This window comes from Flavobacterium sp. LHD-85, assembly GCF_030929595.1.
Classification (GTDB): Bacteria; Bacteroidota; Bacteroidia; order Flavobacteriales; family Flavobacteriaceae; genus Flavobacterium.
The window spans coordinates 1-115,343 of sequence record NZ_JAVFVR010000009.1 but is presented as its reverse complement, the minus strand read 5'-3'; the positions used below and the strand labels follow the sequence as shown (position 1 = coordinate 115,343).

Annotated in this window: 99 protein-coding genes and 1 tRNA gene (1 of these 100 running past the window's edge); 30 read left to right on the top strand and 70 right to left on the bottom strand. The window is 33.3% G+C overall.

Annotation, left to right across the window (positions count from 1 at the left end):
- Positions 1–10 carry the end of a hypothetical protein gene (locus RB618_RS15720; protein WP_308069607.1) on the top strand. It extends 383 nt beyond the left edge of the window, so 10 of the gene's 393 nt are visible here — the last part of the coding sequence; its start codon lies off the left edge, out of view; it ends in the stop codon at positions 8–10.
- Positions 11–107: 97 nt separating this feature from the next.
- Here the strand turns inward: RB618_RS15720 and acs are convergent, their stop codons facing one another.
- The 7 genes from acs to RB618_RS15685 all read right to left on the bottom strand — a co-directional run bounded on the left by acs (position 108) and on the right by RB618_RS15685 (position 10,707).
- On the bottom strand, positions 108–2,018 hold the full coding sequence (gene acs, locus RB618_RS15715; RefSeq protein WP_308069606.1) for an acetate--CoA ligase: 1,911 nt from the start codon (positions 2,016–2,018) through the stop codon (positions 108–110).
- A 490-nt stretch (positions 2,019–2,508) separates the two neighbouring features.
- Complete coding sequence (gene ilvC, locus RB618_RS15710) at positions 2,509–3,978, bottom strand: ketol-acid reductoisomerase (RefSeq protein ID WP_308069605.1); 1,470 nt, start codon at positions 3,976–3,978, stop codon at positions 2,509–2,511.
- Positions 3,979–4,039: 61 nt separating this feature from the next.
- The gene (gene ilvN, locus RB618_RS15705; RefSeq protein WP_095929307.1) at positions 4,040–4,561 is read right to left on the bottom strand and encodes an acetolactate synthase small subunit; all 522 of its coding nucleotides are present in this window, start codon (positions 4,559–4,561) and stop codon (positions 4,040–4,042) included.
- A 53-nt stretch (positions 4,562–4,614) separates the two neighbouring features.
- A complete protein-coding gene (ilvB, locus tag RB618_RS15700) occupies positions 4,615–6,303 on the bottom strand; it encodes a biosynthetic-type acetolactate synthase large subunit (RefSeq protein ID WP_111378044.1) in 1,689 nt (562 codons plus the stop codon).
- Between the two features lie 128 nt (positions 6,304–6,431).
- Positions 6,432–8,105 (bottom strand): dihydroxy-acid dehydratase, encoded by a 1,674-nt coding sequence (gene ilvD, locus RB618_RS15695; RefSeq protein ID WP_111378208.1) that lies wholly within the window; start codon positions 8,103–8,105, stop codon positions 6,432–6,434.
- Positions 8,106–8,371: 266 nt separating this feature from the next.
- Positions 8,372–9,490: a 3-isopropylmalate dehydrogenase gene (gene leuB, locus RB618_RS15690; RefSeq protein WP_308069604.1), complete on the bottom strand. Its 1,119-nt coding sequence runs from the start codon at positions 9,488–9,490 to the stop codon at positions 8,372–8,374.
- A 50-nt stretch (positions 9,491–9,540) separates the two neighbouring features.
- On the bottom strand, positions 9,541–10,707 hold the full coding sequence (locus tag RB618_RS15685) for a 2-isopropylmalate synthase (protein ID WP_111378209.1): 1,167 nt from the start codon (positions 10,705–10,707) through the stop codon (positions 9,541–9,543).
- Between the two features lie 155 nt (positions 10,708–10,862).
- Between RB618_RS15685 and RB618_RS15680 the strand changes: the two genes are divergently transcribed.
- Positions 10,863–12,407, top strand: a complete 1,545-nt coding sequence (locus RB618_RS15680; protein WP_308069603.1) for a hypothetical protein — start codon at positions 10,863–10,865, stop codon at positions 12,405–12,407.
- A 220-nt stretch (positions 12,408–12,627) separates the two neighbouring features.
- Here the strand turns inward: RB618_RS15680 and RB618_RS15675 are convergent, their stop codons facing one another.
- The gene (locus RB618_RS15675; RefSeq protein WP_308069602.1) at positions 12,628–14,283 is read right to left on the bottom strand and encodes a M1 family metallopeptidase; all 1,656 of its coding nucleotides are present in this window, start codon (positions 14,281–14,283) and stop codon (positions 12,628–12,630) included.
- A 167-nt stretch (positions 14,284–14,450) separates the two neighbouring features.
- Here RB618_RS15675 and RB618_RS15670 point away from each other — a divergent pair, with 167 nt between their 5' ends.
- Positions 14,451–15,149 carry a carbohydrate-binding family 9-like protein gene (locus RB618_RS15670; protein ID WP_308069601.1) on the top strand — a complete coding sequence of 233 codons (699 nt, stop codon included), beginning with the start codon at positions 14,451–14,453 and terminating at the stop codon, positions 15,147–15,149.
- Between the two features lie 112 nt (positions 15,150–15,261).
- Here RB618_RS15670 and hisIE read toward each other — a convergent pair whose 3' ends face one another.
- From hisIE to RB618_RS15615, 11 genes are all read right to left on the bottom strand, one after another.
- Positions 15,262–15,864, bottom strand: a complete 603-nt coding sequence (hisIE, locus tag RB618_RS15665) for a bifunctional phosphoribosyl-AMP cyclohydrolase/phosphoribosyl-ATP diphosphatase HisIE (protein ID WP_308069736.1) — start codon at positions 15,862–15,864, stop codon at positions 15,262–15,264.
- A gap of 108 nt (positions 15,865–15,972) precedes the next feature.
- Positions 15,973–16,728: an imidazole glycerol phosphate synthase subunit HisF gene (gene hisF, locus RB618_RS15660; protein WP_308069600.1), complete on the bottom strand. Its 756-nt coding sequence runs from the start codon at positions 16,726–16,728 to the stop codon at positions 15,973–15,975.
- Positions 16,729–16,811: 83 nt separating this feature from the next.
- Positions 16,812–17,537, bottom strand: a complete 726-nt coding sequence (hisA, locus tag RB618_RS15655; RefSeq protein WP_308069599.1) for a 1-(5-phosphoribosyl)-5-[(5-phosphoribosylamino)methylideneamino]imidazole-4-carboxamide isomerase — start codon at positions 17,535–17,537, stop codon at positions 16,812–16,814.
- Between the two features lie 100 nt (positions 17,538–17,637).
- The gene (gene hisH, locus RB618_RS15650) at positions 17,638–18,219 is read right to left on the bottom strand and encodes an imidazole glycerol phosphate synthase subunit HisH (protein ID WP_308069598.1); all 582 of its coding nucleotides are present in this window, start codon (positions 18,217–18,219) and stop codon (positions 17,638–17,640) included.
- Positions 18,220–18,321: 102 nt separating this feature from the next.
- The gene (hisB, locus tag RB618_RS15645) at positions 18,322–19,458 is read right to left on the bottom strand and encodes a bifunctional histidinol-phosphatase/imidazoleglycerol-phosphate dehydratase HisB (protein WP_308069597.1); all 1,137 of its coding nucleotides are present in this window, start codon (positions 19,456–19,458) and stop codon (positions 18,322–18,324) included.
- Between the two features lie 42 nt (positions 19,459–19,500).
- A complete protein-coding gene (locus RB618_RS15640; RefSeq protein ID WP_308069596.1) occupies positions 19,501–20,265 on the bottom strand; it encodes a hypothetical protein in 765 nt (254 codons plus the stop codon).
- Positions 20,266–20,302: 37 nt separating this feature from the next.
- Positions 20,303–21,349, bottom strand: a complete 1,047-nt coding sequence (gene hisC, locus RB618_RS15635) for a histidinol-phosphate transaminase (protein WP_308069595.1) — start codon at positions 21,347–21,349, stop codon at positions 20,303–20,305.
- Between the two features lie 82 nt (positions 21,350–21,431).
- Positions 21,432–22,730 (bottom strand): histidinol dehydrogenase, encoded by a 1,299-nt coding sequence (gene hisD, locus RB618_RS15630; RefSeq protein ID WP_308069594.1) that lies wholly within the window; start codon positions 22,728–22,730, stop codon positions 21,432–21,434.
- A gap of 158 nt (positions 22,731–22,888) precedes the next feature.
- The gene (gene hisG / locus RB618_RS15625) at positions 22,889–23,746 is read right to left on the bottom strand and encodes an ATP phosphoribosyltransferase (protein WP_274256703.1); all 858 of its coding nucleotides are present in this window, start codon (positions 23,744–23,746) and stop codon (positions 22,889–22,891) included.
- A 312-nt stretch (positions 23,747–24,058) separates the two neighbouring features.
- The gene (locus RB618_RS15620; protein WP_308069593.1) at positions 24,059–25,459 is read right to left on the bottom strand and encodes a HAMP domain-containing sensor histidine kinase; all 1,401 of its coding nucleotides are present in this window, start codon (positions 25,457–25,459) and stop codon (positions 24,059–24,061) included.
- Positions 25,460–25,463: 4 nt separating this feature from the next.
- Positions 25,464–26,126, bottom strand: coding sequence for a response regulator transcription factor (locus RB618_RS15615; protein ID WP_308069592.1), 663 nt, complete (start codon positions 26,124–26,126; stop codon positions 25,464–25,466).
- Between the two features lie 200 nt (positions 26,127–26,326).
- Here RB618_RS15615 and RB618_RS15610 point away from each other — a divergent pair, with 200 nt between their 5' ends.
- Positions 26,327–28,465, top strand: a complete 2,139-nt coding sequence (locus RB618_RS15610) for a sulfatase-like hydrolase/transferase (RefSeq protein ID WP_308069591.1) — start codon at positions 26,327–26,329, stop codon at positions 28,463–28,465.
- 110 nt (positions 28,466–28,575) lie between these two features.
- Here RB618_RS15610 and RB618_RS15605 read toward each other — a convergent pair whose 3' ends face one another.
- A complete protein-coding gene (locus tag RB618_RS15605) occupies positions 28,576–29,574 on the bottom strand; it encodes a zinc dependent phospholipase C family protein (RefSeq protein WP_308069590.1) in 999 nt (332 codons plus the stop codon).
- A gap of 172 nt (positions 29,575–29,746) precedes the next feature.
- Here RB618_RS15605 and RB618_RS15600 point away from each other — a divergent pair, with 172 nt between their 5' ends.
- Positions 29,747–30,697, top strand: coding sequence for a hypothetical protein (locus tag RB618_RS15600; protein WP_308069589.1), 951 nt, complete (start codon positions 29,747–29,749; stop codon positions 30,695–30,697).
- Between the two features lie 169 nt (positions 30,698–30,866).
- Here RB618_RS15600 and RB618_RS15595 read toward each other — a convergent pair whose 3' ends face one another.
- The 21 genes from RB618_RS15595 to RB618_RS15495 all read right to left on the bottom strand — a co-directional run bounded on the left by RB618_RS15595 (position 30,867) and on the right by RB618_RS15495 (position 56,886).
- Positions 30,867–31,832 carry a putative sulfate exporter family transporter gene (locus tag RB618_RS15595; RefSeq protein WP_308069588.1) on the bottom strand — a complete coding sequence of 322 codons (966 nt, stop codon included), beginning with the start codon at positions 31,830–31,832 and terminating at the stop codon, positions 30,867–30,869.
- Between the two features lie 75 nt (positions 31,833–31,907).
- Positions 31,908–32,804: a LysR family transcriptional regulator gene (locus tag RB618_RS15590; protein WP_308069587.1), complete on the bottom strand. Its 897-nt coding sequence runs from the start codon at positions 32,802–32,804 to the stop codon at positions 31,908–31,910.
- A gap of 82 nt (positions 32,805–32,886) precedes the next feature.
- Positions 32,887–34,914, bottom strand: a complete 2,028-nt coding sequence (locus tag RB618_RS15585; RefSeq protein WP_308069586.1) for a hypothetical protein — start codon at positions 34,912–34,914, stop codon at positions 32,887–32,889.
- A gap of 111 nt (positions 34,915–35,025) precedes the next feature.
- Positions 35,026–35,772, bottom strand: coding sequence for a 3-oxoacyl-[acyl-carrier-protein] reductase (gene fabG, locus RB618_RS15580; RefSeq protein WP_111369193.1), 747 nt, complete (start codon positions 35,770–35,772; stop codon positions 35,026–35,028).
- A gap of 250 nt (positions 35,773–36,022) precedes the next feature.
- Entirely contained in the window at positions 36,023–36,199 is a 177-nt protein-coding gene (locus RB618_RS15575) for a hypothetical protein (protein WP_308069585.1), read from the bottom strand.
- An 8-nt stretch (positions 36,200–36,207) separates the two neighbouring features.
- On the bottom strand, positions 36,208–37,554 hold the full coding sequence (locus RB618_RS15570; protein ID WP_308069584.1) for a DUF4302 domain-containing protein: 1,347 nt from the start codon (positions 37,552–37,554) through the stop codon (positions 36,208–36,210).
- Positions 37,555–37,588: 34 nt separating this feature from the next.
- A complete protein-coding gene (locus RB618_RS15565; RefSeq protein ID WP_308069583.1) occupies positions 37,589–38,449 on the bottom strand; it encodes a putative zinc-binding metallopeptidase in 861 nt (286 codons plus the stop codon).
- A 17-nt stretch (positions 38,450–38,466) separates the two neighbouring features.
- The gene (locus RB618_RS15560; RefSeq protein ID WP_308069582.1) at positions 38,467–39,945 is read right to left on the bottom strand and encodes a RagB/SusD family nutrient uptake outer membrane protein; all 1,479 of its coding nucleotides are present in this window, start codon (positions 39,943–39,945) and stop codon (positions 38,467–38,469) included.
- A gap of 11 nt (positions 39,946–39,956) precedes the next feature.
- A complete protein-coding gene (locus tag RB618_RS15555) occupies positions 39,957–43,658 on the bottom strand; it encodes a SusC/RagA family TonB-linked outer membrane protein (RefSeq protein WP_308069581.1) in 3,702 nt (1,233 codons plus the stop codon).
- Between the two features lie 230 nt (positions 43,659–43,888).
- Positions 43,889–45,004, bottom strand: a complete 1,116-nt coding sequence (locus RB618_RS15550) for a FecR family protein (RefSeq protein WP_308069580.1) — start codon at positions 45,002–45,004, stop codon at positions 43,889–43,891.
- A gap of 90 nt (positions 45,005–45,094) precedes the next feature.
- Positions 45,095–45,700: a sigma-70 family RNA polymerase sigma factor gene (locus RB618_RS15545; protein WP_308069579.1), complete on the bottom strand. Its 606-nt coding sequence runs from the start codon at positions 45,698–45,700 to the stop codon at positions 45,095–45,097.
- Between the two features lie 461 nt (positions 45,701–46,161).
- Positions 46,162–48,606: a T9SS type A sorting domain-containing protein gene (locus RB618_RS15540; protein ID WP_308069578.1), complete on the bottom strand. Its 2,445-nt coding sequence runs from the start codon at positions 48,604–48,606 to the stop codon at positions 46,162–46,164.
- Positions 48,607–48,729: 123 nt separating this feature from the next.
- Entirely contained in the window at positions 48,730–49,158 is a 429-nt protein-coding gene (locus RB618_RS15535) for a hypothetical protein (RefSeq protein ID WP_308069577.1), read from the bottom strand.
- 141 nt (positions 49,159–49,299) lie between these two features.
- Positions 49,300–50,172 (bottom strand): succinate--CoA ligase subunit alpha, encoded by an 873-nt coding sequence (gene sucD / locus RB618_RS15530; RefSeq protein ID WP_308069576.1) that lies wholly within the window; start codon positions 50,170–50,172, stop codon positions 49,300–49,302.
- A gap of 86 nt (positions 50,173–50,258) precedes the next feature.
- Entirely contained in the window at positions 50,259–50,621 is a 363-nt protein-coding gene (locus RB618_RS15525; protein ID WP_111378075.1) for a nuclear transport factor 2 family protein, read from the bottom strand.
- 1 nt (position 50,622) lies between these two features.
- Positions 50,623–51,552 (bottom strand): UDP-3-O-(3-hydroxymyristoyl)glucosamine N-acyltransferase, encoded by a 930-nt coding sequence (locus tag RB618_RS15520; protein ID WP_308069575.1) that lies wholly within the window; start codon positions 51,550–51,552, stop codon positions 50,623–50,625.
- Between the two features lie 121 nt (positions 51,553–51,673).
- A complete protein-coding gene (gene efp, locus RB618_RS15515) occupies positions 51,674–52,240 on the bottom strand; it encodes an elongation factor P (RefSeq protein WP_306155226.1) in 567 nt (188 codons plus the stop codon).
- A 92-nt stretch (positions 52,241–52,332) separates the two neighbouring features.
- Complete coding sequence (gene lpxA / locus RB618_RS15510; protein WP_091497682.1) at positions 52,333–53,118, bottom strand: acyl-ACP--UDP-N-acetylglucosamine O-acyltransferase; 786 nt, start codon at positions 53,116–53,118, stop codon at positions 52,333–52,335.
- A 74-nt stretch (positions 53,119–53,192) separates the two neighbouring features.
- Positions 53,193–54,581 carry a bifunctional UDP-3-O-[3-hydroxymyristoyl] N-acetylglucosamine deacetylase/3-hydroxyacyl-ACP dehydratase gene (locus tag RB618_RS15505; RefSeq protein ID WP_274256683.1) on the bottom strand — a complete coding sequence of 463 codons (1,389 nt, stop codon included), beginning with the start codon at positions 54,579–54,581 and terminating at the stop codon, positions 53,193–53,195.
- Complete coding sequence (lpxD, locus tag RB618_RS15500; protein ID WP_308069574.1) at positions 54,574–55,617, bottom strand: UDP-3-O-(3-hydroxymyristoyl)glucosamine N-acyltransferase; 1,044 nt, start codon at positions 55,615–55,617, stop codon at positions 54,574–54,576. Before lpxD ends, RB618_RS15505 begins: the two co-directional genes overlap by 8 nt.
- A 39-nt stretch (positions 55,618–55,656) precedes the next feature.
- Positions 55,657–56,886: an HD domain-containing protein gene (locus tag RB618_RS15495; protein WP_308069573.1), complete on the bottom strand. Its 1,230-nt coding sequence runs from the start codon at positions 56,884–56,886 to the stop codon at positions 55,657–55,659.
- Positions 56,887–57,109: 223 nt separating this feature from the next.
- Here RB618_RS15495 and RB618_RS15490 point away from each other — a divergent pair, with 223 nt between their 5' ends.
- The 4 genes from RB618_RS15490 (at position 57,110) to RB618_RS15475 (ending at position 60,937) form a co-directional block, all read left to right on the top strand.
- The gene (locus RB618_RS15490) at positions 57,110–58,663 is read left to right on the top strand and encodes a bifunctional response regulator/alkaline phosphatase family protein (protein WP_308069572.1); all 1,554 of its coding nucleotides are present in this window, start codon (positions 57,110–57,112) and stop codon (positions 58,661–58,663) included.
- A gap of 104 nt (positions 58,664–58,767) precedes the next feature.
- Complete coding sequence (gene tsaE / locus RB618_RS15485; RefSeq protein WP_308069571.1) at positions 58,768–59,175, top strand: tRNA (adenosine(37)-N6)-threonylcarbamoyltransferase complex ATPase subunit type 1 TsaE; 408 nt, start codon at positions 58,768–58,770, stop codon at positions 59,173–59,175.
- 151 nt (positions 59,176–59,326) lie between these two features.
- Complete coding sequence (locus tag RB618_RS15480; protein ID WP_008464031.1) at positions 59,327–60,526, top strand: alanine dehydrogenase; 1,200 nt, start codon at positions 59,327–59,329, stop codon at positions 60,524–60,526.
- Positions 60,527–60,562: 36 nt separating this feature from the next.
- On the top strand, positions 60,563–60,937 hold the full coding sequence (locus RB618_RS15475; RefSeq protein WP_308069570.1) for a DUF4258 domain-containing protein: 375 nt from the start codon (positions 60,563–60,565) through the stop codon (positions 60,935–60,937).
- A gap of 136 nt (positions 60,938–61,073) precedes the next feature.
- Here RB618_RS15475 and RB618_RS15470 read toward each other — a convergent pair whose 3' ends face one another.
- Positions 61,074–61,742, bottom strand: a complete 669-nt coding sequence (locus RB618_RS15470; RefSeq protein WP_308069569.1) for a uracil-DNA glycosylase — start codon at positions 61,740–61,742, stop codon at positions 61,074–61,076.
- 112 nt (positions 61,743–61,854) lie between these two features.
- On the opposite strand from RB618_RS15470, the gene RB618_RS15465 reads away from it, so the two are divergent.
- Together RB618_RS15465 and RB618_RS15460 are read left to right on the top strand one after the other, a co-directional pair.
- Positions 61,855–64,020, top strand: a complete 2,166-nt coding sequence (locus RB618_RS15465) for a DNA mismatch repair protein MutS (RefSeq protein WP_308069568.1) — start codon at positions 61,855–61,857, stop codon at positions 64,018–64,020.
- A 244-nt stretch (positions 64,021–64,264) separates the two neighbouring features.
- Positions 64,265–64,678 (top strand): DCC1-like thiol-disulfide oxidoreductase family protein, encoded by a 414-nt coding sequence (locus RB618_RS15460; protein WP_308069567.1) that lies wholly within the window; start codon positions 64,265–64,267, stop codon positions 64,676–64,678.
- Positions 64,679–64,840: 162 nt separating this feature from the next.
- Here RB618_RS15460 and ettA read toward each other — a convergent pair whose 3' ends face one another.
- The 3 genes from ettA to holA form a co-directional block, all read right to left on the bottom strand.
- Entirely contained in the window at positions 64,841–66,532 is a 1,692-nt protein-coding gene (gene ettA / locus RB618_RS15455; protein ID WP_308069566.1) for an energy-dependent translational throttle protein EttA, read from the bottom strand.
- Positions 66,533–66,592: 60 nt separating this feature from the next.
- Positions 66,593–66,775 (bottom strand): CAL67264 family membrane protein, encoded by a 183-nt coding sequence (locus RB618_RS15450; protein WP_008464023.1) that lies wholly within the window; start codon positions 66,773–66,775, stop codon positions 66,593–66,595.
- A 61-nt stretch (positions 66,776–66,836) separates the two neighbouring features.
- The gene (gene holA / locus RB618_RS15445) at positions 66,837–67,841 is read right to left on the bottom strand and encodes a DNA polymerase III subunit delta (RefSeq protein ID WP_308069565.1); all 1,005 of its coding nucleotides are present in this window, start codon (positions 67,839–67,841) and stop codon (positions 66,837–66,839) included.
- A 93-nt stretch (positions 67,842–67,934) separates the two neighbouring features.
- On the opposite strand from holA, the gene RB618_RS15440 reads away from it, so the two are divergent.
- The 3 genes from RB618_RS15440 to RB618_RS15430 are packed head-to-tail and all read left to right on the top strand — an operon-like array spanning position 67,935 to position 70,296.
- On the top strand, positions 67,935–68,387 hold the full coding sequence (locus RB618_RS15440) for a type I restriction enzyme HsdR N-terminal domain-containing protein (RefSeq protein ID WP_308069564.1): 453 nt from the start codon (positions 67,935–67,937) through the stop codon (positions 68,385–68,387).
- Positions 68,388–68,410: 23 nt separating this feature from the next.
- Complete coding sequence (locus tag RB618_RS15435; protein ID WP_308069563.1) at positions 68,411–69,430, top strand: glycosyltransferase; 1,020 nt, start codon at positions 68,411–68,413, stop codon at positions 69,428–69,430.
- 32 nt (positions 69,431–69,462) lie between these two features.
- Complete coding sequence (locus RB618_RS15430; RefSeq protein ID WP_308069562.1) at positions 69,463–70,296, top strand: flagellar motor protein MotB; 834 nt, start codon at positions 69,463–69,465, stop codon at positions 70,294–70,296.
- Between the two features lie 187 nt (positions 70,297–70,483).
- Here RB618_RS15430 and RB618_RS15425 read toward each other — a convergent pair whose 3' ends face one another.
- The 3 genes from RB618_RS15425 to RB618_RS15415 all read right to left on the bottom strand — a co-directional run bounded on the left by RB618_RS15425 (position 70,484) and on the right by RB618_RS15415 (position 74,569).
- A complete protein-coding gene (locus RB618_RS15425; RefSeq protein ID WP_111378213.1) occupies positions 70,484–71,104 on the bottom strand; it encodes an L-threonylcarbamoyladenylate synthase in 621 nt (206 codons plus the stop codon).
- An 83-nt stretch (positions 71,105–71,187) separates the two neighbouring features.
- The gene (locus RB618_RS15420) at positions 71,188–73,524 is read right to left on the bottom strand and encodes an ATP-dependent helicase (RefSeq protein WP_111378090.1); all 2,337 of its coding nucleotides are present in this window, start codon (positions 73,522–73,524) and stop codon (positions 71,188–71,190) included.
- A gap of 277 nt (positions 73,525–73,801) precedes the next feature.
- Positions 73,802–74,569 (bottom strand): TSUP family transporter, encoded by a 768-nt coding sequence (locus RB618_RS15415; RefSeq protein ID WP_308069561.1) that lies wholly within the window; start codon positions 74,567–74,569, stop codon positions 73,802–73,804.
- Between the two features lie 124 nt (positions 74,570–74,693).
- Here RB618_RS15415 and RB618_RS15410 point away from each other — a divergent pair, with 124 nt between their 5' ends.
- Positions 74,694–75,218, top strand: coding sequence for a hypothetical protein (locus RB618_RS15410; protein WP_129748821.1), 525 nt, complete (start codon positions 74,694–74,696; stop codon positions 75,216–75,218).
- A gap of 15 nt (positions 75,219–75,233) precedes the next feature.
- Here RB618_RS15410 and RB618_RS15405 read toward each other — a convergent pair whose 3' ends face one another.
- The 4 genes from RB618_RS15405 to RB618_RS15390 all read right to left on the bottom strand — a co-directional run bounded on the left by RB618_RS15405 (position 75,234) and on the right by RB618_RS15390 (position 79,539).
- The gene (locus RB618_RS15405; RefSeq protein ID WP_308069560.1) at positions 75,234–75,668 is read right to left on the bottom strand and encodes a hypothetical protein; all 435 of its coding nucleotides are present in this window, start codon (positions 75,666–75,668) and stop codon (positions 75,234–75,236) included.
- Positions 75,669–75,685: 17 nt separating this feature from the next.
- Entirely contained in the window at positions 75,686–76,594 is a 909-nt protein-coding gene (locus tag RB618_RS15400) for a patatin-like phospholipase family protein (RefSeq protein WP_308069559.1), read from the bottom strand.
- A 132-nt stretch (positions 76,595–76,726) separates the two neighbouring features.
- Positions 76,727–78,787, bottom strand: coding sequence for a M1 family metallopeptidase (locus RB618_RS15395; RefSeq protein WP_308069558.1), 2,061 nt, complete (start codon positions 78,785–78,787; stop codon positions 76,727–76,729).
- Positions 78,788–78,795: 8 nt separating this feature from the next.
- Positions 78,796–79,539 carry a transposase gene (locus RB618_RS15390; RefSeq protein WP_308069557.1) on the bottom strand — a complete coding sequence of 248 codons (744 nt, stop codon included), beginning with the start codon at positions 79,537–79,539 and terminating at the stop codon, positions 78,796–78,798.
- An 88-nt stretch (positions 79,540–79,627) separates the two neighbouring features.
- Here RB618_RS15390 and RB618_RS15385 point away from each other — a divergent pair, with 88 nt between their 5' ends.
- Complete coding sequence (locus tag RB618_RS15385; protein ID WP_308069556.1) at positions 79,628–80,371, top strand: diphthine--ammonia ligase; 744 nt, start codon at positions 79,628–79,630, stop codon at positions 80,369–80,371.
- Positions 80,372–80,430: 59 nt separating this feature from the next.
- Entirely contained in the window at positions 80,431–80,751 is a 321-nt protein-coding gene (locus RB618_RS15380; protein WP_308069555.1) for a hypothetical protein, read from the top strand.
- A 22-nt stretch (positions 80,752–80,773) separates the two neighbouring features.
- On the opposite strand, the gene RB618_RS15375 is transcribed toward RB618_RS15380, so the two are convergent.
- The 4 genes from RB618_RS15375 to RB618_RS15360 all read right to left on the bottom strand — a co-directional run bounded on the left by RB618_RS15375 (position 80,774) and on the right by RB618_RS15360 (position 84,087).
- The gene (locus tag RB618_RS15375; RefSeq protein ID WP_308069554.1) at positions 80,774–81,169 is read right to left on the bottom strand and encodes a DUF4348 domain-containing protein; all 396 of its coding nucleotides are present in this window, start codon (positions 81,167–81,169) and stop codon (positions 80,774–80,776) included.
- The gene (locus tag RB618_RS15370) at positions 81,169–81,708 is read right to left on the bottom strand and encodes a DUF1697 domain-containing protein (RefSeq protein WP_308069553.1); all 540 of its coding nucleotides are present in this window, start codon (positions 81,706–81,708) and stop codon (positions 81,169–81,171) included. The genes RB618_RS15375 and RB618_RS15370 overlap by 1 nt, the downstream gene beginning before the upstream one ends.
- A 33-nt stretch (positions 81,709–81,741) precedes the next feature.
- The gene (locus RB618_RS15365; RefSeq protein ID WP_308069552.1) at positions 81,742–83,520 is read right to left on the bottom strand and encodes a hypothetical protein; all 1,779 of its coding nucleotides are present in this window, start codon (positions 83,518–83,520) and stop codon (positions 81,742–81,744) included.
- A gap of 135 nt (positions 83,521–83,655) precedes the next feature.
- On the bottom strand, positions 83,656–84,087 hold the full coding sequence (locus RB618_RS15360; protein WP_308069551.1) for a hypothetical protein: 432 nt from the start codon (positions 84,085–84,087) through the stop codon (positions 83,656–83,658).
- A gap of 254 nt (positions 84,088–84,341) precedes the next feature.
- On the opposite strand from RB618_RS15360, the gene recG reads away from it, so the two are divergent.
- Complete coding sequence (recG, locus tag RB618_RS15355) at positions 84,342–86,450, top strand: ATP-dependent DNA helicase RecG (protein ID WP_308069550.1); 2,109 nt, start codon at positions 84,342–84,344, stop codon at positions 86,448–86,450.
- 244 nt (positions 86,451–86,694) lie between these two features.
- Here recG and RB618_RS15350 read toward each other — a convergent pair whose 3' ends face one another.
- From RB618_RS15350 to RB618_RS15335, 4 genes are all read right to left on the bottom strand, one after another.
- Complete coding sequence (locus RB618_RS15350; protein WP_308069549.1) at positions 86,695–87,300, bottom strand: PAS domain-containing protein; 606 nt, start codon at positions 87,298–87,300, stop codon at positions 86,695–86,697.
- 62 nt (positions 87,301–87,362) lie between these two features.
- Complete coding sequence (locus RB618_RS15345) at positions 87,363–87,707, bottom strand: hypothetical protein (RefSeq protein WP_308069548.1); 345 nt, start codon at positions 87,705–87,707, stop codon at positions 87,363–87,365.
- Between the two features lie 50 nt (positions 87,708–87,757).
- Positions 87,758–88,612, bottom strand: a complete 855-nt coding sequence (locus RB618_RS15340; protein ID WP_308069547.1) for a hypothetical protein — start codon at positions 88,610–88,612, stop codon at positions 87,758–87,760.
- A 29-nt stretch (positions 88,613–88,641) separates the two neighbouring features.
- Complete coding sequence (locus tag RB618_RS15335) at positions 88,642–89,241, bottom strand: thioredoxin fold domain-containing protein (protein ID WP_308069546.1); 600 nt, start codon at positions 89,239–89,241, stop codon at positions 88,642–88,644.
- Between the two features lie 475 nt (positions 89,242–89,716).
- Here RB618_RS15335 and RB618_RS15330 point away from each other — a divergent pair, with 475 nt between their 5' ends.
- From RB618_RS15330 to RB618_RS15310, 5 genes are all read left to right on the top strand, one after another.
- On the top strand, positions 89,717–90,775 hold the full coding sequence (locus RB618_RS15330; RefSeq protein WP_308069545.1) for an efflux RND transporter periplasmic adaptor subunit: 1,059 nt from the start codon (positions 89,717–89,719) through the stop codon (positions 90,773–90,775).
- 90 nt (positions 90,776–90,865) lie between these two features.
- Entirely contained in the window at positions 90,866–93,964 is a 3,099-nt protein-coding gene (locus tag RB618_RS15325; protein WP_308069544.1) for an efflux RND transporter permease subunit, read from the top strand.
- Positions 93,965–94,006: 42 nt separating this feature from the next.
- Positions 94,007–95,317, top strand: coding sequence for a TolC family protein (locus RB618_RS15320; protein WP_308069543.1), 1,311 nt, complete (start codon positions 94,007–94,009; stop codon positions 95,315–95,317).
- A gap of 219 nt (positions 95,318–95,536) precedes the next feature.
- Positions 95,537–96,400, top strand: a complete 864-nt coding sequence (locus tag RB618_RS15315; protein ID WP_308069542.1) for a bestrophin family ion channel — start codon at positions 95,537–95,539, stop codon at positions 96,398–96,400.
- A gap of 71 nt (positions 96,401–96,471) precedes the next feature.
- Positions 96,472–97,395 (top strand): AraC family transcriptional regulator, encoded by a 924-nt coding sequence (locus RB618_RS15310; RefSeq protein WP_308069541.1) that lies wholly within the window; start codon positions 96,472–96,474, stop codon positions 97,393–97,395.
- Between the two features lie 81 nt (positions 97,396–97,476).
- Here RB618_RS15310 and RB618_RS15305 read toward each other — a convergent pair whose 3' ends face one another.
- The 3 genes from RB618_RS15305 to RB618_RS15295 all read right to left on the bottom strand — a co-directional run bounded on the left by RB618_RS15305 (position 97,477) and on the right by RB618_RS15295 (position 100,523).
- Complete coding sequence (locus RB618_RS15305; RefSeq protein ID WP_308069540.1) at positions 97,477–97,851, bottom strand: DUF779 domain-containing protein; 375 nt, start codon at positions 97,849–97,851, stop codon at positions 97,477–97,479.
- 67 nt (positions 97,852–97,918) lie between these two features.
- On the bottom strand, positions 97,919–98,953 hold the full coding sequence (gene adhP / locus RB618_RS15300; protein WP_111424831.1) for an alcohol dehydrogenase AdhP: 1,035 nt from the start codon (positions 98,951–98,953) through the stop codon (positions 97,919–97,921).
- A 64-nt stretch (positions 98,954–99,017) separates the two neighbouring features.
- On the bottom strand, positions 99,018–100,523 hold the full coding sequence (locus RB618_RS15295) for an aldehyde dehydrogenase family protein (protein ID WP_308069539.1): 1,506 nt from the start codon (positions 100,521–100,523) through the stop codon (positions 99,018–99,020).
- Positions 100,524–100,797: 274 nt separating this feature from the next.
- On the opposite strand from RB618_RS15295, the gene pheT reads away from it, so the two are divergent.
- Positions 100,798–103,218: a phenylalanine--tRNA ligase subunit beta gene (gene pheT / locus RB618_RS15290; RefSeq protein WP_308069538.1), complete on the top strand. Its 2,421-nt coding sequence runs from the start codon at positions 100,798–100,800 to the stop codon at positions 103,216–103,218.
- 230 nt (positions 103,219–103,448) lie between these two features.
- Here the strand turns inward: pheT and RB618_RS15285 are convergent, their stop codons facing one another.
- The 3 genes from RB618_RS15285 to RB618_RS15275 all read right to left on the bottom strand — a co-directional run bounded on the left by RB618_RS15285 (position 103,449) and on the right by RB618_RS15275 (position 108,511).
- Positions 103,449–104,270, bottom strand: a complete 822-nt coding sequence (locus RB618_RS15285; RefSeq protein WP_308069537.1) for an N-acetylmuramidase family protein — start codon at positions 104,268–104,270, stop codon at positions 103,449–103,451.
- Positions 104,270–106,417, bottom strand: coding sequence for a hypothetical protein (locus RB618_RS15280; protein WP_308069536.1), 2,148 nt, complete (start codon positions 106,415–106,417; stop codon positions 104,270–104,272). The genes RB618_RS15285 and RB618_RS15280 overlap by 1 nt, the downstream gene beginning before the upstream one ends.
- 78 nt (positions 106,418–106,495) lie before the next feature.
- Positions 106,496–108,511 (bottom strand): hypothetical protein, encoded by a 2,016-nt coding sequence (locus RB618_RS15275; RefSeq protein WP_308069535.1) that lies wholly within the window; start codon positions 108,509–108,511, stop codon positions 106,496–106,498.
- A 257-nt stretch (positions 108,512–108,768) separates the two neighbouring features.
- Between RB618_RS15275 and RB618_RS15270 the strand changes: the two genes are divergently transcribed.
- The 4 genes from RB618_RS15270 to RB618_RS15255 all read left to right on the top strand — a co-directional run bounded on the left by RB618_RS15270 (position 108,769) and on the right by RB618_RS15255 (position 111,247).
- Positions 108,769–109,197 carry a hypothetical protein gene (locus RB618_RS15270; protein ID WP_308069534.1) on the top strand — a complete coding sequence of 143 codons (429 nt, stop codon included), beginning with the start codon at positions 108,769–108,771 and terminating at the stop codon, positions 109,195–109,197.
- Positions 109,198–109,204: 7 nt separating this feature from the next.
- The gene (locus RB618_RS15265; RefSeq protein WP_308069533.1) at positions 109,205–109,852 is read left to right on the top strand and encodes a hypothetical protein; all 648 of its coding nucleotides are present in this window, start codon (positions 109,205–109,207) and stop codon (positions 109,850–109,852) included.
- Between the two features lie 98 nt (positions 109,853–109,950).
- A complete protein-coding gene (locus RB618_RS15260) occupies positions 109,951–110,607 on the top strand; it encodes an ATP-binding protein (protein WP_308069532.1) in 657 nt (218 codons plus the stop codon).
- Positions 110,597–111,247, top strand: a complete 651-nt coding sequence (locus RB618_RS15255) for a response regulator transcription factor (RefSeq protein ID WP_308069531.1) — start codon at positions 110,597–110,599, stop codon at positions 111,245–111,247. The genes RB618_RS15260 and RB618_RS15255 overlap by 11 nt, the downstream gene beginning before the upstream one ends.
- Here the strand turns inward: RB618_RS15255 and RB618_RS15250 are convergent.
- A complete protein-coding gene (locus RB618_RS15250) occupies positions 111,244–111,756 on the bottom strand; it encodes an adenine phosphoribosyltransferase (protein WP_274256635.1) in 513 nt (170 codons plus the stop codon). The two genes, RB618_RS15255 and RB618_RS15250, sit on opposite strands and share 4 nt — an antisense overlap.
- Positions 111,757–111,870: 114 nt before the next feature.
- Here RB618_RS15250 and RB618_RS15245 point away from each other — a divergent pair.
- Positions 111,871–111,944, top strand: a tRNA-Arg gene (locus RB618_RS15245).
- Here the strand turns inward: RB618_RS15245 and RB618_RS15240 are convergent.
- The 3 genes from RB618_RS15240 to RB618_RS15230 all read right to left on the bottom strand — a co-directional run bounded on the left by RB618_RS15240 (position 111,910) and on the right by RB618_RS15230 (position 114,685).
- Complete coding sequence (locus RB618_RS15240; RefSeq protein WP_308069530.1) at positions 111,910–113,460, bottom strand: recombinase family protein; 1,551 nt, start codon at positions 113,458–113,460, stop codon at positions 111,910–111,912. The genes RB618_RS15245 and RB618_RS15240 overlap by 35 nt on opposite strands.
- Positions 113,457–113,627: a hypothetical protein gene (locus tag RB618_RS15235; RefSeq protein ID WP_308069529.1), complete on the bottom strand. Its 171-nt coding sequence runs from the start codon at positions 113,625–113,627 to the stop codon at positions 113,457–113,459. The genes RB618_RS15240 and RB618_RS15235 overlap by 4 nt, the downstream gene beginning before the upstream one ends.
- 281 nt (positions 113,628–113,908) lie before the next feature.
- Positions 113,909–114,685 (bottom strand): hypothetical protein, encoded by a 777-nt coding sequence (locus RB618_RS15230; protein ID WP_308069528.1) that lies wholly within the window; start codon positions 114,683–114,685, stop codon positions 113,909–113,911.
- Between the two features lie 383 nt (positions 114,686–115,068).
- On the opposite strand from RB618_RS15230, the gene RB618_RS15225 reads away from it, so the two are divergent.
- A complete protein-coding gene (locus RB618_RS15225) occupies positions 115,069–115,245 on the top strand; it encodes a histone H1 (protein WP_308069527.1) in 177 nt (58 codons plus the stop codon).
- Positions 115,246–115,343 lie beyond the last annotated feature (98 nt).

The window sequence follows — 115,343 nt, the reverse complement described above, 5'->3', positions numbered from 1 at the left end:
TGCACAATAGCAAAAAAGCATTAATTTTTTTTAAATCTTCAAAACCAACTCTAATCGTATTACAAAAAGTAAAGCCTCTTAAAACTAAGAGGCTTTTATATTTTTAATTAAGAAATTTTTCCTTTGATAATTTCATCTACAATTTCTGGGTTTAATAATGTTGAAGTATCTCCAAAATTAGAATGATCACCTTCTGCTATTTTACGCAAAATTCTACGCATGATTTTTCCAGAACGAGTTTTTGGCAAACCAGAAACGAATTGAATTTTATCCAATTTTGCGATTGGTCCGATATGATCAGAAATATACTGGTTAATCTCTTTCGTTAAGTTATTTCTATCTCTAACCTCTCCAGTTTCTTTTAGAATAACGTAACCATATAAGGCATTTCCTTTAATGTCATGAGGGAATCCAACAATTGCAGATTCTGCAACCGCTGGGTGTTCATTGATCGCATCTTCAATAGGAGCTGTTCCTAAATTATGACCAGAAACAATTACCACATCATCTACTCTACCCGTAATTCTGTAGTAACCTACTTCGTCTCTTAACGCTCCGTCTCCTGTAAAGTATTTTCCAGGGAAAGCAGAGAAATAAGTGTCTTTATAACGTTGGTGGTCTCCCCAAATTGTTCTGGCGATTCCTGGCCATGGGAATTTAATGCATAAACTTCCAACCACTTGATTTCCTTCAATTTCATTACGTTTTTCATCCATCAAAACTGGCTGGATTCCTGGTAATGGTAAGGTTGCATACGTTGGTTTTGTTGGTGTTACAAATGCAATTGGCGAAATCATTATTCCTCCAGTTTCAGTCTGCCACCAAGTATCCACAACTGGACATCTCTTATCTCCTACGTGATCATTAAACCAGTGCCAAGCTTCTTCGTTGATTGGTTCTCCAACAGATCCAATAACTTTAAGAGATTTAAGAGGATATTTTTGAATATAATCTAAACTTTCTTTTGCTAACGAACGGATTGCCGTTGGTGCGGTATAGAATTGTGTAATTTTATGTTTTTCGATAATATCCCAAAAACGGCTAAAATCTGGATAAGAAGGAACTCCTTCAAAAATTACAGTTGTAGCACCATTCAATAATGGTCCGTATAAAATATAAGAGTGACCTGTAATCCAACCGATGTCTGCTGTACACCAGAAAATATCATTGTCTTCGTAATTGAAAACGTTTTTGAAAGTGTATGCCGTGTAAACCATATAACCAGCAGTCGTATGAACCATTCCTTTTGGCTTACCTGTTGAACCTGAAGTATATAAAATAAACAACGGATCTTCAGCATCCATAATTTCAGCGACGCTATTGTCTAGAGCGGCATCTAATAATGGCTGTAACCAAATATCACGGCCTTCTTTCATTTTAACATCAGTATTAGTTCTTTTTGCCACTAAAACTTTTGTAACAGAAGCGCAAGTTTCTAGAGCTTCGTCAACAATTCCTTTTAAATCAATTGTTTTATTTCCTCTATATCCACCGTCTGATGTGATTACCATTTTACACTCGCAATCGTTGATTCTTGCCGAAACTGCAGAAGCAGAAAATCCAGCAAAAACAACAGAGTGAATTGCTCCAATTCTAGCACAAGCCAAAACAGAAACAGCCAATTCTGGAATCATTGGCAAATAAATGCAAACTCTATCTCCTTTACGAACACCTTGTTCGCGAAGAACGTTTGCCATTTTTGAAACCCTTTCGTATAATTCATTATACGTTATATGTAAAGCTTCTTCAGAAGGATCGTTTGGCTCAAAAATAATAGCCGTCTTCTCTCCTCTTTTGCTTAAATGTCTATCAATACAGTTTTTGGTAATGTTAACTTTAGCATCTGTAAACCATTTTACTTCAGCCTCAGCCATATTAAAATCAACAACTTTTTCCCATTGCTGGTACCATGTGAAATTCTCCTCTGCTATTTTTCCCCAAAATTTTCTTGGCTCTCTTATTGACTTATTGTAATGTTTAAAGTATTGTTCTAAATTTTCAATTTTGTAATAGCTCATCGTTTGTTGAATTTTTTTATAAATGTATTAAATCTGAACGTATCCGTGAAATAATTTAATTCATAAATTTTATTAAATAGAAACATTTATTTAATAAAATATGATAATTATCTGAAATTATTCTAAAACTTTATTTTTTATTACTGCTTAAGGGCAAAAAAGGCATAATAAATAGATATTATGCCTTTTTTAATTTAACAAATTTCAATAACAATTAATTTTTGCGAACCGCACTGCGAGACTTTTCTATATTTTGAAAATAGCAGCAACTTTATTAATTAAAACAGAAATTTCAACAAGTATATTTTTAACAAAATATACCCCATTTTTAGGGATCCGCTTCACTTAACTCTCTCACAGAAGTTAAGTGAATGCAATATGCATCTATATCTTTTATCTTAATAAGTGCTTACTAATTCAAAATATTACAAATCATTGATACAGTGCAAATCCCGCAAAATCGAATTCTGCGGGAATTCCCCTTTTTTTATTATCCAATTTTTTTCATTGCTGTCATAGACTCTCTTAACCAAGCTCCTACTTCTTCGATAGGATGCTGACGGATTTCTCTGTTAACAGCAATCAATACTGCATTATCTACTCCGTTTGAAGTTGAAAACGGTTTTCCGATAATATTAGTATCTACTTTTTTCATGAATTCAGTCAATAATGGCTTACAAGCATGATCAAATAAGTAACATCCGTACTCAGCAGTATCAGAAATTACACGGTTCATTTCGAACAATTTCTTTCTTGCAATTGTGTTTGCAATTAATGGCAACTCGTGTAATGACTCGTAGTAAGCAGATTCTTCAATGATTCCCGCTTCAGTCATTGTTTCGAAAGCTAATTCAACACCAGCTTTTACCATTGCAATCATTAATACTCCATTATCAAAATATTCTTGCTCAGAGATTGGAGCTTCTTGTGGAGCTGTTTTTTCGAAGTTAGTTTCTCCTGTTGCAGCTCTCCATTTCAATAAGTTAACATCATCATTAGCCCAGTCGATCATCATAGTTCTAGAGAATTCTCCAGAAATGATATCGTCTTGATGTTTTTGGAATAACGGACGCATAATATCTTTCAATTCTTCAGCCAATTCGTAAGCTTCAATTTTTGAAGGATTATTCAAACGATCCATCATATTTGTAATACCACCGTGTTTTAAAGCCTCAGTGATAGTTTCCCATCCGTATTGGATTAATTTAGAAGCGTAAGCAGCATCGATTCCTTTTTCAACCATTTTATCGAAACATAAAATAGATCCTGTTTGCAATAATCCGCAAAGAATTGTCTGCTCACCCATTAAATCTGATTTTACTTCAGCTACGAAAGATGATCTTAAAACTCCAGCTCTGTGTCCTCCAGTTGCTACCGCGTAAGCTTTAGCTTGATCTAAACCAAATCCGTTTGGATCGTTTTCTGGGTGAACTGCAATAAGAGTTGGAACTCCAAATCCTCTTTTGTACTCTTCACGCACCTCAGAACCTGGACATTTAGGAGCACACATCACAACAGTGATATCTTTACGAATCTGCATTCCTTCTTCTACAATGTTGAATCCGTGAGAATAAGACAAAGTAGATCCCTGTTTCATTAATGGCATAATAGCAGTTACCACAGCTGTGTGCTGTTTGTCAGGTGTAAGGTTACAAACTAAATCTGCAGTTGGAATCAATTCTTCGTACGTTCCTACTTTGAAACCATTTTCAGTTGCATTTTTATAAGAAGCTCTTTTTTCTGCAATTGCATCAGCACGCAATGCATAAGAAATGTCTAAACCAGAATCTCTCATGTTTAAACCTTGATTCAAACCTTGCGCTCCACAACCCACAATTACAACTTTTTTTCCAGCTAATGCTGCAATTCCGTCTGCAAATTCTGATTGCTCCATAAATTCGCAAACTCCTAATTGTTCTAATTGTAATCTAAGTGGTAATGTATTGAAATAATTTGCCATTTTTGTTTTAATATTTAATGAAATGAAATTTAATATTGATTATATATAACTAAGATTTTTATTATTTAAAGCTCTCCAATAATGTAGAAATCTCCATTTTTTGTTTAGAAACTGATATTCTTCCCGAACGTACAAACTGCATAATTCCGTATGGTTTGAACTTTTGGTATAATTCTTCAATTTCAGAACGTCTTCCTGATTTTGAAATCACAAAGAAATCACGAGAAACTGTCACAATTGTAGACTGGCTTTCTTTGATAATATTCTGAATCTGTTTCTCGTCAAACAACAAACTTGAAGCGATTTTGAACAAAGCATTTTCTAAGAAAATCGTTTCTTCGTCTGTATGATAAAATGCTTTTATAACTTCAATTTGTTTTTCAATTTGGCCTACAATATTCTGAACCCATTTTTCTGTCGTATTAACTACTATGATAAATCTTGAAACATTCTCTATTTCTGATTCTGAAACATTTAGACTTAATATATTAATGTGACGCTTTAAGAATATTCCAGATATTCTATTTAATAAACCCACATTATTTTCTGAATATACCGATATGGTAAATGTTTTATCTTCCATGTTGTTTTTTTAGTTTTATTTTCCCGATAGCTATCGGGATTGAAACTTTTTCCTTAACTTAATCTAATTTCTGATACACAAGCTCCTGTTGGAATCATTGGGAAAACGTTGTTTTCTTTTTCGACTACAACTTCTAAGAAATATGAATCTTTTGAAGCCAGCATCTCAGCGACCGCGGCATCTAAATCTTCGCGTTGTGTAACTTTTTTAGATTTGATATGGTATCCTTCAGCAATGGCAATGAAATTTGGATTAATCATTTTTGTTGAAGCATATCTGTTATCAAAGAATAATTCTTGCCATTGGCGAACCATTCCTAAGAATTCGTTGTTTAAAACCACAATCTTTACCGGAACCTCTGTCTGGAAAATTGTTCCAAGTTCCTGAATTGTCATCTGGAAGCCTCCATCACCAATAATCGCTACTACTTCACGTTCTGGTTTTCCCATTTTTGCTCCAATTGCAGCAGGCAATGCAAACCCCATTGTTCCTAATCCACCTGAAGTAATATTACTTTTAGTCGAATTGAATTTAGCATAACGGCAAGCAAACATTTGGTGCTGACCAACATCTGAAACGATAATTGCGTCTCCTTTTGAATGTTTGTTGATCATTTCGATAGTTTCTCCCATCGAAATTCCTTTACCGTTTGTTGGATTTAATTCTTCTTTTATTACTGAATCAAATTCAACTTTGCTTAATTCTTTGAATTCATTATGCCAAGCATCATGAGATTTTGCATCTAATAATGGTAGTAAAGCAGCTAAAGATTCTTTTACATCTCCTAAAACAGCAATTTCTGTTTTCACGTTTTTATCAACCTCTGCAGGATCAATTTCAAAGTGAACTACTTTTGCCTGTTTTGCGTAAGTGCTTAATTTACCTGTAACACGATCGTCAAAACGCATTCCGAAAGCAATTAAAACATCACATTCGTTAGTTAGTAAATTTGGCGCATAATTTCCATGCATCCCAAGCATACCAACGTTTAGAGGATGATCTGTCGGTAATGCTGATAAACCTAAAATTGTCCAAGCTGCTGGAATTCCAGATTTTTCAACCACCGCTTTAAATTCTGCTTCTGCCTGACCCAAAATAACTCCTTGTCCAAAAACAATAAAAGGTTTTTTTGCACTATTAATTAAAGCCGCAGCTTCGGCAACTTTGTCTAAGTTTAATTTTGGAACTGGAACATAACTTCTGATTCCTGTGCATTTTTCATAACTAAAATCTAACTCATCAAACTGAGCATTTTTAGTAATATCAACCAATACAGGCCCTGGACGTCCAGAACGAGCAATATAAAATGCTTTTGCAATAATTTCAGGAATTTGAGAAGCTTCAGTTACCTGAAAATTCCATTTTGTAACCGGAGTAGAAATTCCGATAATATCTGTTTCCTGAAATGCATCAGATCCTAATAAGTGTCTTCCAACTTGACCTGTAATACAAACCAAAGGAGTTGAATCGATTTGAGCATCTGCGATACCAGTTACTAAATTTGTAGCTCCTGGTCCAGAAGTAGCAATTGCTACCCCTACTTTTCCTGTAGCTCTTGCATAACCTTGAGCTGCATGTGTTGCACCTTGTTCGTGACGTACTAAAACATGGTGTAACTGATCTTGAAATTTATATAATTCGTCGTAAACTGGCATTATAGCTCCACCTGGGTAACCATAAATTAAATCTACTCCTTCTGCTAATAAACATCTTATAACGGCTTCTGCCCCTGATATTTTCATAGTATATCTTTTTTTCAAAAATCAATATCAAAGTTCAATTTCAAAATTCAATGGAAATCTTTTATAAATATTTCCACTTGAGTTTGCCATTGTCATTGCTATTGTAATTGATATTTTTATTTTTATAATTAATTATCGGTAACACATCCTGTTGATGCACTAGAAACCGACTTAGCGTATTTAAGTAAAACCCCTCTGTCAACTTTTAAAGCTGGCTTAACCCAAGCTGCTTTTCTTGCGGCAAATTCTTCGTCAGATATCTTCAGGTCAATCGTATTTTTCACCGCATCAATAGCAATTAAATCACCATCTTTTACTAGTGCAATACCACCACCATCATATGCTTCTGGTGTAACGTGTCCTACCACGAAACCGTGCGAACCGCCCGAGAATCTACCGTCTGTGATTAGTGCACAACTGCTTCCTAATCCAGCTCCAATAATCGCAGATGTAGGCTTCAGCATTTCAGGCATTCCCGGACCACCTTTTGGCCCACAACCTCTAATGACGACTACATTACCTGGTTTAATTTTTCCGGCTTGAAGACCTGGAATTACTTCAAATTCACCTTCAAATACAACAGCTGGCCCTTCGAAATACTCTCCTTCTTTTCCGCTGATTTTTGCTACAGCACCTTCAGAAGCAAGATTTCCGTATAATACCTGAATATTTCCTGTTGGTTTTAATGCTTTTTGAATTTCATGAATTACTTCTTGTCCGTCTTGCAAATCTGGAGTTGAAGCTAAGTTTTCAGCAACTGTTTTTCCTGTTACAGTTAAACAGTCTCCGTGAATAAGTCCAACTTTCAATAAGTATTTCATAACTGCTGGAATACCTCCCACTTCGTGAATGTCTTCCATCATATATTTACCGCTTGGCTTCATGTCTGCCAATACCGGTGTTCTATCGTTAATAGCTTGGAAATCATCTAAAGTAATTGTGATTCCAACTGAGTGAGCCATTGCGATTAAGTGCATAACCGCATTTGTAGAACCTCCTAAAACAGCTACAATTGTAATAGCGTTTTCGAAAGCCTTACGAGTCATAATGTCTCTTGGCTTAATATCTTTTTCTAATAATATTTTGATTGCTTTTCCAGCTTCCAGACATTCATCTCTTTTTTCTTGGCTTAAAGCAGGATTTGAAGAACTATAAGGCAAACTCATTCCCAATGCTTCAATTGCAGAAGACATTGTATTTGCAGTATACATACCACCGCAAGCACCAGCTCCAGGACAAGCATTTTGAATAACACCTTTAAAATCTTCTGGAGTAATTTCGCCTTTTACCTTTTTACCTAAAGCTTCAAAAGCAGAAACAATGTTTAAAGATTCTCCTTTCCATTTCCCAGAATGAATAGAACCACCGTAAATCATCATAGACGGACGGTTCAATCTTCCCATTGCAATTAATGCTCCAGGCATATTTTTATCGCATCCAGGAATTGCAATAATACTATCATACCATTGCGCACCCGCAACAGTTTCGATAGAATCTGCAATTACATCACGAGAAACTAGTGAGTAACGCATACCTTCAGTTCCGTTAGAAATACCGTCACTGACACCAATGGTATTAAAAATAAGTCCGACAAGATCTGCATCCCAAACACCTTTTTTAACATCTTTTGCTAAATCGTTCAAGTGCATGTTACAAGTGTTACCATCGTAACCCATGCTCACAATACCAACTTGTGCTTTTTTTAAATCTTCCTCAGTTAAACCGATTCCGTACAACATCGCTTGCGCCGCTGGCTGTGTTTGATCTTGTGTGATGGTCTTGCTGTACTTATTTAATTCCATTATAGTTTTATTTTTTAATTTTTTACTCAAAAAAAAACCTTCCAGTATTTGGAAGGTTTGTAATATAGTCTTTCAATTATATTTATAACATTCCCGATGCAGATGTGTGAATCACATTGACAACAACGACAGAAGTAATAATAATTGAGATTTGCATCATTTATTTTTTAGTGTTACAAAAGTAAATAAACTTCTGGAAGTAAAAAAATAAAATCTCAACATTTACAATACTTCTTGTGATTATCTTCACATTTTAACAAAAAATATTAAACAATTGTAGATTGCCCAATACTTACATTGTCATTATTGAAATACAGCAAATCATCTTTGCTGAAAATAAAATTAGAAACAAACTCTCCTACTTCGTTAGTTCCGAATTTTGAATCTGGTTTCAAATCAACTGTAACTACTTTGTATTCAATTGCTTTTTCTACCGCTTTATAGATTACATGAGCTTCTTTCGTTAATCCAAAATGCTCTAACAAAAGTGCCGCCGCTAAAATCGAAGCAATCGGATTAGCAATGTTCTTTCCTTTTGCCTGCGGATATGACCCATGAATTGGCTCAAACAAAGCATTTTTCTCTCCTAAAGATACTGATGGCAATAAACCAATAGATCCCGTAATTACACTAGCTTCATCAGATAAAATATCTCCGAACAAGTTTTCAGTTAAAATCACATCAAACTGTTTCGGATTTAAGATTAACTGCATTGCTGCATTATCAACAAATAAGAAATCAAGCTTAACATCTGGATAATCCTCGCTCACTTTCTGAACTACTTTTCTCCACAATCTTGAAGTTTCCAAAACATTGGCTTTATCGACCATCGTTAGCTTTTTGCGTCTTTTTTGTGCCGATTTAAAAGCTAAATGTGCAATTCTGGTAATTTCTTCTTCTGAATATTCACATAAATCCGAAGCATGTGTTCCTTCTTCATTAAGTGTTTTTGTTCCAAAATAAGCTCCACCTGTTAATTCTCTAAAAATGGTAAAATCTGCTCCTTCAATAATTTCTCTTTTTAAAGGAGAAGATTCAATTAAGGCTTTATAAGGTTTTATAGGACGAATATTAGCAAACAATCCTAATTCTTTTCGCAGTTTTAATAATCCTTGTTCCGGACGAACCTTTGCATTTGGATTGTTATCGTATTTCGGATCACCAATAGCACCAAGCAAAACTGCATCTGTATTTAAACACAGATTCAGAGTCTGCTCCGGCAAAGGACTTCCCGTCTTATCGATAGCAACCGCTCCCATGAGTGCTTCTTCAAAAACAAATTCATGATTATACACTTCGCCAATAGCGTACAAAGCTTTCTTAGCTTGTAAAATTACTTCTGGCCCAATTCCGTCTCCTGGTAAAACTGCAATTTTTAAATTCATAATCTCTCGCTCTTTATGTCTTTAAATCCTTATTGTTCCTTGTTTATTTTTTAAATATTAACCTCTATTTTAGAAGCTTCTATAATTTGGTGAATATCTGCGTCTACAACTTCTTTTTTAATGTCAGCAAATTTCAAGAATTCGATGTAAACGATATCCAACTGTACTTTTGTCAATTCGTAACCCACTTTTTTAGCACGGTAAGCTAAAGCTGCTCTTCCGCTTCTTGCTGTTAAAATGATTGAAGATTCATTTACTCCAACATCTAACGGATCCATAATCTCGTAAGTAGCTCTATTTTTGATTACACCATCTTGGTGAATTCCAGAACTGTGTGCAAAAGCATTTGCTCCAACAATTGCTTTGTTTGGCTGTACAATCATCCCCATACTTTCAGAAACTAAACGGCTCATTTCGTTTAATTCTCTTGTATTGATGTTTGTGTCTAAATTTAAGTAAGGATGTTGTTTGAAAATCATTACCACTTCTTCAAGTGCAGTGTTTCCAGCTCTTTCACCAATACCATTAATAGTACACTCTATTTGTCTTGCTCCATTTATAGCTCCTGCGATTGAGTTTGCAGTTGCCATTCCTAAATCATTATGACAGTGGCATGAAAGGATCACGTTTTCGATTCCTTTTACGTTTTCTTTTAAGTATTTAATTTTTGCTCCGTATTCTTCTGGAAGACAGTATCCAGTAGTATCAGGAATATTCAATACCGTAGCTCCAGATTTAATCACTTCTTCACAAACTTTAGCTAAGAACGCATTGTCTGTTCTACCAGCATCTTCAGCGTAGAATTCAACATCTTCTACATAAGATTTAGCATGTGATACAGCAAATTTTGCTCTTGCAATAATATCTTCAGGCGTAGTTTGTAATTTGTGGAGTATATGAGATTCCGAAGTTCCGATTCCAGTATGGATTCTAGGTTTCTTAGCATGCTTTAAAGCAGCTGCAGCAACATCAATGTCATTTTTTACGGCTCTTGTTAGTCCGCAGACGGTTGCATTTTCTACAATTTTACAAATCTCAGAGACCGATAAAAAATCGCCTGGACTTGACACAGGAAAGCCTGCTTCGATAATGTCAACTCCCATTTTGTCTAGTCGTTCTGCGATAACTAATTTCTGTTTAGTATCTAACTTGCATCCTGGAACTTGTTCACCATCTCGCAATGTGGTGTCAAAAATTTGAACTTTCTCTCTATTCATATTCATTTATTTAATGTAATTTCACATCTTGATAACAAATATATATTGTACTATTACAGTATGAAATTCATTTTAATGAAATTATACTGTTTATAAAACGTTTTATCCTATACTAACTAACTTATAATCAATAAGTTATATTATTATTTTTTACAATGGCTAACCATCAAAAAGATTTCTTATTTGTTCTAATCAAATCACTTTCGAAATCAGAAAAAAGGCAGTTTAAAATTTTTGCAAGCCGATTAGAAACGAGTTCAAATACAAAATTTATTGAATTATTTAATATTCTAGACAAATCTGAAGTTTACGATGAAAAACTCATTCTGAAGAACGGTGTTATCCAAAAAGTACAGTTATCTAACTTAAAATCATACTTATACAAGCAAATACTTGTTAGTATAAGATTAAATATTCCAAGCCAGAATATTCGTTATCAGCTTCGCGAGCAAATGGATTTTGCTGTTATTCTTTATAATAAAGGTTTATACAAACAGAGTTTAAAAATATTAGACAAGACAAAACAGCAAGCTTTAGAAAATGATGAAAAATACATGGCCTATGAAATTGTAGAATTCGAAAAACTAATCGAATCGCAATATATTACCCGAAGTATTCAAGGACGCGCCGACGAATTGGTTGTTCAAGCCAAAGAATTGAATTACAGAAATACAATTTCAAGCAAATTGTCTAATTTATCGCTTCAGTTATACGGGATCATGCTAAAAACGGGTTACGTAAAAAATGATGATGAATACAGATATATTGATGATTACTTCAACAAGCATATTTCTAAGCTTGACGAAAGCAAATTTGGCTTCCGCGAAAAATACTGGTTTTACAATGCCAATCTTTGGCGAAGCTTTCTAGTTCAAGATTTCTTGGCGAGTTATAAATTTGCATATAAATGGGTGCAGCTTTTCTATGATAATCCAAATATGATTTATCTGAATCCTGTTTTCTTCTTAAAAGGAAATCATTATTTCTTAGAATCGCTTTATATGCTAAAATATACATCGAATTTCAAGAAATACCTAAATCTTCTGGAAGAAACCATTACAGATCCTAAATTTCCTGTCAATGACAATATTGCATCTTTGTCATTTCTTTATGTTTATAACAATAAGTTAAACCTTCATATTTTAGAAGGTACTTTTGCAGAAAGTGAATATCTGATTCCTGAGATTCTAGAAAAACTGAAACTGCACAGCGAACATTTGGATGAACATCACGAAATGTTATTCTTCTATAAGTTTGCTTCTATTTATTTTGGAAATGAAAAGTATAATGAGTGCATCAATTATCTGGATAAAATCATTAACAATAAAAACTTGACCATGCGTGAAGATTTAATGTGTTTTGCAAGATTATTATCACTTATTGCACATTATGAGCTTGGAAAAGATTATTATCTAGAAAATCATTTAAAAAGCACTTATAAGTTCTTACTGAAAATGAACGACTTGCATGAAGTCCAAAAAGAAATCATCAAGTTTTTAAGAAACTTAAATAATTTCTATCCTGCTGATATCAAAAAGGAATTCAAGAAAATGCACACTCGTTTTGTAGAGCTCGAAAAGAACACTTACGAAAAAAGAGCTTTCTTATATCTTGATATTATTTCGTGGTTGGAAAGCAAAATCGAAAACAGAAAAATTGCTGATATTATAAAGGAGAAAGCGAAATTGAACAACAGGTAAATGTTTTAAATTCCAATAAAGAAATTCCAAATTCCAATCAAAAGGGTTGAAAACAAAGTTTTTCACCCCTTTTTGTCATCCCGAGGAACGAAGGATCACACTCGTAAATCAACAAACCCGACAGGTTTTTTAAAACCTATCGGGTTTAGAATCAAAAAAAAATCCCAAACTCCAACGAAATTTGGAATTTGGGATTTTTTATATTGAATATTAAAAGAATTTATTCGACTATATTAGAAGTCGTAACATAGAAATCTTTATCCACTTCTAGTTTCCTGTCTTCATTTTCTGTTTTTACTGATTGCCACTCTGTTGTTGGTTTCAGCCAAGTTTCAACACCGTTTAATTTTACTCTTACTGGCATGTCAAACTTAGAAACGCAATTTGTCCAATGATAGCCGAAAGTTCCGTTTTTAAACATATATTCGAAAACTGGAATTTGTGTTGTACTTAAATATTGCGCAAAAACTCTGTTGAAGTTAATTCCAGACTGCTCGTTCATATAATCCTGAATCTGTTTTCCTGTAACAGTTTGATGATAAAAAGTCTTATTCATGCCTCTTAAAATCGATTTCCATTTAGCATCATCATTGATAATCTGACGAATCATATGAAGCATTGAAGCTCCTTTTGGATACATATCTCCAGATCCTTCATTATTCACATCATAATGCCCAATAATCGGAATATCGTTTTGAATGTTTTTTCTGCATCCAATTACGTATTCTGCACCAGCATCTTTTCCGTAATAATACTCAACAAAAAGGCTTTCTGAATAGTTTGTAAAACTCTCGTGAACCCACATATCAGCAATATCTTTGTAGGTAATATTGTTAGCATACCATTCGTGACCAGATTCATGAATAATGATAAAGTCAAACTTTAATCCCCAACCTGTACCGCTTAAATCGCGTCCTAAATAACCATTTTTGTATTGATTACCGTATGTTACAGAACTTTGGTGCTCCATTCCTAAATACGGAACTTCAACCAATTTATAACTATCTTCATAAAACGGATAAGGTCCGAACCAGTTTTCAAACGCCCTCAGCATTTTAGGAGCATCTTTAAACTGCTCTTTTGCCAAAGCTAAATTATCTTTTAACACATAATAATTACAGTCTAAATTTCCTTTTTCGCCTTTAAATACTTCTGAGAAATTAACGTAATCACCAATATTGATATTTACGCCGTAGTTGTTGATCGGATTTGAAACGTACCAATTAAACGTTTTTGTTCCGTCTTTTTCCTTTTTAACACTTTGCAATCTTCCGTTAGAAACCTCAGTTAAATCCCCTGGAACATTTACACTAATAAGCATATTCTCTACTTCATCACACATATGGTCCTTACACGGCCACCAAACACTCGCGCCTAAACCTTGACAAGAGGTAGCAATAAAATCTTTTCCGTTTTTATCTTTTTTCCAAGAGAAACCACCATCCCATGGTGCTCTAACAGCTTCTTTAGGCTTTCCTTCAAAGAAAACTACGATTTCTTTTACGGCACCAACTTTTTGCTTTTCTGTTAAAGTAATAAAGAAAGCATTCCCGTTTCTTTCAAATTTTAAATCCTTACCATTCTGAGTTACTTTCGTAATATTCATTGGTTCCTGTAAATCGATCTGCATACGGCTGTTTTCCGTCAAAACCGTATAACGAACAGTATTAGAACCCGAAATTGATTTTTCTTTTGGATTCACTTTTACATCAAGGTGATAATATTTCAAGTCCCACCAAGCCCTTTCTTTTGTAATGCTTCCGCGTAAAGTATCCTGATGTGTAAAAACGGTTTCTGACTTATTTAAAAGTCCCTGAGCATTGGCAGTAAAACCAACCAAAAAGGCGAAAACTACGCCACCAAAGTATTTTTTCATTATTTTAAAATTTGAAATAATTAGGTAATTAAACCAGCTTAATCTTCAACAAATGTAAACATTCGAATCAAGTTTTTTAAAAAATTATCATTTCAATACAAATAAACAATATTCAAATTCATTATTCTTCTCTATTTTAGTACTTTCAAAATTTTAGATTTCATAATATGAGATTAACCACGATTGTTTTCTATTTAATTATAATGTTTTCGAAAGTTGCCAATGCACAAACCATTCCTGTTCATAAAACAAATGAAAAAATCAACATTGATGGTGATTTATCAGAATGGAAAACGCCTTTTCTTGGTCCGTTTGTGATTCATAATACTGAAGAGAAAGCAACTCAGAAAACTTTTGTTTTACTCTCGTGGAATAATGAAAACCTCTATATTGCTTACAATTGCACGGATTCTAAAATTATTGGAGCACCACAAAATAAAGATTCACAGATTTTTAATACCGATGATTTGGTTGAAATTTTTCTTGATCCCGACGGGGACAGTCAGAATTATATTGAAATTGGAGTAAATGCTTTTTCTACAAACTATGATTTACTTTTAAAATGTATTTCGCCAGAATGCGGAGGATGGAATACAGCTATGGATTTTGACATTAAAGGCTTGGAATCTGTGAGTAAAATAACTTCCGAAGGATATATTGTAGAAATTAAAATTCCGTTTTCTAGTCTTGAGAAAATTAAGAATGGAAGTTTTCAAAAGCCAAAAATTGGAACAAAATGGAAAGGAAATGCTTTTAGAATTGATTACGGTAACACAACCGAATATCTTGCATTACAGCCTTATAAAAGTTTAATTTTCGGATTTCATCAGCCTCAAGAATTTGCTGTTTTTGAGTTTATGGAATAGCAAGAAACATAGCACGCGGTTTCAACCGCGGGAGGACATGCATATAAACTATACGTTTCCCGCGGTTGAAACCGCGGGCTATAGTAATACATGCTTCCTAAATTATTTGAAACTATTTTTGGCGTTTCTTCAAAACTTCCACAACATCATTCAATTGATATCCTTTTGCTTGAAGCAGAATTAAATAATGAAAAAGCAAATCGGCGCTTTCGCTAAGGAACAAATCATCGTTATTGTCTTTTGCTTCAATCACCACTTCTACTGCCTCTTCACCAACTTTTTGAGCGATTTTATTGATTCCTTTTGCAAATAAAGAAGCTACATAACTCTGTTCAGAATCAGCATTTTCTCTGCGGGTTTTGATTGCATTTTCTAATTGAGAAATAAAACCGTAATTGGCATCATTTGGCTCTTGCCAGCATGTGTCTGCACCTGTATGACATGTTGGCCCAACAGGTTTTGCCTGAATTAAAAGCGTATCGCCGTCACAATCATTTTTAATGCTAACCAGATTTAAAAAGTTGCCACTCTCCTCGCCTTTCGTCCAAAGTCTTTGTTTTGAACGGCTAAAAAAAGTTACTTTCTGCGTTTCTATTGTTTTCTGAAGCGATTCTTCATTCATATAACCCAACATCAAAACATTTTTAGTTTCTGAATCTTGAATTATAGCCGGAATTAATCCGTGTGCGCTTTTGATATCGATGTCCATGTCTATTTTAGATTTTAGATTTCAGATTTTAGATTCTAAAAACTGAAAAATTATTTTTTTTTGATTTTTTGATATTGCTATTGATTGGAATTTGGCACTTCAACAATTGGAATTTTACAACCTTACTTCTATGTTATTATTTCTTAATTCTTGTTTCAAGGCCTTGATTTCGATTTCTTTAAAGTGAAAAACACTCGCAGCCAATGCTGCATCTGCTTTTCCTTTTTGAAACGAATCAACAAAATGCTGTATGTTTCCAGCACCTCCAGAAGCAATAATCGGAATATTTACTAATTCTGACAGTTTAGCCAAAGCTTCATTTGCAAAACCATTTTTCGTTCCATCGTTGTCCATCGAAGTAAATAAAATTTCTCCTGCGCCACGCTCCGCTACTTCAACCGCCCAATCGAATAAATTCAGTTCAGTTGGAACTTTTCCTCCAACTAAATGCACAATCCATTGTCCGTCAATTTGTTTCGCATCAATTGCTACAACAACGCACTGACTTCCAAATTTCTGAGCTAAATCGTTTATTAATTGCGGATTTTTTACTGCCGATGAATTGATTGAAACTTTATCTGCTCCGTTGTTCAGCAGAATATCAACATCTTCAACAGATGAAATTCCACCACCAACTGTAAACGGAATATTTATTTTCTCCGCTACACTTCGCACCATATTTACTAGCGTTTTACGTCTTTCTTCAGTTGCTGAAATATCTAGAAAAACCAATTCATCTGCACCTTCTTTCGAATAAATTTCAGCTAGTTCTACAGGATCTCCTGCATCACGCAAGTCAACGAAATTAACACCTTTTACAGTTCTTCCGTTTTTTATATCTAAGCAAGGTATTATTCTTTTTGCTAACATTTTCTTTAATGTGTTAATTAGATAATTAGTCAATTAGATAATTTTCTGCATTTGCTAAACCATTATCTAATTTTCTAATTAACTCATTTTCTAATTATAAACCCCTCTAGTTGTTTCAAGCTAATTTTTCCCTCGTAAATCGCTTTTCCGATTATAGTTCCTTCACAGCCTAATTCAGCTAATTTTGGCAATTCATCAAAAGTTGAAATTCCGCCAGAAGCGATTAGTTTTACACCTTTAGCTTCTGCTAAAATTTTGCTATACAAATCAAAACTTGGCCCTTGAAGCATTCCGTCTTTGGCAATATCCGTGCAAATAACGTACTGAATTCCTTTATTTTGATAATCCTGAATAAACGGAACCAAATCTTCATTTGATTCTTCTAACCAGCCAGAAACAGCGATTTTTTCATCTTTTGCATCGGCGCCAAGAATAATTTTTTCTGAACCATATGCTGAAATCCATTTTTCGAAGATTGCTCTATTTTTAACCGCGATACTTCCGCCAGTAATCTGATTTGCACCACTTTCAAAAGCAATTCTCAAATCATCATCCGATTTTAATCCGCCACCGAAATCTATTTTTAAGCTGGTTTGCGTTGCAATTTGTTCTAATATCTTGTAATTAACAATTTTACTCGATTTCGCTCCGTCAAGATCCACTAAATGCAGATATTCAATTCCGTGCGCTTCAAATGATTTTGCCACTTCAAGCGGATTCTCATTGTAAATTATTTTGGTATCATAATCACCTTTGGACAAACGAACGCATTTTCCTTCAATGATATCTATGGCTGGTATTATTCTCATTTTGTTTTAGTCTTAAAGTTTGAAAGTCTAAAGTCATAAAGTCTTTCTGATTTTCAAAAATTGTTATTTTGATTGATATTGTCTTTTGAATTTGAAAATTTTACATCTTCAGGAAATTTCCAAGGATTTTCTCTCCAACATCACCGCTTTTTTCTGGATGAAATTGAGTTCCGTAAAAATTATCTTTTTGCAAAGCTGAGGCATATTCAACGTCGTAATTCGTTGTAGCAATAGATTCATCGCAATTTGGAGCATAAAAACTATGAACCAAATACATGAATTCATTTTCAGAAATTCCTTTGAATAAATCGGTTTTTAAATCATAAATCTGATTCCATCCCATTTGTGGTACTTTTACGTTGTTTGAAAATTTCAAAACATCAACATCAAAAATCCCTAAACCTTCTGTATTTCCTTCTTCGGTCTTATTGCACATCAACTGCATTCCCAGACAGATTCCTAAAACCGGCTGTTTCAATTGCGGAATCAAGTTATCTAAACCGCTTTCGCGAAGTTTAGCCATCGCCGAACTCGCTTCGCCCACGCCAGGAAAAATCACTTTATCAGCCGATTTAATTTCGTCAGGATCATTACTCAAAACCGCCTTAAAACCCAATCTTTCAATAGCAAACATAATGCTCTGAATATTTCCTGCTCCGTAATTTATAATTACTATTTTCATTCTTTTTTAGTCTTAAAGTCTAAAGTCTAAAGTCTTAAAGTCGATTTTAATATCCCCTTTTTGGAAAACTTTCGACTTTATGACTTTCAACTTTTGACTCAATTAAAGCATTCCCTTCGTTGAAGGCAAAATCATTTTCTCAGTGTCTCTTTTTACGGCTACTTTTATCGCTTTCGCGAAAGCTTTAAAAATGGCTTCAATTTTATGATGTTCGTTGATTCCTTCAGCTTTGATATTTAAATTCGCTTTTGCACCGTCTGTAAACGATTTAAAGAAATGATAAAACATTTCTGTTGGCATTTTACCCACCATTTCACGTTTGAATTCTGTTTCCCAGATCAGCCAGTTTCTTCCGCCAAAATCAATTGCTGCTTGAGCTAAACAATCATCCATTGGAAGGCAGAATCCGTAACGCTCAATTCCTAGTTTGTTTCCTAACGCTTTCGCGAAAACTTCTCCCAAAGCAATTGCCGTATCTTCAATTGTGTGATGCTCATCAACTTCAAGATCGCCTTTTACAAGGATTTCCAAGTCCATTTGACCGTGACGTGAGATTTGATCTAACATATGATCAAAAAAAGCAATTCCTGTATCTATTTTACTTTTTCCAGTTCCGTCAAGATTTAGATTGATATAAATATCCGTTTCGTTTGTTTTTCTTGTAATCGAAGCCGAACGAGCTTCTAATTTCAAAAACTCATAGATTTTCTTCCAATCCATTGTTTGTAAAACGATTGTTTCATTCAGTTCTTCACGTTTTGATGAAATTTCATTGCTTCCAATTCCATCGGTATCATTCATGAAAATGGCTTTTGCACCCAAGTTTTTAGCCAGTTCCACATCTGTTAAACGATCTCCTAAAACAAAAGAATTCTCCAAATCATATTCTGGATTATTCAAATATTTAGTCAACATTCCCGTTCTTGGTTTACGTGTTGGCGCATTTTCTTCTGGGAAAGTTCGGTCTACAAAGATTTCATCAAAAACAACTCCTTCGTTTTTAAAAGCTTTTAAAATGAAATTTTGCGTTGGCCAAAACGTATCTTCCGGAAAACTATCTGTCCCTAATCCGTCTTGATTGGTTACCATCGCCAATTCGTAATCTAATTCATTGGCGATTTTAGCCAGATATTGAAAAGCTTTTGGATAAAACTCTAATTTATCTAAGCTGTCTAATTGGTAATTTTCAGGTTCTAAAACAATCGTTCCGTCACGATCAATAAAAAGTACTTTTTTCATGTTTTTATTGTATTTCAGGCAGTTTTGCCAAAAATTTAATATTTAATATTTGAATTCTCTTTGAATAAAATAATAAGAAGGTTTTCTGTCAGAACTTAGATCATCTTCAACATAAACTTCTGTCCAATTATTCAAATCATATTTTTGATAATTGTATCGTATCGATATACTAAACTCCTTTTCACGCACGGGAAAACTTGATTTTGAATGAACCTCAGTCATGAAATTTTTATCATCATATTTATAAGCAAAGGCAACATACTCATCTTCAAGGGCGATAAACTCTACAATTATATTATTCTTTGAATCATATTCGTACGTAGTAATTTCGCTTGGAGTACTTTTAAAAACGCCTTTTTCAGCTCTAAATTCTAACTTCTTTACTACTAAATTATTTAAATACTCATATTTGTTACTGACAAAAAGAGTATCGGAATCTCCGTAAATTTTTTCTTCAACAAGTTTATTTTTATCATACAAAAACTTGGTTCTATCTTTAATTCCGCCTTCTTCGTTATAATTAATAGTTTCTATTTTCTGATTATCTTTATTATAACTGGTTTGTGGAACTTCCCATTTTTCAGGTGGCATAAAGCTTTGTTTCACAATTTCGCCATAAGCGTTTATGTTGTAAACATCATCATGCAAATACTTTCCTTTTACAAATCCTGCTTTAGTTTTCTTCGCCGCGTACCATGTTTCTTTATATTCTTTAGGATTACCTTTTATAATTGCAAAAGCGTCTCGACTATCTTGAGCATTAATACTAAAGAAAATAAAGAAAAATAAGGGGTAAAGAAATTTCATAGGTTGCTTTTTTAGATTATTATAATAAATAAATGTTTTATATAAGTTTTAATTCTTTAATCAAAACAGCATTTTCTTCTTCCGTTCCAATTGTAAAACGAAGACAATTTTCGCATAAAGGCTGTGTTGTTCTATTGCGAATAACGATTCCTTTTTCAATTAATTGATCGTATCTTTTATCAGCATCATCCACTTTGGCTAAAATAAAATTGGCTTCTGTTGGGTAAACTTTTTCAACAAAACTCACTTCAAGCAAAACTTTAAGCAATTCTTCTCTTTGCTCAATAATAGACGCTATTTCTTGTTTAATTTTATCAGAATCTTTCAAACGTTCTTTCGCTCTTTGTTGCGTCAATTCGTTTACATTATAAGGCGGTTTGATTTTATTTAAAACCGAAATCACAACTTCAGAAGCATAACAGATTCCCAAACGAATTCCGGCTAAACCATACGCTTTTGAAAGTGTTTGTGTAATCACTAAATTTGGATATTCGTCAATTTCTGTTAGCCAGCTTTCTTTATCCGAGAAGTCAATATATGCTTCATCAATAACAACTAAACCTTTGAAGTTTTGAAGCAATTTAACCACGCTTTCATCCGAAAATGAATTCCCTGTTGGATTATTTGGTGAGCATAAAAAGATGATTTTAGTATTCTCATCAACAGCCTCTAAAATCTTCTCAACTTGTGGCTGAAAATCAGTTGATAATAAAACTTCTCTATTTTCTACTGCGTTAATGTTTGCCAAAACTCCATACATTCCATATGTTGGCGGTAGCGAAATAATATTATCTTTTTTTGGTTCGCAAAAAGCTCTGAAAAGCAAATCTAAAACTTCGTCACTTCCGTTTCCTAACAGAATCTGACTTTGTTTTACTAAATTATTCTTAGCTAAAATTGCTTTAACCGAATTCTGCTGTGGGTCTGGGTAACGGTTTACACCATTCTGATATGGATTTTCATTGGCATCCAAAAAAATCATTTCGGCTGTATCAAAATCTTCAAACTCATCTCTCGCAGAAGAATATGGTTTTAAAGATTTTACGTTTTCACGTGTAATTGTATTTATATCGAAAGTATTCATTTTATTTTCTTTATTCTTGCAAGGTTTTCAAAACCTTGTAGGTATTATTTATTCACTCTCTAAATCGAAAATCTATTTAGACCTACGAGGTTTTGGAAACCTTGCAGGACTGCAGACGTACTGTAACAGCATTCTTATGCGCTTGTAATCCTTCGGCCTCAGCCATCAATTCTATTGCTTTTCCAATGTTTTGAATTCCTTTTTCAGAGATTTTCTGAAAAGTCATTGATTTCATAAAACTGTCCAGATTTACTCCACTGTAATTTTTTGCATAGCCGTTTGTTGGCAATGTGTGATTGGTTCCTGAAGCATAATCACCTGCGCTTTCTGGCGTATAATTTCCAATGAAAACTGAACCTGCATTTACAATTCCATTGCAATAGAAATCATCATATTCTGAGCAGATTATAAAGTGTTCAGGACCATATTCATTGATTAAATCTAAAGCAATCTGATCGTTTTCGACATAAATCAATTTTGAATTCTCGATTGCTTTTTCTGCAATTGCTTTTCTTGGAAGCACTTCCAATTGAGATTGCACTTCTTTTTCTACTTCTGCAATTAGCTTTTTTGAAGTCGAAACCAAAATAACCTGACTGTCTGTTCCGTGTTCTGCTTGCGATAATAAATCTGACGCTACAAAAGCAGGAACCGCTGTATCATCGGCCACGATTAATAATTCTGAAGGCCCCGCAGGCATATCAATAGCAACACCAAATTGCGTTGCCAATTGTTTTGCTACCGTTACAAACTGATTTCCTGGACCAAAAATCTTATATACTTTCGGAATAGACTGCGTTCCAAAAGTCATTCCTGCAATAGCTTGGATTCCACCAACTTTTAGGATTTTAGTTACACCGCATAAATTTGCAGCATATAAAATTGCTGGATTAATTTTCCCTTTTTTATCTGGCGGCGAACATAACACAATTTCCTTACAGCCCGCAATTTCTGCTGGAACTGCCAGCATTAAAACTGTCGAAAATAATGGCGCTGTTCCGCCTGGAATATACAAGCCAATCTTTTGAATTGGCCTCTTCTCTTGCCAACAGTTGACTCCCTCACTAGTTTCAACAGAAACACGATCTGTTTTTTGAGCACTATGAAATTTATAAATATTGTCTTTTGCTAATTCAATAGCCGCTTTTAATTCTGTTGGAATCAAACCAATCGCTTCATTGATTTCTTCTCGTGAAACTTCATAGTTATCTTGAGAAATGCCGTCAAAAATTGAAGTGTATTTTGCCACAGCTTCATCTCCTTTTCTTTGAACTTCTTTGAAGATTTCTTTTACCGTAACTTCTATATCGTCAACAGTTTTGGTTGGTCTTTTTAATATTTCTGACCAGATTTCTGGTTTTGGACTGTCTATTTTATTCATTTTTTTATGCTTTATGCTATAAGCTGTAGGCTTTAAGCTTTCTTAACGTTGTGTTTCTTTTTAGGCTTTAGGCAATAAGCCGTAAGCTTTAAGCCTCTCTATAGTTTGTGAATTTTGGCTTATAGCTTACCGCCTAAAGCCTAAAGCGGACGAAGTCCTTAAAGAACCATTTTCTCAATTGGGCAAACTAGAATTCCTTCTGCGCCTACTTCTTTTAACTGGTCGATTACATCCCAAAAAGTATCTTTATCGATTACAGAGTGAACGCTGCTCCAACCTTCTTGAGCTAACGGAAGAACCGTTAAACTTCTTAAAACTGGAAGAATTTTTCCAACAGCTTCAATTTTGTCATTTGGAACGTTCATTAAGATATATTTTGAATTTCTAGCTCGTAAAACAGCTTGGATTCTGAATTTTAAAGTATCAATGTGTTTTTGAATTTCTGGAGAAACTTTTGGAGAAACTGCTAAAACTGCTTCACTTTTCAAAATAACTTCAACTTCTTTTAAGTTGTTTTTAAATAACGTACTTCCGCTTGAAACAATGTCTACAATTGCATCTGCGAGACCAATATTTGGAGCAATTTCTACAGAACCAGAGATTTGGTGAATATCTACAGTTATACCAAATTTATTAAAATATTCTGTTACTGTATTCGGATAAGAGGTAGCAATTCGAAGATTCGCTAGATCTTGTACAGAATTATATTCGAAGGTTTTAGGAACTGCTACAGAAACTTTACATTTTGAAAATCCTAATTTTTGAACCACTTCGATTCCTTTTCCTTTTTCTACCAAAAGGTTATCGCCAACAATGGCAAGATCTACGACTCCGTCAATTAAATATTGCGGAATGTCTGAATTTCTAAGGTATAAAACTTCAAGAGGAAAATTTGAAGCCTCAGCTTTTAACTGGTCAATTCCGTTATTGATTGAAATGCCGCAGTCTTTTAGAATTTGAATGCTGTCTTCGTTTAAACGACCAGATTTTTGAATTGCAATTTTTAAAGTACTCATTTTTTTAGTTGTTTGTTGGATTAATAGTTTGAGTACAAAGAGAGCTTGAATTAAAAAACCCGTTTGATGTACTCAAACGGGTTTTAAAATAAGATGATTTACATGCATACCATTAACACATCGCTTGAGAGCAATAATGTAAATGATGATGATGTAATTGAATTGAAATCATGATTTGTTTTGTTTTTTACTTCTTTGATTCGGTTGCAAATATACTAGATAAAATAATTAAAAAGCAATTTTTATTTTAACTTAACGATAGTTTATTGTTAAAAATCGTTTCTGATAGTATTATGCTTAAGAATTTTAAAATTACTTTAACGAATTATCATATTCGTCAAAAACCAATAATACACTAGTTCCCATTCCTATTTCGCTTTCAATTTTAAATTTAATTTTCAGCAGATCTGTCATTCGTTTTACAATAAACAACCCAAGTCCTGTCCCTTTAATTTCGGCGTGATTTAGCGAATCTGACCTAAAAAAAGGATTCAAAATTGATTCTAGGTCTTTTTTCGCTATTCCGATTCCGTGATCTGAAATATTGCAAATGATTTTCTTACTTTCTCTTGATAATGCTACAGTGACTTTGCTATCGGGTTTTGAATATTTTACAGCATTTGAAATAATATTTCTAAGAATCGTTATGACTAAATAATTATCCGAATAGATATAAAATTCTTCTGAAGCTTCAAGTATAACATTAATTCTTCTTGTTTTAATTTTCTCTGCATTCAATTTCAAAACATCTAAAACGGCTGCATTCAAATAGACATTTTCTTTATGAATATTTTGTTTTTGATTCTCAAAACGCGCCATCATAAGCAGCTGGTCAACAAGAGAATTTAAATGATCAACTTCGTTAATGCAATAATTTATTTTTTCTTCGTATTCCTTATTATCTCGAGGTTTACGTATTAATACTTCAAGTGTTCCTTTAATAACAGTAAGAGGCGTTCTTAGCTCATGAGAAGCATCAGATGTGAACTGTTTTTCGCGCTCTATAGCATCTTCGATACGATTCAATAAATTATTAATGGTCTTAGAAAGTGTAAATAATTCATCTCTTGTTCTCGGCAACGGAATACGCGCTTTAAGATTGTCTTTAGTAATAATCTTTGACGTCTGAATAATATTATTTATTGGTTTGATACTTCGTCCTGCGTAAAATCTCGCTAAGAAAAACAAAATCAGCAGAATAATTGGAAAAGTAATCAACAAAGTATCCATCAGATTATCCAAAACTTGTGCAGAATCAGAAAGCGCCATTGCAATAATTAAATACCCAACTTTCTTGGATTCTACTTGAAGCGGAACTTGAATCTGACGAATTTTGCTGCCCAATAATTTGGTATCAAAAGGATGAAAAAGCTCTTTGTTATTATGAAAAACAAGTTTCTCATTCTTTAAATTTGGCGATTTTTCGACTATTTTTTTGTTCAAATCCAAGAACTGAACAAAAATAGGGTTTACGTCGACTGAATTATGTTCTCTTTCCTCCCATTCTTCGGCATCCATAAAAATTATTGTGCCTTTTTCTATTTTAAGTTCTTTAAAATGGTCTTGAATTTCAATATTTAAATTCTCATCGATGTGATTGTAAACCGTCAGTTTTACAATAAAATAAATAGCCGAAAAGACTGCTAAAATCAACAGTCCTGTTCCTACAATATAATTTAATGCGATTCTGTTTTTAAAAGATAATGATGTCATTTTGCTAATCATTGGCGATATATCCAATGCCTCGGATGGTTTTTATATAATCTTCTTCAATTTTAAGATTCAGTTTTTTTCGAATAGCATTCATAAAAACATCAATAACACCGGTATCGTACTCAAAATTGATTTCCCAGACATCTCTCAAAATTTGATTTCTCGTGCAAACTTTTCCTTTATGCTGAATTAAATACGCCAACAATTCAAATTCGCGCTGCGTTAATGAAATTTCTTCAGCCCCTTTTAAAACAATATGTCTGGATAAATCCATCGTAATGTTTCCAAGTGTGAGTGTTTCAGTTTGTTTTCTATTTCTAAAGTGGACTTTTATTCTTTCAACCAATTCCTCAAAGCTAAATGGCTTTTTGATATAATCATTTGCTCCAGCTTTCAGGCCTTCTACAGTTTCCTGAACCGTATCTTTTGCCGTTAAAAAAATAATCGGTGTTGTCTGATCTTTAATCCTGATAGCCTTACACAGATCAAGACCATTAATTTTTGGCAGCATCCAATCTAAAAGAATCAAATCAAATTTCTGCTCTTGAACCAACTCAAAACCTTTAGAACCATCAGCCGCGGTTGTAATTTGATACCCTTCTTCCTGTAAACCTTGTTTTAGAAACTGGACAATTCCGACTTCGTCTTCAACTATTAAAATATGCATTTATCGTATCTGATTAAAATTTGAATTTCGTTTTTCTATTCAAAGATAAATAAATTCGGCCTCAGAAATAATCCGATCCAGCAATAAATAAAGAAAATCAGTATCTTAAGCAAACTTTAAGTTAACGTTAAGTAAGGTAAAAGTGGAACTTAATCTGGCATTAATCATTCAAAATTAATTTTGTAAAAAAAATAAGTCCGATGAATTTTTACAAAAAACTTTCGCCTTTCTACAATCTAGCTTTACTGTATTTTATTGTGAGTTTCACACTTAGAATAGTATTGCTTTTTCATCCCATTACCCAAAGTTCGTTTACATTTATTGAGAGCTTAAAAATCTTTTCATTCGGTTTATTATCAGACTTTTTCGTCTTTATTTTGACTTCGGTTTTCCTGTGGCTGTATCTTATTTTTATTTCGAATTCTAAATATAACAAACCTTATGGATATATTGTACTAGCTGGTTTTCTAGCGCTTTTATTATACATGGCTTCTGGAAAAAGCATATTTGATGAATATGGAGGCGCTTTGCCTAGAATCATTCTGATCTTTGTTTCAATAAAAACACTTTTATTCTCCCTTTTTCTTTTTCTCCCAAAACACAGAAACAAAATCAGATTCTGGCTTTTTGCTTTTGTAATCTTTCTTTACGTTTTATTGATTCTTCAAAATGCAATCAGCGAGTTTTTCTTCTGGAATGAATTTGGTGTAAAATACAATTTTATAGCCGTTAATTATCTGATTTATACCAACGAGGTTATCGGAAACATTATGCAGTCTTATCCGGTAGTTCCTATATTTTCTGCTTTATTTATCGTTACAGGAACTGTTACTTATTTCATTATTAAGAAATCCAGAAATTATATCGATGAGATTCCAAGTTTCAATGAAAAATTGAAAATTTCAACTATTTATGCAGTTTTGTTTGTGTGTTCTCTATTAGCTGTTCCAGGCTTGGCTACAACTGAGAATTCCAAAAATGTTTTTGCAAATGAACTGCAATCAAATGGAATTTATAAGTTCTACTTAGCGTTTCAGAATAACAAGTTAGATTATTTTAAATTCTACAAAACAATTCCAAACGAAAAAGCATTTGCCATCTTAAGGCAGGATTTTCCAGCAATTACAGGAAACAACACTTTGCACCAAGTAAAAGAAGATTCATTGGAACAGCACAAAAATGTAGTTTTAATTACCATTGAAAGTTTAAGTGCCGACTTCATGAAAATGTACGGAAACGAACAAAATATCACTCCATTTTTAGACAGTCTCGCTCAAAAAAGTTTGCTATTTACCAATGTTTATGCAGCTGGAAACAGAACTGTTCGCGGTCTTGAAGCTGTAACTTTATGTTTGCCTCCAACAGCTGGCGAAAGTGTTGTGAAAAGAGAAGACAATAAAAATAAATTCTCAACTGGATCTGTCTTTCTTCAAAAAGGCTACAATGTAAAATTCATGTATGGCGGAGATGCGTTTTTTGATAATATGCAGGATTTCTACACCGGAAATGGTTATCAAATTATAGACAAATCGGGTTTCTCAGAAAATGAAGTTACTTTTTCTAATGTTTGGGGAGTTTGTGATGAAGACATGTATAATAAAGCAATCAGAATTATGAATGCTGAAGCTAAGCAAAGTAAGCCATTTTTCAACCATATTATGACGGTAAGCAATCATAGGCCTTTTACGTATCCGAACAATAAAATTGATATTCCGGGAAATATCAAATCTCGTGATGGTGGCGTTAAATATACCGATTATGCTTTACAACAATTCTTTAAGCAGGCCGAAAAACAGCCTTGGTATAAAAATACTGTCTTTGTAATTGTAGCCGATCATTGTGCGTCTAGTGCAGGAAAAACAGAACTTCCGTTAGACAAATACAGAATTCCAGCTTTAATATATACACCAGATATGAAGCCAGAAAAATTCAACAAACTAATATCGCAAATCGATATTATGCCAACATTATTTGGTCTTCTGCATTTTGATTATGAAAGCAAATTCTTTGGACGTGATGTATTTAAATCAGATTATCAGCCAAGAGCTTTTATAGCAACTTATCAGGATCTTGGTTTAATAAAAGACAATGTTTTGACAATTTTATCTCCAAAACAGCAGATAAAACAGCTGCAGTTAAAACTTAATGAGAAAACTGGGATTTCACCTGAATTCCAAATCCATTATGATGAAATTCCATTGAAAACTGAAAATAAGAATCTAGTTGATGAAACTATTTCTTATTATCAATCAGCTTCTTATGTTTTGAAAGAGAAAGAATATCAGTTTAAAAATTTGACTGACAAGAACAAGAAATTATATGCCAATGTCCATAATTAATTAAAATCATTATTAAAAAAAGCCTCAAATCTTTACGATATGAGGCTTTTTTTTTTAGGTTTCAGAAACTAACTTGAAACGTTAAGCTATGAAAATTTGAAACAAAATTTTTAATCGTTTTGATTCTTCATCCCGAACAAATTTCCTTTCTGATATAATTTTAAATCTTCTTGCAAAAATTGGTAATTTCTTTGTGTAACAGCTGGCGCATCTAAGTCGCTTAAATCAGGTTTCCCTGCATTTACCCAAGCAGTGTACCAAAAACTTGCCGTTGCACTAATCGCTTTTCTCATTTGGCTTTCAACCATACCATTTAGCTCTGCATGCAATTTTGTAGCATATTCATCAGAGAATTTAGACGTATTGTATTTCGTTTTTGCAATTTTACCTTCAGCATCCATTTCAAAAACTTTATTTTCTGGAGTTGCAACTCTTAATTTTTTATCAATATCCAATAAAGGCTGCGCCAAGGTATGAGTATCATTAATCATGTCCCAAATTGCTTTGTGAACATCAGCATAATATTGAGCTTCAGGAACATTCAATTTGTAATTTTTAACGAATAACTCTGGCAATCTGCTTTCCCATAAAGAGTGAATTCCTTTTTGATCTGTCAATTGTCCATCGTGGTTTTTAGAAGTATGCAAAGGCATGTGCGCATCACCAATATAATGACCTAAATCTGCAGCAAGAAATAAGATTTCGGCTCTATTTTTCTCTTTAAAAGCTTTAGTCAATTTTGCCATCATATCTTCAATATACCAAGGCAAGATTCCATTATCACTTAAAAATTTAGCTTCATATTTTTGTTTTGCTTCTTCTAATGTTTTCGGATAAGTATCAGCGGCTCCAAAGTTTTCCATATCAAAATAATGTCTTGGGCCTTCTTCTTTATAATTTAAAGCATACTTACGGATATCAGGAACTGAAGCCTCTTGCGTAATAAAATCAATGTGATTGTAAAAAAAGATCTGTAACTGTTTTGGTAAAGCCATTACAGCTGCTTTGTTAATACGCTCATGGCCTACATTTCCCCATGATAGCATTATAAACCCAATAACTAAAGCTCCGAAAGCGATTAGTTTTGGTCTCATTTGGATTTTCTTCATTTGTTTTTTTTATTAGAGGGAGCAAATTTAGCTTTAATTAAAGAATACGCAAAAAATACTATCATTAAGATTCTACTATTTTAACTTTTATAATTTATTAGCCTAAAAACGAGAGAAGTTCAATATTAACAATATTTTTCTTTGTATGTTTGCTAGGTATTAAATCTAAAATATGCGCCATATTTTTCTTACTGTTGCTAGTCTTTTATCTAGCATTTGCTTTTCTCAAGAAATTGAATTAACCCCAGGCAAAGTAAACGACACAATTTTAAATCCAAAAAGAATTTTAAAAATAACCGAACCTTTTAAAGCAAAAAAGGTAATGTGGCAACTATTTCCTGGCACTGAATATGGCAAGCGCGACGGAAGCGGTTTCATAAGTTGGATCTGTAAAACTTGCACACCTTCTGCTTATACAGATGTAAACGGTGTAGAAGGCGATCAATTATTTCCTTATACCGAAGGCGTTGCCTCTAGACTTCTTGCCGATATAGATTATTCAGACTCAAAGGGAAATCGATTCAAAATTGTAGCTTTTAATCATTCTGTCCATGATGAAGACGGACTTCAAACAGGTCGTTTTTCTGGTGGATTACTTGGTTTGGCAAAATTTGCAAAAAATGGCAATTCTTGGGAAATGAAATCTTTTCAACCAGCTGTGGCCGCGTTTGGTGCTTTTGCACAATGCCCAACTCCAAAATTGGTTGAAATTGGAGAAGATCAATATGCTTTATCCCTTGTACATGCTAACGGCGGCGCAGGCGCTCCCTACAACAGATATTTTTATTTAATTGCCGGATTTGACGGAAAATACCAGCCTTTAATGGAAATTGATAATTACTCGCTTACCAACAGCATTAGTTCTGAATGGTCAAGTACTTATACCGTTATTACAGATAATAATAAAAAGTTTTTTAGGGACTTTAAAATTATTACAACAGGATCATACAAAAAAGCTAAAGGAACAGAAGACGATTTTGAAGTTGATTTGCCTGCCGAACTTACACAAATGGCAAAAACTAAAAAGCAATTTAACTTTGTAATCGAGAGGCATTATTCATTCAAAGGAAAATTTTACAAAATGATTGACAAACCAATTGTAAAATTCTCCAATGTAAAGTAATATAGTTAAAAACTTTGAGTATAGTTTTACCGCAAAGAACGCAAAGATTTTTTTAGGATTGAGAATAAAAACAAAAAGTTCGCAAAGCTTTATCTATATAGCTTTGCGAACTTTGCGTTTGTATTTAGTCTTTTATGTATGAACCTTGCACTCTTTGCGGTTAAAAAAACTAGCCCATATATAGAATTGACAGTAAAGCTAAAACGGCTATAAAAATCCAAAGAAAAACACCTTGCAGTAAAGGCTTTACTCCTACTGTTTTTAAAGTAGTAAAATTTAAAGTTGCTCCAATCAAAAACAAAGTTACCGTTAAACCAATTTTCGCAATCCCAACAAGATGACCTGTAAAAATGGCTGTTGACGGAACATAGGTATTTACTAGCATTGCTATAACAAACAAACCAATAAAATAAGGAATTTTGATTTTTGAATTCTTGCTTTTAAAAAGAAAAGCGGTCAAGATTGAAATTGGAATAATCCATAAAGCTCTCGCCAATTTTACTGTTGTAGCAACTTGCAATGCTTCCGCACCATACTTATTTGCCGCACCAACTACAGAACTCGTATCGTGAATGGCAATAGCACACCATAATCCAAAATCTTTTTGTGATAAATCTAATTGATGTCCGATGAATGGGAAAACAAACAAAGCAATTGAATTTAGTATAAAAATAACCCCTAAAGCAATTGAAGTCTGATTTTCGTTTGATTTGATTACTGGCGAAATGGCAGCAATAGCGCTTCCTCCGCAGATTGCTGTTCCGCAAGAAATTAAATGAGACGTTTTTCGTTCTGTTTTAAGCCACTTCCCCAAAAGCAATCCGAAAAGTAAAGTGCTAAAGATTGAAAAAACAGTCAGAACAAATCCTTCTTTTCCAGCTGAAACTGCACTGTTGGCATTCATTCCGAATCCTAAACCAACAACCGAAAACTGCAATAAAAAGGTTATTGCTTTATGATTGAATTCTACAAATGGATTTCCGAAAAGATTCACAATTAAAACGCCTAATAAAAGTGCTATTGGCGGAGAAATGATCGAAAATAAACATAAAACAATTACGGCAAGAAAAAGCACTTGCTGTACTGATTGATTAGTTTCGAATAATTGTGCTGTGGTTTGTTCTTTTGTTTTCAAAATAAATGGGTATTGATATTATGTCGCAAAGTTCCGCAGTTTATATTGAAAACACCAATCGTAAATTACAATAGGCTATAACTTCAAGTTATAATGATTTGCTAAATTTTGAATAAATAGTTCTGATAAAGAATCTGATTTTCCTTGCAAAGTAATAATGTAAAAATATCTTTCTACAGATAATTTCTCCACATCCAAAACAATCAATTCTTTGTTTTTCAACTCTTTACTTACAGCATGAACAGACATAAAAGCAAAACAATCTGAGTTTAATAAGTAAGATTTTATGCTTTCTGTACTTCCCAACTGCATTTCTATTTGTAAATCAGAGAATTTTAAACCTGCTTTTTTCAAGGCAAATTCTATAACTTCAAGTGTTCCAGATCCACGTTCTCGAGTTATGAATTTCATTGATTTTAAATCGCTTAATGAAATTTCATTCTGTTTCACTAGAGGATTCTTGTTGCTACAAACTAAAACCAATTCGTCTTTTAAAAACGGAATGTATTTGATAGATTGATTTTTAGATTGTCCTTCTACAATTCCGATCTCAATTTCTTTATTGATTAAGGCATTTTCTATTTGTTCTGTATTTCCATTCAGCAAATTGACTTTTATGTCTTTTTGTTTCTGATGAAAACTAGCCAAAACTGGAGAAATAATATATTGAGAAATGGTTGTACTTGCTCCTAACCTAAGCAAACCTTGACGTTCTGCATTAAACGAACTCATTTCAAAGTCTATTTCTCGGTAAATATTAAAAATACTCTTAGTATATTTTAAAAGAATTTTTCCTGCGGGCGTTAAAGCGATTTTAGAACCATTCCGTTCAAAGAGTTTGGTTTTATAGGTTTCTTCTAATTCTTGAATATGTTTAGAAACTGCTGGCTGCGTAATATACAATTCTGTTGCCGCTTTAGTAAAATTAAGGCGGAGCGCGACGGTGTAGAAAACTTTTAGCCTGAAGTCCATGATTTTGGTTTATTTTGTTTCACGTTTAAAGTTTCAAGTTAGTAAAAAACTTTGAACCTTTGTCTCTCTGAACCTTTGCAACTTAAAGTAACCCATTATACTTCCTAATAAACCATTCTGTTGTCAATAAAGCAGCAATCAAAATTAACAACCAAACCCAATCAATAATTGGAGTTTTACTTGAAACATTCTTCTCGATCGATTTGTATTCTTTGTTTTCCAAAAGTGTATTAATCAATTGATCCGCTTGATCTTCAAAGAATGCTTTTCCTCCTGTCTGTTGTGCTAATTGCTGTAATTTTTGAACATCTGGATTTACGAACTGCTTTTCGATATCAAAATCTAAAATTTCAAAATGACTTGCGTATGACGTATTTGAATTTAACTCTTTTACTGTAAAATTATATTTTCCAGCAGGAAGTCCTTCTAAATTAGCTGAGAAAGAATTACTTCCTTTTAGTAAATCGTAATTTTTAGTTTGTTTGGTTGCTGCATTTACAACGCTAATTGTAAGTCTCGCTTTTTCGTCAAACTCATAATTTTTATTGAAATACTGTGCATTGATAATAATTTCTTCTCCAGAATTATAGAAACTTTCATGAGTTACTACCAAAGATTTTTTTGAAGCCGATGATGCTAAATATTGAACTATTTTATCAATAAAAACATCATACTTTTCAAATGACTGATTATCAACATGACTTTGCAGACGCCATTTCCAGCTATTTTCTCCTAAAAGAAAAGCAGTTCTTTTTCCTTGATTTTCAGCGAAAGCCAATAATGGCGCATTTGTAGAAACGTTTCTAATTTTTGACGAAAGCAAAACAGACACGTTTCCGTTTGTACTTATATTTCCGAACGGATTTTGTAAAGGCGGGAAATTTTCAAAACCGATATCATCGATTGCAAAAAGATTAAAATCAGGATGGAATTCACTTAAGAAATCTTCTCTTTGATTACTCATTTTAAAAATCAGATTGTTTTGCTGCTGATTTAAAAAATTGAAATCGGTATTGTTTCCCGTTATAATAAAGGTATTTGTTCCTTTTACTTTATTATTGTCAAATATCGGTTTGAAAGCTGTTGTTGGCTGATACAAAACCAAAACAGAAACATCTTGTAAGTCGTTAATTTGATTCGGCTTAACCAATATTACTTTACGCTGTGCATTAACCTCGATCGAACGTTTTAAAGCAGCAATGTCTGGATGGTTTATAGACGAAACAATGGCAATCGTTGACTTTTGATCTATAATTTCAACAGCAAAATTCTTGATATTATTGTAGCCGTTTTTTTCTTTAGCAGAAGATTGAATACTAGCCTTATAAATCTGTAATCCTACTTTATCTGCTGGCAATAGCAAGTTTAAAGAAGCTGTTTTTTTTGAAGGTGAAAAGGAAAGTTTTTCTTTTGCTACAACAGTATTTCCTTGCGAAATGGTAAATTCTGCATTGGCAGTTTTGTCGCCGGCATATTGCAGAAAAACTTCGACAGGAAATTTATTTTTATGAAAAGCATATTTGTTTACGTTGAGCTGATTGATTTTTAAATCAAAAAAAGTGGTTGTATCTCCCACAACCAAAGGATAAACTTTATTGACAGGATCGAATCTATATACATAGTCGTTTCCTGTAGTTTGATTTCCGTCAGTAATAATTACTGTTGGGAAAATCAGGTTTTTGTTGATGCTTTTTAAATTCTTTGCCGCTTCGTCTAAATTGGTTTGGGTTCCTTTAAAATCAAATTTATCAGAAGTTCTAAAATCGTTATCAAATTGATAAGACTGAATTTCGAATTTTTCTTTTAAAGCTGGATTCGAAACCAATTTTTGATATAATTCGACTGCTTTTTTTTCTGATTTTAAAGCTACTATAGAACTAGAATTATCAACTACAATAGCTAAAGGCGTTTTGGTAATTTCTAACGAATTTTTAGAAATTATCGGATTGATCAATAAAACCAACAATCCAAAAATGGCCAGAAAACGTAAAAAAGCCAAAAGTATAATCACATTGGATTTACTTTTGGCTTTGAAAAAATATTGAAAGTACGATAAACCACCAGCAATTACTAAAGAAAGCAATAATAAAAGAATCGTGTTTGTCGTCATATTTATTTAGTATTCAGTATCAGTTTGCAGTAATCAGATAAAAAATTGTGTGTTCCGTTCCTAAGTTAGCTTAAAAAACTTAGTATCTCAGAACCTTAGCAACTTAGAATCTTAGGTAAGCATTCCTCCGCAAACATTAAGAACTTGTCCTGTAATGTAACCGCTCATGTCTGAAGCTAGGAATAAACAAGCATTTGCTACGTCTTCAGGAGTTCCTCCGCGTTTCAACGGAATACCTTCTCTCCATCCTTTTACTACATCTTCGCTTAATTTTGCAGTCATCTCCGTTTCAATAAAACCTGGAGCGATTGCATTGCAACGAATGTTACGAGAACCTAACTCAAGAGCTACAGATTTTGTAAATCCGATTGCACCAGCTTTAGAAGCAGCGTAGTTTGTTTGACCTGCGTTTCCAGAAACTCCTACAACAGAACTAATGTTGATGATAGATCCTGCTCTTTGTTTCAAGAAAGTTTTCTGAATCGCTTTTGTCATATTAAAAACCGATTTCAAGTTTACATCAATTACTTGGTCAAAATCTGCCTCAGACATACGCATTAACAGGTTGTCTTTTGTAATTCCGGCATTATTGATTAAGATATCTACAGTTCCAAAGTCTGCTAAAACAGCGTCAACAAAGGTTTGAGCTTCGTTAAAATCTGCTGCGTTAGATTGGTATCCTTTCGCTTTTACTCCTAAACTATTTAATTCTGCTTCTAAAGCTTCTGCAGATGCAGCAGATGAGCTATATGTAAAAGCAACGTTTGCTCCATGTTTAGCAAAAACTTCAGCAATTCCTTTTCCAATTCCACGGCTTGCACCAGTAATAATTGCAACTTTTCCTTCTAGTAATTTCATATTAAGGTATTCGTTTTATTTTTTGAATTACAAATATAGATTATTTGGGCATTTAATAAAATTTGTAATCCAAAAATTGGCTTAAGAATTTTAGATGTTACTAAAACAAAAAAAAACAGCTCATAAAATGAGCTGTTCCCCCCAAAATAAAAAAACAAAACTAAAAAAGTTTAAATGTGATTTTGTTTCGTTAATTAAGAATGCGTGTAGCAATTAACATTTGGCATTCTTGAAAATGTATTTCTTAATTTTATTTCTCTTCTCCATCCTCTTTAATCTTATCAAAGACTACACAACCAACTGCAATTATTATGGATAGATATAAATAAGGTTTTAAATATGAATAATAGTATTCGTTTATAATTAAAAGCCCTATTCCCCAAAATAAAATTGCAATTGTTGCTGGAGTCAGATATTTTTTAATCATAATGAATATTACTGGAATGCATAAGTGGTTAATCTAAAACCATTATTATTAGCATTAGCAAATGTGTAAATTTTGTTTGATGCATTATATGTAAAAGCTTCTTTCTTCACATATAAACCTTTAGAATTTGTAAGCTCTGCATCTATATCTTTTAACAAATCTGGCGTTGGAATTACAGCTCCTAGATTGTTCTCCCACGTTCCAGAAGTTAAAACCAAAGTTTTGTTTGCTGGATCTTCTTTTACTGTTATGTTGTGGTAAATTGCTGTTTTACCGCCAGTAAATGTATAAGCGATATAACTATCTCCGTTTGCATCATTAAAAGTAAACTGAACTCTGTTTACCTTTTGTGTAGATGGCAGACTATTATTTATTGCTGCCAACAATGCATTACATCGAACTGAGTTAGATGGTGCTGTCGATAAATTTGCCGCAATGTATCCGTATGCTGTAGAAGGACTTTTTAGCATAGGTCTATAATCAGTTGTAATAAAAAACGGAATATTATCTGAGTATTTCAATGAAGCGCTTACTCCATTTGTTCCTGTTGCTGTAAAACTGCCATCTGCACTATTAAAAATGAAATTACTTAGTTTTTGCTCTCCAACAACAATTGGCGGACTTACAATCATACCGGTTGGAGTATAGCCAATTCCCATACTTAAAACCTCTGTCGCATTGGTAGCTGTCGTGTAACGTGTTACAGTCGAAAAGGCATTAAAATCGTATGTTTTCTTATTTGTTCCATCATTCACTTCCAAACCTCTATACAAAGCTGTGGTATTTCTACCGATAATATTTGGAACCATCAAAAAGTTTTTAGATAAATCTGTCCAATCTTCTGCAGTTGCTTTAACAAAACGCAATTCTGTAGAGGTTCTATTTGTTCTAAAAACAATATCACCATTTTCTTGTCCATAGTACAAAAATTGGAAATCACCCAAATATCCTTTACCACGCAATGCTGCAGTTGGCGCCACACCTGAATCTGACAATAAATGGATTCTATTTTTGGTTGTAAAAACAACGCTCACAGTACTTCCTAATTGAATATCGTAATTACTCTTGTAAACTTTTGTATCTGTATTAAAATCAGATGCCATTTCTACTTGATTGTCTGGCAAGAATTTAAATAGATGCGTAAAACCTCCTAATTGCTTATTGTCTGTAAAATAAACAGCTTTCCAACCATTTTCAGAAGAAAGCAATGCTTTTTGCAATTCTTCTTTTTGAGCATTTAATCGTTCTGTTGGAGTTTTGTCAAATTTTTGTTCAACTTCTGTATCTGTACAAGCTGACAGCAAAACTGCAAATGATACAGCTGCTGCATACTTAAATATATTTTTTATTTTCATTATACTTCGTTTAAAGTTTTACAATTGTTGAATATTAGTTACCAATAACAGCTGTAGTGTTCTTCTCAGCTTCATCTCTCAAGGCATAAAAGTCCATATTGAAGGTATCTTTGAAATACTGAACTACAATTGCTTCTTTTCTTTTGATATCTTCTCTAGCTTTTGCACTTGTTATACCCGCTAAAATGGCTGCGTACTCTGCTTTTGTACTGATAAGAATTACAGAAGCTGTTTCTGCAAAATCTTCGACGACATTTGAACGTGCATAATTTGTTATAAAACCTAATTCTCTAGATGCAGCCGTTGTTTCTAAGTGCCAAGTTGCTGTGTATCCTGAAGGTGTTATTTTGCCCCAAGCCTGTTCATCAAATGGTTTAGTCTGGTTTAAGATATGAATATACTCGTGCTGGATAGTGTGAATGAATTCTGCAACAATTGCACGGTTTTTTACATTTAGGTTATCAACTTCGAACAATGTAATTCTTTGACCGCCTTCAGCAATACCCAAAGTTCTCGTTCCATTAGAATTTGAGTTTACACCACCAACCAAAACAATTTCTCTAGGAGCTATTTTTTTTACAAAATCTGCCCCTCCAATTACTGCATAACTATTTAGCCATATTTGTTTAACTACTTCTAATGCAGGTTGCACTTTGGTAATTGTTGGAGGAAACAAATATCTTGTATTGTCTACAGTATTCTGATTCCATTTGTATTGTGCATTAATATTATAAGGAACCAGATAATTAGAATCGATCCAATTATCTAAATCTGTTTTTACTGGCTGATTATAATCTAATTGGCTATCTGTTGGCTGATCTTCATGTGCGCAGGAAGCTAAAGTTAAAACCCCAACAAATACTGCTATTTTTTTATATTTATTTACTATTTTCATAATATCTTAAATTAAATTTATCTAGGATTTTTTTCGATTCCATTACTTGATGCGCTTAGCGGAATTTGCAATGCTCTGCGGTTATCATTTTTTGTTAAAATATTTGTTGGTTTGTTAAACGTTTCGTGTACCACTTCAATATTAAAACGTTTCACATCAAACCATCTAATTCCTTCGTGAATAAAATCTCTTCTTCTAGTTTCTGCGATTGCTTTTACATAAGATGTTTGAACTGGCGTCATTGTGTAAAAAGGTGTATACTCATCGGCAACAACTGGATATTTATCTACAATTTTTGCTTCAGTCAACTTATCTGTTGCAGGATTATAACCTGTAGTTCTTGTTCCGAAGAAATATTCTAATTCAGTATTAGCCTCAGCAATACGGTTCTTCATAACTAGAGCTTCAATTCTATTTAGATAAAATTCATCATAAGATAAAACTACTGTCCCCAAGTATGGTTCTCCAATATTTGCTGTTAAATTGGTGTATTTAAAATATTCTTTGAATTTTGGAGAGAACACTGTCAAACTGCTGTTATAAGAATAGGTTTTATAAAGCCATGCTTTTCCAAATATATTTGTCCCTGTTCCTAATATTCCTTGGCTTCTATCGCCTGCAAGGTGAAATCTGTTACGACTGCTTGCTCTTGCATAAATTGAATAAGAAGAAACAATTAATAAATTTGCTGGTTCTGCTGCTTTTGCATATTCAATAAACTGAATGTTAGGATCTAATGCAGTAAATATTAAATAATTTCTTAATTTCCCTACTGGCTTTGAACCTATCCCTGCTGTAACTTCTAGAACTCTATCCCAGTCTCCTTTTACTAAATAAAAACGGCTTGCAAATGCATTTGCTGCTTCTTTAGTAAAGTGAAATTTAGGTTCAGAGTAGTTATTGTTAACCAATTTTAATCCTTCTTCAAGATCTTTTTGAATAAAATCAAAAACTTCTTTAACTGTATTTCTAGTATATTTTTTAATTAATACTTCTTCTGGTTCAGTTACATACGGAATACCCAAATCCTTATCGGCAGTAGCGGGGTTGTATCTTTGCGACCAGAAAGAAACAAGCATAAAGTGTGAATAAGCTCTAGCTAGCAAAGCTTCTCCTTTTTGCGGATTTAAATTTGGAGTATTTCCTAATTGGTCAATAGCTTGTAAAGCCTTATTTGCATGTGCGATTGCTCTGTAACATGCTTCCCAATAGCTGGCCTGCGTGTCTACATTTGTTTCGTCTTGCATTTCCCAATTATAATTCTGCTCATTTTTTTTCAAAGTTTCTGGCAATTGCCCATCTGAAACGTTATCTGACATAGTTTCGGCAAAGTCCATATAAGTTGCCCCTGTCGGATAAGCATTAACCAACAATTCTGATATTTTATCTGGAGTATCTATCTGCGTTCTATTATCTGGTGTCTCTGAAAGAAAATCATCGCAGCCAGTAAGAGTAATCACTAATAATAATGAAAGTGCTATTTTTATATTTTTCATAATTAACTTAATTATAATGAAACATTTAAAGTGAATGTATACTGAGAAGTGATTGGAAATGCAACTCCTCCTGTATTACGAAATTCAGGATCTTGACCGTTTAATTTTTTATCAGAATAAATCAACCATGGATTAACTGCTGATCCTTTTAATGTAAATGTGCTTACTCCTATTTTTCTCTTAAAATCTTTAGGGAATTCCCAGCTTAATGAAATATTTTTCAATCTCACAAAATCACCGTCTGCTATTCTCACATCAGAATAGTTATAAGTATTATAGGCTCTTTGCAAGAAATCATCTCCACCATAATTTGTAATTAATCGTTTGTCTGCAATAACTGGCACATTTGTATAATTTTCGTCTCCTGGATTAATCCAACGATTTGTAAATTCTTTTGTAAATACAGTTAAATCGTCATAACGGCTGTCGTAAACTGGGTTTAAACGAACTTTGTTTCCACCTGATCCAACAATAAATACATACAATGACCAATTTTTGTAAGTAAAGGTATTTGCCAAACCAATAGATTTATTTGGTTCGATAGATCCTTCGTACTTCAAATAATCTGTAACATTATCATTATCTTGAAAATTTGCTCCTGTAATGTTATCATCCTCTCCTGGCGCCATAACAAATGTTGGAAGCCCTTCGTGGTTTAACCCTGTAAACTGGTAAGAATAAATTGAGTTTCTTGGGTGTCCGATTGCATTTCCGCCATTACCGTCAATTAAATCAAAAGCAGTTGGCTTGTTTTCTAATTTTGTAATTTCCTGATTGAAAACTGAGAAATTAAGTGTTGTTGACCATTTAAAATCACGTCCTGCAATATTTTGAGTTGTTATACCAACTTCAAGACCTTTTGTCTCCATGTTTGCATTGTTACCCTGCTTAATTTTCTGTCCTCCAATTCCTGAAGTAATAACATAATCAACCAAGTCAAATGCTTTACGGCTATAAACATCAGTTACAAGCTGCACTCTGTTGTTAAACATCCCTAAATCAACTCCAATATTAGTTTCAAACTGTTTTTCCCAAGTTAAATCACCGTTTTGCAATTGGTCGATTTCAATACCCGTTTCTCTATCATTAAGATTTAAACGATTAGCAATAAAACTTTTATAAATAGCCAAAGAGTTTGTTGCTGGACCAGCAGTTGCAGTTAAACCATAAGAAGCTCTTAATGCTAAATTATTGATCGGTTTTACGCTTTTCATGAAGTTTTCTTCAGCAACATTCCATTTACCACTAAATGTATACGTTGGCAACCAACGTGAAGAATTACTGTCTCCTTGTCTATTAGACCCATCATAACGACCTGTAATAGATCCTGTGTAACGACGGTCGTAAGTATAACCTACTTTTCCAAAGAAACCTACTGTACGCTCTCTCTCTTCGTTAAAACCATAATATGAATTTCCTTCGTTAACTATTTTTTCAATAAGTCTAGGATCTGTAAACGCTGTCAATCCTCTATCATATTGAAGTCCTGCCGCAGTAAAGTTGTCACTAGTTCTGTCTACAGATCTTAACTCTGTTCCAAATAAACCTTCTAACTCGTGTTTTTCATTTAAAACATTTCTATAACTTACACTATTTCTTAAATTATAAGAAGTCATATCGTTTGTAAATTTTCTTAAGAAACCACCGTTTGGTAAAACAGAAACTGGAGGTGCAGATAAATCGTTTGGATCTTGGTACAAAAAGATGTTTTCATCTCGAACAATTGTTGTTTCCATAGCGTTGTAAGCTCCCACAACGTTTGATCCTTCTAAAATTTTGTGCTCTCTGCTTGTATTTGCATAACGTGCAGAACCTGTTAGATTATAAGTAAGATGTGGCGTGATTTTATAATCTAAATCCAATTGAAAACGAATATCTTTTACATCAATATCCAAAAAGTTTGTTTTCAACTCATTGATAATATTCATTGGCGCCCAGTTATTTCTATAATACTCTAGATTACCATTTTCGTCGTATGGTCTTAAAGTTCTACTAGTATTTAAAACATAACTAAAAGGATTAATATCAAAATCTCTGGTTACTTTTCCAAATACTTGATCTTTCTGGCTTTCATAAGTACCCGGAGCACCTTGCTGTCTGATAGACGCCAAAGTAGATAAAGTAAGATTTAATCTATCATTGATATAAAAAGTTCCTTTAATGTTAGAAGATAATTGTTTTACATTATCGGCAATAGTCCATCCTGGATCTGTATAATATCCTAAAGAAGCATAAAATGTATTGTTTTTTCCACCGCCAGAAAAGCTTAAAGAGTGATTTTGTGTAATGGCTGGTCTAAATAAAACACTAAACCAATCAGTGTTTGCCAATTCGTATTTTCTTAAGAAATTATTACGGCTCACTGGGTCATTATTAACCAAATAACCTCCTGTTTCTGGCACATAAGTATTAATAGCTCTGCCTAAAATATTATAAACTCCTCCATAACGCCCCTGAACAGTAGATGGCAAATCTAAAAATCCTTTAGACTCCATTTCTTTAAAAATACTCATAGATTCTTGAGAATTCAAGATATCATATTGCGAATAATTTGGCACACTTCTTACTGTCTGCTCCAAACTATAACTTACTTTTAAAGGAGAATCTCTTCGTCCCTGCTTTGTTGTTACAACTACAACACCATTTAAAGATCTTGAACCATAGATAGAAGTTGCAGATGCATCTTTTAGAATTTCAATATTTTGAATATCGTTTGCATTTAATCCTGCAACAGATGAACTTAATAAAGTCTCTGAGTTTCCAGAAGCTAAATCTGCAAATGTGATGTTAATAATATCCTCTTGAACCACTCCATCAATTACCCATAAAGGCTTAGTGTCTCCAAAAATTGAAGAAGATCCACGCACTGTAATTTTAGGAGCTGTACCAAATGTACCCGTAACGTTTTGTACCGTTACCCCTGCCGCTTTTCCTTCAATCATTCTACTAACATCTACAACACCATCCACTTTTAATTCAGCACCTGAAATTTTACTGATTGCTCCTGTAAATGTTCTTTTCGAAGTTTTTTCATATCCAGTTGTAACTACAACTTCTTTAAGATTCTGCCCTGCCTCAGTTAAAACTACAGTTGGCGTAGGATTATTAATTCCGATTTCTTTTGTCTCCATGCCAACATAAGAAATAACCAAACGATCAACGTTTGCAGGCATTTCGATAGAGAAATTTCCATCAAAATCTGTTAATACAGCAGTTTTCGTTCCTTTTGCCATTACAGTAGCTCCAGGAAGTGGAGACCCACTTTGATCTGTAACTTTTCCTTTTATAATTGGACCAAAAGTCAAAATTTCGAACAAAGAATCATGATTATTCGCATTGGAAAAAGAAGCGTTGCTTTTTTGAAGCACAATCTGATTACTCACTTCAGAAAAAGTAATATTAAAAGGCACCAGAACTCTGCTCAAAATACTAGCCAGAGTTTCTTGATTTGCTTCTATACTTACTTTCTCTCCAAGCTGAGGAAGTCTTGAGTTATAGGAAAATTTTACATGCGCAGATTTTTCAATTTTTGATAAAGCACTATCTAAAGTTAGGTTATCAACTGTAATAGTTACTTTAGTATCTAATTTTTTCTGCCCATTTACATTATTTGCGAGAGTAACACTTGAAAACACAAGTGCTAACACAAACTGAAACAGCGTTATTTTCATGATTTGGTGAAGTAATCGTTGCTTGACAACAGGTTTTTTCATAATTTTGGTTTGTTTTGATTAATACTATTCGAGTGTATTTTAAGAAACATCATAAATTACTCTTTACAGAGAGTGATTTATTCAGATTTAAGTGTCGTTAATGTTACAGCATTCTCGGCACTTTTTTTATGTATTTATTTTTTACATAGGCAGTTATATATTTTATTTTTAGTTTTTAATTAGCTCAATTTTGGATTTTCTTTTTTTATTTTCTGATTGGAATCAAGCCTCTAGTTACAGCCAGAAGTTGTAATTACAATCTGATTTCCATTCATTTCATAATTGGTATCGTTTCCAATACTTTTACAGATTATTTTCAACTTCTCGGCCAATGGCTGGTCACTTAGAGAAGTAGTTAATCGGCAATCTTTCAATTTGTCATGAGGAAAATCAATATCTACTAAATAAGCCTGCTCGATAGTTTCAAGAATTTGCGCTACAGGAATATCAGTAAATTCAAAACTTAACTGTTCGATATTTCTAACACTATTAACCAAAATAGAATCTTCGGTAATATTGGTTATTTTATTAAATACTAACTCTTTACGTGCAAAACGCAATGCCTGATTAGGAAGCAAAACAATTTCTTCATTTTCAGCAGCACGAACTAAATCATTAGATTTTACTTTAACTTTACCGGTGCGAACGAGAACTTCAACATTCTGCTGATCTGGATATGCTTTTATTCTAAAGCTTGTTCCAACAACTCGAGTCACGATTTCGTTAGCGTAAACAAAAAAAGGCTTTTTAGGATTTTTACTAATTTCAAAGAAACCTTCGCCGGATAAATACACCTTTCTTTCGTTTCCGGTAAAGATTTTAGGATAACTTAATTTACTATTGGGTTGCAATAAGACCGAACTTCCATCAGATAAAGTGATGATCTGTGATTTTTCAGAATTGTTGGTTTGTTCTACCAAGCCTTCATCATTATCCTGAACCAGTTCGTTGTATGTAATTACATTGTCAGTAGTTACAATATTGTTTTTAAAAAACCATACGGAGAAGATTCCAACCAAAATAGCTGCAGCAATACCACTAATCCAGTATCGCTCGATTTTAAGTTTTTTGTTTTTTGAAGTTTGTTTAGAAAGTTCTTCTCTTTGCTCAATTTTATGCCAAGTTTTCTGTAAGGCTTCATGAACTTCATTTGAAGACAAATGAGATTGTGGAGCTCGCATCGCCAAAAGTACGAGTCTAGCATCTTCAACAAGCTTGGCTCTTTGCAGATTTTCGAGAGTCCACTCTTCCCAGCCTTGTTCATCAACTTTAGATAAAATCCATAATTGAAAAGATTCATCAGCCAGAAAGTCTTCTATTTCGGTATAATTGTTACGTTTTTGCATCTTACTATTAAGGTTACAAAAACATAGAGGACACTTTTTTTATTATATACTCACCTATTTAAGATTTTTTTTTAATTTTTTCTTAATTTTTTAAAAAACTCCTGAAGATATAAGTACTAGAAGCGGAATACTGCCTTTCCATTCCTTACGAAGACTTAACAAACCGCGATGCAAAAGATTACTCGCAGACTGATAATTCATCTCCAATAAATCGGCAATTTGATCTACGCTCAAACCTTGGTGATAACGTAAATACAATGCCTCTTTCTGGCGTACAGGCAAATCATTTAATAATTTATTCAAAAGAAGAACACGTTCGGCTGTTACTTCATCTTCTACTAAATCATTTTCTATAGAAAAGTCAAAAAGAAATTCTAAAGCATCTGTAGTTGTGGTTTTTCTAAAAACATGATCTCTTTCATGCAAACGAGCAATTCTCTTTCTAACGCTAGAAAGCAGATACGCTTTAACGATTACATTATCTTGTAGAGAATCACGATAAAGCCAAATATCAGCAAAAACATCTTGAATACAATCTTGTACTTTTTCTTCATAAGGACAAAGTGAATTGCCGTAATTAATCAAGTCTCTATAGTACTTTTCAAAAAGCAAAGAGAAAGATTTCTCATTACCATTTTTCAAGTTATTCCATAGAATAAAATCGTCTAAAACCTTGTTTTTTAAAATTTGGCTCATACAAAATACTTTGGCGCAAAAAATCCAATTATTTTAGGTTATTCTAAAAAGACGATTAATTGCAAGAGGTTTAAGTTATTGTCTAAAATTTGATTCTTTAAAAATTTAAAATGGATTAAAAACGAACTTTAATTTAACAAAAATTAAACAAGTGTCTTACATTTCACCACATTTTACTATCTCAAAAAGAGTCATATTTTAACATTATTTTTTGTTTTTGTGTGATAAATATAGAAAAGCAAATAATTAAAACCCAATAATTAGCAAAAATTTGATTCTTTTTTCAAATTTATCAGTATTTACCTTATTTTTTTCAATTAAAGTTAAATTTACTTTAAATTAAATTTTCATTAACATAATTGTTATAATGCAATTGGCATCTGACAAGAATCATTTAATTGAATTAAAATTCAAAAAAAAAGGCCTTACTTCTGTAAGGCCTTTTTGAAAAGAAAGCTCTTTTAGATCTTAATAAATTTCGTGGATGAAATTCCAGAAGCAGTATTAATTTGAAGAAGATAGTTTCCTGACTGAAATCTAGAAACATCAATTTTTGAAATATTCTGAGCATTCGGAATTACCTGAATCAATTGTCCTAAAATATTATACACATAAATCGATTCTATTTCTACAAAATCTTTAGATTCTATTTGCAAATAATTTTGAACTGGATTTGGATAAATATTAAAATGCGATGAAAGTTCAAAGTCCTGTCTTCCTAAAGTTTTAAAAGTTGATGTTTCCTTGTTTGTTAAAACTGGAAAATTATAGTCAAAATAAATATTGGCTTCATTTTCAAACGAATCACCAATATTTAAAGTTGGCAATGTTTTAATTTTAAAGGCAATATAACCATCATTATTAGCATCATCAAAAGGAAGATTTATTTTTTCGAAGATAAATTCTACTTTGTTTCCATCAGAAATTTTTGTTGTGTAAGAATGGCTTGCACTGGTAGGAACTAATGTGGATACATCAAATTTTGAAGTATCAATCACATCTTTAATCACGACATTTTCAGCGTTATAATTTCCAGTATTTTCAAAACGAATTAGATAGTGAACATACTCGCCAATTAGTTCTGGTTTAATGACATTCCCTTCTAAACATCTTTTATCATTTGGATCATAAGAACCTACAACGGTTTGATTAAGCTCAAAACTATTATCTCCAACTGTTTCCTCTGGTTCCGTAGAGCTGATTACAGCTTTATATTTAAATATCTCTCCAATATTTACCGCTGGAGTTTCAACGGGAGAATTCACATTTAAAACCAATTCTATTTCTCTGCTTTCAAAAGGCTTTAGATTTGAAAAATTCCAAACTAATTGATTCGAAGTTTGACTAGAAATTCCATTGTTCGAAGAAATAAAATCCAAAACTGAATCGTCAAAATTAAAAGTTATAGCTCCCGCTTGAGCAGTAGTTCCTTTATTTTTATAAACTAATTTATACTTTGCATCAAAACCAGGTCTTGCAACGTCGATTGGCAATATTGCAACTTCTAAATCGTTATGAGAACCATTTGGCGCAATACAAAAATCTTGATTGAAAGGACTAACCTGTGTTGGAAAAACGATATCTATAGAAGACGGTGAAATCGTAAAATAGCTTGCATTTTCAATAATAGGAGTTATTTTATAAGAACCCGCAGGAACTTTTAAAGAATAATTGCCATTTAAATCTGCGACAAAATTCTGCAATTTTGTGCCGTCAAAAATTGAAAACTTTAAGTATGAGGCTCCTATATCACCAGCATCACAGCCATTACTGTCAACATCAATCTGACTTTTGCCTTTTATAGTGTAATTTGCTCCACCTGGTTCAAATGAGCAATAATTTCCAACCAAGCAATTTTCATATTTATATGGCGCAATTTTATTTGCAATAGCCTCCAAATTAGAATCGTCATCGCAGATATACTGCAGATTTGGGCAATTTGAAAAATTAAGTCCATTGTAACCCAACGGATTTAAAGGTGCCTCTAAAAAACTTAAATTTTTAATAGTTCCGTTTTTAATATTTAGAAATTCTAAATTTGGACAGTCTGATATATTTAACTCTTTTAAGCTTTTCGAATTACTAATATCTAAAGATTTAATTAGTGTATGCCCAATCCATAAAGTTTCTAAAAGTTCTTGATTTGACAAATCAATAGATTCAATTGGATTTGCTCCACCATAACAATCAGTTATTTTTTTAGAATTAGAAAAATCAAGAGAGGTTATTTTATTATCCCAAAAATCAAAATACTGAAGATTTGGTAGTTTTGTAACATCTAAGTTAGGCAATAAATTTTGAGCACATCTGAAAAACCATAACAATGATGAATTAGGGAGTTTTAATTCCGTAAGCTTGTTTTTATAACAAACAAGCTCCATTAAAACAGAACTATTCGAAACATCTAAAGCACTTAAAGCATTATCGTTACACTCAAATATTCTTAAGTTAACTAAGTTTGCAACATTCAAAGAGATTAATTTATTTTGCGCACAAATAAGCGTGCTTATTTTATTTAAATCTGAAAGATTTAAATCAGTAATTAAATTTGAAGAGCATACCAGTCTTGTAAGCTTCTTTAGACTACTAACATCTAATATTCCCAAATTATTATTTGAACAATTAAAATCAGTCAGATTAGAAAAATTTGACAATTGATCCAGCGATGAAATACTAGAATCTCTTAAATCTAAATAGCTCACATTTAATGCTTCGGCTATTTCAATTTCACCATTGCTGTTAGAATCAATCTTAAAATAATTAGAATTTAAATCTTTTGCGATCGTATTAGTTCCATTCGCTTGCAAAAGTTTTGCCTTGAAATTAGCATCTGGAATATTAATTATTTGTGCATTTATGGAAGAAAAAAAGCACAAAGCCAGTAATAGTAGGTAGTTTTTTATCATAGTTTTTATTTGTTTTTGGTGTTTAAATATATAAAACCGAAAACTAAAAACCTACAACTTCATAAAAAAAACCTTACTAATTAAATAATAAGGTTTTTTGATAATATTCAGATTAAAAGGAACTTAAAAAGCTACATTCCATCTAGGCAGTTTGCCATTTTCATCTAAGAAGTTTTGCAAAACCTGTCCTTCAACAGCAGTTGGAATTGCTTTTACATCTCCAGCAAAAGTTTCGTACCAAACTACTTCTAAAGCATCAATGCTTTCTAATTTCATTTGAGCGGGCCAAGAATATTTTCTTCCCGTTTTAGCAAACTGATGTCCGTTTACGATTTTATCATAAAGTCCGCCATTTTTACTTTTTAAAGTTCCATCGTTTTGAACAGTTCCAGTAGAACCAACCATGATAAGCTCTTTTGCATCACCTTCAACCGCATATACAACAAAAATTCCAGCACTTCCTTCTGGAGCATTACAAGCCTCTTCAAGACTATCATTTACAGTAAAAGTAAAACTGTTTGTTGATTTAAATTTTTCTAATTCTTTGTACATATTTTCTTTTTAAGCTTCTAAGATACTGAGGTTCTGAGATGCTAAGTTTTTTTCATTTAAGCCTCAGCCTTTAAAATGGAAAAAAGTCTCAACAGGATATTGAGACTTTTTTTTGGAATTTGTTATTTTGAGACTTGAAAATTATCCAAGTACTTCTTTTACTTTTTTACCAATTTCAGCTGGTGAATCAACAACGTGAATTCCGTTGTCTCTCATAATTTGTTTTTTAGCAGCAGCTGTATCATCAGAACCACCAACGATTGCACCTGCGTGACCCATTGTTCTACCAGCAGGAGCAGTTTCTCCAGCGATAAAACCAATAACTGGTTTACGGTTACCATCAGCTTTTACCCATCTTGCAGCATCAGCTTCAAGTTGGCCACCGATTTCACCAATCATGATGATAGCTTCAGTCTCTGGATCATTCATTAATAATTCAACAGCTTCTTTAGTTGTAGTTCCAATGATTGGATCTCCACCAATTCCGATAGCTGTAGTGATACCTAAACCTTGTTTTACAACTTGGTCAGCAGCTTCGTAAGTTAAAGTTCCTGATTTAGAAACGATACCAACTGTTCCTTTTTTGAAAACGAAACCTGGCATAATACCAACTTTAGCTTCACCTGGAGTAATTACACCTGGACAGTTTGGACCAATTAATCTTGAATTTCTTTTTTTAACATAATTATTTGCTTTAATCATATCTGCTACAGGAATTCCTTCTGTAATAGCAATAATTACTTTAATTCCAGCATCAGCAGCTTCCATAATTGCATCAGCAGCAAAAGCTGGCGGAACAAAAATGATAGAAGTATCAGCACCAGCTTGATCAACAGCATCTTTTACTGTATTAAAAACTGGACGATCTAAATGGCTAGTACCACCTTTTCCTGGAGTAACACCTCCAACAACATTAGTACCGTACTCAATCATTTGAGAAGCATGGAAAGTACCTTCGCTTCCTGTAAATCCCTGAACAATTATTTTGGAATCTTTATTAACTAAAACACTCATGATATATATTTTATGTAGTTTTTAAATTTGTGTTGCAAAAATAAGGTTTTGTAATGTATTTTGACTCTTTTATTGTCAAAAAAATATTAAGAAAATTGACTCATTTGATAACCTCTATAAAGTTTATCATCTTTTATTTGCCAAATGGTTGCAAAATGTGCTAAAAGCATCTCTTCTCTCGGATTCTCAATTGTTTTTACAAAATGAGAGTAACGCACTGATACTAAATCATCTTCGCTAATAATATGACTGATTCTAACTTTAGAGCGCACATAGGCACGGCTAAGATCATTGGCCATTTCAATTATCGAATCATAATCCATCTGAATAAAACCTTTACTGCTGTTCCATTCAAGTGTTACATCAGGATGCAGATATGTTTTTAAAATTTCGCTATCAATTAAGGCATCTGACTTATAAAATTTCTGAACAAATTCTTTAATAGACATATTACTTCAATTTACTTAAAATTTCAGGAATCTTCTTGATATTGGCTAATTGTTTCAATTTTTCTCTAGATTCTTCAATTGGAGTTCCAAAATACGATTTTCCTCCTTCAACTGATTTAGTTACTCCTGTTTGCCCCATCACAACTGCTTTTGCGCCAATTGTTATGCCGCTTGTAGTTCCTACTTGACCCCATAAAGTTACTTCATCTTCAATAATCACACAACCCGCAATACCGGTTTGAGAAGCAATAAGACATTTCTTACCTATTACAGTATCATGCCCAACATGCACCTGATTATCCAACTTAGAACCTGCGCCAATAGTTGTATCACCTGTAACGCCTTTATCGATTGTACATAAAGCACCAATGCCAACATTATCTTCAATAACAACTCTTCCGCCAGAAACTAATTGATCAAAGCCTTCTGGACGTTTTTTATAATAAAAAGCATCGGCTCCTAAAATAGTTCCAGCATGTATAATTACATTGTCTCCAATTACCGTATGGTCGTAAATAGAAACATTAGAATGTATCAGACAGTTTTTACCAATCTTAACATTGTTTCCAACAAAAGTATTTGGCTGAATAACAGTTCCCTCTCCTATTTCTGCAGAAGAGGCAATAGCCACATTAGCAAACTGGAATGGTTTAAAATGTTTCGTAAGAATATTAAAATCTCTAAATGGATCATCAGAAATCAAAAGAGCTTTACCTTCCGGACATTCTACTTCTTTATTAATTAAAACAATAGTCGCAGCCGATTGCAAAGCTTTATCGTAATATTTTGGGTGGTCAACAAAGACAATATCTCCACGCTCTACAACGTGTATCTCGTTCATGCCTAAAACTTGAAAGTCTTTGTCTCCAATAAATTTGCAATTAAGCAAATTGGCAATTTCTTGTAAAGAATGACTCTTTGGAAATTTCATATAGTATAATTAGAAAACTTGTAAATTAGAAAATGAGTCAATTAGAATGTGAATATACAAAATTATGTCGATTCACAAATTATCTAATTGACTCATTGTCAAATTATCTTAATTAAAATAACTATTCTTTAACACGCTCCATGTATGAACCTGAAGCTGTATCAATTTTAATTTTATCACCTTCGTTGATAAACAACGGAACATTAATTGTTGCTCCCGTCTCAACTGTAGCAGATTTTGTTGCATTTGTTGCTGTGTTTCCTTTTACTCCAGGCTCAGCATAAGTAACTTCAAGAATTACAGAGGTTGGCATATCTACTGATAATGGTAAATCTGTTTCTGTATTGATTTGAACCATTACATTTGTTCCTTCTTTTAATAAATCTGGAGCATCCAAAATGTTTTTGTTTAAAGAAATTTGCTCAAACGTTTCAGCATTCATGAAGTGAAACTCGTCACCTTCTGGGTATAAATATTGAAATGTATGTGTTTCAACACGAATAACGTCAATTTTATGACCTGCTGAGAAAGTATTATCTAATACTTTACCAGAAGTTAAACTTTTCAATTTTGTTCTTACGAAAGCTGGACCTTTTCCAGGCTTTACGTGAAGAAATTCAATAATTTTATAGATATCGTGATTAAATTTAATACACAATCCGTTTCTAATATCTGATGTAGATGCCATTTGTATTTGTTTTATTTTTTTGTTTAATCGTTTAACCGTTTAACTGTTTTTTCGATTAAACGATTAAACAAATAAACAATTAAACTTAATTTTTAATAATTTCCTGAATAACCTTTCATAATTCCTCGAGAAGAATTTCTAATAAAATCTAGAATTTCATCTCTTTCAGGAGTCGCTTCCATTTCAGCCTCAATAATACTTAAAGCTTGAGTTGTATTGTAATTCTTTTGGTATAAAATTCTGTAGATTTCCTGAATTTCTCTAATTTTTTCAGTTGTAAATCCTCTTCTTCTTAAACCTACAGAGTTGATTCCAACATAAGACAAAGGCTCTTTTGCTGCTTTTGTAAATGGAGGAACGTCTTTTCTAACCAAAGATCCTCCAGAAATCATAGCATGATCTCCAATATGGATAAACTGGTGAATCGCAGCTAAACCTCCAATTACTGCATGATTACCAACAACTACGTGACCTGCCAATGCAACACCGTTTACAATAATTGCATTATTTCCAATCTCACAGTCGTGCGCAATGTGAGCATACGCCATTACCAAACAATTGTTTCCAATTACAGTCTGACCAGAAGCAATTGTTCCTCTATTTATAGTTACGCATTCTCTAATTGTACAATTATCACCGATAATTGCAAGAGAATCTTCACCTCCGAATTTCAAGTCTTGTGGCACCGCAGAAATTACAGCTCCTGGAAAAATATTACAATTTTTTCCAATTCGAGCACCTTCCATAATGGTCACGTTTGAACCAATCCAAGTACCATCACCAATAACAACATTATTGTGAATTGTTGTAAATGGCTCTATTACAACGTTTTTAGCGATTTTCGCGCCTGGATGAACATATGCTAATGGTTGATTCATCTGTATGTTTTATATTTTTAATTAAAATATTCTAATTTGAAGCAACAAACCTAAACAATAAATTTGATAATTTATTATTGTTTTCTTGCTATTTGTGCCATTAATTCTGCTTCAGTAACTAATTTACCATTTGCATAAGCGTTTGCCTGCATATGACAAATTCCTCTTCTGATAGGAGAAATTAACTCACATTTAAAGATTAAAGTATCACCTGGCAATACTTTGTGCTTAAATTTAACATTATCAATTTTCATGAAGTATGTCAAATAATTTTCAGGATCTGGAACAGTGCTTAACACTAAAATTCCACCTGTTTGTGCCATTGCTTCTACAATTAATACACCTGGCATAACTGGTGCTTCTGGAAAGTGACCTACAAAGAAATTCTCATTCATAGTAACATTTTTCAATCCTACTACGTGACGATCAGACATTTCTATAATTCTGTCAATCAACAAAAATGGAGGTCTGTGAGGAAGCATAGACATGATTTTATGAATATCCATCAATGGTTCTTGATGCAAATCATAAGTAGGAACATGATTTCTCTGCTCTATTTTGATAATTTTCGCCAATTTCTTTGCAAATTGAGTATTTACAAAGTGTCCTGGTTTATTAGCAATAATTTTTCCTTGGATACGAACTCCAATTAAAGACAAATCTCCAATTACGTCAAGCAATTTGTGTCTTGCTGCTTCGTTTGGATAGTGTAAAGTCAAGTTGTCTAAAACCCCGTTTGGCTTTACAGAAATCTCTTCTTTACCGAATGCTTTCTTTAAGTTTGCCATTGTAGACTCAGAAATTTCTTTGTCTACATAAACAATTGCATTATTTAAATCTCCACCTTTAATAAGGCCGTGCTCTAACAATGACTCTAATTCGTGAAGAAAACTAAAAGTTCTAGAGCTTGCAATTTCAGATTTAAAATCTGCTAAGCTTTTAAGAGTAGCGTTTTGAGTACCTAAAACTTTTGTACCAAAATCTACCATAGTTGTCACTTGATATTCATCGCTAGGCATAACAAGAATTTCGCTTCCTGTAGCTTCGTCAGTAAAAGAGATCACTTCTTTTACTACGTACACATTACGTTGCGCATCTTGTTCTTCGATACCAGCATTTTCAATAGCTTCAACAAAATATTTTGATGAACCATCCATAATTGGAAGTTCAGAGGCATTCAATTCAATAATAATATTATCCAAATCGCATCCAACTACTGCAGCCAAAACGTGCTCTGGTGTCTGAATTTTTACACCAAGTTTCTCAAGATTTGTACCTCTTTGAGTATTAACAACATAATTAGCATCAGCCTCAATGACTGGTTGACCTTGCAAATCTACTCTTACAAAAGTGAAACCATTATTAACGGGTGCAGGTTTAAAAGTCATTGTAACTTCTTTTCCAGTGTGTAAACCAACTCCTGTTAGCGAAATTTCATTTTTGATGGTCTTCTGTTTAACCATTATTTCCATTTTTTGGGTTTATTATTTGTTTCTTTAATTCTTCAACTTCAGCCACAATCTTAGGCAGATTTTTAAAATGAACGTACGATTTATTAAAATCCGTATATCCAAGAGATGGAGTTCCTTGCAAAACTTCATCATCTTTAATGTTTCTGGCTACACCCGACTGCGCTTGAAGCCTAACATTATTTCCTATTGTTAAGTGACCTGCAATACCTACCTGTCCACCAATCATACAGTTTTCGCCAATTTTTGTAGAGCCTGCAACACCGCTTTGAGCCGCTATTACAGTATTTTTTCCTATTTCTACATTATGGGCAATCTGAATCTGATTGTCTAATTTAACTCCTTTTCTTATTATTGTAGAACCAAGAGTTGCTCTATCAATTGTAGTATTAGCTCCAATATCTACATTATCTTCAATAATAACATTTCCGATTTGAGGCACTTTACTATATTCTCCATTTTCATTTGGAGCAAAACCAAAACCATCTGCACCTATAATAACACCAGAATGAACTGTGCAATTATTACCAATTACAGTTTCAGAATAAATTTTTGCACCAGCAAAAATGAATACATTATCGCCAATAACAACATTGTCCCCAATAAAGCTATTTGGGTAAATTTTTACATTATTACCTAAAACTACATTTTGCCCAACATAACTAAAACTCCCTAAATATAGATTCTCACCATATTTAGTTCCTTCAGACATGAAAGACTGAGGTTCGATACCGTTCTTGTTTAATTTTACCTGATTATAAAAATGCAAAAGTTTAGAAAACGCCGCATAAGCATCTTCTACTTTTATAAGTGTAGTACTAATTTCCTGTTCAGGAATAAAGCTATCATTAACAATTGTTACTGTCGCTTTTGTAGTATATATATAATTGATATACTTCGGATTAGCCAAAAAAGTAAGAGATCCTTCCTCTCCTTCTTCGATTTTAGAAAGCTTAGAAACTTCTGCATTGGGATTTCCAACAACTTCTCCTTCTAAAATTCCTGCTATTTGTTCTGCTGTAAATTTCATCGCGACAAAAATATAAAAAATAGATTTTAAATGTTAATTTTATATAAGTTGTTTTGGAAAACAGATATAATATTTTGTTACCAATTTAGATAACGATTTCAAATTCAGCTGGTCAGAAGCTTCAACAACATCCTCAATTGTTTTATCTTTTTTCAAAATACGAATAGGTTCTGCTTCTTTGCTGTATGCCTGATTTTTTATTTTTCCTCTAAAAATAAAATATCCAGCATCTACAGCCGAAATTTGATGCGCTTCTGCAAATTCTTCTTTTAAAGATTGTGATTCTTCCATTGGAATTTTTTCTGCACTAAGCTTAATTTTCAACAAATCTCTATTAATGATCATTTTGCTTAAGGTAGAAAGTATAAAATCGTTATGTCTCTGCCAAGCTTTTAACGCACTTATAATATCAAAATCATCTAATTGTGAAAACAAATCTAATTTCTCAGCATCAAAATCTTCAAGTGTAATCTTATTCTGCATGAAGTACATGAGAGGCTCGCTACAAGGTAGTTTAATCCCTTTTAAAGTCAGCTCTTTTGCTCTTTTCAGCACTTTCATTAAAATCAATTCGGCTACTAAACTTGTTTTGTGCAAATAGGCCTGCCAGTACATTAATCTTCTCGAAAGCAGGAATTTCTCGACAGAATAAATTCCTTTTTCTTCAATTACCAAAACATCATTTTCTACGTTCATCATCTGAATCAAACGTTCAGAATTGACGTTACCCTCCGCAACACCTGTATAAAAACTATCACGTTTTAAATAATCCATTCGATCCATATCCAATTGACTCGAAATCAATTGTAACATGAATTTTCTGTGATATTCTCCTTTAAAAACCTGAATTGCCAAACTTAACCTTCCATCAAACTCTTCATTCAGCTGATTCATAAACAATAGCGAAATAGCTTCATGATGCACATCTTCGACAATACTTTTTTCCATTGCATGCGAAAATGGCCCGTGCCCAATATCATGAAGTAAAATTGCAATCAAAAGCGCATTTTCCTCTTCCTCAGAAATAACAACATCTTTGAAACGAAGCGTATCAATAGCTTTCTTCATCAAATGCATGCATCCAAGAGCATGATGAAAACGAGTATGGTTCGCACCAGGGTATACCAAATATGATAATCCCATCTGTGAAATACGGCGTAAACGCTGAAAATAGGGATGCTGAATTAAGTCGTAAACCAGTTCATTCGGAATCGTAATGAAACCATATATAGGATCGTTGAATATTTTTAATTTGTTGATCTGAGTCACAGTCTGGCTATTTTTTTGGTCAACAAATATAAGTAAATAAGTATAAAGAGTTTTGTGTTTTTTATTTAAAAATCACATAATGAATTAGTGTGATTATCAATAAAATACATTTAAAAATGTTAAAATCAAAGTCAAAATCGTTCGTCAACTTTGGTAATTTTATACTATTTTTAATACTTTTTAAGTTCTATAACTTTAAATTGCAGTAAAATTAAATTGATTTATGGATAAGATAAAAATACTTTGGGTCGATGATGAAATCGATCTTCTAAAGCCACACATATTATTTCTAGAAAAAAAGAATTACGAAGTTACAACTTGCAATAATGGCCTTGACGCAATAGCCTTATTTGAAGAAGATAACTTTGATATTGTTTTTCTAGATGAAAACATGCCAGGAATGAGCGGTTTAGAAACGCTTTCTGAAATGAAAGAAAAAAAATCAGCTATTCCGATGATTATGATTACCAAGAGCGAGGAAGAATATATTATGGAAGAAGCCATTGGTTCTAAAATCGCTGATTATCTGATCAAACCCGTAAATCCAAATCAGATTCTTTTGAGTTTAAAGAAAAATCTAGATGATTCTAGATTGATTACAGAAAAAACTACTTTAGATTATCAGAAAGAATTCAGAAAAATCTCAATGGAATTAGCAATGGTTAATTCTTATGAAGACTGGATCGAACTGTATAAAAAATTGCTTTTTTGGGAATTAAAACTAGAAGACATCAACGACACAGCGATGATTGAAATCTTGGAATCTCAGAAAGTAGAAGCGAATTCTCAATTCGGAAAATTCATTGAACGAAACTACGAAGATTGGTTTGCTCCAAAAGCAGATAAACCCATACAATCTAATACTTTATTTAAAGAACTTGTTGTTCCTGAACTTAAAAAGAAAGATAAACCAATTCTTTTTGTGGTTATTGATAACCTTCGTTACGACCAATGGAAAGCTTTTGAAGGCGTAATTTCAAATTATTACAAACTGGAAAAAGAAGTTCCGTACTACTCTATTCTTCCAACTGCCACACAATATGCTAGAAACTCCATTTTCTCTGGTTTAATGCCTTTAGAAATGGAAAAACAGTTTCCTGAATATTGGAAAAATGACGTAGAAGATGGTGGAAAAAACCTTTATGAAGCAGAATTTTTATCGGCTCAATTAAAAAGATTAGGTTTAAATATCAAGGAAGATTATTTTAAAATCACCAATTACGCTGGCGGAAAAAAACTGGCTGAAAACTTCAAAGCCTTAAAAGGAAATGATTTAGTTACTGTAGTTTACAACTTTGTCGACATGCTTTCACACGCTAAAACCGAAATGGAAGTAGTAAAAGAATTGGCTTCAGATGATAAAGCTTATCGTTCTTTAACTTTAAGTTGGTTTAAAAATTCTCCTTTATTAGAAATCATTCAGCAGGCACAACTTTTAGGCTTCAAACTCATTCTAACCACAGACCACGGAACAATAAATGTAAAAAATCCGTCGAAAGTTGTGGGAGATAAAAATACAAGTCTAAATTTGCGTTACAAAACTGGACGCAGTTTAACATACGAGCAAAAAGACGTTTATGTGGTAAAAGAGCCTAAAACAATTGGTTTGCCGGCCATAAACATGAGCAGTTCGTTTATTTTTGCCAAAAATGATTTTTTCTTGGCTTACGTAAACAACTACAATCATTATGTGAGTTACTACAAAAATACGTATCAGCACGGCGGAATTTCCCTAGAAGAAATGATTATACCGTTTTTAGTCTTTAATCCAAAATAAAAGTTATCGTCACGAATTTCACTAATTTTCACTAATTATTTTTAGATAAAAAATAAATTAATTCGTGAAAATTAGTGAAATTCGTGGCAAAAATAAACACAGCAATGAACATCGTTTTTTCATTAGATCAAATTCAAGAAGTTGCAGAGCAAATTATAGCTTCAAATCCTAACAAAATTATCCTTTTTAATGGAGAAATGGGAGTTGGAAAAACAACTTTAATCAAACAGCTATGCAAAAACCTTGGAATTACTGACGCAACTAGCAGCCCTACTTTTTCTTTAGTAAACGAATATCAAATTCCAAACGGAAAAAAAGTCTATCATTTTGACTTTTATAGAATAAAACAAGAAACCGAAGCACTAGATATGGGAGTTGATGATTATCTGTATTCTGGAAATTGGTGTTTTATTGAATGGTCTGAAAAAATTGCAAATTTGATTCCAGAAGAACATTCTACAATAAACATCAAATTACTTTCTGACGGAAAAAGAGAACTAGAATTGGTTTAAAACTTTTAATAGAAGATCTACAACTGAAAAATCTGCTCTTTATTGACAGTTATTATGGTTTCTTAACTTTTGACGTTGAGTATTAGCAGAATTTTTACACTAATTTTAAAACTTTTTACGTAATTTGTACTCTTAATTTTTTGCACTATCCATGTCAATCACGTTAACTCCATTTACAAAACAACAATTAATACCGCAGGAAGAAAAACTTGAGGTTGGTCGTTTTAAAAGAGAACTTTTTATAGGAATCCCTAAAGAAACAAGTTATCAAGAACGTCGTATCTGTCTTACGCCTGATGCAGTCGCTTCTTTAACTTATGAAGGGCATCGCGTTATGATAGAATCTGGCGCTGGAGAGAGTTCAAGTTATACCGACAAAGAATATGCAGATGCTGGTGCAGAAATTACAAAAGACACTAAAAGAGTTTTTGGCTGTCCGTTTCTATTAAAAGTAGAACCGCCAACTTTAACTGAAATCGAAATGATCAATCCCGAAACGGTTATCATTTCGGCTATTCAACTTAAAACCAAAAAGAAAGAATACTTTGAGGCTTTAGCAAAAAAGAAAATCACTGCCTTAGCTTTTGAATATATAAAAGACGAAGACGGTTCTTATCCTGCAGTAAAATCTTTGAGTGAAATTGCAGGAACTGCTTCAATACTTATTGCGGCCGAATTGATGATTACAAACGAATTTGGAAAAGGACTTTTATTTGGAAACATAACTGGCGTTCCTCCTACTGAAGTTGTAATTCTTGGCGCTGGAACTGTGGGCGAATTTGCAGCTAAAACTGCAATTGGCTTAGGAGCTAACGTAAAAGTTTTTGATAATTCAATTACTAAATTGCGTCGTTTGCAAAACAATCTAAATCAAAGAATTTTCACTTCAACTATACAGCAAAAAGGCCTACTAAAAGCATTAAGACGTTGTGATGTTGCGATTGGCGCGATGCGCGGTAAAGAACGCTGTCCGATTGTAGTGAATGAAACAATGGTGGAGCACATGAAAAAAGGTGCCGTAATTGTTGACGTCAGCATAGATACTGGCGGCTGCTTCGAAACCTCGGAAGTTACCACTCATGAAAAACCAACATTTATAAAAAACAATGTTCTGCACTACTGTGTACCAAACATCCCTTCAAGATATTCTAAAACTGCCTCATTATCAATAAGTAACATCTTAACACCTTATCTGCATCAGATAGCCGAAGATGGTGGTATTGAGAGTGCCATTCGTTGCAATAAAGGCCTTAAAAACGGAATTTATCTGTATCACGGAATTCTAACCAATAAAGCAATTGGCGACTGGTTTGATCTTCCAGATAACGATATTAATTTACTTGTATTCTAAGGAAACTTTAGCGTACCTTTGCAAAAATTTTATTTCATGAAGTTCGCATACCGCTTTGCATATTATTTGATTGGTCTCGTAATGGGATGTTTTATTGTATCAGGATTTTTTATCGGAAAAGACACCCGATGCAATTATTTCCCAAATGCCCGAGTTTTAAACAATCTTAGAACAAAACCATTTCAATATTCTGAAAAAGCTGTTCAGACTTTAAGCGAAAAATGGGTTGATACAGCTGATGTCAAAAACACATTAACTTACGGAGATGTAGATTTTGATCAAAGCAATGTTCCTTTCAACAAAGGAAAATTGTATATCATTGAAGGAAAAACAGTAAAAAATCAAGAGATTATTCTAAAAGTGGTGAATTATGAAAACAAAGCCGTTTTAGAAGAAATTGTAAAAAAATAAAAATCAAATCTTTTGTTTCTCGCAGATTTTGCAGATTCAAAAGATTTTTTTTAGAGACAAATATTTCTCGCAAAGACACAAAGTTTTTCCCTTTACCCCTTAGCAACTCAGAATCTTAGCAACTTTTTAAGAAAAACTACCATTCAATTTCTTCTAATCCTTTGGATTTTAAAAAATCATTTGTCTGACTAAAATGTTTGTTTCCAAACCATTTCCCTTGATTTGCGCTCATTGGCGAAGGATGGCCCGATTCTAAAACGTTATGTTTTGACCTGTCAATTTTTGATCCTTTTTTCTGAGCAAAGCCTCCCCATAAAAGAAAAACTACATTTTCCTTCTGATCAGAAATAGCACGAATCACTGCATCTGTAAAAAGATTCCATTTTAAATGTTTATGACTATTTGGACTATCTTTTCTAACTGTCAAAGAAGCATTAAGAAGTAAAACACCTTGTGTAGCCCAATTTTTAAGATTGCCCGAAGTTGGCATAAAGATCGAATCAAAATCCGTAATAATCTCCTTGAATATATTACGTAATGAAGGCGGTATCTTAACATTATCATTTACAGAAAAACTTAAACCATTAGCCTCTCCTTCTCCATGATAAGGATCTTGACCAATAATAACAACCTTTACAGCATCAAAACTACAATTTTCAAAAGCTGAAAAAATTAACTCTGCAGGCGGATAACAAGTATGTGTTTTATATTCAACATCAAGCGCAGCCATTAATTCCTGAAAATACGGTTTCTCTATTTCATCTTTTAAAATACCCTGCCAGTCTTGAGCTAAATTAATTTTCATTTTATAATTTTTATTACAAATAAAGCAAACTTTTATTCAAACTACCAATTATTAGTGCCATTAAGTTTTTAAAACTTTGTAACTTTGAAATCTTTACAACTTACGATATATAATGATATCTATTACAGAAAAAACATTACAGGACTTACAATTTCCAACCGTATTAGAAACCATTTCAGATGGCTGCAATACTGATATCGGAAAAGAAAAGGCTTTACAAATAAAACCATTTAGAGACAAAGAAGAATTAATGCAATCTTTGATGCAGACATCAGAGTATGTATCTTCTTTCCAGAATAATAACGCCATTCCAAATCACGGATTTGACGCCATCACGCACGAAATCAAGTTTCTGGCCATAGAAGACAGTTTTCTTGAAGTTGGAAGTTTTAGAAAAATTGCCAACCTTTCTGCAACAACAAATGTCTTGTTGAATTTCCTTAAGAAGTTTGACGATTATTATCCAAATTTAAATGCAAGGGCTTCACGTGTAGAATTAACTAAAGACATCATTACTGCAATTGATGCAATTGTAGACAAATATGGCGAAATAAAAGACAATGCTTCTCCTGCTCTTTCTGGAATTCGTCAAAATATGAATCTGGTTCGCGGTAAAGTTAATCAAAGCTTTGGTTCGGCTTTAACTCAATACAACGGTTTAGGATATTTAGATGACATTAAAGAAAGTTTCGTTCAAAACCGTAGAGTTTTGGCAGTTTTAGCTATGTATCGTCGTAAGGTAAAAGGTTCTATTTTAGGAAGTTCCAAAACTGGAAGTATTGCTTATATTGAACCAGAAGCAACATTAAAATATTCTAGAGAATTAGCCAACCTGGAATATGAAGAAAAAGAAGAGATTACGAGAATTTTAAAAAATTTATCAAATATCATTCGTCCTTATCTTCCTTTATTAATAGAATATCAAGATTTTTTAAGTGATATTGATGTGGTTGCCGGAAAAGCAAAATATGCAAATCGTATTAACGGAATTCTTCCAGCTATTACAGACGAAAGAAGATTATTCTTTAGAGAAGCGTATCATCCGATTTTGTATCTCAACAATAAACAGAAAAAAGAAGTTACGCATCCGCAGACAATTGAGCTAAAACAAGAAAATAGAATTATTGTAATTTCGGGACCAAACGCTGGTGGAAAAACCATTTCCTTAAAAACAGTTGGATTATTACAATTAATGTTGCAATCTGGAATTTTGATTCCAGTTCACGAAAGAAGTGAAACTTTCTTGTTCGATCGAATATTAACCGATATTGGAGATAATCAATCTATTGAAAATCATTTAAGTACATACAGTTACCGATTAAAAAACATGAATTATTTCTTGAAGAAATGCAACAAGAAAACCATGTTTTTAATTGACGAATTTGGTACAGGTTCTGATCCTGAATTAGGAGGAGCTTTGGCTGAAATTTTCTTAGAAGAATTTTACCATCGAGAAGCTTTCGGAATTATCACAACGCATTATTCTAATTTGAAGATTTTGGCAAACGAATTGCCTTATGCTACAAATGCGAATATGATGTTTGACGAAAAATCTCTTGAACCAATGTATAAATTAGCTTTAGGACAAGCAGGAAGTTCGTTTACTTTTGAAGTCGCTCAAAAAAATGGAATTCCGTTTGGATTAATTAATCGTGCGAAGAAGAAAATTGAAGTTGGAAAAGTTCGTTTTGATAAAACTATCGCGACTCTTCAAAAAGAGCGTTCCAAATTAGAAAAAACTTCTTTAAATTTAAAAGAAGAAGAAACGCGTGCTCGAGAGGAAAGTAAAAAGATGGAAAACATCAATACTAAGATTCAGCAGAAACTAGAAAGCTATCAGGAATTATATGACAGTAATCAAAAAATAATTTACATCGGGCAAAAAATTGATGATATTGCTGAAAAATATTTCAACAATAAAAACAAGAAAGAGCTTATTGGCGAATTTTTGAAAATTGTTGAGATTGAAAATTCTAAACGAAAAAAAGCAACTCCAAAAGAAGTAAAAGCAAAAGTTGAAAAACAAAAAGAGATTATTGCCGAAGTTCAAGTAAAAGTTGAAGAAATTCGAAAAGAGAAAAAAGAGAAGAAACTTAAACCAGTTGTTGAAAAACCAAAACCAATTTTAAAAGTTGGCGACCGAGTAAGAATGCTTGATGGAAGATCTGTTGGAAGTATTGATTCTATCGAAAAAAATAAAGCAACGGTTAATTATGGGATTTTTACTTCGAAAGTAAGTTTGGACGAACTGGAATTGGTTGAGGCTGTTAAAAAATAAAGTTTTCAGTCTTAAAACATGACCAAAAAAGCTAAAAATTAAAATAAAGCGATTTAAGACATAATTTTTAATTATAGATAAAATTACACTTGTATTTTCTAAAAAGCCTGTTAAAGCAATTTATAAGAGCCGTTTTCAATTAACAACCTTTATAGAATTTATTAATTTAATAGATAAAACAAATAATAACGCAATTCCTGTTTTACATTCCTTATTGTATAAAACTTGAAATAAATATTCTAAAATGGAAAGCCTTCCAGAAAATAAAAAAATAGTTCTTTTTGATGGAGTTTGTAATCTATGCAGTTCAGCTGTACAGTTTATTATAAAACATGATCGAAAAGATATTTTTAGATTTGTCGCATTACAATCTGATCTAGGAATTTCGATTTGTAAACACTTAGGAATCAGCTTTTCTAAAATGGACAGCATTATTTTGTATGATCCAAAAACAGCTTACTTTTATAAATCGTCAGCGATTATTGAAATTGCTAAAAATTTTGGCGGTATTTGGAAACTGACTCCTATTTTTAGAATTATACCCATTTTCATAAGTGATAGAATTTATGATTATGTTGCAAAGAACAGATACAATTGGTACGGCAAGAAAGAAAGCTGCATGATACCTACTGCAGAATTGAAATCTAAGTTTCTTTAGAAAATTCCAATTATTTAAATTCCAAATTCCAATTTAGCTCAATATTGTCATTTCTCGTTCCTCGAAATGACAAACAAAACGAAAAAAACCTAATAAAAACAAAAATCCCAAATTCACATCAATTGGAATTTGGGATTTTTTATATTTAAAAATTTCAGACTCTTATCTGATTAATTTTCTGTATTTAATACGTTTTGGAGTTAAGTCATTACCAAGACGTTTCTTTTTGTTTTCTTCGTACTCAGTAAAACTTCCTTCAAAGAAATAAACTTCAGAATCTCCTTCAAAAGCTAAGATGTGTGTACAAATTCTATCTAAGAACCATCTGTCGTGAGAAATAATCACGGCACAACCAGCAAAATTCTCTAGACCTTCTTCAAGTGCACGAAGTGTATTTACGTCAAGGTCGTTCGTAGGCTCATCCAGTAAAAGTACATTTCCTTCTTCTTTCAAAGTCATAGCCAAGTGTAAACGGTTACGTTCTCCACCAGAAAGCATTGAAACTTTTTTGTTCTGCTCACCGCCACCAAAGTTAAAACGAGATAAGTATGCTCTAGAGTTTACTTGCTTACCTCCCATCATAATCAATTCTTGACCGTCTGCAAAATTCTCCCAGATTGATTTATTCGGATCTATGTTCGAGTGAGACTGATCTACGTAAGCAATTTTTACTGTTTCACCAACTGTAAATTCACCGCTATCAGTAGCTTGTTCGCCCATGATCATTTTGAAAATAGTAGATTTACCAGCACCGTTTGGTCCGATAATTCCAACAATACCTGCTTGCGGCAAAGTAAAGTTTAAATTATCATATAACAATTTATCGCCAAATGCTTTAGCAACATTTTTAGCTTCAATAACATTTGTTCCTAAACGAGGACCATTTGGAATGTAAATCTCTAACTTTTCATCCAATTGTTTTTGGTCTTCATTCAATAATTTGTCGTAGTTCTGCAAACGCGCTTTTTGTTTTGTCTGACGACCTTTTGCTCCTTGGCGAACCCACTCCAACTCACGCTCTAAAGTTTTTCTACGTTTAGAAGCCACTTTTTCTTCTTGAGCCAAACGATTAGATTTTTGATCCAACCAAGAAGAATAGTTTCCTTTCCATGGAATACCTTCTCCTCTATCCAACTCTAAAATCCATCCAGCAACGTTATCCAAGAAATAACGGTCGTGCGTTACAGCAATTACAGTTCCTGAATATTGCGCTAAGTGTTGCTCTAACCATAAAACAGACTCAGCATCAAGGTGGTTGGTAGGCTCATCTAACAACAATACATCTGGCTGTTGCAACAGCAAACGACATAAAGCTACACGACGACGCTCACCTCCTGAAAGATTTTTAATTGGTGTGTCTCCTTCTGGAGTACGCAATGCATCCATTGCGATCTCTAATTTTGTATCGATTTCCCAAGCACCAAGAGCATCAATTTTATCTTGTAATGCTGCTTGACGGTCCATCAATTTATCCATTTTATCCTGATCTTCATAGTATTCTGGAAGACCAAACAAATCATTGATTTTATTGTATTCTTCTAAAACTGCCATAGTTTCAGCAGCACCTTCACGCACAATTTCGATAACTGTTTTAGAATCATCAAGAATTGGCTCTTGCTCCAAGTACCCAACTGTATAACCTGGCTGAAAAACTACATCTCCCTGATAATTTTTATCAACTCCTGCAATAATTTTTAAAAGTGAAGATTTTCCAGAACCGTTAAGTCCCAAAATACCAATTTTTGCTCCGTAAAAGAAACTCAAATAAATATTCTTAAGAACTGGTTTGTCTGCTCCTTGATAGGTCTTACTCAATTTCTGCATTGAGAAAATTACTTTCTTATCGTCTGACATTTTTTATATTTTATTTTAATTATTTAATTAGATTTGAGATTACTATTGCTGAGATTTACATTAAACCCTGCCTTTTAAAGCATTGAATACCCAGGCATTTGCAAAAAAACCAACTCCAACAGCACCAAATCCCCAGCCTGAAACATCACTGTACCTAAAGATCCCAAGACCTATAAGCAACAATCCCATTAGCACCATTATTAAAGTGGCCCATCCTAAAATGGTATTTTTATTCATTCCCATAGTTTTATAAATATTTTATTGCAAGTTTTTTAGAAAGGCAAATATCGTGAATTTTAACGGCTTAATTAAAAATTTTATAAAGCATTTCTTTTAACAGATCAGATTGAGGTAAAGCATTAGCTCCCACACCTTTACTCTTAACATCAATATCACGTAAAGCACCAACAATCTGACTTACTTTTCGCATTGGATAATTTTTTACTGCCAAATCATATTCTTTTAAGAAATACGGATTTACCCCAAGTGCTGACGCAACATTTTTAGCGCTTTTATCTTTTAATCCATGATATTTAAGCAACTGAACAAAAAAACCAAAAACCAAACCAGTTGTCATAACCAAAGGATATTCTTTGGGATTATGAGCAAAATTTTCTGCAATCTTATATGCTTTCAATTGATTACGTTCTCCAATTGCTTTTCGTAGTTCGAATACATTATAATCTTTACTAAAACCAATATTCTCTTCAATATGTTCTGCAGTAATCATTGTCCCTTGCGGTAAAATAATCTGCAGTTTCTCAAGTTCGTTATTGATTTTACTCAAATCTGTTCCTAAAAACTCCACTAACATTGCATTAGCTTTTGGATCGATAGTATACTTTTTGCCTGCCAAAACACGCTTAATCCAATCACCTACTTGATTTTCGTATAATTTTTTACTTTCGTAAACTACACCTTTCTGCCCTAGCAGTTTAGTAACTTTTTTTCGTTTGTCTAGCGTTTTATATTTATAGCAAAAAACCAAAACGGTTGTTTGCATCGGGTTTTCTACATAAGACTCAATTTTATCAATTGTTCTGGATAAATCCTGTGCTTCTTTCACGATAACAACCTGACGTTCAGCCATCATTGGATAACGCTTAGCAGTTGAAACAATGTCATCTACAGAAACATCTCTTCCATATAAAACTGTCTGATTAAAACCTTTTTCTTCTTCAGCCAAAACATTCTCCTCAATATACTCTGATAACTTATCTATATAATAAGGTTCTTCACCCATTAAAAAATAGATCGGCTTAATATCTCCAGCTTTTATATCATTAACAATTTTTACTACTTCGTCCATTCAATCTTTTGTTTCAAGTTTAAAGTTTCAAGTTCTGCTTCAAAACTTGAAACTTTAAACTTGAAACCTGAAACTATTTTTTATTTTTGCTTTATGCTTAAACTAAATTTTCCAGCTTACACTTTCCGATTCAAAAATAGCGAAAATAAAGTGTCTATTTTTGATGAAATCAGGAAAAAATTTATAATTCTTACGCCAGAAGAATGGGTTCGTCAACACGTTGTTCATTTTTTAATGCACGAGAAAAAATACCCCAAATCACTCATTAACGTAGAGAAAGTTTTAACTGTCAACGGATTGCGAAAAAGATACGATGTCGTCGTATTTAATCCAGACGGTTCTATACATATATTAGTAGAGTGCAAAGCACCAGAAGTAAAAATATCGCAGGCAACTTTTGATCAAATTGCCCGTTATAACATGACAATGCAGGCACGGTTTTTGAATGTCACAAACGGACTAAACCATTTTTACTGTCAGATGGATTTTGAAAACGAAAGATATGAGTTCTTGAGAAACCTGCCTGACTATAAAGAAAACCATTAATAAAGAATAAATAATAAGTACTTTTGGATAAAATAGCAGTTGTCATTTTAAATTGGAACGGGGTAAAATTGCTGGGGCAGTTTTTACCATCTGTTATTCAATTTTCAGAAGGCGCAACAATTTATGTTGCTGATAATGATTCTACAGATAATTCTGTTGCCTTTGTTACCGAAAATTTCCCTACCGTAAAAATTATAAAGAACTCTGGCAATCATGGTTTTGCAAAAGGCTATAATGATGCCTTAAAACATATTGATGCCGAAATTTATGCTTTAGTAAATTCGGACATTGAAGTTACAGAAAACTGGCTTCAACCCATTCTAGATACTTTCGAAAAAGAAAAACAAACCGCAATTATTCAGCCTAAAATTCTTGATTTTAAGAATAAAGAATATTTTGAATATGCAGGAGCTGCTGGAGGTTTCATTGATAAATATGGCTTTCCCTTCTGCAGAGGAAGAATATTTGATACCGTCGAAAAAGATAACGGACAATATGATGACAACATAGAATTATTCTGGGCTTCAGGAGCTTGTTTCTTTATACGAAAAAACGTCTATCACGAATTAGGAGGTTTTGATGAAAGCTTCTTTGCGCATCAGGAAGAAATTGATTTATGCTGGAGAGCTGCAAACGAGGGACATATTATAAAGTATAATTCTCAATCTCTTGTCTACCACGTTGGCGGCGCAACATTACAGCAAGGAAATCCGAAGAAAACCTATTTGAATTTTAGGAATTCATTATTAATGATGGTTAAAAATCTACCGAAAAGAGGGCTGTTCTGGGTGATTTTCTTCCGCATGGTTCTGGATGGTATTGCAGGCATCCGTTTTCTTACACAAGGCAAGTTTGCACATACTTTTGCCATTTTAAAAGCACATTTTTCATTTTATTGCTTATCTTTAAAATATCTCGGAAAACGAAAAGAATTTCAGATTCAGCAATACTATATAGTGAAAAGCATCGTTTTCCTTTACTATATAAGAAAATTGACCTTATTTAAAGAAATCTTTAACAGTATTCAAAATATTAAAAACTAAATTTGTAATCAAGTCTAATTAAAATTAAATTTATGAGAAAAATAGTTATCGCACTATCAGTATTAATGGCCCTAACATCATGTGTTTCTAAAAAGAAATATGCTGAGTTAGAAGCTAAAAACAAAGAGACTCAAGATTTGTTAAACTCATGTACTGTAAAATTAAATACGTGCTTAGAAGAAAAAGCTGGATTAGCTGCTACAGCTGAAAGCTACAAACAACATAATCAAGATTTAATCAATAGTTCTAAAGATTTAACTATCTTAACTACTAAAGGTGCTGAAAACCTTGAAAAATCTCTTGAAAGTTTAAAAGAAAAAGATTTGAAAATCTCTAGACTTCAAGATGCTTTAACTAAAAAAGACAGTGTAACTTTAGCTTTAGTTACAAGCTTGAAAGGTGCTGTTGGTATCAACGATCCAGACATCGAAATCAATGTTGAAAAAGGAGTTGTATTTATCTCTATCGCTGATAAATTATTATTCAAAAGCGGAAGCTATGAAGTAAGCGACAAAGCAAAAACTGTTTTAGGTAAAGTTGCTAAAGTTGTTAACGACAAACCTGATTTTGAATGTATGGTTGAAGGTCACACTGATAATGTACCATACAAAAGCAACGGAATTATCTTAGACAACTGGGATTTAAGTGTTAAACGTTCTACTTCTATCGTTCGTGTATTAACAAACGATCTTGGTGTTAACCCAGCTAAATTAATTGCTGCTGGTAGAAGCTCTTATGTTCCTTTAGTATCAAATGATACTCCAGAAGACAGAGCTCGCAACAGAAGAACTCGTATCGTAGTTATGCCAAAAATCGATCAATTCTATGATATGATTGAAAAAGAAATGAAAAAACAAGCGAAATAATCCTTGTTTGACATACTATAAAAACAGAAAAAGCAGGTCAATTGACCTGCTTTTATGTATCCTTAATTTTTTTTAATAACCAATTAAATACAAATCAAGAATAGCATTATTTTTAAGTAACTAACTAAATTTTAACATAATAAAGTTACTCATTATTTTTTGTATTTTATGCTTTTAGTGTATTTTTTTACAAAATATCAATATCACCCTTACCTTCTCTTACTATAACTGGCTCATGTTCAGAAAGATCTATAATAGTTGATCCTACATTGTCTCCGTAGCCACCATCTATTACCATGTCTACAAGATGCTGCCATTTTTCAAAAATTAATTCTGGATCAGTAGTGTATTCAATTACATCATCTTCATCGCGTATAGAAGTTGAAACAACCGGATTTCCTAACTGACGAACAATTTCTAGAATGATATTATTATCTGGCACACGAATACCAACCGTTGTTTTCTTTTTAAACTCTTTTGGCAAATTATTGTTCCCTGGCAAAATAAAAGTATAAGGCCCAGGAAGTGCTCTCTTTAAAATTTTAAAAGTTGAAGTATCTATCTGACGTACATAATCTGACAAATTGCTCAAATCATGGCAGATAAAAGAAAATTTAGCTTTATCTAATTTTACTCCTTTTATTTTAGCAATTTTCTCTAAAGCTCTTGAATTGGTAATATCACAGCCCAAACCATAAACAGTATCTGTCGGATAAATTACCAAACCTCCATTCTGAAGCACTTTTACAACTTTTGCAATTGCCGCTTCACTAGGTTTATCTGGGTATATTTTTATAAATTCAGCCATGATTTTTTAGTTTATTTTGTTTCAAGTTTCAAGTTTCAGGTTACTTCTTTTAACGTGAAACCTGAAACCTGAAACATATTTTTTTATCCTACGACATCTAATTTAGCAAATCTTAGCAACAATTTCTTAATTCCGCCCACTTCAAATTTAATTTCTGCTTTTCGGTCTGCTCCAACACCTTCAAGATTAATCACTTCACCTTTTCCAAAGCGTTCGTGCATCACAACATTCCCAACAGTAAGCTTGCTGTCAAATAAATTTGAATTCCCGTTACTTGGAGCGTTTCCAGAAACAGGTTTCAATTTACGAATATTCAAATCCGGTTTAGGCTCACCTTTGGTAATATGAGCTGGAGGAGTTCCGCCAACAGGTTTGTTTAATCTTAGCTTTGATTTATCTACATCCCCAAAAATATCACCATCAATAGGCGATTTATAACGATAATTGGTTTCTGCAGGCGTTAAATATTCTAAATACTGATCTTCAATTTCTTCAATAAAACGAGATGGTTCACTGTCTGTTAGTTTTCCCCAACGATAACGCGATTGTGCATAAGTTAAATACGCCTGATGTTCGGCACGAGTTAACGCTACATAGAATAATCGGCGTTCCTCTTCCAATTCGCTTCTTGTACTCATACTCATCGCACTTGGAAACAAATCCTCTTCCATTCCCACCACAAATACGTGCGGAAACTCCAATCCTTTTGCCAAGTGAATGGTCATCAAAGCAACACGATCTTCATCATTCGTATCTTTATCCAAATCGGTTGCCAAAGCCACATCTTCCATAAATTCAGAAAGTGCTCCTCTAGCGCCGTCAATTTCTCTCTGACCTTCGGTAAAATCTTTAATACCGTTTAAAAGCTCTTCTATATTCTGAATTTTCGCCATTCCTTCAGGAGTAGCATCTTTCTTCAATTCCTGAACCAATCCTGTTTTCTTTGCTACGTGATCCGTCAAATAAAAAGCATCCTGATTCTGATCGATAACCTGAAAACTCTGAATCATCGTTACAAAATCTTTCAATTTATTCTTTGTACCGGCATTCAGCTTCAAATCGATTTTATCAATATTCACCATTACTTCCCAAATCGAACGTTTGTAATGATTTGCTGCAATAGTTAGTTTTTCAACCGTTGTATCTCCAATTCCGCGAGCTGGATAATTGATCACACGAATCAAAGCCTCTTCGTCTTTCGGATTCAGAACCAAACGCAAATAGCATAAAACGTCTTTAATTTCCTTACGCTGATAGAATGACAATCCGCCATAAATCCTATACGGAATATCACGTTTTCTCAACGCATCCTCCATGGCACGTGACTGCGCATTGGTACGGTACAAAATCGCAAAAGAACCGTTATGAAGCTGATGTTGCATTTTCTGCTCAAAAATGGTACTTGCTACAAAACGACCTTCTTCGGCATCTGTCAAACTTCGGTGCACTTTTATTCTTGGACCAAATTCATTGGCCGTCCAAACCACTTTATCCAGTTTGGTTTTGTTATGCTCCATTACTGTATTAGCCGCCTCCACAATGTTACGTGTCGAACGGTAGTTCTGCTCCAAACGATACATTACAACCCCTTCATAATCTTTTTGGAAATTCAGAATATTATTGATATTCGCTCCACGGAAAGCATAAATACTCTGCGCATCATCTCCAACCACACAAATATTTTGGAATTTATCAGACAAAGCCCTAACAATCAAATACTGAGAGTGATTTGTATCTTGGTACTCATCAACCAGAATGTAACGGAAACGATTTTGGTATTTTGCCAAAACCTCTGGAAAACGAGTTAGCAATTCATTGGTTTTCAATAGCAAATCATCAAAATCCATTGCGCCGGCTTTAAAACAGCGCTCCACATATTGCTGATAGATTTCTCCTAACCTAGGCTTTTTAGCCATTGCATCAGCCTCTTGCAATTCAGGATTATTGAAGTATGCTTTTACTGTAATCAAGCTGTTCTTATAACTTGATATACGTCCTAAAACCTGTTTTGGTTTATAAATATCACGATCCAGCTGCATTTCTTTTATAATCGAAGAAATCAATCGCGCCGAATCCTGTGAATCGTAAATGGTAAAATTGGAAGGATATCCTAAAAGTTCTGATTCTGCACGAAGAATACGAGCAAATATCGAGTGGAAAGTTCCCATCCAAAGATTCTTCGCTTCAGAAGCTCCTACAATATCCGAAATTCTGTGCTTCATCTCTCTAGCCGCTTTATTGGTAAAAGTCAGCGACAAAATATTGAATGCATCAATTCCCTGATGCATCAAATAAGCAATTCTAATCGTTAAAACACGGGTTTTTCCCGAACCTGCACCAGCAATAATAATCATTGGCCCGTCTTTTTGTAAAACAGGCGCTCTCTGCGCTTCGTTGAGCTGGTCAATATATTTCTGCATGTAATTTATCTCCTTTTAGGCAAAAATAAGAATTAATACTTTAAATAGCTACTAAGATACTGAGGTTCTAAGATGCTAAGTTTTTTGTTTTTTTGAAGCCAAACAAAAGGCATTTTTTCAGACATCGTTTCCCGCTTTCGGCTTTATCTCTCCGCTCCGCTGCGAGGATATCGCCTCAATCGGGGCTAGAAACAAACATTTTTTTTGAGATGCTAAACCTCTAAGGTTCTAAGATTCTAAATTTTTTCTTCTTACAAAAGAGAGAAAACTCAGCAACTTATTTAAAAAACACATCGTATGCAAATCGAATCAACGTTCCAACCACAACAACCAAAAAGAAAATCCTAATAAAACCATTGCCTTTATTAATCGCCAGTTTTGCGCCGAGCCATCCTCCAAGTCCGTTGCTAATTGCCATCGGAATTGCGATCGCCCAAATGATCTTTCCTTTTATCATAAACAGACAAATGGAACCAAAATTGGTTGCTAGATTTACCATTTTAGCATTCGCGGAAGCGTGAAGAAAATCAAAGCCTAGAAGCGCAATAAAAGCCACAACAAAGAAACTTCCTGTTCCTGGACCGATAAATCCGTCATAGAATCCAACAATTATACTTATAACAACAGCGTACATAATTTGAGTGGCTGCAGAATGATCTTTAGCAACATGCTGACCAAAGTTTTTCTTGGCATAAGTATATACAAACAGCAGAGATAAAACTACTAACAAAAGTGGTTTCATAAAATCATTACTCACAAGAGTTAAAATCGTTGATCCTAAAAATGCTGACGGAACTGCCAGACACATCATGACAATTAAGAGTTTCCATTGAATGACAACTTTCTTCAAATATTGAAAAGCCGCAAAAGCAGTCCCACTAAAAGCTGGAATTTTTAAGGTACCGACTACAGTCGAAACTGGAAGATTTGGCAATAAAATTAATCCCATTGGTGTTTGGATTAATCCGCCGCCGCCAACAATTGCATCAATAAAACCAGCAGCAAAAGCCGCCAAACAAAGAAAAAGTATTATATATGAATCCATTAAAAAGATATTTCGGCATCAGTAAAAAACAAGTTGCAAAAGTACAGCTTCCTTTTTGTTTATTCCCATAAAATTAAAGTTGATTTTTGATCAAAAAGTATATTTTTGCTTAAAAATTATTTCAATGGATTTCAACAAAATAATAGAACTTGCGAGTTACACTTTACCAGCCTTAGTTACAGGAGTTGTAGCGTATCGTTTCTTTGAGCTACACATTAAAAACAATGACAGAAAACGTGCGTTTTTGTTAAACAAACAAGCTCACAAGGAATCTCTTCCTGTTCGTTTACAAGCATACGAGCGTATGACTTTGTTTTTAGAACGCATTAATTTAACAAAGTTGTTAATTAGAATTGCTCCTATTTCGCAAAACAAAAATGATTACGAAAATTACTTAATTGACCTGATTGAGCAGGAATTCGAACATAATTTAACTCAGCAAATATATATGTCTGAAGAATGCTGGACGATCATTACAACGGCAAAAAACGCAACAATACAAATGATTCGTAAAGCCGCTATGAGCGATAAAGTGGATAATGCGGATAAATTACGCGAAGTAATCTTAAATGATTTATTAGAAAAGCAATCGCCAAGTAATGCTGCTTTGAGTTTTATTAAATCTGAAGTTGCTGAGCTTTGGTATTAAATAATATTGCAGATTTTAGATTGATTTTAGAATTGTTTGCGTCCAATTTTTATCTGTTTCAGAAATCACAAGAACTTTAAAGCCATATTTTTCACCTTCTATTTGAACTCCTTTTGAATCGTCAATATGAAAATCTATATTAAATAAAGGTGGGAATTTTGAGCAATAAATATTTTTATCCAATAAACTTCTTTGGTGTTTCTGCTGATTAATAATGTAATCAACAGAAATACCATATGAATAAAACATCCATTTTATCTTGGAAACACTTCTGTACGAAGTAGTATAAATAAAAATTTTGTGATTTCTCCTTTTTAACTCTTTAAATAGAACAATTGTGTCTTTTCTTAGTTTTTCAATTCTAAAGATCTTTTGAAATAGATTTATTTTCTCCAAATCAAATTTATTGTTTGATATCAAAGTATCGTCAAGATCAAAAGAAATTATCATAAGAACACTTTATAATCTTAAATCAATATTTTATTATCACTCATAACTTCCGATTTATTCTGAGCATATTCATAGCCTTGCTGCCACCATTCTTTCATTACTTCTTTATTAAAAATCAAAGCATTATCGGTTAATTTTATAGGAGTGTAATATAAATTTAGCTTTACATTCTTATTATTTGCCATAAGTTTTCCTATAGCAATATCATGTTTTTCTACTTGATCCAATGCAATTCGAAACAAATCGATCATTAATGAAAACGGATTTTTACCAATTACAGTTTTTGTCGTATTAACCTCCGTTTCAAGTACAATAACATCAATCTCTGTAGCTCCTCTATTGATTGCTTCACGTATTGGAACTAAGCTTGAAAACCCGCCGTCACCATATTCACAGTTGTTTTTTTCAACCAAACTCATAAACGGAACATAATTACTAGATATCCAAGACCATTCGCAAAATTCCTCGTACGTACAATCTTTTACAGATTTATACTCTGATTCATTTTTAGTAAAATTGGTTACCGTAACAATAACGTCAGTTTTTAGTTTTTTTAATTTATTGAAATCAGAAAGAGAAAAATTATTCTGAATATACTTTTTCAGTCCTTTGCTTTCTCCAAAAGTGCGTTTGCCTTTAAAAAACTGACGCAGTACATTAAAGTGATTAATGGTCACAATATCGACTCCATCTTTCGTTTTCACCACAAACGGACAAATATTAAAAATACTCGACATAGTAACATTGGTATAAACAGAATGAATTTTTTTAATATGACCGAGAGCTAAATGCGGAATCAACAAACTTCCTGTTGAAGTTCCTATAAATAAATCGTATTCGTGTTTTTTCTGTTCTATTAAATACTGGGCAACACCACCAGCAAATGCGCCTTTACTGCCACCACCTGAAATAACCAATGCTCTCATAAATTGTAATGTAGGTTTTGTTTTTTGGGATATTTTTTTTTTAAGACTTAATAAGAGGAAAGAAACAAGAAGAAAGATATTCTGAGATTTTGACTCTTGGTTCTTGCTTCCTTTATCTATCTACTCTAATATTTACTCTTTCAACAAACGATTCAATTGGAACTGTTCATCGGGTGTCAAATTAGGCAAAATTCTATTAAAAGAAGCACGCATTTCAGGATTTTTTAACAGAAGTCTTATTGTATCTCTTCCAAATTTCGAAAACTGCCACATATGATGCGTTGTAGCACTTACTAAATTACTCAAAACCTGATCGTTAATAATTTTAAAAGCAATCAATTTCTCTAAGGCATTTTGTCGAGTTGTAGCTTCATACTTTGTTGATGAAAATGCAATCAATTCGTTTACTAAAGCATCTTGTTCGTTAGTATAGTTTGGCGTTGACAAAGCGAGAGAAAGCCATAAAGTTCTGAGATTATAATCGTTGAAGCCAATCCAGTTTTTAGATTTATCCAAATACTCTGTTCTATGATCAGGAAAATTTCTCCACAGCCAATAAAGTGCTATCTCTTCCGTCTGATATGATTTATCGTCTAAAAGTGTTTCATAATCTGTTCTAAAATCTTCTGGAATTTTGGTCAAAGAGCCAGCCAGATTCTGACGAACTTTGATATTGTTGGTCTTCAATGCTAAAAGCAAAAGAGCTTTTTTGTCTTCATACTTCTCATTTTCCAATTGATCGACAACGGCTTCTTTAACCGATTGATATACGTCGGATTCTAAAGTAGTTTTTAAAATATCTTTTTTCTCCGCAAAAGGTGTTTTTTTCAATTTATCGATTTCCAATCGTTTTTGAATCGCTTTATTTTTGCTCAATAATGCATTTGCAGTTGGCGTATCAAAAACAGTCGATTCCAGCCAAGTTTTCTGAAATTTATCCAGATCAAAATCGGAAACTTTTTTTATTTCATCGAAGAAGTTTTTAGTGTTTACAGTTTGATATGCATATTTTTTTAAATAATTTTTAATTGCTTTTTTGAACGCTTTATCTCTAATAGATTCATGCAAAACAAACAATGCCCAAGCGCCTTTTTCGTAAAAGGTCAACGAACTTGCTTTTGCATTTAAAACGGGAATCGTATCGGTACGAGAAGCAAATTTAATCTGTTGAGCAGTATCATATAATTTCGAGTAGAAGTAATCTTCGCCATAAATATCTTTTTCTGCAAGTAAAGCAAAATAAGTTGCAAAACCTTCTTGCAACCAGTGATGTGTACTGCTTTCTGCTGTAATAAGGTCTCCAAACCAATGATGGGCTAACTCGTGAGCATCAACATTGGTATAATTTCGGTCACAGAAACCAGTTGAATCTACTACATAACGGGTCGCAAAAAGAGTTGAAGTAGTGTTTTCCATACCCGCATACAAAAAATCTCTTACCGGGATTTGCCTATTGATTTTCCAGGGATATTTTACGCCGATTTCTTTCTCAAGGAAATCAAAAATGCGTTTCGAGTAACGATAAGTTGGCTCAAAACGATCTGCATCTTTTGGTTCATAATAATATTCTAACGGAACTCTGCTTCTAGATTTAAATTCTTTTTTATCAAATTTCCCTATAGCCAACATTAACAAATACGAACTCATTGGTTTTTCCATTTGATATTGCCAATGATTTAGATTTCCGTTTGTTGTCTTCTCTTTTAAAATTCCGTTTGAAACTACCTGATAATCTTTATCATAAGAAATTCCTATATTAAAAATCAATTTTTCATTTACATCATCAAAACTCGGAAACCAATTGCTTGTATATCTGCCCTGCCCTTGTGTCCAGATTTGCACTTCATCATTATTCATATCAACAAAATACAAGGCTTGCTTTGGTTTAGCCGTGTAATTGAATGTCAAATGATTCTGCCCTTTTTTAAACGGAAAAACCAATTTTAATTCTTTGTTGGTATTGACAAACATGATTTCATTTTCATTGACTTTTACATTCGAAAATCCCATGTTTTTAGCGTCAAGCGAAATTGTATCAGTTTCTTGTAATATCTCAAATTCAAAATCGACAGTTCCTGAAATCAATTTATCTTTTGGATTTACAGATAATTGCCCTGAAACCGATTTAAAGTCAACATATTGAGTTTGCTGTGCAAATAGAAAACTGGTGAATAATAGAAAAATGTATTTCATTGCAATTTTTATTTTAAAGAATCTGTTTCCCAAGATATAGGATTATACTTTATATAATCATAGATTTTTTCGAACGTTTTGTAATTTCTAACAATATGGTCGTGGTAATTCACTTGCCAAATGGATTCGACTCCGTTTATTTGCTTGGTTGTAATGGATTTAAAAATAGCAACAAACGACGAAATAGAATTGGGTTTTCGATATATTTTAGATAATAATTGATTTTGAATTGTATTTTCATTGGAATCATTTTTTGAATCAGATTGGATCTGTAGAGACGCACCGCAGTGCGTCTCACGCCCGTATGTCGACAAAGATTTTTTCGTAATATTATTTTCCATTGTGGATATGCTGGGCGTAGACGCACTGCTGTGCGTCTCTACGATTTGCTGGGGTGACAAATGTACATCTACGATACCATTTTCCTTTGCGGATATGCTGGGCGTAGACGCACTGCAGTGCGTCTCTACAATATGCTGGGTGTCTTGGATTTCGATTAACAAATGAATATGATTTGGCATGATAACCCAATTATGAAAAAACCAATTTTTGCGAATCTTAATCGATTTTAAAAGTTCCTTTTCAATAATTTTTCCATTTTCATTTAAAATCATTTTTTCTTCTTCAACGTTACCAAAAATACATTTTCTGTTTTTTGCAACTATTGTAATAAAATAAACAGCTTCACTAGAATAATCCCAGTTTTGCAATCTATTTGAATCGATTTTAAATTTCTCTCTAAACAACATCATAATTTGGCATGTAAAATCCCAAAGTTACAAAGGTTTCCTTTACAAATAGAACGAATTTTGTATGTTTACAATATAAAACCAAATCATTGTGTCTACACCTCAAAAAGCCTTATTTAACTGGAGCAGCGGAAAAGATTCTGCTCTTGCCTTATACAAAATACTTCAAAATGCTGATTTTAAAATTGAATGTTTGCTGACAAGCGTAAATCAGCAATATCAGCGCATTTCAATGCATGGAATTCGTGTTGAATTATTGCAGGAACAAGCACAAAATATCGGAATTCCGTTAAAAATTTTGGAAGTTCGAGAAATGCCAACGATGGAAGTTTATGAAAAAGTGATGACCGAAGCTTTAACAGAACTAAAACAAGAAGGCATAACACATTCTATTTTTGGAGATATTTTCCTGGAAGATTTACGCCAATACAGAGAAAATCAATTGGCAAAAATTGGATTAACAGGCGTTTTTCCGATTTGGAAAATCCCAACTCAAGATTTAATTCAAGAATTTATTTCGCTTGGTTTTAAAACCATTGTGGTTTGCGTAAACGAAAAATATCTAGATAAAAGTTTTGTCGGCAGAATTATAGATCAGGATTTTATAAATGATTTACCCGAAAATGTTGATGTCTGCGGTGAAAACGGAGAATTTCACACTTTTACTTTTGACGGCCCAATATTCTCAAAACCTATTGATTTTGAAATAGGTGAAATTGTTTATAGAAAATATGAAAAGCCAGAAAAACAAGATTCATCAAATACAGCCTGCGATACTAATGATGAAACTGCTTTTGATTTCGGTTTCTGGTATTGTGATTTAATTAAAAAGTAAATGTTTTTTTTTATAAATTTTTTCTTCTAGTTCTTGTTTCTTTCTCTCTGCAAAGCTGTTTGGTTAATAGATGCAAAAGACCACAGATTACAGGCTATATTTACGATTCGGAAACAAAGCGACCAATTGAAAATTGCCAAGTTGGTGAAGTTCTAAGTCAGTCAAACGGTTATTTTTCATTAAAAGAAAAAAGGTACCGTCAGTTTACGTTTTTCGGATTCGAAGCGCCAACTTTAGCGGTAAATGAACCTGTAAAAAAAGAAGGTTACGAAGTTCAAAATATTCAATTTATGCAGCCTTTTGGCGGTGGAATGAAAAAAGGAGCTTTTCATAATGCAGATACTATTTACATCAAAAAAAACATTTTAAAATCAAACTAATATGATTTTAAAATAATAGCCATTAAGTTGATTGATCGACAAAAGTCTTTAAGAACCATTTATTATCTTTAAGTTCAAAAATGTAATCAATGTAAATTCCGTTATCAAGTCCGCGTTGTTCTAAAGTGGCTTTATTTTTCTTTACTGATAATGTGCGTTTTAAATATTTTTCATCCGCTTTATTATTAAGATGCAGCACTTTATATTTCTCTTTTGTCATTGTGTAATCTATCAATTCAAAATCGTCATTGTTCGCCTTATACTTTAAAGGAAAAATCACTCTGCTAACTTGAAATTTAGGATCTGCATTGAATTTCTTAAAAAAATCATTAAAATCTTCTGAAGCTGCCTTTGAGGCTTGAGCCAAAGTCACAGAGCTTAACCCTAAAAAGAGCATTATAAAAAAATACTTTTTCATTATTCTTCATACATTTTAAGCAAGTTCGTAACGGTATTCCAGTTTCGAATTGTTGCTGTTACATTTAGTTTTTTCTCGATATATTTTTGGTCAAATCGTGTTTTTCCAGCTCCAACAGCGTACTTTATAAAAATTCTGTTTTCATCAATACTAGCTTCATCTGGTTTGAATTGGCTTATCTTTAAATCGTTTATGTTTTCTTTTTTTAAAGTTGTCGAAACAAAAGCCACATAAAGTTTTTTGGTATCAATTTCCTTCTCTTTCAAAAACGGATTATTAGCAAAACACGATTCCAAGTTTTCTTTGGTAATCATAACGACAGGAACTTCGTGACCAAAAACTTTAAAGATTTCCTGTTTGATCATAAAACCAACTTTTGAAGCCTCTTCTTCGCTATCTACAAATACGTTTCCAGATTGCAAATACGTTCTTACATTTTGAAATCCAAGATTCTCCAGCATTGCTTTCAAAGCTTCCATTTTCATCATATTATGTCCAGAAACATTTATTCCACGTAAAAGCGCTAAATGTGTTTTCATTTTTTCTAATTTTTCTTCAAAGATAAAAAACTGCTATTCATCATCCTCTTCTTCACTAATTTCAATATCAAATTTTACTAAAAAATCATTGAATTTCTGTTTGTGCTTTCTCTGTGCCTCTTCTACAATTTTATCTGCTTCTTCATTAGAATCAATTGCGTCTAAATTAAATTCTTCTTTAACCCATTCGCGAAACTCTTCTTTGTTTTCACTTTCTTCATAATATTCTTCGTCTTGGTAAAAGTAGGCTTTATCAAAATCAACAGAAATTTCGGTGTCTAATGTTAAAAGCTGAATTAATTTTTGAGTGTTTTCTGCTACAATATGAACTCCGCCTTCATCTCCAAAAACAACAATCGGGCATTTATTCAAATCATTATCGATAATCCAATAAGCATAAGAGCTTCCTGAACCGTTTGCCCCTGCAAATTCGATAAAACTATTATAAAATTCTTCTTCTTCAGACCATGTTTTTATACCTGTTTTATCATCAGTTATGGTAAGTCCAAAACATTCCGAATAGGTTTCTACGCCGTACTCCTGCTCAAATTCATACAGTTTTACTAAATCTTCCGGCACTTTGTAATTGCCAAATTGAGAGGCATATTCTTCCAATGAAAATCTATTGGTATAATCTGAATATTCCGATTCGTCATTTTTATCTTCATCATTTTCTTCCACTACTTCTGCTGTCAATATTTCAAAAGTTTCTAATGTGGCGTGTTTTACACAGAAAAACTCAATTCCTTGGGCATTTTCGTCATTCATCCATTGATATTTTGGATCTCCATTTTCATCAAGATATTCCAAAATAATCATAATTTCTTCATCTTCATGACACCACAAAGTACGCATTCTGATGCTAAAACCATTCGAAATTTCTTCTGAAATCTGGCTGTATTTCTTCCCTTCATAATCAAACGGAATAAACAAATAAGTCGTTCCTGAAATATGTCTAACAATTTTCCCATTTTCTTTCAATTCGTCAGTTTCAGACAAAATTTCGACCATATTAATAAATTGATTACGGAAATCATCATACGAATATTTCTCTTTTTTATCGTAATCTAAAATTGAAAGTCCTTCTTTGAAAACATCTAAATAGTTATTGCCTAATATTTCATTGCCATAACTTGAATTTTCTATGAAAGCATCATCAACAATATCAGAAAGTTTATGAGTAGAAGGCAAATAATTCTCGACAGTTATAACAGATCCGTCAGTATCTTGAACATTACTGCAAATTAAAATATCGGGTCTGCCAGCGCTTATAATTGCCTGAACATCTGTAAAACGCTCAAAATGAAACAGCATATCATCAGTATAAACAAGCCAAGCGGTAAGATCTCCTTTTACAAAAAGTTCACCGTGATTATATTCTCCAGCAAGTGTATCGCATTGCAGACCACCGCCCAAATAATGAACGCTTCCGAACAAGTTAATATTGACTGTTGTAGTCTTTCCGAGAACGATTAAAGCAGGCGAATTATCAGTATCGTAGGAACTAATAAGCTTTGCAACTGTAAGATTTCCTCTGAAAATAAATCCTAAAATAAAAATATCTGGATGTTCTTCGGTACTGAAATCCATCTCAAACAGATCCATTTCTACATCCTCTTCCGCTAATAGAAATACTGGATTTTCTTCGTAATCAGGAAAACGCCATGTATCTTCAAAAACATCGTAGATTTTATTATTGTTGAAATCGGTAAGACCTCCAATAATATTGTGAGCTTGGTGTCGGTTAATTACTTTGAATGTAATACCAGAAAATACCATTGTCTCAAAAGGGACTTTTTCTTCTTTAATCATAATTTGAGGCTTATAATTTGAATGTTTGAACAAATCTAATAATTATCTTTATTTAATAAAATAATACTGACACCAAAAAAAAGCTCCGTCAGAAACGGAGCCTCAAATAATCTGAATTAGTAAGCATTCAAAAAATTATTTCTTTTTTTCATATACTAGTCTTGGTCCATCGCATATACTCCACGTTCCATACAAATTTCCAAAACTATTAATGATATATAAGTTTTCTTTTGTCTTAGAAGTACAAGATGCTACTATATCGCTCTCTGCAGTATAATTTAGTTCAAACTGAGTTTGATCTGTCGTTTTTACTACAGAATAAGTTCCTGAAATGGTTGTAATTTTACCATCTCTCTTTCTGGTTTTAGAGAATGTATTATTAGAATTAAAAGTATACGATTCCTCCCATTCTAAAATATCAATCGAATTTACTGCGGGATTACTGTTGCCCATTGCTGTAAGAATCCATTTTCCGTGATAACTTTCGGTTGGTTTATTGTCATTGTCATCATTAGAGCAAGAAACAAGCGAAATAAACAATACAATTAAAAGTCCAATTTTCTTCATTTTTATAGTTTTTGTTGGTTAACTATTATTAAGATTTTACTTTCTTAAAATGGTTGCGTCTTCAATTTACAATTTTACGATAAGTTAACATTCAAGCACTTGAAAACAACAAATCATTTTCAAAATTCCTAATTAAAATCTATCTTCGCTTTTTAAAGAGAAAAGAATATAGAAGAAAGAAAAAAGGCAAAGTATTATCTTTTTTCTTTCTTCTTGACTCTTTTAATCTTGCTTCTATAAAATCTAATCTTCGAATGTCTAATAATCTTCTTGAAACTCCAATTGAATACTTAAAAGGTGTTGGCCCGAGCCGTGGACAGCTGCTTCGCAAGGAATTGGGCATTCATAAATATGGAGATTTAGTCAACCTTTTTCCGAATCGATATATTGACAGAACGCGTTATTATAAGATTAACGAATTGCAGAATACGGGTTCTGAAGTTCAGATTATCGGCAAAATCATCAACATAAAAACGGTTGAATTTGCTAAAAACAAAAAGCGTCTTGTGGCTAGTTTTGTTGATGATACAGGACAAATTGATTTGAACTGGTTTCAAGGACATAAATGGATTCGCGAAAGTTTAAAACTCAATGAGCCTTTAGTAATTTTTGGAAAATGTTCGTTGTACGGAAGCCAGTTTAGTATGGCGCATCCCGAAATTGAATTGTTAAGCGAACATGAAAGAAGTTTACGCTCGGCTATGCAGCCCGTTTATCCATCGACAGAAGCTTTGGCCAATAAAGGAATTTCCAACCGTACGATTAATAAATTGATGGAACAGCTTTTTCTGGAAACACAAGCATTGTTTACAGAAACTTTCCCTCCATTTTTAATCGAAGAATTAAAGCTGATTCCGAAACGTGCCGCATTATTCAATATTCATTTTCCGAAAAGCGCTGAAATTTTAGCGAAAGCGCAATTCAGACTGAAATTTGAAGAATTGTTCTTTATTCAGCTGCAATTAATTACAAAGAATCTCATTCGAAAACATAAAATAAAAGGGCATCCATTTGACAAAGTGGGCGAACTTTTTAATGAATTTTATAAAAATCATCTTCCTTTTGATTTAACAAATGCTCAAAAAAGAGTAATCAAAGAAATCAGAACTGATATGGGAAGTAATGCCCAAATGAATCGTTTGCTTCAAGGTGATGTGGGTTCTGGAAAAACAATTGTGGCGTTTATGAGCATGCTTTTGGCAATAGACAATGGTTTTCAGGCTTGTTTGATGGCGCCAACAGAAATCTTAGCCAATCAACATTTTCTTGGTTTATCTGAATTTGCTAAAACACTAAATATCAATATTCGAATTTTAACGGGTTCTACTAAAACTTCAGAAAGAAAGATTATTCATGAAGAACTAGAAAACGGCGAACTTAAAATTTTAATTGGAACTCATGCTTTATTAGAAGATAAAGTAAAATTCCAGAATCTAGGACTTTCTGTAATTGATGAACAGCATCGTTTTGGCGTGGAGCAAAGATCTAAACTGTGGAAGAAAAATGATATTCCGCCACATGTTTTGGTTATGACTGCTACTCCAATTCCGAGAACGCTGGCAATGAGTTTGTATGGCGATTTGGATATTTCAGTTATTGACGAATTACCGCCGGGAAGAAAACCTATTCAGACCGTACATCGTTATGACACGAATAGATTAAAAGTCTGGAAATTTCTTCGTGATGAGATTGCAAAAGGAAGGCAGATTTATATCGTGTATCCGCTAATTCAGGAATCTGAGAAAATGGATTATAAAGATTTGATGGATGGTTACGAAAGTATTTCTCGCGACTTTCCGCTTCCGCAATATTCTATTTCTATTCTTCATGGAAAAATGAAACCAGCCGATAAGGATTCTGAAATGAAGCGCTTCTCTGAAGGAAAAACCAATATCATGGTGGCGACAACCGTAATTGAAGTTGGTGTAAACGTACCAAACGCCAGTGTAATGATTATAGAAAGTGCCGAAAGATTTGGACTCTCGCAATTGCATCAGCTGCGCGGACGTGTGGGTCGTGGTGCCGAACAGAGTTATTGCATCTTAATGACTGGACATAAATTGAGTTCTGACAGTAAAACCAGAATGGAGACTATGGTTCAGACCAATGATGGCTTCGAAATTGCCGAGGTTGACCTTAAACTACGCGGTCCTGGCGACTTAATGGGAACACAGCAAAGCGGTGTTTTAAACCTTCAAATTGCAGATATTGTAAAAGACAGAGAAATTCTTTCTTTGGCCAGAAATTATGCAATGAAAATTTTAAAAGAAGATTCTGCACTTCAAAAACCAGAAAATGCAATTCTGAGAGCGATTTTCATAGAGTTGACTAAGAAAAAGAATATTTGGAACTATATTAGTTAACTGAGGTGCTAAGCTTCTAAGGTGCTAAGGTTTATATCCTCCCCTCTAAAATACTAAAAAAGCTCAAAGATTTTAAACTTAAAATCTTTGAGCTTTAAAACTTAGCAACTTAGAAGCTAAGCATCTTAGCAACTTAAAAAAACTCCATTGCGTCTTAATTTATCATTCAGGTGATTTAGTTTTGCTGGGGGACAAATTTAAAGGGGATGAATATTTTATCAGACACAATGAAGTATATAGTTTATTATTTCTTTTTAACATCATTCTTTTTTTCAAAAAGACCGCTAAATAAGCCTTTGCTTATCTTGTTTTTATCGTCTTTTCCTGTTGCAATCAAATGATCGATATATTCCATGTAGGTTTTCTTTCTTTCTTCTAGAAAACCAACCAGATATTCTTCAGAAGCGTGCATACCGCTGGTTTCTTCAATCTGTAGAAGTTTCTTGTACAATGGCTCGATAAATTTTACAATAATATCATTCGGAACCGATTTTCTGGTGCCAAAGAAACCTACAATTTCACCGTCTGTATCTGCAATGATTTTAAAATCGGTTACAACCCAGTAATAACGTCCAGTTTTAGCCATGTTCTTTATAATAACATGAATATTTTCGCTAGATTTAATACTGTCCCATAAGAATTTAAAAATGACCTTTGGCATATCTGGATGGCGAACTATATTATGAGGCTGGCCGACAAGTTCAAATTCATCATAACCAGAAACATCTATAAAGTCTTCATTAGCATATAAAATGGTTCCCTTTTTATCTGTTTTACTTAGCAATACTTTATTCTTATTCCAGTCCACTTCTCTATCAGAAGGTGTCGGACGGTGCAATCTGGTATCCATAAATTTTACATTTAAATTAATTTACAATTCAATAAGTATAAAATGAATCCTTTAAACCATTTTTAATTTGACTCGATCTCCAAGACAAGGAGAATATTTCTGATTTTGCGAAAAACTGTTCCCAGCTCATTTTCCAGCCATTCTGGAATCTCATTATTAACCGCAAGATTAAGCTGGCGAATATCGTTCATAATCTGAATTAGCTTTTTATATTGAAAATCTAGATCGTAAACATGCGAACTCGTTTGGTAATTTTTAAAAATCTCTCTTACCTCTATTTCAAAATCAGACTGGACTTTAATTTTTTCAATCGAATCTAATGTTATGCTTTCATTCAAAAAATCTTCAATTATTTTTTTAAGATTATGCAGCGTAGGGACTGCAGTTGGTAAATCATACTTAAACATACAATTGGTTTAAAAAATATTAGTTTTGTTTTTGGGGCTTGGTTTAAATTCTAACTCTTGCTATTTGTCGATTTTACATGAATATCATTAACTAAATCGTCAATCTTTTTGGCGCTTTCTCTCATCATTTCAAGATAAGTAAGCAATTTATCATTGTCTGTATGTCCTTTTGAAACATCAATTAGTTTTAAAACTGAATTTACAGGCAATTTTAGATCTAATGTTGTTCTATGAATAAAATCATTATAATCTTTTGTAGCCGACATTGAGCTGTATTTTGCTGAAGCTAGTTTCATGTTTTCTAACTCATACTCATCTGAAATTTTTGAAATATGATTTTCACTATGCTCTTTAAAATAATACGCCCAATAGCCATTCATTAAAAATACAACAGCTGCTAGAACGGTATGAATAATCAAAGTTTCCAGATCAAAATTTACCTGCGAAAAATATACCTGAAGTCCATTGGCATCATTATAAATGTAGTTTTGCAAATATGCCAATCCTGCGTGGTGAAGCACAACTAATAAAGTTAGCGGAATTTGAAGTTTCCAGTTCTGATAAATAATCAAAATCGTGCTGGCAATAAATACTGTAAAATGCATTTCAAACATTCCGTGCATCTGGTAAATATACTGCGCCATAAATATAGCTAGAACAATAGACAAGACATACTGGTAAAATTTAGAGTTTTTCATGAAAAATTTTGCCGAGTAATACAAAAGAAGATTTAGCGTTCCAACACCAACACCAATTTCGAAAGTGTCATATTTAAAAGAAAGTCCGATGCCAAGAAGAAAATATACTGCAAGTACATAATTAATAATCGTATCTGATTTTTGTGTCATGGTAGACATAAAATTATGCAGATAATCTTGTTCGTTTAAGCTAGCTTTTGTTTTCATAGGTTTTAGTTTTTGGGTTTTGGAAATAGTTATTTAGTACATTTTGGCAATGAACATCCATAAGCTTTTAGAGCTAAAGCATTAAAAGAAGGATTCTCCTTTTGGCTAAGAAGAGAATCTATCGCCATTTGAGCATAATTACTTTGTGCATCTGTACAATATCTGGTTTTATTGTAATTGCCTCTGTAATACAAATTATGTGACTGATCTAATAAAACTGCTTGTGGAGTTGAAAAAACACCACATTTTTTTGCAATTGCTTCATCAAAATAAACGGGAATTTTTGCATCAAACTTTTGCTGGATTTCAGCTATGGTAAAGTTCTTTTGTTTGTTTAAAACAACAATTTTAAAATTAACCTGATCTCCGTACTTTTTAATTAAATCGCTTACATGTGGCACATTGAATCGCGAACAAGGACATTCGGGATTAAAGAAATGAATAAAAATAGGTTTATTGTCAAATGCGCAGCACGGACCAATTTCAATCTTAGATCCCATTGCAATAGAGCGGTAATTCTTTGGAATTGGAGTTGGAAGACTATATTTAAATTCATTCTGCCAAAACAAATAGCCAATTGCAGCAAGTAAAAATGTGAACCATAAACTTAGAAGTAATTTTTTCTTCATAAAATCATTTTTTTTATTATTTAAACACCAAAGAATAAACACTTGTTAATACTATAATCTCCCTATTTGTAGTAAAAACCAAAAAAAACAACTTCTATTTTCATATTTTAACAATAACGCAACCTATTCTCATAACGTTCTGTTAAAATTCCACCATTTTGTTTAACATATCAATGTTACAAATAAAATCGATAAAGTGCAAAAAAAATCAGATAAATTGTGAAAATTTTCTCTCAACCTAGAAGCAGTCTGACTTTCTAGAAATCTCAGAAGATACTTTTTGATTGATTTTGTTTATTTTTTCAAAAAAAACTAACCTTTAATTAAACCTTTTTGGCTGCACGAAGTCTAAATGCAAACCTTTGTACATACAAATGTTAAATAAAAGCCAACGGCTTTCGATTTCATAGCAAAAAGTTAAATTTGTAAGCATACTAAAAACACAAAACCTAAAATCTATATTCACCTCTTTTTTATGAAACTAAAACATCTCATTTACACCCTTTTAATTGTTGCTATTGGTGGCTTTGTTACCTACAGAATTATTTCAAACAAGGGTAAAAACGAAGACTCAAAAAAATTTAATGACAAAAAATCTCCAACAACAGTTAATGGAATCATAATAAAGACTTCTACTTTTGACAATAATTTAGCATTGTCCGGATCTATTGAAGCAAATGAGCAAGTAGAAATTCATAGTGAGGTTTCGGGAATTGTGGAAGGTATATTTTTTAACGAAGGCAGCAATGTTACAAAAGGACAAGTTCTTCTTAAAGTAAATGATATTGAACTAAAAGCGCAGTTAAGACAAGCGCTAACAAGAGAAGATTTGGCAGCCGAAAATGCAAGAAGAGCGAAATTGCTATTGCAAAAAGAAGCAATCAGCCAAGAAGAAGCAGATGTTGCAAAAGCTGATCTTGCTTCTGCTCAGGCTCAAAGCCAATTAATTAGAGCACAAATTTCTAAAACATCTGTGAGAGCACCGTTTTCTGGAAAAATCGGTTTGCGCAATATTTCTCCAGGAACTTACATCACACCAACTGTTTTAGTAGCAAAACTGGTAAATACTAGTAAATTAAAAATTACTTTTTCTATTCCAGAAAAATATGCAGCAGAAGTAAAATCTGGATCAGTAATCGATTTTAAAGTTTCTGGATCAGACAAAACATACAATGCAAAAATTTATGCAATCGAACCAGAAGTTGCCGTTGCAACACGTACGCTTCAAATTCGTGCTCTTGCTGATAATATCGATGGAAAACTTTTCCCTGGAACTTTTGCAGATATAAAATTACCTTTAAATATTATCAAAGACGCTATAGTTGTTCCTTCTCAAGCTATTGTACCTATTCAAGATGGTAAAAAAGTATATATCGCCAATAATGGACAAGCGAAAGAAGTAATGGTTGATGCAACAACAAGAACAGATTCTTCAATTTTAATTTTAGCTGGACTAAAGCCTGGAGATACTTTAATTACAAGCGGTGTAATGTCTTTAAAAGATGAAGCTCCAATTAAGGTTAAAGTAAAATAATTTTAAAGTTACGAGTTATAAGTTTTGAATTATGAGTTGTGAAAACATAAACACATTCAATAATCTAAACTCTAAAATCTACAATCACAAATGAGTTTATCAACTACAAGTATAAGAAGACCTGTTTTAACTATAGTACTGAATCTATTAATTATATTATTCGGTTTTATTGGCTATACTTTTTTGGGCGTTAGAGAGTTCCCTTCTATCGACCCTGCTCAGGTATCTATTCGTACCAACTATACTGGTGCCAATGCCGATATTATCGAATCGCAAATTACTGAACCTCTTGAAAAAGCGGTAAATGCAATTGACGGAATTAGAAATATCACATCATCGAGCAACCAAGGAAGCAGCAATATCACGATCGAATTTAATCTAGACAAAGATCTTGAAGAAGCAGCAAATGATGTTCGTGACAAAGTTTCGCAAGCAATTAGAAATCTTCCTCAAGATATAGACGCACCGCCAGTTGTATCAAAAGCAGATGCTGATAGCGATGCTATTATTTCGATGACTGTTCAAAGTGACAGTAGAAATTCTTTAGAATTAAGTGATTACGCAGAAAATGTTATTTCTCAGCGTTTAGAAACTATTCCCGGTGTGAGTGGTGTCCAGATTTGGGGACAGAAACGTTATGCAATGCGTTTGTGGATAGATCCTGTAAAACTTACAGCGTACGGCTGCACCGTTTCTGATGTGCGTACTGCATTAAATTCTCAGAATGTTGAACTTCCATCAGGAAAATTAACAGGTAACAATACCGAACTTACTGTAAAAACTATCGGAAATCTTTCTAAGGCAGAAGAATTCAACAACATCATTATTCGAACAGACGGAGATAAGATTGTTCGTTTAAGTGATGTTGGAGGTGCTGAATTAGGTCCAGAAAATATCGAAACCAAGTTAAGCCAGTCTGGTTTGCCAATGATTGGTTTAGCAATCGTACCAATGCCTGGGGCAAACTATCTGGATATTTCGAAAGAGTTTTATAAAAAATATGAAGCCTTAAAAAAGGATCTTCCAAAAGACATCAAATTAAATATTGCGCTTGATAATACCATTTTCGTAAAAAAATCGGTATTAGAGGTTGCTGAAACATTAGGAATTTCAGTAATACTGGTAATTATCATTATCTATTTATTCTTTAGAGATTGGGCAATTGCTTTTAGGCCTTTAATTGACATTCCAGTTTCTTTAATTGCTACATTCTTCATCATGTGGTTATTTGGTTTCTCTATCAACGTATTAACATTGTTGGCAATTGTACTGGCAACAGGACTTGTGGTAGATGACGGTATTGTTGTAACCGAAAATATATTCAAAAAAGTCGAAGAAGGAATGTCGCCAATTGAGGCTGCTATTAAAGGTTCTAACGAGATTTTTTATGCCGTAATTTCGATTTCGGTAACATTGGCCGCGGTATTTTTACCCGTAATCTTCCTTGAAGGTTTCGTCGGACGATTATTTAGGGAATTTGGAGTCGTAATTGGTGCCGCAGTATTAATCTCTGCATTCGTTTCGCTGACTTTAACTCCAATGCTGAACGCTTATTTAATGAAAGGCGGGGAACAGAAAAAATCAAAATTCTATATTAAAACAGAACCTTTTTTTGAAAAAATGAACAGCAGTTATGCTGAGGCACTTTCAAAATTTATGGAAAGAAAATGGATTAGCTTCCCTATTCTTATTGCTTGTTTCGGATTGATTTATTTATTCTTTACTATTCTTCCAAAAGAAACAGCTCCTTACGATGATAGAAGTTCTGTTACTATGCGTATGACAACTCCTGAAGGATCTTCATACGAATATACAGACCGCTTTATGCAGGAAATTTCAAAATTAGTAGACGATTCTATTCCTGAGAAAAAAGTAAGTTTGGTTATTACTGCACCAGGTTTTGGAGCTTCTGCAACCAATACTGGTTTTATAAGGCTTTCATTAAAAGAACCTGACGAAAGAACTGTATCTCAAAAAGAAATCGCTGATAAATTAACAAAATGGACAAAGAATTATCCAGATGCTAAAACTGCTGTAATTCAACAGCCTACAATTGCTGTAAACAGACGTGGAGGTTTACCGATTCAATACATTATTCAAGCTCCCAATTTTGATAGATTAAGAGAAAAAATTCCTCTTTTTATGAATGAGGTAAATAAAAGTGATGTGTTTTCTACGACAGATGTAAACTTGAAATTTAATAAACCTGAAATCAATGTTACAATTGACCGTGAAAAAGCTGAAAGTCTAGGAATCTCGATTCTAGATATTGCGCAAACTTTACAACTTTCTTTAAGCGGACAGCGTTTTGGATATTTCATTAAAAACGGAAAACAATATCAAGTAATTGGACAATTTGACCAAAAAGACAGATCTAAACCTCTAGACTTGACTTCTATGTTTGTAAAAAACAGAAAAGGCGAATTGATTCAGATGGATAACGTTGTGAAAGTTTACGAGCAAAGTAATCCTCCGCAATTATTCCACAACAACCGTTACATGTCGGCAACTGTTTCGGCTGGTTTAGCTCCAGGAAAAAGTATCAGCGATGGTATTCAGGAAATGGATAGAATTAAAGCAAAAGTTTTGGATGAAAGTTTTACAACCGATTTAAGTGGAGAATCGCGAGATTTCGTAGAAAGTAGTTCTAATACTTCTTTCGCGTTCGGATTGGCTTTATTATTAATCTTCTTAATTCTTGCCGCACAATTTGAAAGTTTTATTGATCCATTTATTATCATTCTAACGGTTCCAATGGCGGTTGCTGGAGCATTATTCTCGCTTTGGCTATTCAACCAAACATGGAATATTTTTAGCCAAATTGGTACGGTAATGCTGATTGGTCTAGTAACCAAAAACGGTATTTTGATTGTAGAATTTGCCAATCAGTTGAGAGAACAAGGCAAACCTAAACTAGAGGCTATTTTAGAAGCTTCAGAAGCGCGTTTACGTCCAATTTTAATGACGAGTTTAGCTATTGCATTAGGAGCGCTTCCTATTGCAATGTCGCTTGGAGCTGCATCTACGAGTAGAATTGGTATGGGAGTTGTAATTGTGGGGGGAACTATTTTCTCATTGGCGTTAACGCTTTTTGTAATTCCTGCCATTTATTTTATGTGGTCTAAAGCAAGAAAACATTATCCTGAGTTTGACCATATTGACGAATACGAAAGAGACAGCATTAAATAGAAACCAAAAAAAAAAAACGATTTTTGGTTAAAGAAAACGAATATGAATATCAAAAAAATATACTGTATAGTCCTTACCCTTTTCCTTTGCACTTTCCAGTCAAAGGCACAGGAAGTTCTTACTATTGAGCAAGCTATGACTATAGCCTTGGACAATAATTTTGAAATTAAAATTGCTAAAAACAATTCCAAAATAAACGAAACAAACGTAACAATAGGAAATGCTGGAATGCTGCCAACAGCTACAGCATCTGTTACCGACAACAATAGTATTATGAATTCATCTCAGACACGTCAAGATGGAACATCTACTTCGTTGGATAATGCTAAAAACAATAGCTTAACTTATGGTGTTAGTTTAGGCTGGACTGTTTTTGACGGAATGAAAATGTTCGCAAAACTAGATCAGCTGAAAGAACTTCAGAAACTTGGCGATGCAGAATTAAAAAGAACCATCTTAGTCAAAATTGCTCAAGTAAATTCTGCTTATTATGATTTAGTGCAAATGCAACAGCAATTGGCGGCATTGGACACTACAATTGTAATTTCAAACCAAAGATTAACTTTGGCTAAAAACCGTTTCAGCATTGGTAAAGCTTCAAAGTTGGAGGTTTTAAACGCACAGGTTGATTTAAACTCAGACCAAGTTGCTTTATTGAGACAAAAAGAAGCCTACGCTAATGGTAAAATTTTATTGAATCAGCATTTGGCTCGCGATCCAAAAATTGATTTCAAGGTTACAGATGAAGTTAAAGTGGACAATAAATTGGTTTTGGCCGATTTAATGGATTTAGCTCAAAAACAAAATCCAGGTCTAGAAACGCAAATCATCAATAAACGTATAGCCGAATTACAGCTGAAACAAGTAAAAGCAGACCGCTATCCTACTTTAAGGCTTACTTCAGGATATAATTTTTCTGAAAGCCAATCTAGTTTAGGTTTTACCAGTGAGACTTCTTCAAGAGGTTTAAATTATGGCTTTAATGCCTCTATGAACATATTTGATGGTTTCAATCAGCATCGAAATGAAAAAGTAGCCAAATTGCAGATTGAAAATTCACAGATTGCTATCGAACAGCAAAACACGGTTTTAAACACTCAATTAAGCACCGCTTTCCAAACGTATTTAACCAATCTAGAATTAATTAATTTAGAAGAAAATAATGAGGCTATTGCAAGACAGAACTTAGAAATTACGTTGGATAAATTTAAAATCGGGACCATTACAACGCTTGATTTTAGAACTGCCCAGCTGAATTATGTAAATGCAAAAGTACGTTACAGCAATGCACAGTACGAAGCAAAATTATCTGAAATTGCTTTAAAAGAATTGGCTGGCAATATTAATTTTTAATTCACTTACCTGTAAATAATTTCAACACATAGAAACATAGTCTTAGAACTTTAAAAAAAGGCGTTTCACTTACTTAAAAAAACATAGCTATATGTCTTTATGTAAGTGAAACGCCTTTAAACATTAGCAAAACTATGATTCTATGTGTTAGAAATATTTTTATAATTTACTTCCAACAGAATATTTTTTTACTTTAAATTTGTTTCAAAACAAGCTTCAATGATTACATACAACACCAAAGACTGGTTTACGTTTATTTTTCATTTTCATAAATCGGATACTGTTCGAAAACTGTTTACGATTATGATTGCAATTGGAATCTATGCCACCATTGTATGCTATCTTGAACTTCAGTATTTTAAAGTAACCAAAAACGATTATATCCATAACATTCCAATCATGCACGGAATGCTTGGATTCGTTATTTCGCTTTTGCTTGTTTTTAGAACCAATACTGCTTATGACAGATGGTGGGAAGGCCGAAAACTTTGGGGCGGATTAGTAAACAACAGCCGTAATCTAGCCATAAAACTTTCAGCTATTTTAAAAGATGAAAATGATAGAAAGTTTTTTAGAAAATTTATTCCAATGTATGCTGATATTCTGCATCAGCATTTAAAAGATGAGGACACTAGCAAACAGCTTTTTGAAGATGTTGATCTAGAAATTGACCATCACAAACACAAGCCAAATCAGTTGAAAAGAATAATGTATCATAAAATCAATGATTTGTATGATGCAGGAAAAATAACAGGAGAGCAGCTCATTACTCTAAACGATGAATTAGTTGCTTTTACAGACGTCTGTGGCGCTTGCGAACGCATCAAGAACACTCCTATTCCCTACTCTTATAGCGCTTTTATAAAGAAATTCATCTTCTTTTACACCATGACGCTTCCGTTTGGATATTCTGTAAGTCTTGGTTATCTGGTAGCTCCTGTAGTGGTTTTCATATTTTATGTATTAGCGAGCTTAGAGCTAATTGCCGAAGAAATTGAAGATCCGTTTGGAAATGATGAAAATGATCTTCCTACAAGAAAAATATCTGAAAATATTAAAAAACATATAGAAGAACTGATTTAACAAAACGTTAAATCTGCCGTTTATATTTTTATTTTCATTAAATTTAAAGTCTTCACCTAAAATTAAATTTAATGAACAATCAAAGATTTTTAGTCAGTCCGCTTCAATTATCTCAAGAGAAATCATTAAAAACTCTTGTAGAAAACAGAACTATTTACAATTTGAATCATTGTGAATTAAATCTATTTGAAACCTACGAATCGACTCAAAAAGTTCCTTTGAAATTTAATGATCTGGTGGTCACCAGTATGCTGAGAGGCAAAAAAATCATGCATCTTTTTGATGATCCAGAATTTGTCTACCTTCCAGGCGAAACAGTCATTGTGCCTTCAAACGTGGAAATGAAAATTGATTTTCCTGAAGCTTCAAAAAGCAACCCTACACAGTGTCTGGCATTGGCTATTGATCAGGATAAAATTGCTGAAATATTAAACTTCTTAAATGAGCAATATCCTAAAGAAGGAAGCAATATGTATTGGCAGTTAAACTATCAAAATTATTTCTTTTATAATAATATCGAAATGGCAGCCACAATCAACAAACTCATAAAAGAATGCATGAGCACATCGATTACTAAAGATATTTTTGCCGATCTGACATTAAAAGAACTGCTGATTAGAATTATTCAGACGCAAACAGTAAAATCTATCGACGAAGGAAGTTTTTTAGACGCAAATAATCCAATAAAAGAAGTCACAGAATACATCAAAAAAAATCTGAAAGAAGATATAAGTTTAAAATCACTGAGCGAAAAAGCGTGTATGAGCACCACTTCTTTTTATCGTTTCTTTAAGCGCGAACTCGGAATGAGTCCGATAGAGTATATCCTGAATGAAAAAATAAAATGTGCCAAAAACCTTTTGAAGAATCCAACATTGCAAATCAACGAAGTTTGTTATTTAGCTGGCTTTGAAGATGCCAATTACTTTATCAGATTATTTAAAAAATATGAAGGGATCACACCAAAACAGTATCAGTTGCTTTATATAAATTAAAGGTGCTAAGCTACTAAGATGCTAAGGTTCTAAGTTTTTCAACCTGAAACTTGAAACTTGAAACTTGAAACAAAAATAAACTCATTCAATCCTTGTAATCGGCTCTAAATTCAGCTCTTCTTCTGGAGTGAAAATTCTGTATTCAATTTGAAATGTTTTCTTTAAAGGAGTTTCTAATGAAAAACCTCCTACTCCGAATGCATCAATTACAGTCAAAGTAAAATGAGCATGTTTCCAATATTCGAATAAATCTTTATCGACCCAAAATTCGGTGTCTTCAACAGTACCAATGCAAACATCTCCAGTTCGCTGATAATAACCGCCTTTTTCAAAACATTGCGGCTGTGTACCCTCACAGCATCCGCCCGCTTGATAAAACATGAGGTCTCCGTGTTTTTCTTTTAGAACTTTTATTAGCTCTATAGCTTTTTCTGTGGCATCAATTCGTTTAATCATCGCTTTCAAAATTAAAAAAAGCAGCAAACTCAATTAAGAATTTACTGCTTCAACATAAACCACCTATTTATGATTGTGCTATATCAAGTACAACTCTACCTTCTATTTCACCTTTTTTCATTTTGTCAAAAACATTATTAATGTCTTCCAATTTTGTAGGCGTTACAGTAGCTTTGACTTTTCCGTCAACGGCAAATTCAATCGCTTCTTTCATGTCTTTTCGAGTTCCAACAATAGAACCTCTTATAGTGATTCTATTTAAAACAGTATCGAAAATAGATAAATCAAAATTACCTGGAGGAAGTCCGTTTAATGCCATTGTACCTTTTCTTCTCAATGTTTCAAGCCCCTGCTTAAAAGCAATTGGAGAAACTGCGGTAACCAATGCCCCATGCATTCCACCGACTTCTTTCTTTAAGAATTCTCCAGGATTTTGATTTTTTGCATTCACCACCAAATCGGCACCTAATTTTTTTGCCAGTTCCAATTTATCATCTCCAATATCAATTGCCGCTACATTCATCCCCATAGCTTTTGCATATTGCACTGCAACGTGTCCTAAACCTCCAATACCAGAAATTGCAACCCATTCGCCAGGTTTCACCTCAGTTTCCTTCAATCCTTTGTAAACTGTAACGCCAGCGCATAAAATTGGAGCCATTTCTATAAAATTCACATTAGAAGGTAAAATCCCAACATATCTGGCATCTGCAATTACATACTCTGCAAATCCTCCATCCACACTATAACCGCCATTCTGCTGACTTTCGCATAAAGTTTCCCAACCTGTAATGCAGTGATCACAGCCACCGCACGCGCTATACAGCCATGGCACACCAACAGCATCTCCTTCTTTTACGTTTTTTACATCTTGCCCAACTGCAACAACATAGCCAACAGCTTCATGTCCAGGAATTAAAGGCATTTTAGGTTTAACTGGCCAATCGCCTTCTACAGCATGTAAATCGGTGTGGCACACTCCGCTTGCAATTACTTTTACAAGAATTTCATTTCTACCTGGGCGTTTTACTTCGACTTCTTCGATTTGCAGAAGAGAACCAAATTCTCTAACGACCGCAGCTTTCATTGTTTTTGGAAGCATAATTCTATTGTTTTAAGAGAATAGAAAACCTTTTTGGCTTTCTATTCTCAAGTTTATATTCTCTTTAGAAGAATCCTAATTTCTTTTTGTCATAAGAAATCAGCATATTTTTGGTTTGACGATACTGGCTCAGCATCATTTTATGGTTTTCACGACCAATTCCAGACTGCTTGTAACCTCCAAATGGAGCGCCAGCTGGATAAGAATGATATTGATTAATCCAAACACGACCTGACTGAATTGCTCTCGGAACTTGATAAATTTCGTGCGCATCTCTTGTCCAAACACCTGCACCTAAACCATACATGGTATCGTTGGCAATTTCGATAGCTTCTTCAGTAGTTTTAAAAGTGGTAACCGCTAAAACAGGCCCGAAAATCTCTTCTTGGAAAATTCTCATTTTGTTGTGACCTTTAAATAAAGTCGGTTTAATGTAATAACCGCCTTCTAAATCTCCTCCCAATTTATTTTCATCACCTCCAGTCAATACTTCTGCACCTTCTTCTTTTCCTAATTTGATATAGGACATAATTTTCTCTTTTTGAACGATTGAAGTCTGAGCACCAATCATAGTAGATTTATCTAGCGGATTTCCAGCTATAATCGCTTCAGTTCTTTCGATTACTTTTTTTATAAACTTGTCGTAAATATCTTCGTGAATTAATAATCTAGAAGGACAAGTACAGATTTCACCTTGATTTAAGGCAAATAACACCGCACCTTCTACGGCTTTGTCAAAGAAATCATCGTCGTGATCTGCTACCGAAGGGAAGAATATATTTGGTGATTTCCCGCCCAATTCTAAAGTAACTGGAATAATATTTTCTGTAGCATATTGCATTACCAAACGTCCTGTCGTGGTAGAACCAGTAAATGCTGCTTTCGAAACTTTTTTATTGGTTACTAACGGACGACCTAGTTCGGCTCCAAATCCGTTTACAATATTTAAAACTCCAGGAGGAAGAATGTCACCAATTAATTCCATTAAAACCATAATAGAAATTGGCGTGCTTTCGGCTGGTTTTAATACAATTGTATTTCCTGCCGCAAGAGCTGGAGCAATTTTCCAGACTGCCATTAAAATCGGGAAATTCCACGGAATAATCTGTGCGACAACACCTAGAGGTTCGCTTAACGCAATTGAAACCGTCTGTGAATCTAGTTCAGAAATCGCACTTTCTTCTGCACGAATTACACCTGCAAAATATCTAAAGTGATCAATTGCCAGCGGAATATCAGCAGCAAGCGTTTCACGAATTGGCTTTCCGTTGTCTACTGTTTCAACTGCTGCGATATATTCTAAATTGTCTTCAATTTTTTGTGCAATCTTATTTAGCAAAATACTTCTTTCGGTTACAGAAGTTTTTCCCCATGTTTTAAATGCTTCATAAGCAGTATCAACAGCCAATTCAAGATCTTCTTTACCAGAATGTGCTGCTTTTGTAAATACTTTTCCATCAATAGGAGAAACTACATCAAAGTATTCTCCTGTAATTGGCGCAACAAATTTTCCACCAATATAGTTATCGTATTTTGCCTTAAATTCAGGTCTTTTTACTGCAGTACTCATAATATTCTTTTTTTGATTTATTCCAAATTTAGTTTCATAAAAAGAAATAGAATAGCACTTTTCATTCATCTTGTAGCACAAAAATTACACATTCAGTTTTTTTAGACTTTTATAATAATCATTTATCAAAATTTTAATTCATAAATTGCTAAATAATTAGTAAGCAGCATTTTTCGGTCAATTAAAAACAAGTAGAAAAAACTGCTCAATTTTTTCCTACTCCAACGCGCAATCCTTATATTTGTAACCTCATACAAAGAATTAAAGAACTACAATGAAAATATCTTACAACTGGTTAAAACAATTTATTAAAACAGATTGGACATCTGAGCAGACTTCTGAATTACTAACAGATTTAGGTTTAGAGGTTGAAGTTGTCGAAAAATATGAATCAATAAAAGGAGGTTTAGCGGGCGTTGTTGTTGGGCACGTTCTAACATGCGAAAAACATCCTGATGCTGATAGATTGAAAGTTACTACAGTTAATATTGGTTTAGAAGCTCCTGTACAAATTGTATGTGGTGCTGCAAACGTGGCTGCAGGACAAAAAGTACCAGTTGCTACCATCGGAACCGTTTTATACGATAAAGAAGGTGCAGAGTTTACCATTAAAAAAGGAAAAATCCGCGGACAGGAAAGCCACGGAATGATCTGTGCTGAAGATGAATTAGGTTTGGGAACGAGCCATGACGGAATTATGGTTTTGGCAGAAGATTTAGTTCCTGGAACTCCTGCTTCTGAAGTTTTTCAAATTGCAAATGATGAGGTTTTCGAAATCGGATTAACGCCAAACCGTGCCGATGCGATGAGCCATTTCGGAACTGCACGTGATTTAAGAGCGGGAATGTTGCAACGTGGCGTAAACATAGAATTGATTACACCATCTGTAAGCAATTTTAGAGTGGATATGCGTACACTAAAAATTGATGTAAATGTAGAAGATACTCATCTAGCTCCAAGATATTGCGGTGTAACGATTTCTGGAATTTCTGTTCACGAATCTCCAAGCTGGCTGCAAGATCGCTTAAAAGCTATTGGGTTAACTCCAAAAAATAATATTGTTGACGTTACTAATTATGTATTACACGAATTAGGGCAACCTTTGCACGCTTTTGACGCCGCAAAAATCAACGGAAAAATTATTGTAAAAACGGTTGAAGAAGGAACTAAATTTGTAACTCTTGACGATGTTGAAAGAACACTTCATAAGGAGGACTTAATGATTTGCGACGAAAAAGGCCCACTATGCATTGCTGGAGTTTTTGGAGGTAAAAAATCTGGAGTTTCTGAAGGAACAACCTCTATCTTCTTAGAAAGTGCTTATTTTGACCCAGTAAGCATTCGTAAAACAGCCAAAAGACATCAATTAAGCACCGATGCTTCTTTTAGATTTGAAAGAGGAATTGATCCAACTATAACAGAATACGCTTTAAAACGTGCAGCACTTTTAATTCAAGAAGTGGCTGGTGGAAAAATCACTTCTGATGTTGTGGAGGTTTATCCTAAAAAAGTGGAAGATTTCTCTGTTTTATTGAATTTCAGCCATGTTTCTAAAATCATCGGACAGGAAATTTCGAAAGACACTATCAAAAAGATTCTTGTTTCTTTAGACATTAAAGTAAATAGCGTTTCTGATTCTGGTTTAGGTTTAACAATTCCTGCTTATCGTGTAGATGTTCAGCGTGAAATTGATGTAATCGAAGAAATCCTGAGAGTTTACGGTTACAACAACATTAATTTCTCTAAAAAATTTAATGCTACTGTAGCCAATTCACCAAGAACAGAAGATTACAAAGTACAAAACGTAATTGCTTCTCAATTGAATTCTCAAGGCTTCCAAGAAATGATGGCCAATTCGTTGACAACTGCAGCTTATGCAAAATTATCTGCTTCATTAAAAGAGGAGCATAATGTATCAATGCTGAATCCGTTGAGCAGTGACTTAGCAACACTTCGCCAGTCTTTATTGTTTTCTGGTTTAGAAGCGGTTTCATACAACATCAATAGAAAAAATTCGGATTTAAAATTATTTGAATTCGGAAAAACATATCACAAGTATTTAAACGGATACGAAGAGCATAAACACCTTTCTTTACTAGTTTCTGGGAACAGAAACAAAGAAAGCTGGACAAGTCCGCAGAAAACAACAGATTTCTTCTTATTGAAAGGATATGTGAAAGCTATTCTATCTCGTTTAGGAATTGAAAAGATTTCGAATGCACCAGTTCAATCTGATGTTTATTCTGAAGGAACTGCAATTACTTACAACAATGATGTTTTAGTTGAAATGGGTGTTATTAAAAAACCTATTTTAAAGCATTTCGGCATCAAACAAGATGTTTATTACGCAGATTTTAACTGGGATTTGGTTTTAAAAATCATTACAGGAAAAATTAAGTATACTGAAATCCCTAAATATCCGGAAGTTCGCAGAGATTTAGCTTTATTAATCGATGAAAAAACGACTTACGAAAGCATTTTCAACCTAGCGAAACAAACGGAGAAAACGCTTCTAAAAGACATTAATCTATTTGATGTTTATCAAGGCAACAAATTACCGGAAGGAAAAAAATCATATGCTTTAAGTTTTACTATTCAAGATAATACGAAAACCTTAACCGATGCTCAGATTGATAAAATCATGTCTAAATTACAGCAGACTTTTGAAACTGAACTTGGAGCAAGCTTAAGATAATTTCTTTCTTAGTTTAAATATAAAACCCGACGAGAGTTTCGTCGGGTTTTCTTTTTGTCTCAAATTATAACTTTTTGTTTCAAGTTTCAGGTTAACCGCAAGACGCAATCCTGATACTATCAGAAACGCAAAGCCCCCAAACTTCACACGTTCCTTTCTAACCCGCTTAAAAAAGAACTTACCTCTTGCGATTAAACAACATGAAACTTTAAACCTGAAACAAAAAAATATCACGCATATTTTGCATAAGCTCTTGCAAGTTTTTCATCGTATTTATTGGTTTTGTAGGCTGGACCATTGTACTTTAAAGCAAATGAAGCCCAATTTTTACCTCTTAAAAGCCCAATCAAATTGTTCTTTTCTAAAAATAATCCAAAAGCTTTGAGATGTTCGCCTTCGTTCTCATTCATTCTCGCTACATAATCATCAATACTATTATAACCAATAGAAATTGCATTAAAGCCCATAATTTGAAAAAGTCCCCAAGAAGCCGAACTATTTGCGGCATCGGCTATTCTTTTATCCTGACTAAGATTCATTCCCTTTTCTAAGCGTGTATATTCGGCCGTTCCGCCTACATAATACTTCCTGGTGTAGTTCTCAAACAAAATATCCTGTGTACTCGCACTAACATAAGTTCTCGGATTGATATTTCTTTTCTCCAGCTCATTCCAAAAAATATGTCCTTCAAACAAAATCTTTGGACGTCCATCGATCAAAAAGCCTTTTCCGTTGCTTTCAACTTCATTTACGGCTTTCACAACAGCGAGTTCCAAATTAAACTGATTTGAAAAATCTATTAAATCCTGCTCTGACAACAATTTATTATTTACCAAGAAACCGTTGTTGTTTTTCTGTAAAAGCGCCGACCATGTTTTTAGCCCCACTACTCCATCAACCACAAGATTATTGTTTAACTGAAAATCTTTGATGGCTTTATCTGTTTCTGCCCCGAAATAATCGGAAACAATTACACTGTAATTCAATTTGGACAAAAGCTCGTTTAAATAATAAACTTCAGGAGATTTTGCGCCTGCTTTTATGGTTCTCATTATTTTTTGTTTATAGTGATAATTGATGCTTTAGAAAAATCAAAAACATCATTTTTAGAACCTGTTAGATTATCATTCTTATCAAAATAATTGACTTGATATGAAATCAAAGTATTATTGTTCGTTGTATTTTTTATAATAAAATTGAACAATATAGGTGTCGAGAATTCAGATTTTAAACGTTCAATAGCAAATTTACTTCCCGTTTCCTGAACTATTAATTCAATTGTTATACGCGCCGTTGCGGCCGTCTGACTTTTAATCTGAACTTGAACATACCTATTGTAAGAAGTTGATTGTGAAACAACTTGACTAAACTCAGAACTGATATTTTCTATGTTTTCAAAATCAAAAAATACATTCTTCAATTCGCCCGAAGAACTTGGATTCAATGCCGTAAAATCCAAAAATTTCGTATCGTTGCTAATTAACTGCGGATAATTCTTAAAGAACAAACTGTTCAAATAAGTTGCATTTTGATTGTAAAGCAACAAAATAGAATTGAGCTTGCAGTTTGAAATAGACTGATTGTTGATTTTAATTTTCTTTGTCGGATTATCAATCAAACTTTCTACAATCTCTCCAATAGTTTGTTCAAGATTGAGCTCAATAACACTCGCGTCTTTTATCTCTTTATACTTAAAATTAATGTTAGCATATTGCGAAATTGTGTTGTTTAAAGCATTGATTAAAATACTGGCTTCAGACAAATTTTCGGTCGAGAGATCAAAAATATAATGCTTCCCATCTGCCGTAATTGATGCTTGCTGAAGAAAGCAATTGCCATTTACCTCAAATTCAGCCCCCACATCATTTGGAAACAAAAACTGAACCTTATCAAAATAATCGGCCGCATCACCATCAATAAAATTATTTTGCAACAAAGCAATTTTCAACTTCGCAAGATCATAACTGGAAAGATTCGGACGGACAGCAAATTGAAAAGAAATTTTTGAAATTTCTTCAGATGTCCCCGCACCTTCTTCATAAGCATGAAAAATAGTAGTAACACAAGGCCTCATATTATCTAAATCTTTGGAAAGGCTGTAGATTTTAGAAATCAGCAAAAATGTATTTGGCTGAACCATTGACTTATAAATCGATAATTTGCTAAAATTGTATCCCGAAACGAATATCTGTTTAAACTCCGAAAAATCTTCATTTAAATTGAAAGGATTATTGAAAAATGGCCCTTCGTTATTCCAATATAAACTTGTCTGAACATTCGGCACACGAGGATAATTTACCGTTTTATTGATTTTAAGCAGAAAAGTACTTTTTACGTATTCTTCCTGAACCTCTGCTTCTATGTCGTTATCTCTTCTAATTCCAGAAATTACCATTTTTGGTGCGACAGTTCCCGTTCTAGCAGTTTTTACCATTAACGGACTTGCTATAAGCGTTGCTTTTGGCTCTAATGCTGTTTTGGCTATTACATCCTTCTTGGTGATAATTGGGTTTCTTAAAATCGCTATATCTTTCGCAAACAAAAAATTACGTTTCACTTTAGAATATCCTTTAAAATCAAAGAACAAATCAACATTGCACATCAAATCGGTTATTTTGGAAACTAAGTTCGAAAAGGCAATTTTTACAGCTTCATCGAGTAAGTCAAACTGAATTTCCTGAGTCGCGGTATTTACAATTCCATTGACCCGAACAACATCATTTTTTACTTTTAAATTCAAAACAGCTTGCCTCAAATTCAAAACAATACTTTTCTGATTGGCTTGCAATGGTCTGTTTTTGATGCTGTATTTTAAAGTGACTCTTCCCATAAATCCGTCTTCATCTGCAGATTTGTTTGGTACTTCCTCATAATAAAAAAGCGTTCCGTTGTTTGGCTCTATTTCTACTTGAGGAAAAAATAAAGTGATTTCATTCTTAAAATAATCCTTAAAGGAATCATTCTCTGTAATGGCCTTATCTCCTTCTATCAATGGAAAATAACTCTCAATAATTGGTAAAATTAAAATCGGCTGAATATCTATGGAATGAATAATAGGATGCTCGATCACCTTAAATTCAGCATTATTTAAAAGTGTCGCCGTTGTAAATGCTGTGCTGGGTTTAGCCGGCTCAAGATTGAATCGATTTACAGGAACCAATTTGGTTCCGTCGAGCTTAAATGTATTTAAATCTGGCATGGTGTTTAGGTTTTAATGAGTGATGACTTAAGAAACAAAAGGGACATTACGTCCCTTTTGTAAAATGTCTCAAAAAAATTATTCCATAAATGGAGCTCTGATTTTCTCGATATCGGCATTTTGAGCCGCAGTTCCCGTCGGAATTTCAAATAAAACATCGCCTTCCTGATAATCAAGTTTGATGTAATCTGTAGAAACTGAAACTTTTTTAGATTTCTTACCGATCTTACCATTGCAAGTATATTTCACTTTATATTCTGTAGGTTTTACAGTATAATCTGCTTCATACCAAGCTCTATAAGGAATAGCGTCTTCAAAATTATTAACTGTAAACTTGTACTTTTTAGAGGTCATTTTATCCGCTTTTAAAGTAACTTCAAGAGTATCACAATCATAAAGCGCTTCTGTAGAAAGTGTATAATTGATCATGTTCTGAATTGGAAGCGGAACAAATATTTTAGTTCCTTCAAATTCATATTCTCTTGTCGTGTCTTTTAACTTGATTCTCTTGTCTTTTTCGTACATTACTTCTTGTCTAACTTTAACTTTAGAAGAACCATTGTTTTTTACGAAATCAAATACAAAAGCATTTTTTTCTTTCGATTTATCATTCCAAGTTGCAGGGAAAATCGCATCGATTTCTTTACCAGATTTACTAGTATTTTTTACATATGGAGTTCCTTCGGGAGCAATCATTCTGCCAGAACTTTTCCAGATTATCTTGCCTTTAGAATCTGGATATCCAACTTCAATAGAGACTTGGCTCACCGGATTATCATTCACAATATCACTGTCTTTATCCAGTTTAACTAAACCACCGTTTAATGACGCAATTACCTGCACTTTTGAAAAATCTTCATCCAATTGGATTTCGGTAATATAATTTTTCAAATCTGCTTTTGCTTCAGCACCAGATTTCAGAGTCAAAGGCGTAAGATTTCCGCTGATTTTAGAATCTAAAACTTCGACCGCAGAAAATTTGATTTCGTCTGCAAAGTCAGTTTTTCTAATTTGACTTCCATGTTTTAAGCTTACTCCTACACTTGCACCGCCAAACAATATTCTGAAAAGCCCTCCTGACTTTTCTGGAGCCGAAGCAGGTGTAAATTGCTTATCTGCGACATCAAAAATCTGTTTCTGCAACAACTGAAAAGCAAAATCTCTTTGTTTGGTAAAAAGTGCTTCTTCAACTTTTTTTCTTTCTTCATTAGAAAACTGATTATCAGTAATAATTTCACTTACAATACCACCTTGAGTAATGATTTTTTCATATTCACTTTCCCAGTCCACATTAACAAATCCAACGCTTACATCTGCTTTTGCCGAAAAATAACTATGTACTTTTTGCGCCCTAACTTCTGTTCTTATAGTTGTTGTTGGCATGTAGCCTTTGTATTTGATTTTGTTTTCGACTACCAAATTATTAGAACCAGATTCTAATGCATTTTTCACCAATGAAGCGCTGTTACGCCCCATAAGCACAGAAAGCGCATTGTCTCCTAATCCAAATGTAGTTCCTGCTCCTTCTCCCTGAATGTTAAACGTCCAAGGATTTGCTCCTCCAAAAGGATTATTAGGCGATTTTTCGCCCACTACGTGCATACTTATCGTATTCTCTGTTAACTGAATAGGTCTAACATTGGTTTCGTTAAAATCGCGATCGACACCTTTTAAATAAGAGAATAATCCAAACAATTTTGATTGTCTTTGATTATTATAACTAGTGTGCAATTTTGTTTTTAATTTGTCGATTGCTTTTTTCAATAACGCTTCAGGCAAGTCTATTGTACTGGTCAAGGTAGTATATGCTCCTGCTTCTTCTTCTAATCCTTCTGCTCCAATTACGGTTGAAGAATCTCCTTCTGATTTGAAAACTTGCATCGCAAATTTAAATCTTCCATCTGGGTGTTTCGCTAGACGTGGTGCTTTTGGATAATAGTAAAACTGCATTGGCAGACCTGCATCTCTTAATAACATATTATTAGGATCTGGTGAAAAAAGCACTGCATAATCTGCTCCATCTTCTTTTTCTAAAAGAATTTCTACTGTTCCGGCTCCTGCATGAGGATAGCCTAGAGGTGTTGGTTGTGACATAATTTAAAATTTTTAATAATTATTTAATAGGTTACATTTTTGATTGCCCGTTTTTACCTTAAAACTGACGATGTAAAATTCTATTTTTACAAATTATTATGTAACAGCCATTTAACCCATTTTTTTAAATAATTTTACCCAAACAAAAAAGGGTATATTTCCCCTTGCTGGAATTTTTAGTTTCAAATAATTTTGTCTCGTACAACAGCTCAAAAAACTGTTAACTAAACATTTAACCAATTAATAAATAAAAAACTATGAAAAATCCACCCGCAAAACCGAGTCAGTTAATCACTAAAGAATTTGCAAGACAATTAAATGTGAATTACAACAATAAGAGAGCTTCTCTTACGGCAAAAAGAGAGCAAAAAGAAGATGCCAATGCTATCTGGTACTCTTTAGAAGAATTGGAAAACTATATTCATTATATTAGAACTAATGGCGCAAAAGACGGTTATAATGTAGACGGAATCCGTTTCTATTTCGGAGTTTATCCAGATGATGAAGCCCATGGAGAAAAAGCCGGATTAACTACTTTATTTCTAGTTCCTACAGGCAAAAAAGCAAAAAGCAGCACTGAACAAGTTCAAAGTTTTGCTTTAATGCAAGAAACCTCTTCTGACATTCAGAGCATTGAACCAATGAATTACGGAAACATCGGAAGACCGCCAAGCTTATTATACTAGAAAAATTATGTTCGAATTTTTAAGATCTTATATCATTTATATAGCTTTATTGTCAGGAACTATTGGTTTGTTTGCACTGCCAAAACTTCCTGGTAATAAAGCTAAATTTTTAGTAATTTTAATCTGGTTTTCTATTGTAGTTGAAATTGTTGGCTATCACTTTACCAAATGGACTGGTTTGCTCAATTTTCATGTCTACAATTTTTATATGTTTGCCAGCCTCTCTGCCTATATTTTACTTTTAAGAGCCCTGCTTACCAAAAAAGATCACAGAATTTCGGCTGTCCTTTTTCTGATTTTGTTTATCGTTTCCTTTTTCTTAAATATTTTATATTTCAAAGAAGACATAAACCGTTCGTACACATATAGTTTTGCAATTGGTGTATTATTAATTTTAATATTATCCTGCCTATATCTTATTGAAATTTTCAATTCGGAAAAAATACTGAATTTCAAAAAATCGGTGTTTTTCTGGTATATACTCGGGATACTCGCTTTTCATGTTCCCTTTACACCTTTTATGCTGGCTATCAATTGGTTTCTAATAAAACAGGACGATTCTATATTTAGTTTAGTCGTGTTCATTTTAAATTTTCTGGCGCATAGCTGTTTTATAATTGGATTCATATGGAGCGAAAAGAAATACAATTATTAGTTATTTCCTTAGGTATAGTTTTCTTTACCTTAATCGTTATTGTGCTAGTTATTTTCTTTTATTTTTTAAAGAAAAGAAACAAATTTTTAGTCGAAAAAATGGAAGCAGACTTGTACTTCCAATCTGAACTGGTCAAAACAAGAATCGAAATAAAAGATCAGACTTTATGCGAAATAAGTAAAGAATTGCATGATAATATCGGACAGATTATTTCGGTAGCCATTATGCAGCTTAATATCTGCATTAGCAGTAAAAATGTTCAAATAAACGAACTTAAAGATCTAAAAGCTGTTTTGGCTAAATCATTAGACGAACTACGTATTCTATCGCGCATTATAAGCAAAGATAATCTGCTGCAAAATAACTTTCTTGAAGCAATTCAACAGGATTTAGAAAGAATTAAAAAGCTTAAAAAAATCAAATTCAATTTTAAGCAAATTGGACCCGCTCCAATAATAAATGAAGAACACGAACTAATTATTTATAGAATTTTTCAAGAGGCGCTTCACAATAGTCTGAAACATTCTAGAAGTGATTTATTTGATGTTTATATCGAAACTACCGATTCTCTTTTTACTTTAAATTTAAAAGATTTCGGAATTGGTTATGACCTAAAAAAGTCGAATTCAGGAATCGGATTAAATAATATGAAATTGCGAGCCAAACTTATTGGCGCAAAGCTAACTCTACATTCAGACAGCACCGGAACCAGTGTAACTATCGAATATCCTTTAACCCAAGATCATGAAAACTAACCTTAAAAGAAAACTAATAATTGTAGATGACCATTTACTTTTTTCTCAGTCGCTCGAACTCTTAATTAAAAGCTTTGGCGAGTATGACGTTATAGAACGCTTTGAAAACGGAAAAGCCTTTATAGATTATCTGGAAGAAAATAACTCCTCTGATATTGATCTTATTTTGCTCGATGTTAATATGCCTGTCCTTGATGGATTAAGTACTATGAAATGGCTCAAAGACAACAGACCCGATCTTAAAGTAATTGCTTTGTCTGTAAATGACGATGAAGAAATCATTATTAAGATGATCACAAATGGCGCAAAAGGCTATTTGCTGAAAGATACATCGCCTGAGATTTTTAAAGAAGCAATTGAATGCGTCGTCGAAAAGGGTTTTTATTTTACCGAACTTGTTTCTGGAATGCTCATCAATAAAGTCAACAGCGACAACAAAAAGATCTGTTTAAAAGAAAAAGAGATTGTTTTTATTAAACACGCCTGCACTGAAATGACATACAAAGAAATCGCATCAGAAATGTGCTTAAGTCCTAAAACCATTGATGGCTACAGAGAATCACTTTTTGATAAACTGGAAATAAAAACCCGAATCGGACTAGTACTTTATGCCATTAAGCATAAAATTGTTTTTGTTTAATACGTTAAAGCTGCAAAAACAGGATATGCTGCAATTTTTTCTCTTCCGTTAAGAAAAGTCAGTTCCATTAAAAAATTACACTGCACAATTTCACCACCAAGCTTCTCCACCAATTCACAAACTGCTTTTGCAGTTCCGCCAGTTGCAAGCACATCATCATGAATTAAAACACGATCACCTTTTTTAATGGCATCGGTATGCATTTCTAAACTATCAGTGCCATATTCTAACTCATAAGAAGCCGAAATTGTATCAAACGGAAGCTTTTTGGGTTTCCTTACTGGAACAAATCCAGCATTTAATTCTTGAGCCAATAACATTCCGAAGAAAAAACCGCGAGATTCGGCGCCGACAACCTTGTCTATTTTTTGATTTTCTAAAGAGTTCACCAAAATTCTTAAGCAATTTGTTCGCGCTTCAGGGTTAATTAGCAAAGGTGTGATATCTTTAAACAAAATTCCTTCTTTTGGAAATCCCTGAATATCACGTATATAATTTTCTATCTTCATTTTTTTTAAATTTTCTGTTATTTTTTGCTTGTATATGTCACTTTTATGTCTATCTTTGCACCCGCAATAAGCAATCAACAAAGCTACAAAAAAATAGCTAATTGATAACAAAAAGGCCTCGTGGCGCAACTGAATAGCGCATCTGATTACGGCTCAGAAGGTTACAGGTTTGAATCCTGTCGAGGTCACTACTCGGGACAAAAGAAAAATATCATCTTTTGTCCCGTTTTTTTTTGCCCGTAACCTGTTGTTTACCAAATAGATGCAGTTGACCATTTCATTGATCCGGGCGGTGCGGATTTTCTTTTCTTGAAATGTGAAATTTTCGGGATAAATTAAACCAATCATCTCCCTGGAATCAGCTAAAGTCCCATTTTCAAAGGTCTCGCCGAGTTTTATAAGGTTTTCCAGTCCTGAGTTCGTTAACTGCTCTATATTGGCCCTGTCATCCTCTACATTTCCGATCTCTTTTTCCAGCTTGCTTATAACAGCATTGTACTCCGCTTTCATGAGATTATAATCTTCGGGATCTATTTTCTCTGTAACCAGCAAATTTCTGGCAACTGATAATTTCTTTTCATAAACTGCAATCTGCTCAAGGGATTTCTTTTTTTCATTGGCGACCATGCCTGTATGCTCTCTGTAGGCTTCAAGCAGAACTGCCGTGTATAATTTCTTTACTTCTGCTAATGGTTTTAATTTATTCAAATGTTCTTTAAATATTTTATTAACCACCTCTGAATTTATTCTCCATCTGCAATCTTTATCACAGTGATAATAGTAATAATATTTACTCCTTCCTTTGCATTTGCTTCCCGTTAACTTCTGACCGCACTGTGGGCAGAGAAAAAAGCCCCGCAGGGGAAAGTTCTCAATAGTCTTAATTTTAGGTCTGTATGTACGTGCTTTACTGTCAAGTACATCCTGCACCCGATAAAACAATCCCTCGCTTACAATCGCATCATGCTGTCCTGCAACCCACTTTTCTTCTTCGTCCTTGTATTTGGGAACAACTATTTTTCCGCAGTAAAGCGGATTTCTAAGAATTACCCACAGGTTGCTCTTAGATAGGACAAGCCCTTTATCTTTGGCCATCTGATAAATAGATTCGGTACTGAAGACATTTCTTGCAACCTGTTCGAATATCCAAATAAGTTTTGCTGCTTTTTCCGGTACAATGGCAATATATTTCTTTCCATCCTCAGTAACCTTATTTGCATATCCATAAGGCGCCATCCCCATATGCCTCCCCTCCTTCTTCCCGCGCCTAAGACCTTGAAAAGTATTTAATGCCCTGCGGTCATTTTCAACCTCGGGTGCAGCCAGATAAAATGCAAGCATCATTTTATTCTCCGGAACGCTTAGATCAAGGGGCTGTTCTATAGCCTGCGGCTCTACACCCAATTTTCTTAAAACATTGATCATTTGGTAAGCATCACCCGCATTACGGCTGAACCTGTCCCACTTCATAAAAAGAACCAGATTAATTTTATTTTTATGTTTCTTCACATCAGCCAGAAATTTTTTCCATTGAGGTCTGTTAAAGGTCTTGGCTGAATGATCTTCATATATTACATTGCGTATCTGTATATGATTTATACTGCAATATTTACTCAGCATTTCCTCCTGACTGCGCTGTGAGAAGCCTTTTTCTGCCTGCTCGTCCGTACTTACACGAATATAAAGGTCTGCTATCCTGCTCATTTTGTTTTATTTAAATATTTCAACACGGCGATATTAGCGATTATTCTTAAGAAATGCAAGATTTCCTCTGCCTGCTCAAGAGTAACATCCATTCCTTCCGATCTAAGCATTTGTAAAGCTTTTTCCGGCGTCAACTTTGAACTACTGTAGTCAATATCTCTTTCCATAATTACACTTTTAAAATTTATAAAAAAGTAATTTAAATTAAAAGTGCTTAAATCTTATTGATCATCATGGTTTGTCCTTGAGAGGAAGCCTGTTTCTCTCTTACATCTTGTACCTCAGGTATATTCTAAAAAATGCTCACAAACTCACTTCTTAATGCAATTGGAATAGCCGCACAAAAAAAATATATTTATCAATACAGGATTGATTAAAAAAAATGGTCAGTATAACTTAATACTGACCATTTTTAGAAAAACTTTAATTTTTAATTACGATTTTCATCCTAATCATCAGTTTCAACGGCAAGTTCAATAACATGATGAACAAGGAAAGCATCTATCAGGGAAAGTGCATAATCATGATCAATGGGCAGCATTTCTGGCTTTAGCAGGATTTCATCAATATAATTCTCTGCATCCCATAGCTTTCTAACTAGATCGGGATTTTTCGGTTCAATTCTGCTCAAAACTTTCTCAAAAACCACATTAGCCGTTCTTATAAACTCTAATCTGTACTCGCCAACAAGTGGTAATGCAGAAATTTGTACAGGTGTCTTTTTCATCTTCTCCTTCTTTGGTTTACTATTTTGATTTTTATCTGATACTTTTTCGGATTGTGTTAAGCGATAATCATGACCATCAGATTCATGACCATCTACTTGATCAAAAACTGTTTCAAAGATATCCAGTTTAAGATCGTCATCGAAAGCAAAGCCGTTCTCGCGCTGTTGTGCCGAGATATAAATATCCCATTCCATAACACTGATCTTATGCATATTTCTAAACAGCAGTTCTGATAGTTTCAATGCCGAAGAAGAAGCATCCTGCATTTCGGTCCATTTTATAAATCCAGCTAAATTTGCAATATAATGCTGAGCTTTCATTAGAGTAAAATTGTCTTCATCGATATCAAAATCGAGAATAAGAGCATCTATATCAAAATACTTTGGCGTATATTGATAAATTTCACGGCCATAATCGGCATCGAAATAAGGCTTTTGTGTTTTAAAATCTTTGTAAAGATTTTTTGATTGCAGTTTGAAGTACTCAATAGTTTCCATAATACATTCCTTTTTAACACCGGCTGTACTATCCTGAGTTTTGCGTTCGTAATCTTGTTTGGATAATAAGCAGGCAGGTTTGCATTATTAAACTATTGGCTGATAAAATCTTTGCACGAACGGGCATGCTTGCCAACAAGCATAAGCAAATATAACAATAAATATAATAGTTGCAATAGATAAGTTATTTTTAATTAACGCTTTACATAATTTATTACCTGAAGGAGATTGAATAAATTCATCTTTACAAGATTTATCCTTTGTATAAAACATACAACAAACGGGGATATATTGATTTAATTACCAATAAAACAGGCAGAAAATTTATTCTAAATTGAAATAACCTTTTATTTTTGCATACTCAATTTAACAATATAAAAAACATGAAAGATTTAGTAGCAAAAATCAATGCGGAAATCGAAACATTTAAAGCAGAATCAGATTATTTAATTGAAAAAGGCGTGAAAGCCGCTGGAGCCAGAGCTCGTAAATCGACCTTAGAAATTGAGAAACTTCTAAAAGAGTTTAGAAAAGTTTCCATTGAAAATCAGAAGAAGTAAATTATCACAAGCTGTTTTTTAGAATCTTTGATAATCAATTAATTACAGAGATACTCTAAAAAACAGCTTTTCATAATAATATACTAAGCTAGTCCCTT

What these genes read in the sequence shown, in the direction of transcription:
- acs (WP_308069606.1), bottom strand. Translation starts at nt 2,018, where the DNA reads ATGAGCTATTACAAAATTGAAAATTTAGAACAATACTTTAAACATTAC.
- ilvC (WP_308069605.1), bottom strand. Translation starts at nt 3,978, where the DNA reads ATGGCAAATTATTTCAATACATTACCACTTAGATTACAATTAGAACAA.
- ilvN (WP_095929307.1), bottom strand. Translation starts at nt 4,561, where the DNA reads ATGGAAGATAAAACATTTACCATATCGGTATATTCAGAAAATAATGTG.
- ilvB (WP_111378044.1), bottom strand. Translation starts at nt 6,303, where the DNA reads ATGAAAATATCAGGGGCAGAAGCCGTTATAAGATGTTTATTAGCAGAA.
- ilvD (WP_111378208.1), bottom strand. Translation starts at nt 8,105, where the DNA reads ATGGAATTAAATAAGTACAGCAAGACCATCACACAAGATCAAACACAG.
- leuB (WP_308069604.1), bottom strand. Translation starts at nt 9,490, where the DNA reads ATGAATTTAAAAATTGCAGTTTTACCAGGAGACGGAATTGGGCCAGAA.
- RB618_RS15685 (WP_111378209.1), bottom strand. Translation starts at nt 10,707, where the DNA reads ATGAATAGAGAGAAAGTTCAAATTTTTGACACCACATTGCGAGATGGT.
- RB618_RS15680 (WP_308069603.1), top strand. Translation starts at nt 10,863, where the DNA reads ATGGCTAACCATCAAAAAGATTTCTTATTTGTTCTAATCAAATCACTT.
- RB618_RS15675 (WP_308069602.1), bottom strand. Translation starts at nt 14,283, where the DNA reads ATGAAAAAATACTTTGGTGGCGTAGTTTTCGCCTTTTTGGTTGGTTTT.
- RB618_RS15670 (WP_308069601.1), top strand. Translation starts at nt 14,451, where the DNA reads ATGAGATTAACCACGATTGTTTTCTATTTAATTATAATGTTTTCGAAA.
- hisF (WP_308069600.1), bottom strand. Translation starts at nt 16,728, where the DNA reads ATGTTAGCAAAAAGAATAATACCTTGCTTAGATATAAAAAACGGAAGA.
- hisA (WP_308069599.1), bottom strand. Translation starts at nt 17,537, where the DNA reads ATGAGAATAATACCAGCCATAGATATCATTGAAGGAAAATGCGTTCGT.
- hisH (WP_308069598.1), bottom strand. Translation starts at nt 18,219, where the DNA reads ATGAAAATAGTAATTATAAATTACGGAGCAGGAAATATTCAGAGCATT.
- hisB (WP_308069597.1), bottom strand. Translation starts at nt 19,458, where the DNA reads ATGAAAAAAGTACTTTTTATTGATCGTGACGGAACGATTGTTTTAGAA.
- RB618_RS15640 (WP_308069596.1), bottom strand. Translation starts at nt 20,265, where the DNA reads ATGAAATTTCTTTACCCCTTATTTTTCTTTATTTTCTTTAGTATTAAT.
- hisC (WP_308069595.1), bottom strand. Translation starts at nt 21,349, where the DNA reads ATGAATACTTTCGATATAAATACAATTACACGTGAAAACGTAAAATCT.
- hisD (WP_308069594.1), bottom strand. Translation starts at nt 22,730, where the DNA reads ATGAATAAAATAGACAGTCCAAAACCAGAAATCTGGTCAGAAATATTA.
- hisG (WP_274256703.1), bottom strand. Translation starts at nt 23,746, where the DNA reads ATGAGTACTTTAAAAATTGCAATTCAAAAATCTGGTCGTTTAAACGAA.
- RB618_RS15620 (WP_308069593.1), bottom strand. Translation starts at nt 25,459, where the DNA reads ATGACATCATTATCTTTTAAAAACAGAATCGCATTAAATTATATTGTA.
- RB618_RS15615 (WP_308069592.1), bottom strand. Translation starts at nt 26,126, where the DNA reads ATGCATATTTTAATAGTTGAAGACGAAGTCGGAATTGTCCAGTTTCTA.
- RB618_RS15610 (WP_308069591.1), top strand. Translation starts at nt 26,327, where the DNA reads ATGAATTTTTACAAAAAACTTTCGCCTTTCTACAATCTAGCTTTACTG.
- RB618_RS15605 (WP_308069590.1), bottom strand. Translation starts at nt 29,574, where the DNA reads ATGAAGAAAATCCAAATGAGACCAAAACTAATCGCTTTCGGAGCTTTA.
- RB618_RS15600 (WP_308069589.1), top strand. Translation starts at nt 29,747, where the DNA reads ATGCGCCATATTTTTCTTACTGTTGCTAGTCTTTTATCTAGCATTTGC.
- RB618_RS15590 (WP_308069587.1), bottom strand. Translation starts at nt 32,804, where the DNA reads ATGGACTTCAGGCTAAAAGTTTTCTACACCGTCGCGCTCCGCCTTAAT.
- RB618_RS15585 (WP_308069586.1), bottom strand. Translation starts at nt 34,914, where the DNA reads ATGACGACAAACACGATTCTTTTATTATTGCTTTCTTTAGTAATTGCT.
- fabG (WP_111369193.1), bottom strand. Translation starts at nt 35,772, where the DNA reads ATGAAATTACTAGAAGGAAAAGTTGCAATTATTACTGGTGCAAGCCGT.
- RB618_RS15575 (WP_308069585.1), bottom strand. Translation starts at nt 36,199, where the DNA reads ATGATTAAAAAATATCTGACTCCAGCAACAATTGCAATTTTATTTTGG.
- RB618_RS15570 (WP_308069584.1), bottom strand. Translation starts at nt 37,554, where the DNA reads ATGAAAATAAAAAATATATTTAAGTATGCAGCAGCTGTATCATTTGCA.
- RB618_RS15565 (WP_308069583.1), bottom strand. Translation starts at nt 38,449, where the DNA reads ATGAAAATAGTAAATAAATATAAAAAAATAGCAGTATTTGTTGGGGTT.
- RB618_RS15560 (WP_308069582.1), bottom strand. Translation starts at nt 39,945, where the DNA reads ATGAAAAATATAAAAATAGCACTTTCATTATTATTAGTGATTACTCTT.
- RB618_RS15555 (WP_308069581.1), bottom strand. Translation starts at nt 43,658, where the DNA reads ATGAAAAAACCTGTTGTCAAGCAACGATTACTTCACCAAATCATGAAA.
- RB618_RS15550 (WP_308069580.1), bottom strand. Translation starts at nt 45,004, where the DNA reads ATGCAAAAACGTAACAATTATACCGAAATAGAAGACTTTCTGGCTGAT.
- RB618_RS15545 (WP_308069579.1), bottom strand. Translation starts at nt 45,700, where the DNA reads ATGAGCCAAATTTTAAAAAACAAGGTTTTAGACGATTTTATTCTATGG.
- RB618_RS15540 (WP_308069578.1), bottom strand. Translation starts at nt 48,606, where the DNA reads ATGATAAAAAACTACCTACTATTACTGGCTTTGTGCTTTTTTTCTTCC.
- RB618_RS15535 (WP_308069577.1), bottom strand. Translation starts at nt 49,158, where the DNA reads ATGTACAAAGAATTAGAAAAATTTAAATCAACAAACAGTTTTACTTTT.
- sucD (WP_308069576.1), bottom strand. Translation starts at nt 50,172, where the DNA reads ATGAGTGTTTTAGTTAATAAAGATTCCAAAATAATTGTTCAGGGATTT.
- RB618_RS15525 (WP_111378075.1), bottom strand. Translation starts at nt 50,621, where the DNA reads ATGTCTATTAAAGAATTTGTTCAGAAATTTTATAAGTCAGATGCCTTA.
- RB618_RS15520 (WP_308069575.1), bottom strand. Translation starts at nt 51,552, where the DNA reads ATGAAATTTCCAAAGAGTCATTCTTTACAAGAAATTGCCAATTTGCTT.
- efp (WP_306155226.1), bottom strand. Translation starts at nt 52,240, where the DNA reads ATGGCATCTACATCAGATATTAGAAACGGATTGTGTATTAAATTTAAT.
- lpxA (WP_091497682.1), bottom strand. Translation starts at nt 53,118, where the DNA reads ATGAATCAACCATTAGCATATGTTCATCCAGGCGCGAAAATCGCTAAA.
- RB618_RS15505 (WP_274256683.1), bottom strand. Translation starts at nt 54,581, where the DNA reads ATGGTTAAACAGAAGACCATCAAAAATGAAATTTCGCTAACAGGAGTT.
- lpxD (WP_308069574.1), bottom strand. Translation starts at nt 55,617, where the DNA reads ATGAAATTTACAGCAGAACAAATAGCAGGAATTTTAGAAGGAGAAGTT.
- RB618_RS15490 (WP_308069572.1), top strand. Translation starts at nt 57,110, where the DNA reads ATGGATAAGATAAAAATACTTTGGGTCGATGATGAAATCGATCTTCTA.
- tsaE (WP_308069571.1), top strand. Translation starts at nt 58,768, where the DNA reads ATGAACATCGTTTTTTCATTAGATCAAATTCAAGAAGTTGCAGAGCAA.
- RB618_RS15480 (WP_008464031.1), top strand. Translation starts at nt 59,327, where the DNA reads ATGTCAATCACGTTAACTCCATTTACAAAACAACAATTAATACCGCAG.
- RB618_RS15475 (WP_308069570.1), top strand. Translation starts at nt 60,563, where the DNA reads ATGAAGTTCGCATACCGCTTTGCATATTATTTGATTGGTCTCGTAATG.
- RB618_RS15470 (WP_308069569.1), bottom strand. Translation starts at nt 61,742, where the DNA reads ATGAAAATTAATTTAGCTCAAGACTGGCAGGGTATTTTAAAAGATGAA.
- RB618_RS15465 (WP_308069568.1), top strand. Translation starts at nt 61,855, where the DNA reads ATGATATCTATTACAGAAAAAACATTACAGGACTTACAATTTCCAACC.
- RB618_RS15460 (WP_308069567.1), top strand. Translation starts at nt 64,265, where the DNA reads ATGGAAAGCCTTCCAGAAAATAAAAAAATAGTTCTTTTTGATGGAGTT.
- ettA (WP_308069566.1), bottom strand. Translation starts at nt 66,532, where the DNA reads ATGTCAGACGATAAGAAAGTAATTTTCTCAATGCAGAAATTGAGTAAG.
- RB618_RS15450 (WP_008464023.1), bottom strand. Translation starts at nt 66,775, where the DNA reads ATGGGAATGAATAAAAATACCATTTTAGGATGGGCCACTTTAATAATG.
- holA (WP_308069565.1), bottom strand. Translation starts at nt 67,841, where the DNA reads ATGGACGAAGTAGTAAAAATTGTTAATGATATAAAAGCTGGAGATATT.
- RB618_RS15440 (WP_308069564.1), top strand. Translation starts at nt 67,935, where the DNA reads ATGCTTAAACTAAATTTTCCAGCTTACACTTTCCGATTCAAAAATAGC.
- RB618_RS15430 (WP_308069562.1), top strand. Translation starts at nt 69,463, where the DNA reads ATGAGAAAAATAGTTATCGCACTATCAGTATTAATGGCCCTAACATCA.
- RB618_RS15425 (WP_111378213.1), bottom strand. Translation starts at nt 71,104, where the DNA reads ATGGCTGAATTTATAAAAATATACCCAGATAAACCTAGTGAAGCGGCA.
- RB618_RS15420 (WP_111378090.1), bottom strand. Translation starts at nt 73,524, where the DNA reads ATGCAGAAATATATTGACCAGCTCAACGAAGCGCAGAGAGCGCCTGTT.
- RB618_RS15415 (WP_308069561.1), bottom strand. Translation starts at nt 74,569, where the DNA reads ATGGATTCATATATAATACTTTTTCTTTGTTTGGCGGCTTTTGCTGCT.
- RB618_RS15410 (WP_129748821.1), top strand. Translation starts at nt 74,694, where the DNA reads ATGGATTTCAACAAAATAATAGAACTTGCGAGTTACACTTTACCAGCC.
- RB618_RS15405 (WP_308069560.1), bottom strand. Translation starts at nt 75,668, where the DNA reads ATGATAATTTCTTTTGATCTTGACGATACTTTGATATCAAACAATAAA.
- RB618_RS15400 (WP_308069559.1), bottom strand. Translation starts at nt 76,594, where the DNA reads ATGAGAGCATTGGTTATTTCAGGTGGTGGCAGTAAAGGCGCATTTGCT.
- RB618_RS15395 (WP_308069558.1), bottom strand. Translation starts at nt 78,787, where the DNA reads ATGAAATACATTTTTCTATTATTCACCAGTTTTCTATTTGCACAGCAA.
- RB618_RS15390 (WP_308069557.1), bottom strand. Translation starts at nt 79,539, where the DNA reads ATGATGTTGTTTAGAGAGAAATTTAAAATCGATTCAAATAGATTGCAA.
- RB618_RS15375 (WP_308069554.1), bottom strand. Translation starts at nt 81,169, where the DNA reads ATGAAAAAGTATTTTTTTATAATGCTCTTTTTAGGGTTAAGCTCTGTG.
- RB618_RS15370 (WP_308069553.1), bottom strand. Translation starts at nt 81,708, where the DNA reads ATGAAAACACATTTAGCGCTTTTACGTGGAATAAATGTTTCTGGACAT.
- RB618_RS15365 (WP_308069552.1), bottom strand. Translation starts at nt 83,520, where the DNA reads ATGATTAAAGAAGAAAAAGTCCCTTTTGAGACAATGGTATTTTCTGGT.
- RB618_RS15360 (WP_308069551.1), bottom strand. Translation starts at nt 84,087, where the DNA reads ATGAAGAAAATTGGACTTTTAATTGTATTGTTTATTTCGCTTGTTTCT.
- recG (WP_308069550.1), top strand. Translation starts at nt 84,342, where the DNA reads ATGTCTAATAATCTTCTTGAAACTCCAATTGAATACTTAAAAGGTGTT.
- RB618_RS15350 (WP_308069549.1), bottom strand. Translation starts at nt 87,300, where the DNA reads ATGGATACCAGATTGCACCGTCCGACACCTTCTGATAGAGAAGTGGAC.
- RB618_RS15345 (WP_308069548.1), bottom strand. Translation starts at nt 87,707, where the DNA reads ATGTTTAAGTATGATTTACCAACTGCAGTCCCTACGCTGCATAATCTT.
- RB618_RS15340 (WP_308069547.1), bottom strand. Translation starts at nt 88,612, where the DNA reads ATGAAAACAAAAGCTAGCTTAAACGAACAAGATTATCTGCATAATTTT.
- RB618_RS15335 (WP_308069546.1), bottom strand. Translation starts at nt 89,241, where the DNA reads ATGAAGAAAAAATTACTTCTAAGTTTATGGTTCACATTTTTACTTGCT.
- RB618_RS15330 (WP_308069545.1), top strand. Translation starts at nt 89,717, where the DNA reads ATGAAACTAAAACATCTCATTTACACCCTTTTAATTGTTGCTATTGGT.
- RB618_RS15325 (WP_308069544.1), top strand. Translation starts at nt 90,866, where the DNA reads ATGAGTTTATCAACTACAAGTATAAGAAGACCTGTTTTAACTATAGTA.
- RB618_RS15320 (WP_308069543.1), top strand. Translation starts at nt 94,007, where the DNA reads ATGAATATCAAAAAAATATACTGTATAGTCCTTACCCTTTTCCTTTGC.
- RB618_RS15315 (WP_308069542.1), top strand. Translation starts at nt 95,537, where the DNA reads ATGATTACATACAACACCAAAGACTGGTTTACGTTTATTTTTCATTTT.
- RB618_RS15310 (WP_308069541.1), top strand. Translation starts at nt 96,472, where the DNA reads ATGAACAATCAAAGATTTTTAGTCAGTCCGCTTCAATTATCTCAAGAG.
- RB618_RS15305 (WP_308069540.1), bottom strand. Translation starts at nt 97,851, where the DNA reads ATGATTAAACGAATTGATGCCACAGAAAAAGCTATAGAGCTAATAAAA.
- adhP (WP_111424831.1), bottom strand. Translation starts at nt 98,953, where the DNA reads ATGCTTCCAAAAACAATGAAAGCTGCGGTCGTTAGAGAATTTGGTTCT.
- RB618_RS15295 (WP_308069539.1), bottom strand. Translation starts at nt 100,523, where the DNA reads ATGAGTACTGCAGTAAAAAGACCTGAATTTAAGGCAAAATACGATAAC.
- pheT (WP_308069538.1), top strand. Translation starts at nt 100,798, where the DNA reads ATGAAAATATCTTACAACTGGTTAAAACAATTTATTAAAACAGATTGG.
- RB618_RS15285 (WP_308069537.1), bottom strand. Translation starts at nt 104,270, where the DNA reads ATGAGAACCATAAAAGCAGGCGCAAAATCTCCTGAAGTTTATTATTTA.
- RB618_RS15280 (WP_308069536.1), bottom strand. Translation starts at nt 106,417, where the DNA reads ATGCCAGATTTAAATACATTTAAGCTCGACGGAACCAAATTGGTTCCT.
- RB618_RS15275 (WP_308069535.1), bottom strand. Translation starts at nt 108,511, where the DNA reads ATGTCACAACCAACACCTCTAGGCTATCCTCATGCAGGAGCCGGAACA.
- RB618_RS15270 (WP_308069534.1), top strand. Translation starts at nt 108,769, where the DNA reads ATGAAAAATCCACCCGCAAAACCGAGTCAGTTAATCACTAAAGAATTT.
- RB618_RS15265 (WP_308069533.1), top strand. Translation starts at nt 109,205, where the DNA reads ATGTTCGAATTTTTAAGATCTTATATCATTTATATAGCTTTATTGTCA.
- RB618_RS15260 (WP_308069532.1), top strand. Translation starts at nt 109,951, where the DNA reads ATGGAAGCAGACTTGTACTTCCAATCTGAACTGGTCAAAACAAGAATC.
- RB618_RS15255 (WP_308069531.1), top strand. Translation starts at nt 110,597, where the DNA reads ATGAAAACTAACCTTAAAAGAAAACTAATAATTGTAGATGACCATTTA.
- RB618_RS15250 (WP_274256635.1), bottom strand. Translation starts at nt 111,756, where the DNA reads ATGAAGATAGAAAATTATATACGTGATATTCAGGGATTTCCAAAAGAA.
- RB618_RS15240 (WP_308069530.1), bottom strand. Translation starts at nt 113,460, where the DNA reads ATGAGCAGGATAGCAGACCTTTATATTCGTGTAAGTACGGACGAGCAG.
- RB618_RS15235 (WP_308069529.1), bottom strand. Translation starts at nt 113,627, where the DNA reads ATGGAAAGAGATATTGACTACAGTAGTTCAAAGTTGACGCCGGAAAAA.
- RB618_RS15230 (WP_308069528.1), bottom strand. Translation starts at nt 114,685, where the DNA reads ATGGAAACTATTGAGTACTTCAAACTGCAATCAAAAAATCTTTACAAA.
- RB618_RS15225 (WP_308069527.1), top strand. Translation starts at nt 115,069, where the DNA reads ATGAAAGATTTAGTAGCAAAAATCAATGCGGAAATCGAAACATTTAAA.